Consider the following 112,366-nt stretch of genomic DNA (forward strand, 5'->3'; position numbering starts at 1 on the left):
GTGAAGCGCTGGAAGGAGACGCTACCGAACGGCGTGTCCTACGAGACGCTGGACTGCGCCGACAACGGCTACATGGACAACACCAACGTCTACACGGTGCCGCCCGGTCACTTCTTCATGATGGGCGACAACCGCGACAACTCGACCGACAGCCGCTTCCTCGGCCAGGTCGGTTATGTACCGCAGGAGAACTTGATCGGCCGCGCGCAGATGATCTTCTTCTCCATCGCCGAAGGCGAGCATGCCTGGATGTTCTGGCGCTGGCCTTGGGCGGTGCGCTGGAATCGTTTCTTCAATATCGTCCGATGAAAGACGAAGCCAAGGACATCGCGACCCCACTGACGGAGGCGCAAGCCGGCCCCGAGGGCGAAGCTGCGACCAAACCGCTTGCGAGCAAGGTGCCCGCGAAGAAGAAGCGGACGCGAAGCAGCAAGGCCAAGGGCGCGGACGCGAACGCGGCGCTCGAGGCGCGCATCGGCCACAGCTTCACTGACCCGAACCTCTTGATGCAGGCGATCACGCATGTCTCGGCACTGAAGTCCGGGCGCAAGCGCGGCGACAGCTATCAGCGGCTGGAATTTCTCGGCGACCACGTGCTCGGGCTGGTCGTCTCCGACATGCTCTATCACACCTTTCCGAACGCCGACGAAGGCGAGCTGTCCAAGCGGCTTGCCGAGCTCGTGCGCAAGGAGAGCTGCGCCGACGTCGCAAAATCGCTCGGTCTGCTCGACGACATCAAGCTCGGCTCGGTCGGCCCCAGCGCCGACGCCCGCCTGCGCAAGAGCGTGCTCGGGGACATCTGCGAGGCCGTGATCGGCGCCGTTTTCCTCGACGGCGGGTACGCGGCGGCGGCCGAATTCGTCAGGCGCAACTGGACCGAGCGCATGCACAAGCCGCGCCGTCCCTTGCGCGACCCCAAGACCGTGCTCCAGGAATGGGCGCAGGGGAAAGGCTTGCCGACCCCGGTCTACCGCGAGGTCGAGCGCACCGGCCCGCATCACGATCCGCAATTCCGCGTCGCCGTCGACCTGCCGGGATTGGCCCCGGCCGAAGGCATCGGCGGCAGCAAGCGTGCGGCAGAGAAGGTGGCGGCTTCAGTGATGATCGAACGCGAAGGCGTTGGCGGCGGCAATGACGGCTGAAGCAAGCGGCGAGGCGCCCACTGCTACGCGCTGCGGCTTCGTTGCGCTGATCGGCGCGCCGAATGTCGGCAAGTCCACGCTGACGAACGCGCTGGTCGGCGCCAAGGTCACGATCGTTTCGCGCAAGGTGCAGACCACGCGCGCGCTGATCCGCGGCATCGTGATCGAGAACAACGCGCAGATCATCCTGGTCGACACGCCCGGCATCTTCTCGCCGAAGCGCCGGCTCGACCGTGCCATGGTCTCGACCGCCTGGAGCGGGGCTCACGACGCCGATCTCGTCTGCGTGCTGCTCGATGCCAAGACCGGGATCGACGAGGAGGCCGAGGCGATCCTCGCCAAGGCGGCCAGCGTCAATCACGAGAAGATCCTGGTGATCAACAAGGTCGACCTGGTCCAGCGCGAGAAGCTGCTGGCGTTGGCCCAAGCCGCCAACGAGCGCATGAAATTCGCGAAGACCTTCATGATTGCGGCGATCTCGGGCGACGGCGTCGACGACATCCGCACGACGCTGGCCGAGATGGTGCCTCCTGGTCCATTCCTCTATCCCGAGGACCAGATGTCGGACGCGCCGATGCGGCAGCTGGCTGCCGAAATCACGCGCGAAAAAATCTATCAGAAGTTGCACCAGGAATTGCCCTACCAGTCCACGGTCGAGACCGACAAGTGGGAGGAGCGCAAGGACAAGTCAGTCCGCATCGAGCAGACGATCTTCGTCGAGCGCGAAAGCCAGCGCAAGATCGTGCTCGGCAAGGGCGGCGCCACCATCAAGTCGATCGGCGCCGACTCGCGCAAAGAACTGATGCAGATCCTGGATGTGCCGGTGCATCTGTTCCTGTTCGTCAAGGTGCGCGAGAACTGGGGCGACGATCCGGATCGCTATCGCGAGATGGGCCTGGACTTCCCCAAGGAATAACCAAGAAAAGATCGGTATCCGATGAGCGTGCCCAGCAACGTCCGGCGCTTCGAAGCGCTGCTCTATGCATCGTTGATGCTGGATGCCCTGTCGGTCGCGGTGCAGGACCGCACGCCCAACGCCGAGATGGCCGAGCAAATGATCATGACCGCCACCCTGCTCGCCGGCGGCATGATCCTGCTTCTCGTCTATTTCGTCTGGCTCGCCGCGCATGGACGCAAGAACTGGCCGCGCTGGGTGCTTGCGGCAGCCCTCGTGCTGTCGGTGATCTCGCTCGGCCAGATCATCGGCGAGAAGGGCATGGAGCTCGACAGTGCCATCGAGATCGTCTCCTGCGTGCTGACGACGATGGGCCTGTATTTCTCCTTCACGGGCGATGCGCAGAGCTGGTTCAACGCCTAGCGTCTCGCGCGACGCCGCAGGGTGGGCTACACTTCCTGCCATGGAATGGACCGACGAAGGCATCGTGCTGGGGGTGCGGCGGCATGGCGAGAGCAGCGCCATCGTCGAGTTGCTGACGCGCGCGCACGGCCGGCATCTTGGTCTCGTCCGCGGCGGTGCCGGCTCGCGGATGCGGCCGCTTTTGCAGCCGGGGAACAGCGTCAGTGCGGTGTGGCGGGCGCGGCTCGACGAGCATCTCGGGACCTATGCGATCGAGGGATTGAAGCTGCGCGCGGCGACGCTGCTGGCATCATCCCACGGCGTCTACGGCGTTACCCATCTCGCTTCGATCGCGCGGCTGCTGCCCGAGCGCGATCCGCATGAGGCGATCTTTGCTCTGCTCGAACATTCGCTCGACGATTTCGACGATATCGGCGGCGCCGCCGTGCATGTCATCCATTTCGAGCTGGCGATGCTCGCCGAACTCGGCTTTGGGCTCGCGCTGGAGAATTGCGCGGTGACCGGGGAGACCACGGACCTGATCTATGTCTCGCCCAAATCCGGCGGCGCGGTGTCGCGCGGCGCGGGCGAGCCGTGGCGCGATCGGCTGTTGCGGCTGCCGTCATTCCTGCGCCAGGGCGAGGTGCACACCGACCTTACCGAGCAGGATCTCCAGGACGGCTTTCGGCTCACCGGCTTGTTCCTGCTGCGCCACGTGCTGGAGCCGCGCGGGCAGGGCCATTCCGACGCGCGCGCCGGATTCATCAACGCCTTGATGCGGCAGCAGGCAAGGGCGGAGATTCCGGTGCCATGATGAAAAGCGCCTGGGCCTGCCAACCTACTTGAAAGTTCCCCGGGAACCAAATCTCGGCCGGCCGAATTGACCCGCCGGTTCCACAGCGGGGTTAGCCTAAATGTTGATCAAGGGATTCGCCTTATCGGCGGCGCTGCTCGCGTGCGCGCCTGATGCAATGGCCGGCGAGCCGCAACCTGGCGTGTTTCGTCGGGCATCCTGCACCGTCATCCGGTACTATGTGGCCAAATATTCGGCTGCAGCCGCAGAGGCATGGGCGCGGTCCAAGGGCGCGAGCGAGGCTGAGATCGAGACCGCCCGGCATTGCCTGGCGAATGCACCGTCCAGCACGCAGGCTCAGAGTCCGCAAACCACCCAGCCTGTGACGGCCGGCTGGGCGGGGCACTAGCCACCCACAAGGAACCAATCCATCCTTGCCCGATTCGCTTCCACGGTTTAACCGGGCGACATGGGAAAACGAATCGTTCCGCCGGAAGAACCGGCCGAAATTCACGAGGTGCCGCTGCGTGAAGCGCTGGAAGAGCGCTATCTCGCCTATGCGCTCTCCACCATCATGCACCGTGCGCTGCCGGACGCGCGCGACGGCCTGAAGCCGGTGCACCGGCGCATCCTCTACGGCATGCGCCTGCTCCGGCTCGACCCCGGCACGGCCTTCAAGAAATCCGCAAAAATCGTCGGCGACGTGATGGGCTCGTTCCATCCGCATGGCGACCAGGCCATCTATGACGCCATGGTGCGTCTCGCGCAGGACTTCTCCTCGCGCTACCCGCTGGTCGACGGCCAGGGCAATTTCGGCAATATCGACGGTGATAACCCGGCCGCCTACCGTTACACCGAAGCGCGCATGACCGACGTCGCGCGTCTTCTGCTCGATGGCATCGACGAGGACGGGGTCGAGTTCCGCGCCAATTACGACGGCCAGTCGAAGGAGCCGATCGTCCTGCCCGGCGGCTTCCCGAACCTGCTTGCCAACGGCGCGCAAGGAATCGCGGTCGGCATGGCGACCTCGATCCCGCCGCACAACGCCGCCGAGCTGTGCGACGCCGCGCTGCATCTGATCGAGAAGCCCGACGCGAAATCCAAGGCGCTGCTGAAGTGGGTCAAGGGTCCGGATTTCCCGACCGGCGGCATCATCGTCGATTCCAAGCAGGCGATCGCCGAGGCGTACACGACGGGCCGCGGTTCGTTCCGCGTGCGCGCGCGGTGGGAGCAGGAGGAGGGCGCTCGCGGCACCTGGGTGGTCGTTGTCACCGAGATCCCCTGGCTGGTGCAGAAGTCGCGGATGGTGGAGAGGATCGCCGAGCTTTTGGATCAGAAGAAGCTCCCGCTGGTCGGTGATGTCAGGGACGAATCGGCCGAGGACGTCCGTCTCGTCATCGAGCCGAAGTCGAAGAACGTCGATCCCGCGCTGATGATGGAGTCGCTGTTCCGGCTGACCGAGCTTGAAAGCAAGATCCCGCTGAACCTGAACGTACTGATCAAGGGCAAGGTGCCCAAGGTGGTCGGCCTGGCCGAGTGCTTGCGCGAGTGGCTCGACCATCTGCGCGACGTGCTGATCCGCCGCAACAATCACCGCAAGGCGCAGATCGAGCACCGGCTGGAAGTGCTCGGCGGCCTCCTGATCGCCTATCTGAACATCGACAAGGTGATCAAGATCATCCGCACCGAGGATGAGCCGAAGCCCGAGCTGATGAAGGCGTTCAAGCTCACCGAGGTGCAGACTGAAGCCATCCTCAACATGCGGCTGCGCAGTTTGCGCAAGCTCGAGGAGATGGAGATCCGCACCGAGGACAAGAAGCTTCGCGCCGAGCTCAAGGGCATCAATGCGGTGCTCGCCTCGGAAGCCGAGCAATGGAAAAAGGTCGGCGAGCAGGTCGGCAAGGTCCGCGACATGTTCGGGCCGAAGACGCCGCTCGGCAAGCGCCGCACCACCTTTGCCGACGCACCCGAGCACGATCTCGCCGCGATCGAGGAAGCCTTTGTCGAGCGCGAGCCGGTGACGGTCGTGGTCTCTGACAAGGGCTGGATCCGCACCATGAAGGGCCATGTCGAGGATCTCTCCGGCCTTGCCTTCAAGCAGGACGACAAGCTCGGTTTCGCCTTCTTTGCGGAGACGACCTCGAAGCTGCTGCTGTTCGCCACCAACGGCAAGTTCTACTCGCTCGATGTGGCGAAGCTGCCCGGGGGCCGCGGCCACGGCGAACCGATCCGCCTGTTCATCGACCTCGAGCAGGAGGCTGCGCCGGTTGCGCTGTTCGTCAACAAGGGCGGGCGCAAATTCCTGGTCGCGAGCCACGAAGGCCAGGGTTTTGTGGTCAACGAGGACGATTGCGTCGGCACCACCAAGAAGGGCAAGCAGGTCCTCAACGTCGAGATGCCGAACGAGGCGCGCGCGATCACCGAGGTAACAGGCGACACCGTTGCTGTCATCGGCGAGAACCGCAAGATGCTGATTTTCCCGCTTGACCAAGTCCCCGAGATGGCCCGCGGCCGCGGCATGCGCTTGCAGAAATACAAGGACGGCGGCCTCTCCGACGTCGCGGTATTCGATGCCAAGGCGGGGCTGACCTGGAAGGACTCCGCGGGGCGCGAATTCTCGGCAACGATGAAAGAGCTCGCCGAATGGCAAGGTAACCGCGCCGATGCCGGCCGTCTGGCACCGAAGGGGTTTCCGAAGTCGAACAAGTTCGGCCGGGCGATTGGGTAGCACTCTCTTGTCCCGGACGCGCTGCAACGCTTTTCGCGTTGCTGCGCAGAGCCGGGACCCGTGCGGCACGGATCGCTCGGAGACATGGGCGCCCCGGCTCAGCAGCGCACCGCTGAAGTAGCGCTGCGCTGCGTCCGGGGCACCAGAGGGGAGCGCCGTCTCACATGGTCATTGCGAGCGCAGCGAAGCAATCCAGAATCCCGCCGCGGAAAGACTCTGGATTGCTTCGCTGCGCTCGCAATGGAGCAAGTGGCGAGGCCATCGCTCTCCGATTCGCATCTCAAACAGCAGACATACCATCGCGTTCTCGCGGCGCATCTCGCCCGAGCTTTGCTTCACGGCGCGCCCTCGGAAAAGACAAGGGCGCAGGGAAGGCCAGGCGCCGGCGGCACCCGAGTCCGTGTGCGATAGAAATGCACACGGGGTGGACAACAGGTGATGCCGGTCGCCCGGCCTTCCCTGCGCGAATGGTTTTAACGGTGTCCTTCGTGCTCTCCTCGGGGAGCGATGCACTGTTGCCCCCGTCGCCATGCAGATGACTGATGCGCGGGCCCGGTCGGGCCGCTACATCACCACAGGACTTGACGCACAGACCCCGGGCGTCAGGACCACACGACTTCTCCGTCCGCGCACGTCTTCGCTGGGAATCCGAGGGGTGGCGTGTGCTCGCCCCCGAAGCCATGCGAAGACGCTGTCGGCGTCGTGTCGTTCGCGCGAAGGCATTGCTCACGGCTGAAGCCGCCCTGCAATGCCTGTTACGCTCGACGCCGTCGCGTCCATCGCTGCCCAGCCCGCGGTTCGTGACGATCGCGATCCGCCCCTTGTCTCGGGCCAGGGTGCTTTTCTATACGACAAATCCGAATTTCGGTAAATATGAATATTTTGCAGAGCGGGTCTTGACAGCCGAGGGTGCGGAAGTGGTCAGCTGTTTTGCCCGACGGGTGATGGCCGACGGGTGCGCCGTGACGAGCTTTTGTTTTGAGGGCTGGTGCTCCTGAACGGCATCTTCTAAGGGGCAAAGCGGAAGTCGCCCCGCTCGAGCATTATCGAGGGCTCCTGACCCCTCCGGACATCGGGATCGAACTGCCGCGGCGCAGCAGTTAACGGCTTCGGCATCCGCCGATTGTCGGTGAAGCCATATTCCTGATCCTAGTCGGTGTCGTCCTTCGGCACCACGCGAATGCCCGCTTGCCTGCAGCACCCGTGCGGTGTGGCCTTCCGGTCAGGGGACTCGGGGCGTATTCTAGAAGGACAGGAGTAGCCAGCTCAGGAGGACCAATGTTGCATTGGGTTGAGTCCCATTCGATTCCCGGCATCATGCTTCTTGTATTCGGCTTCTGTTACGTGTTGGCGATTGCGACTTTCGGCGCAGCGGCAATCCTGTCCCGGCGCGCAGTGGTGAGGCAGCTGAAGGCGGCCTCGCCTGTGACGTTGACGCCTCTGGCGGTTATCCTGGCCCTGCTCCTCGCCTTCCTGTCCTCGCGCGTATGGACAAATGTCGATCGGGCCGGGGAATATGTCGGTCAGGAAGCCAGTGCTCTCCGACAGGCCATGCTCCTCGCGGATGCTTTGCCACCGGATGTTCGGAACAATCTGCGCGATAGCCTCAAGCGCCACCTTCATTTCATTGAAACGCAGGATTGGCCAGCGATGGGCAGGGGCGAAGCCACTTTGCAAGCAATCCCGACTGGATTGACTGACGCGATGGCGGCGGTCCTTTCCTTTACGCCCGCACAACCCGCTCAGCAGCTGGCCCAGGAGCGCGCCTTGGTCGCGATCGAACATGCGTTTGAAGTCCGGCGAGATAGAATTCGGCTCAGCCAGCTTCAGATCGCGCCGATCCAGTGGGCAGTCATCATTGTCTTGACGATGCTGATCCTCGTGACGATCGCAATGATACATATCGATAATCGAGCGGCGATGGCGGCGACCTTGTTTATCTTTTCTACGGCAATCGCTGTGTGCCTCGTCCTGCTCATGGTCTATGACCGGCCTTTTGGCTTTGGCGGCGTGTCCATGCCGCCGACAGCGTTTCGACAGGTCGCTGTGGATTGACACCCTATACCCTTGGGGATGGGAGGCGTGACCACTTCTGCGCAGCACGATGGCAGCGCGGTGATCATGACCCACGAGGTGGAACGAATTCTTGCCAATACCGATGCCGATCACTGCGATCGCTGCATTGAGGTTCTGAGACATGGCGTGCTCCTTGCCTTGAGCGCCCCTTGCCACCTTCTCGCAGTGGCGGGGCTGGAGCACAGCCGGACCATCCCATGAGCGGACGGTTTGCTCATCTCGTTCTGCCCACACTGTGATTTCCTATCCGATGGGCTTTCTGCCGGCTACGAGGGCCATCGATCGGCTGCAAGCACGAACATCATCCGATTGCCGTACTAATCTACAGGAACCAAGAGGATTGTTGTGCGTTGCCGGGCTGCTCTTGAGTGTCACTCCGTTCAATCTAGCTCGCCTCTGCTGGGTGACTTAGGACGGAAGGCCGGGCGAGGTAGAGCAGGTGCTTCGTATCCGACTACTGATAGCAGATCGTCGTCCGATCGTTCTGCAGGGTTTTGGGACGCTACTTGCGGCGGAGCGTGACTTCGAGATTGTTGCGTCATGCACTAATGGAGCGGCTTGCCTCGAAGCAGTCCGGAGGTTGACGCCAGATGTCGCCCTTTTGGAGGACGGATTTTCTGACGTGACGGCTTCTGAAATGCTCGCCGCCGTTACTGCGGAAAACCTTCCCACGCGCTTGGTATTCTACACAGCATCGGTTGCGCGAGGCGATATCGCTGACGCCGTCGCGGCGGGCGCCTGCACTGCGATTCCGATGCGCGAGGAGCCCGAAACCTTGTTCCGGTCCCTGAGGCTGGTGGCACCGACCGCCGATCGGGCGGCTATCCGCAAGCCCGGCAAGGGCGCGTGCGGCGAAAATGGACTTGCAGCGTCGACGGACCTGGAGCGCAAGATCCTACGTCTGGTCGCCTGCGGTATGTCGAACAAGGAGATTGCGCGCCAGCTCAACGTCGCCACAGGCACGATCAAGGCGCGAGTTGATCACATGTCTGCGCAGTCTGAGATCAAAAACCGAACCGAGCTCGCAACGTTCGCCCTATCGCGCCTTTACGGCAGGGTCGGCGCGCTTGCAGCTCTGATTTGGGCAGCGCTGGACGACGTTCAGCCCGCGAGCGCGAGCGCAGTTCATCATGCGCTTACCGATAGTGTCACGGTAATGGCCGCAGACGACACCGGCGCTGTCGTGACCATCAAAATCAGCCCCCCAAAAACGACCGCGGCTTCGGGTAAAACGGCCAGAGCCGTGGGTAAAGCCGATCGTGCCGAGAACTCTGGAGCTGACATCCCGACGCGGGGCAGCAAGCTCATCGAGTCCCGCGCCGATATTGCCGCCAGCACGATCACATCGCCGGCACTCAACCCTCCAAGGTCAAGCATCAGTGACTTTGGCGGGTTTATGCTCATGGCGGTCGGAGTTTCGATTTACGAACTCCTTAACAGTCCTGCGCAGGCGTTCACTTTTTGGGATAGCTTTGCGTCGGCTGCCGAAAACGCCACCAGCGAATTGGGCGCCCTTAATATGCCTGGCAGCGCCGATGCGACCCTAAACGAGTTGGAGAACCTAGCCCGGCTTAATCCCGAAGGCCGCCATGAATCATTCGTTTTCGAGGCTGGCCGAAGCGATGCCATCGGCAAAAGCGACGAGCATCAGATCGTCGATGCAGCCGCAAGCGAGCATAGCGTAGGCGCCGGCGGCAACCCTCACGTCGGATCCGGCGCCATCGACGCTCCGATCGATCATAGCGGCTTCGAGCAGGCGGCCGCGACGGACGCGTCGAGGAATGCCGAACACGGCACAATACACGCGACCGCAGCCGACGGATCCAATGATGAACAATCGCAGCGTGATTTGCATGTTTCGGAACAGGGAGCAGCAGCCGGTAAGCCACACGCCGGAGACCGGCCACCGGGAGACGATCCAGATCATGGACAATCGCAGCGTGATTTGCATATTTCGGAACACGGGGCAGCAGCCGATAAGCAGCCCGCCAAGCACGACTCAACCGGACACGATTCTGACTGGGGGCAATCGCATCGCGACTTAGACGCTTCGGAGGAAGGTTCCGCAACTGCCGATCAGCACGCCAAGGACGATGTACAGAGTAGCCATTTCAATTCCGGCCAATCGCAGGCTGACTTGCCCAAGGTGCCCATAAGCGGTTCTAAAACTCTGCATGCGGGGCCGGACCAGAATGCAACGGCAGCTGCGCCCCAGTTCGAAGATTCCTTTCATTTCAAGAATGATAGGGCAGAGGTCAGAGTTTCAGAGAATTCTGGGAACGGCCACGGACCGGATGCAGTGGAATATACTCTGCACGATGCCGGAAAAAATGGACTGGCGCTAATTCAGGATGCGGACCTGATTGGCCCTTCGCACGCCGAGCAAAGCGCCCTTGATCACGCAAGCGTTGAGCACCATCTGACGCATGATTTGTTTGTGTAGCTTACTCGGCGCCTCGCTAGCGTCGGTACTGCTGCTTTGAGCGTTGCCGGCGCGTCCGCAGCGTCTGCTTCTAGGCCCTTAGCCGCCACGCAGCCCTGTCGGTTCAAGTCGCGTTCCGGCAGCAGCTTCTAAGGGCGAATCGGAAGTCGTCCCGCTTGGTCATCATCGACGGCTTGCGACCCACCCCGGACATATCTTGCACCGGGACAAGTAGCCCTTCTGAGTGTCCGGTAAGGCCGCCGCCTCACCGGACTGATCAGCTTCGACCGCTTTAGTTGAATGTTTGCAGCCTCAATTTGAGCGATCCATCGGCTTGGCGTTCGAATACGTGCATCGCCAGACCACCCAATGGAGACGGCTTGCCCTCCTTGTCCTTACCCGTGGCACTCCACTTGGCTGTCCCGAACACAACCTTGTCGTCTCCGCCGGCGTCAATCATCTCCAACTTGTGACCCGTCACGCCGTTCGCGAACAGTCCAGCAAAGAAACTCTCGATCTCAGCCGGACCTGACGCCACCTGATGTGTAGGCGGCATCAATTTTGCCGTCGCGACATAGGAAGCGCCGATGGCTTTTGCGTCGTGCTTGTTGAATGCGGCATCCCAAGAGGCGTATGCCTTCTCCACATCCCCCTTGGCATCCGCAGCCAGCGAAATCCCTGGCGCGCCAAGCAGACAAATGACTAGTGCTGATGTTTGAGCCAACTTCATAGGATACTCCTCTGTTGGATAATGCCTTTCCCGATTGATCAGATTATCAGTCCGGTCGTCCGGCGCGGCTGCGCTCCCGCGGGCATGACGACACCGTCGCCGGTCGCGTTGTGGCCGGCCATTGGTTCATTAAGGAAGAGGTGCAGGCGATGGTAACTTCAATGACGCCGTTCACCTCGGGAGTCCGTATCGCGCGCCATGGCACCGCTGATGCAGCCGGTCACACATGCGCCGAACTTCAACCACCACGACCAGTTTTGCGAAGGCATATTGATCATGGCTGGTTGCCCGAAGACTCCATCCAATAGCTCGCGGAACAGCAATTCCGGGCAACTACCGTCAACCACGTTGACGAATGGGAGAGAGCGCCGGCGCACAGTACGTAGGCCGGAAATCCCTGCGCTGGTCACGGTGTAATTCGCCATTTTGGGCAAGACCGCCATGTAGCGCTGTCGCCTTCAACGTCGCCTTCCGATGGCAAGTCGGGCGCGACGGACTCGTGGGTGCAGGCCCTAAATTACCCCCGCTAACCGCATCGCCACGCCCGCGGCACAACTGCCGGCGAGAACTGTGAGCATGCCGAGCTTGAACCGGAAGATCGCGGTGGCCGCTGCAATCGACAGCACCAGCGCCGGCACGTCGACGCTCGTCAGCACCGGCATGTCGAAGTCGAACGGGAAGGCGGTCACCGGCACCGTGGCGCGGAACAGCGTGTGCAGCGCGAACCAGATCGAGAGGTTGAGGATCACGCCGACAACCGCGGCGGTGATCGCACCGAGCGCGCCGGCCAATCCCGTGTTGCCGCGCAGGCGCTCGATATAGGGCGCGCCGAGAAAGATCCAGAGGAAGCAGGGCGTGAAGGTGACCCAGGTCGCGAGCAAGCCGCCAAGCGTTGCCGCCAGCATTGGCGACAGGCCGCTCGGGTCGCGGTAGGCGGCCATGAAGCCGACGAACTGGAGCACCATGATCAGCGGGCCCGGCGTGGTCTCGGCCATGCCGAGGCCGTCCAGCATCTCATGCGGCTTGAGCCAGTGATAATGCTCGACCGCCTGCTGTGCGACGTAGGCCAGCACGGCGTAGGCGCCGCCGAAGGTGACCAGCGACATTTTCAAGAAGAACAGTGCGATCTGGCTGAACACATTGTCTTGCCCAAGAGCGAGCAACAACCCGATCACCGGTATCAGCCAGAGCGCCAGCCACAGCGCGCCGACGCGGATCGCGCGCGCCGTATTGGGCCGCACGTGCTCAGGCACAGCTTCGCCGAGCATGCTGTCGATCGCGGCGCCGCTGCCGCCGTGGCCGTGACCAGCCGGTGCGAATTCCGGACGGCCAGCGCGCGCGCCGGCATAGCCGATGATGCCGGCGGCGATGATGATGATCGGGAAGGGGACCGCGAAGAAGAAGATGGCGACGAAGGCCGCGGCCGCGAGCGCGATCATGATGCGGTTCTTCAGCGCGCGCTTGCCGACGCGGACCACGGCCTCGACCACGATGGCGAGCACGGCGGCCTTCAGTCCGAAAAACAGCGCCTCGACGAAGCTGACATTGCCGTAGGCGGCGTAGACGTAACTCAGGCCCATGATGGCGATGATGCCGGGCAGGATGAACAGCCCGCCCGCCATCAGCCCGCCGGCGGTGCGATGCATCAGCCAGCCCACATAGGTCGCGAGCTGCTGTGCTTCCGGTCCCGGCAGCAGCATGCAGTAATTCAGCGCATGCAGGAAACGGGCTTCAGAGATCCACTTCTTCTCCTCGACCAGAATACGATGCATCACCGCGATCTGGCCCGCGGGCCCGCCAAAGCTCAGGCAGGCGACGCGGAGCCAGACACGAAAGGCCTCATTGAAGCTGACCCCGTGACCGGCGTCAGCTCCTGCTTGAACGTTGCGGATATCCATTACGCCTTCACCTTGTTGGTCGGCCAGTTGTGGGTCTCGGTGGTGGCGTCGCGGCACCAGCGGTAGAAGGCGTCGTAGAGCAGCATGCCGGCCTCGAGCTGCGCGAGGTCGTCGTCATACATGCGCGATAGTCCGAGCGAGGCCGCGAGCAGGCCCGGCGCTTCTGGCGCGAGATCAGGCCGCGCGGTGTCGGCGCCGCGCACCAGCGTCGCCAGCCGGAGCAGGGGTGGCGAGGCGATCCCGAATTCCTCGATCATGACGTCGAAGGTGCAGAGCTCGCCGCGGTGGCTCCAGAACACGTTCTCAATGTCGAAGGGAGCTGCATTGAACCGCTCCCCGACGCCGATCACCTCGGACGGTGCCACATACAGGAACACCGCATTGGGATCGACAAAGCGGCGGATCAGCCAGGGGCAGGCGATGCGGTCGACCTTCGGCCGGGCCCGCGTGACCCAGACAGTGCGCCCTCTGGCATCGCGCGGCGGCAGCTTGCGCGTGTCGAGCAGCGGCAGGTTTGCCGCTTTCCAGCCCTCGAAGCCGCCCTCCAGCGTCTCAGCCTCGACGCCGAGCTGGCGCAGCCACGCCGCCGCGCCCTGCGCGAGCTTTTCACCGCGCAGGCAGGAGACGATGGCCCGGCGGCCGGCGAAGTCGCCGCCCCAGTCCGTCACCTTGTCGTGACTGAGCTTAATGGAGCCTGGGATCAGCCGCCGGTCGACGGCAAAATCCTCCTCGGTGCGCACATCGATGAGGGCCGGGCTGTTCGCGGTGCCGACCAGCCGTGCCAATTTGTCAGATGAGATGGTCGTGAAAGTAGACATGATGCGTCCTCGCAAGAAACGAACGGGACGCGATGCTTGGGCGTGTCGCCTCGTGGGGAGATCGCTCAAATCCCCATGGCGCCGATTACAGCGAAACTAAGCAGGACTGTCAATCCGCGGCACGATTGGGCCTTAGAAAATCGCGCCTCGGCGGTCTATACTGCAGGCCGACAGACCTGAATCTTCTGGAGAATTCGATGCATTCCCACTCCATCGAACAATGGACCCATGACCACGCCTTTCTTGGCGACAAGCACGACGAGAACGAGCGGCGTACCTGGCTCGTGGTCGTCCTGACGCTGGTCATGATGGTCGGCGAGGTCGTCGCCGGCTCGCTGTTCGGGTCGATGGCGCTGCTGGCCGACGGCTGGCACATGGGCACGCATGCGGCGGCGCTCGGCATCGCCGCCTTTGCCTATCGTTTTGCGCGCCGGCACCTGAAAAATGCGCATTTCACCTTCGGCACCGGCAAGTTCGGCGATCTCGCCGCCTTCTCCAGCGCGATCATCCTCGGCCTGATCGCGATCGAGATCGCCTATGAGAGCGTGCTGCGGCTGATCACGCCGGTGCCGATCGTCTATGGCGAGGCGATCGCGGTCGCCGCGCTCGGCCTGTGCGTCAATCTCGCGAGCGCGTGGCTCTTGCGCGGCAACCACGATCATCATCACGGCCACAGCCACGCCCATGATCATCACGACGATCATGACCACGACCAGGATGATCATGGCCATCACCATCATCATCACGACAACAATCTTCGTGCCGCCTATGTGCACGTCATGGCGGACGCAGCGACCTCGGTGCTGGCGATCGCAGCACTCGCCGTCGCGATGTATTCGGGCTGGGTCTGGGCCGATCCAGCCGTCGGGCTGATCGGCAGCGCCGTGATCGCGAGCTGGGCGTTCGGCCTGATCAAGTCATCGGGGGCGGTGCTGCTCGACGTGCGCGCCGACGAGAAGCTGGAGCGGGTGATCCGGGCGCGGATGGAAGTTGGCGACGACCGCGTCACCGATTTGCATCTGTGGCAGGTGGGGCCCGGCCATTGTGCCGTGCTGCTCTCGGTGGTGTCGGACCAGCCGAAGCAGCCGGCCGTCTACAAGCGGCGGCTCGCGGGGCTAAAGGGCCTCAGCCACGTCACGGTCGAGGTCGAGACCTGCCCGCATTGATTTGCTTGACGGGAATTGCGCGAACGGGCCGGGGTTGATCCTCGGTCTTCGCCCTGTACGGGAGGAACAACAATGATGCCCAGGATCAAGCTCGCGCTCGCCATCGCTGCACTCGCTCTGCCCGGCCCTTCGGCGCTGGCGCAATCGGAGAAGACCGGGGTCGAAAAGCTCTACGTGCTCAATTGCGGCGAGGGCACCGCCGGCGACATCTCCCGCTGGACGCCTGGCCTCAACGAAGGCAAGACGATGGACTTCGTCGACAGCTGCTATCTCATCAAGCACGCCAAGGGCTGGTTCCTGTGGGACACCGGCATTGCCGATTCCGTCGCCGCGATGCCGAATGGACTCGCGCCCGCCGATCCCAAAGCCGTCACTTGGCGCCGGCCGAAGACGCTTGCCGCCCAGCTCGAACAGCTCGGGCTGAAGCCCGACGACGTCAAAGTGGTGGCCGTCTCGCACACGCATCCCGATCATACCGGCAATGTCGAGCTGTTTCCGCAGGCCATGCTCTACGTGCAGAAGGCCGAATATGACTGGCCCGGGCCCAACAACGCGCCGCGCTTCAAGCCGTCGCATCCGGTCGAGCTGCTCGCAGGCGACAAGGACGTGTTCGGCGACGGCAGCGTGACCATTCTATCCACGCCCGGCCATACGCCGGGACACCAGTCGCTGCTGGTGAAACTGCCAAAAACCGGCGCGGTGATCCTGTCGGGCGATGCCGTCCACTTCAAGGACAATTGGGACAACCGCCGCGTGCCGAGCATGAACGTCAACAAGGACCAGAGCGCGGCCTCGATGCAGAAGATTGCCGACACGCTCGCCAGGGAAAAAGCGCAGCTCTGGATCAACCACGACAAGGCCCAGCGCGACAGCCAGAAGATGGCGCCCGAGTTTTACGAGTAGAGCGTTTTCGAGCGAAGTGGGCACCGGTTCGCGCCAAGAAAACGCGTCAAAACAAGCATCCAGAGCTTCCGTTCCGATCGCATCGGACCGGAAGCGCTGGGCGTGTGAAGAAGCTGCTGCCACGACGATGGCAGCAGCTTCGTGCTAGGCCCGCCAAAAGCTCCGCGACAGGAGACAGCGGTGGGCGAATGGGCCGGGGTTGCGATCGCGCTGGCGTCGAGCAGCCTCGGTGGCACGGCGGCGGCTATTACCCGCTATCTCGTGGGCGGCGCCGATCCGATCATGCTCGCGATCCTGCGCTGGGGGATCGGCTTTCTCTGCCTCGTGCCATGCGCGCTGCTGCTTGGCGTGCGTTGGCCGCAGCGGTCCGATTGGCCGACCGTGGCGCTGCTCGGCATCTGCTTCTTCGGTCTGTTCTTCATCCTCTACAACATCGCGGTGTCCTACACGACCGCTGCCCGCGCCAGTCTTGCGCTCGCGACGCTGCCGCTTCACACGATGGTGGTGGGGGCGCTCCTTGGCGTCGAGCGGCTGACGGTGCGGAAGATCATCGGTGTCGGCATCGCCGTGCTCGGCGTGGCGGCAGCGCTGGCTACCGGCCTGGCGCACAGTCCGCCAGGGGCCTGGCGCGGCGAATTGATCATGACTGCAGCCGTGTTCTGCATGGCGTTCTACAACGTATTGTCGCGTCCGTTGATGCAGCGCTCGAGCGCGCTCGGCTTTCTCACCGTGGGCATGGGTGCGGGTGCCGTCGTGCTGGTACTGGCGGGTCTGGTGAGAGGCAGCTTTGCGGCGCTCGAGCACTTCACCACGGCGCAGTGGATTGCCGGCATCTATCTCGGCATTGGCGGCGGCGCACTCGCCTTCATCCTCTGGGTCATGGCGCTGGAGCGGGCAACGCCGACTCGCGTCGCCAACACGATGACGATCAATCCGATCGCCGCCGCTCTGCTTGCTGCGCTCCTCATCGGCGAGCCGATTACGGCTCATCTGCTTGTCGGATTGGTTGCGGTGTTCGCCGGGATCTGGATCGCGACCAGCGAGACGAAGCCCGCCTAGCTCCGCGGGACGGTCACCGTGGGCGGACTCGCTTCCGGCGTCTTCTTCGGCTTCAGCGTGCCGGCATAGAACGAGAGCAGCCAGACCAGCAGGACGGCGAGGAGATAGACGCCCCAGGCCTGGGGCGCCGTGGTCGCCCAGCGCAGGAGGCCTTTGAACGTGCGTGGCGGGCCGGGGTCTTCGCTCATGGCCCGCTTGTGCGCGAAAGGGGCCGGGCGGTCAATCCGGGCGCGGCCCGGCACGGATCAGGAACAACGCCGCCAACGCCGACAGGCTGAGCGCGGAGGAGACGATCAGCACCTTGGCCCCCATGATGTCGATCAGCAGACCGAAGGCGAGCGGCGCCACCGCCTGCGCCATCCGCGCCGGTGCGCCGATGATGCCGAGACGGTAACCAAAGTCCTTTGGTCCGAAAATCGCGAGCGGCAGCGTGCCGCGCGCGATCGTCAGGATACCGTTGCCGGAGCCGTGGAACAGCGCAAACGCGCTCGCCGCAGCGCCGCCGAAGATCGCGACGACCACCGCGCCGATCGGATGGGTGAGGCAGGCGAGCCGCGTCGACCACAGCGGATGGAAACGGCTGAGGAAGCCCGCCTCGAGCATGCGCGCGCCGACCTGGGCCGGGCCGATCAGCGCGCCGGCCGCGATGGCTTCGACGGGTGTTGCGCCCGTCGTCTCCAGGATGCGGGGGAAATGCGCGGCCATCGCGCCGGTGACGGTCCAGACCGCGGCGAAGATGAAGGCCAGCAGGATCATGGTGCGGTCGAGCGGCAAATGCGGCTTCTCGGCGGTCGCCGCCGTCTGCCTCGCACCCCTGATCACCGGCAGCATGAAGAAGTTGAGGGGCAGGCCGATCAGGATATTGGCAGCCGCCCAGGCAAAGCAGGTCTCGCGCCAGCCGATATGGGACAGACCCCAGGCGGTGAGCGGCCAGCCGACCGTGGAGGCGAAGCCCGCCATCAGCGTGATGCCGGTGATGGGCCTGCGCGCCTCGGTGCCGTAGATGCGCCCCAGAGCGGCGAAGGCGGCGTCATAGAGGCCCATCGCCATGCCGACGCCGAGCACGAGCCAGGCGATCGCCATCACCGCCACCGAGTGCGAGAGGCCGAGGAGGACGAGGCCGGCGGCGATGGTCAGGTTCGAGGCCGAAAGCACCTGCCGTCCGCCGACGAGATCGATCTGCCGCCCGATGCGCGGGCCGAGCAGCGCCGCGATCACGAGCGAAGCCGAGAACGCGGCAAAAATCCAGTTGGAGGAAATGCCGAGGTCGTGCGCCATGGGATCGGCGAGCAGCGCCGGCAGATAATAGCTGGAAGCCCAGGCCAGGGTCTGCGTGGCGCCGAGCGCCAGGATGATCGGAAGCTGGCGCCGGCTCATCTGCGCGTGGCTCCGATTCTTGCCGACAAGCTCGTCATTGTGGGCATCTGCCGCGCGCGCGGCGAACACGTCAACCGCCCCTGCGACATATTCGATCTGCAAGGGATGGGAGCCTTGCGCACGGCCCGCGCGTGGCTCGCGCCTTTCGCTCGTCACGAATGCACGCCATAATGGCGCATGCAATTGACCTCGCGCCTCGAATTGATGAACTGGATCGCCGGCCAGGGCCTTACCAGCCTGCCCGAACCGGAACTGCTGCGTGGCTTCTGCGAGCGCTGCCGCGCCGAGGGGCTGGAACTATCGCGCGGGCTCGTCGTCATCGACACGCTGCATCCGATTTATGAAGGGCGCGGCTTTCGCTGGAGCGACCGGCCGAGCAACGAGAGCGATGCGTTCGAATACGGCTCGACTGCCGAAGGCGATGCAGCCAAGAGCTGGCGCCGCTCGGTCTTCTTCCACATGCTCGAGCACGGCCACGACGAGATGGTGATCGATCTCGCCGACGCGCCGTCGCTGGATTTCTCGCAGATCGGCGAGCTCGCCGAGAAGGGGCACAAGCACTATCTCGCCTTCGTGCATCGCTTCGGCGAGAACGGCGCGCTCGGCCTGATGGATTGCCTCTATTCCTGCTGGACCACGCGTCGTGACAGCGGGTTCTCCGAACCCGAGCTCGAAGCCCTGCGCGATCTGGTGCCGGTGCTGGGGCTCGCGATCAAATCGGCACAGCAGGTCGACATCGCCCGCACGCTCGGCCGCGTCTATCTCGGCCGGGACGCCTCCGAGCAGGTGCTGCGTGGACGTATCTCGCGCGGCGTCACCGAGCGCATCAACGCCGTGCTCTGGTATTCGGACTTGCGTGGCTCGACCGGGATCAGCGAGAGCATCGGTCCCGACGAGATCATTCCGTTCCTCAACGACTATGCGCAAGCCGTGATCGACCCGATCCACGATGCGGGCGGCGACGTGCTGAAGCTGATCGGCGACGGCGTGCTTGCAATGTTCACCGGCGAGGACATGGCGGCGGCGCGCCGCGCCGCGCTACGGGCGGAGCATCTGTTTCGCAAGAACGTCGCGGCGCTGAACGCACGCCGCGCGGCCGACGGTCGTCCCACCACGTCGGCCTATATCGGTCTGCATGTCGGGGAGGTCTTCTACGGCAATATCGGGAGCGAGGACCGGCTCGACTTCACGGTGGTCGGACCGACCGTCAACGAAGTCAGTCGCATCGCCTCGATGAGCCGCTCGGTCGATCGCGAACTGCTGGCGTCCTCGGAATTTTACAAGGGCCTCGACACCGCCGGCCGCCGCTATCTCGTCTCCACCGGCCGTTACGCGCTGCGCGGCATCGGCCGCGCGCAGGATCTCTACACGCTCGATCCCGACGTCGATGTCAGCGAGCCGGTGACGGGGAGCTACGAGCGGTATCTGGCGGGCTAGGTGATTTCACCAGTCATTCCGGGCTCGATGCTCGCATCGCCCCGGAATGACCGGACTTCAGCACCCCGCCACCACTTCGTCCCTCACCATGTCCGGCTGCCGGTCGAGCGCCACCGCCGGTGACAGCAGGATCACCAGGGCCTGTACGCCGAACACTGCCGCTGCGAGATAGAGGCAGGCCTCCGCGCTCCAGAACCCGCCGACGATTGCGCCCAGCGCCGAGCCGAGCGGGCGGGCGCCGTAGCTCATGATGTTGATGGCGGAGACGCGCCCCAGAAGGCGCGGCGGCGTCACCGATTGGCGCAGCGTCGTGGTCGAGATCACCCACAGGATCGGTCCGACGCCGAGCAGGAAGAAGCTCAAGGCCGCAAGCCAGGGCGAGGGGACCAGCACCGTCAGCGCCATCACCAATGCTGCGACGAAGCCCGTGACGGGGCCGAGGCCGACGACGGTGCCGAACGCGACGCGCTGCATCACGCGGGTGGCGACCAGCGCGCCGATTACCATGCCGACGCCGTACATCGTCAGCACGGTGCCGACGCCGGCGGCGGTCAGGCCGAGATGGCGCACCGCGTATGGCACGAACACCGCGATCTGCAAGAACCATCCGGTGTTGAAGATGAATTGGGTGATGAACACCGGCCGCAGCAGCGGATGGTGAAACACGAAGGCCGCGCCTTCGCGGATATCCTGGAACGGATGGCGCCGCGGAGATGCTGCCCGCGCGGGCTCGTAGATGCCGGCAAGCAGCACCACGGCGATAGCCGACAGCGCAGCCGCAAAGCCGAAGGCCGGGCTTGCGCCCCACCAGCCCACGAGCACGCCGCCGAGCGCAGGTCCGCTCGCAAACGCGATGGTGCGCGCGAGCTCGATCCGCGCATTCGCCGCCGGCAGCAGGTCCGAACTCACTAGCGAGGGCACCAGCGCCGGTGCCGCCACACTATAGACGACGGTGCCGCACACCGCGGCAAAACCGAGCAGCGCCAGCAGCGGCAAATCGAGCGTCCCCAGCGCCAGCAGGAGGACGATGGCCGCGAGTGCGGCGGCCCGCACCGCCTCGGCTCCCGCCATTAGCCAACGGCGGGAGATGCGGTCGGCGAGCACGCCGGCAGGAATGGCGAACAGGACGAAGGGCAGGGTGAGGGCGGTCTGCAGCAGGCCGGTCTGGCCTTCGGCGACACCCAGCGTCAGCACCGCGACGATGGGCGCTGCGGCCAGTGCGATCTGCTCGGCCGATTGCGCCGCGAGGTTCGACCAGGCGAGGCGGTTGAAGGTGTCAGGGAGGCGCGGGGGCGTTGACATGGCTCATATCCTGCAAAAGGCGAATTTGCGCCCATGTTCGCCCGCGAGAACCGCCGAACCCACCCGCTTCCCGACAAGGGCCACGGGTCTGTGCTGAGAACCGGTGCGGCTAGATGCAGTTGCAAATGAGTTGCAATAAGAAGCAAGTTGGGTATTCTGCCGGCATGGATGCCCAATCACCCCATCTGACCCGAGACTTGAGCCAAGACGCCGCCGGCTGGCGCACCGATGCGCCCACCACCAAGAGCCTCGCCGAGGTCAATTCCACAATTGCCATTCCGGCCGCCGGCCGCTGGTGGCGGCGGCTGCTGGCGTTCGTCGGTCCGGGCTATCTCGTCTCGGTCGGCTACATGGATCCCGGCAACTGGGCGACCGACCTCGCCGGCGGATCGAAGTTCGGCTACACGCTGCTCTCGGTCATCCTGCTCTCGAATTTGATGGCGATCCTGCTGCAGTCGCTGGCAGCGCGGCTCGGCATCGTCACCGACCGCGACCTCGCGCAGGCCTGCCGCGCGACCTATTCGCCCGTGGTGAACTTCCTGCTCTGGCTTGCCTGCGAGGCGGCGATCATCGCGTGCGACCTCGCCGAAGTCATCGGCACCGCGATCGCGCTGAAGCTGCTGTTCGGCATTCCCCTGATCGGCGGCGCGCTGCTCGCCGCGCTCGACGCTTTCCTGCTGCTGCTCCTGATGAATCGCGGCTTCCGTTTCCTCGAAGCGTTCGTGATCGCGCTGCTTGGCGTCATCGCGGTCTGCTTCGCGGTCCAGATCGTGGCTGCGGCGCCGCCGGTCGCGGAGGTGCTGCGTGGCTTTGTGCCGAAGACCGAGATCTTCACCAATTCCGAGATGCTCTACATCGCGATCGGCATCATCGGCGCAACCGTGATGCCGCATAATCTCTACCTGCACTCCTCGATCGTGCAGACGCGCGCCTATGAGCGCAATGACGCTGGCCGGCGCGAGGCGATCAAATGGGCGACGACGGACTCGACCATCGCCCTGATGCTGGCGCTGTTCATCAATGCCGCCATCCTTATCGTCGCTGCTGCGACCTTCCACAGAAGCGGCCATTCCGACGTCGCCGAGATCGGCCAGGCTTTTGAACTGCTATCGCCGCTGCTCGGTCTCGGCATCGCCTCGACGCTGTTCGCGGTGGCGCTGCTCGCCTCCGGCCTCAATTCAACGGTTACGGCGACGCTCGCCGGCCAGATCGTGATGGAAGGCTTTCTCGATCTGCGTCTGCCGAGCTGGGCGCGCCGCCTGCTCACGCGCGGCATTGCCATCATTCCCGTGATCGTCGTCACCGCGATCTATGGCGAGCGCGGCACGGCCGATTTGCTGGTGTTCAGCCAGGTCGTGCTGTCGATGCAACTGCCATTCGCCGTCATCCCGCTGGTTCGCTTCGTCTCCGACCGCCGCAAGATGGGGAAGTTCGCGATTCCGATGTCAGTCGCCGCGATCGCGTGGATCGTCGCAGGCGTAATCGTTGTTTTGAACGTGAAGCTGCTGGCGGATACGCTGTTCGGGTGAGTGTCCGCCGAATGCACAGCTGTCGTCGCCTGGCTTGACCGCGCGACCCGTACTCGGTGAAGCCTGCGATCGAACGGAGAAGCCGCGGCGCACTGGATGCCTCGCATTCGCGGGCATGACACCAGTGCGCGTCGGCTAAATTAATCCTGCGGCTCGGATGCCACATCCCCCTGCGCGTCGACGCGTAGCCAGCCTGAGGGCGCGAGGCGCTGCTGCGGCAGGAAGCGGGCCTTGTAGTCCATCTTCTTCGAGCCCTCGATCCAGTAGCCGAGATAGACGTAGGGCAGCCCTTGCCGGCGCGCGCGGGCGATGTGGTCGAGGATCATGAAGGTGCCCATCGAGCGGCTGACCTGGCTCGGCTCGAAGAACGAATAGACCATCGACAGCCCGTCGCTGAGCACGTCGGTCAGCGCCACCGCGATCAGTTCCTCGCCGCGGCCGGTGAGGCCGCTGTCGGGGCCGCGCTTGCGGTACTCGATGATGCGGGTCTCGACATGGCTGTCCTCGACCATCATGGCGTAGTCGAGCACGGTCATGTCGGCCATGCCGCCATGGCGATGGCGGGCATCGAGATAGGCGCGGAATATCGAATATTGCTCGGAGGTGGGAACGGCGCTGCGCTGCTCGCCGATGATGTCGGCGTTGCGCGCCAGCACTTTCCTGAAGTTGCGGGACGGCCGGAACTCGTTGGCGACGACCCGCACCGAGACGCAGGCGCGGCACTGGTCGCAGGCGGGACGGTACGCAATCGACTGGCTGCGGCGGAACCCGCCATGGGTCAGGAGATCGTTGAGGTCACCGGCGCGCTCACCCACGAGGTGCGTAAACACCTTGCGCTCATGCCGGCCCGGCAGATAGGGGCACGGGGAGGGCGCCGTGAGGTAAAATTGCGGGGTATCGCGCGAGTGCTGGGTCAAGGGACGTCGTGGGCCTCCGAACTGTGTGTCAGCATCGCGCTACGGAAGCTCCGGGTCAATTGGCCTGCTCGGCAGATCAGATCAGTCAGCTTAGAAGATCCGGGTTGATAGGTCCTTGATCAGGACGTCCTTGCGGCCTGGGGCGCGGGTACGCGGACCGAATTGTTGATCACGACCGTTCCCAAGACGAAATCATGCAGCAGGCGACGGCGGCCGTTGAACAGGCCGACCAGCACCACGAAGGGCGACAGGAACGAGACGGTCACCCAGAACAGCACCGCATGGGTGGCGCCGAGCACGAAGTAGCCGGGCGCGCCGTACCAGGTGCGCAGTTCCAGATCCATCAGGCGCATGCCCACTGTCGCGGAGGAAGGGCCGCCGATGCTGGCGCCGTAATAGACGATGGCCCAGACCACCGAGGCCGGCCAGGCGATCCAGAACAGCGCCCAGCCGATGCCGAGCGTGACCACACCGAACAAGGCGATGAAGATATAGCCGAGGATCACCGGCACCGAGATCACGACCATGTCGACCAGGAAGGCGAACACCCGCCGCGTCGCAACACCGCGGAACAGCTCCGGATGCAGATAGGGATCGTAGGCGTGCGGCTGCACGCCGCTGTCGTTGCGCCAGGCGCCTGAATTGCCCGAGTCCGACATGTCCGTTCTCCCAGCGAACCCCCGTGGCAGGACATGGGAACAGGCCGTTCGCATGCCAAGGGCGCGCTGGGATCAACAAGCGAAAATATTCCGGCAATTCGGCGGCGGAGCGGCGCGGAGGCCGCGCTGGCGCGACGCTTCCGTCGTCCTGGCCAAGACCAGGACAGGTGGCCGGCCTTCGCCGGGACGACATCAAAGAGGCGGTGGGCGTTTATGACCCCTGCGCCCGCAGCTTCTCCGCGACCTTCGGCGCAAAGTAGCTCAGCACACCGTCGGCGCCGGCGCGCTTGAAGGCGAGCAGGCTTTCCATCATCGCGCGCTCGCCGTCGAGCCAGCCGTTATTGGCCGCGGCCGCGATCATCGCGTATTCGCCGGAGACCTGGTAGGCGAAGGTCGGCATCGCAAAAGTATCCTTCACACGGCGGACCACGTCCAGATAAGGCATGCCGGGCTTCACCATCACCATGTCGGCGCCCTCGGCGATGTCGAGCTCGACCTCGCGCAGTGCTTCGTCGCTATTGGCGCTGTCCATCTGGTAGGTGCGCTTGTCGCCGGTGAGTGTCTTGGCCGAGCCGATGGCGTCGCGGAACGGGCCATAGAAGGCGGAAGCGTATTTGGCCGCATAGGCCATGATCTGCACGTCGAGCAGGCCTGAGCAGTCGAGCCCCTCGCGGATCGCGGCGACGCGGCCGTCCATCATGTCCGACGGCGCGATGATGTCGCAGCCGGCTTCGGCCTGCACCAGGGCCTGGCGCACCAGCACCGCGACCGTCTCGTCGTTCAAGATCTTGCCGTCGGAGATCAGGCCGTCATGACCGTGACTGGTGAAGGGATCGAGCGCGACGTCGCAGAGAATGCCGATCTCCGGAAACTCCTTCTTGATCGCGCGCACAGTTTGGCAGACCAGATTGTTCGGGTTGGTCGCTTCCGATCCTTCCTCGTCGCGTAAGGACGGGTCGGTATAGGGAAACAGCGCGATACAGGGGATGGTGAGCTTCATGGCGCGCTCGGCCTCGCGCACCGCCTGGTCGACGCTGAGGCGGTCGACGCCGGGCATGGAGGCGACGGGCTCGCGCTTGTCGCTGCCGTCGATCAGGAACAGCGGCCAGATCAGATCATCCGTGGTGATGGCATTCTCGCGCACCATGCGCCGGGCCCACTCGGCCTTGCGGTTGCGGCGCGGGCGGACGGTCAGATCGAGGGCAGGGGAGGCGCTAGCGCCATCCCGGCGCGAAACCTCGCGCAGTTCGATCGGACGTCCGTATTTGATCGCCATCACTCTTCCTCCGGCTGGAATTATTCTTATACCAGCTCGCATGGTTCCCGTCACCGCGGCTTGACCTGCCGCAAGGGATGGCAGCCGATTGATTTTGCGAGGCGAAGCAGCCAGAAGGGGGCCATGTCCGAGATTTCCACACGCGATGCGGCCCGCGACAGCGCCCGGGACAATGCCAGAGACAGCGCCAGGGATAGCGCGATGTCGGTGGCGGCGATCTCGTCGGAGCGCTCTGCGTCCGATGACAATGTCTGGACGCGCCGGCTCGTGCTGTTCCTGCGTGTGATGGCGCTGCTCTCGATCCTGAAGGGTCTCTATCACTGGGCGCAAGTGACGGGTTTCGTCGGCGGCGACGACGAGGCCTTCGAGAACCAGGCGATGGCCTGGCAGGCCGCAACCGTCTACTTCGCCGTGATCGAGCTCGTCGCAGCAGTTGGTCTCTGGCTGGCGACGCCCTGGGGCGCTGTGGTGTGGCTGACGACCGTGGTGTCGATGGCGGTGATCGAGCTGATGTTTCCCGGCATCTACGGCGGCAGCCTGGTCGTGGTCGGTGTCGAAGCGTTCATGCTCGCCGCCTATCTCGCGCTCGCCTGGATGGCTGCGCGGGAACGACCGCCGTAGCGCGTTTCGCGGAAATGCTCTCGTGCCCGGGCGCAATGCAGCGCGCTGCATTTGCGGCGTAATGCTTGTAGAGCCGCGCCGCATCTTTTTACGGTCCCGATTATGGCATCTGAGTCCCGGCTCTGCGCCCTGCTTCGCGGCGCTTGTCGGGACAAGAGATGTTGCACTTGGTTGACCGTTGGTTGCCTAAAATTTGCGGTAAGTTTTCGTTGACCAGCATTGTTCCGCCACAGCTGTTACGCCCGCGTTTCGAAACGGGGCGCCGCTGTGCTGGAATGCGACAAGGGGGCGGACGGAGGGTGAACAGGACCTTGCGAGGGTCAACAGAGTGTTGCGAAAAGTGCTTGTAGTACAGGCTTAATCCGCAATTCACTGTCTTAAATTCATGATCTCTTTATTCTCTTATTTAAGCCGTTCTTCAAACGAGCCCCTTAAGTTGCACCTATCAGGCGGGACACAAGTTTCGTCGAATAAGTGTCGATAAAAACGACAACAGGGGAAGTGTCATGATGAAAGCCGTCGCAACTGCGGCAGATACCGCAGAGCGCGTCTCCGGCCAGCAGGGTTCGGTGCAGTCGCTCTATCTGGAAGCTTTGACTCTGGTGGAGCGGCTGCATCGCCGGCTCCTCGACGTGATCAAGGACGAGTTCGATCGCCGCGGCCGTGCGGACATCAACTCGGTCCAGGCGCTCTTGCTCTACAACATCGGTGACAAGGAGCTGACCGCGGGCGAGCTGCGCACGCGCGGTTACTATCTCGGCTCCAACGTCTCCTACAATCTGAAGAAGCTCGTCGAGCTCGGTTTCCTCGATCATCAGCGGTCGCGCGTTGATCGCCGCTCGGTGCGCATCCGCCTGACCCCGCAGGGCCAGGAAGTCCGCCGCATAGTCGATGCGCTCTACCAGAAGCACGTCAAGACGGTGGAGCAGGTCGGCGGCATCTCGGGCGAGGAGTTCTCGACCCTCAACAAGTCGCTGCACCGCCTCGAGCGGTTCTGGACCGACCAGATCCTGTATCGGCTCTGAGTTCCAAGGGATTAAGGCCAAGCCGGCCCCAAACAAGACCGGCAAACCGCCCGAACGTGCCTCAACTTCCCCAGAGCGCCGGCCCGGATTCGTCCGGACCGGTGCGCTTTACTTTTTGCGCTGCGAAGAAAATGTCTCGCCGTGAGGAACCAGTTCCGGGCTCGGCGCTTATCTCCTTCGGATCGGAGAAACGTCGATGCTGGTCGAGCGTGGGCTTCAGGCGCTGAACGTGGAACTTGTGAGCGAAGCCTACGCCATTGCCGCCAACTACCTTCGCCGCTCCGGCGCGATCCCAGATTCCCTCGTCACCGACGAGCGCCTGCTCGGGATCATCGTCAAGCTGCTCCAGCAGGGCGAATTCAACAAGATCAGGCTCGCCAACAAGGCGATCACCAGGTTTGAGATGCAGTCCGAGGCTCGAGCGGTTGCCTGATCAAAACTCCCAAAATTCGAGAGAACCAGAGGGTGCCATGGAAGCCGCCATCGACCGCATCATGCAGACCTATGACCTGCTCGCCAACCGCACCGCGGCGGCAAGCGAGGAGGCACGGGCCAAGGTCACGAACTATCTCAATACTTTGATGGAGGCCGGCGAGAAGGACCCGCACCGCTTGACGGTCTGCGGCCTGACTTATCTGCGGCAGCTCGACGGCAGCGTGGACCCCGTGAAAGCGGGGTATACCGGGCTCTAAAACGACGCCGGCTGCGGCCGCCGGCCGTTGGCGCGACGTGCGGTCCAAAGTGGTCCTGTCCGGACATTCGCGGAGGAGCGGTTCTATGAAACCGCTCCAATGCCGAAAACCTCCAATCCCCACCATATCTTGCACAAATCTCAGGCCCGACCCGCAAATGCTTGGCCGGGAGCGGGCAATGTGGTAGATCGCGCATTGCTTCCGACCGCCACACCAGACCCGCCCGTAGCCCGCCAACAGGCTGCGGCGGTGGAGATATTCGCAAGATGACCTCAGCCAAAACCGCTTCCGCGCCCGATTCGTTTTTCACCGCCTCGCTCGAGCAGGCCGACCCGGACATCGCCGCCGCCATCAAGGGCGAGCTGGGCCGGCAGCGCCATGAGGTCGAGCTGATCGCCTCCGAGAACATCGTCAGCCGGGCCGTGCTGGAAGCGCAGGGTTCGGTGATGACCAACAAATATGCGGAAGGCTATCCGGGCGCGCGCTACTACGGCGGTTGTGAGTGGGTCGACGTCGCCGAAAACCTTGCGATCGATCGCGCCAAGAAGCTGTTCGGCGCCAACTTTGCCAACGTGCAACCGAACTCTGGCAGCCAGATGAATCAGGCGGTGTTCCTGGCGCTGCTCCAGCCGGGCGACACCTTCATGGGACTTGATCTTGCGGCCGGCGGCCATCTCACCCACGGCTCGCCCGTCAACATGAGCGGCAAGTGGTTCAAGGCCGCGCACTACACCGTGCGCCGCGAGGACCAGATCATCGACATGGACGCGGTCGCCAAGCAGGCCGAAGAGGTCAAGCCGAAGCTGATCGTCGCGGGCGGCTCGGCCTATTCTCGCGCCTGGGACTTCAAGCGTTTCCGCGAGATCGCCGATAGTGTCGGCGCGTATCTGCTGGTCGACATGGCTCACTTCGCCGGCCTCGTCGCCGGCGGCGTGCACGCCTCGCCGGTGCCCTATGCCCACGTCACCACCACCACGACGCACAAATCGCTGCGCGGTCCGCGTGGCGGCCTGATGCTCTGGAACGACGAGACGCTGACCAAGAAGCTAAACGGGGCGATTTTCCCGGGCCTGCAGGGAGGTCCCCTGATGCATGTGATCGCGGCGAAGGCGGTCGCCTTCGGCGAAGCGCTGCGTCCGGACTTCAAGGTCTACGCCAAGAACGTCGTCGAGAATGCCAAGGCGCTGGCCGAGGCGATGAAGAGCCATGGGTTCGATATTGTCTCGGGCGGCACCGACAACCATCTGATGCTCGTTGACCTCAGGCCGAAGGGCCTGAAGGGCAACGTCTCGGAGAAGGCGCTGGTCCGCGCCGCCATCACCTGCAACAAGAACGGCATTCCGTTCGATCCCGAAAAGCCGTTCGTCACCTCCGGCCTCCGCCTCGGCACTCCGGCCGCGACCACCCGCGGTTTCGGTGTCGCCGAATTCCAGCAGGTCGGCGGCATGATCGCCGAAGTGCTCAACGCGATCGCACAATCCGACGACGGCAAGGCGCCGCTCGTGGAAGCGGCGATCAAGGAACGGGTCAAGGCGCTCACCGACCGGTTCCCGATCTACCAGTAAGGTCAAGGTACACGGATGCGCTGCCCGAACTGCAACAGTCTCGATACGCAGGTAAAGGACTCGCGTCCGACCGAGGATTCGTCCGTCATCCGCAGGCGGCGCGTGTGCGTCGCCTGCAATTTCCGCTTCACCACCTTCGAGCGCGTGCAGCTGCGCGAGCTCACAGTGATCAAGCGCAACGGCCGCCGCGTGCCGTTCGACCGCGACAAGCTGATGCGCTCGGTGCAGATCTCACTGCGCAAGCGGCAGGTCGAGCCGGAACGGGTGGAGAAGATGGTCTCCACCATCGTGCGCGAGCTCGAGACCGGCGGCGAGGCGGAGATCTCCTCCGAGGTGATCGGCGAGACCGTGATGGAGCATCTGCGCACGCTCGACGACGTCGCCTATGTGCGCTTTGCTTCCGTCTACCGCAATTTCCGCGAGGCCAAGGATTTCGCCGACGTGCTCGGCGAGCTCTCCGGTGAGGAGGAAGCGCGGCTCGCCGCGATCCGCAAATGATCTTCCGCATCCTGGAAGATCAGTTCGCGCAGAAGGCCCGTGAGGCCAAGGATGCGGATCTCCGCTTCATGCAGCTTGCGCTGGCGCTTGGGCGCCGCGGGCAGGGCCGCACCTGGCCTAATCCGGCCGTGGGCGCGGTCATCGTCAAGGACGGCGTGATCGTCGGTCGCGGCTGGACACAGCCTGGCGGGCGGCCGCATGGCGAGCCCGAAGCCTTGCGGCGGGCAGGCGAAGCGGCGCTCGGCGCCACGCTTTACGTCACACTGGAGCCGTGCTCGCATTTCGGCAAGTCGCCGCCTTGCGCCGATGCGGTGATCGCCGCCGGGATCGCGCGGGTCGTGGCGGCGATCGAGGATCCCAATCCTGAAGTCGGCGGCCAGGGTCATGCGCGCTTGCGGGCAGCCGGCATAACGGTGGACGTCGGTCTCTGCGCGGCAGAGGCTGCGTTCGATCACGCCGGGCATTTCCGTCGCATCCGGGACAAGCGTCCGCACGTGATCCTGAAGCTTGCGGTCTCGCCTGACGACAAGATCGGTGCGGCCGGCGGCAAGCCGGTCGCGATCACCGGCGAGGCGGTGCGCAATCGCGTGCACCTCTTGCGCGCTCAGAGCGATGCCATCCTGGTCGGCATCGGCACGGTGCTGGCGGACGATCCGATGCTCACCTGCCGCCTGCCGGGCATGGGGGCGCGCTCGCCGGTGCGGGTCGTGCTCGATCAGAGCCTGCGCATTCCCGGCGCGAGCAAGCTTGTCCGCACTGCGCGAGAAACACCGCTCTGGGTGGTGAGTTCTGAACTCGCCGAAGCCGCAGCCGCCACACGGCTTGGCGCGGCCGGTGCGCAAATGTTGCGTGTGCCGTCGGTCGGTGCATCAGGACTCGATCTCACGGCCGTGCTGCATGCGCTGGCTGAGAAAGGCATCACGCGGCTGATGGTCGAAGGCGGCAGCCGTGTCGCCGCGTCCTTCGTCGCGGCCGACCTCGCCGACGAAATCTGGCTGTTCCGCGGCACGGAAGAGGTGGGCTCTGGCGGCGTCGATGCGCTCGATGCATTGCCCCTGTCGAAAATCACGCAGTCGCGGGCCTACAAGGTTCATGCTAGCGAGACATTCGACAAGGATACTCTCACCGTTTACGAGCGCTCGTAATGTTCACTGGCATTGTCACCGATATCGGCGAGATCGTCAGTTTCACGCCGACGGCGCAGGGGCAGCTGCACCGTCTGCGCATCGCCTGCAATTATGATCGCGCCACCATCGCCGATGGCGCCTCGATCGCCTGCAACGGCGTCTGCCTCACCGTGGTCGCCTCCGGCGTTCAGGCGGGCAAGACGTGGTTCGACGTCGATGCCGCCGCCGAGACGCTGGCGCTGACGACCGCAAAACACTGGAAGGTCGGCACACGGCTGAACCTCGAGCGGGCGCTGAAGATCGGCGACGAGCTCGGCGGTCATATCGTCGCCGGCCATGCCGACGGTGTCGCGACGCTGCTCAGCCGCGAGGACCTGCCCGAGATGGCGAGGTTCGAGCTCTCGACGACGCGCGAGCTGGCGCGCTTCATCGCCACCAAGGGCTCGATCACGCTCGACGGAGTCTCGCTGACCGTCAATACAGTGAAGGACGTGACCTTTTCGGTGCTTATCATCCCGCACACGCTGACGGTGACGACGATCGGCGGCTGGAAAGCGGGGGACGAGGTCAATATCGAGGTCGATCTGATGGCTCGCTACGCGGCGCGGCTGACGGAAATGACGGCGTAGCCGTCATTCCGGGGCGATGCGTTAGCATCGAACCCGGAATCTCGAGATTCCGGGTTCGGCTCTTCGAGCCGCCCCGGAATGACCATGTCTTTAGAACTTGGCTTACCTGCTTCCGGCGACTACATAGCGCCGACCCTTTCGAAACGGATTGAACGATGGCAGACGCGCGGCGCGCACCCCTGAAAGACCAGACCGACATTTCCGGCGCCCGCGCGCTGATTGTCGAAGCGCGGTTCTATGACGATCTCCAGGACGCGCTTCTCGACGGCGCAATCGCCGAGCTGAAGGCGGCCGGCCTGACGCATGACGTCATCACGGTTCCCGGCGCGCTGGAAATTCCGGCGGCGGTCGCCATCGCGGTCGACGCGGCTGCGGCGAACGGCAAGCCCTATGACGCAGTGATCGCGCTCGGCTGCGTCATCCGCGGCGACACCATTCATTTCGAGATCGTCTCGCAGGAATCCTCGCGCGCGCTGATGGATCTTGCCGTGGCGCGAAAGCTGCCGCTCGGCAACGGCATTCTCACCGTCAACACCGAAGCGCAGGCCTGGGCGCGGGCACGCGCCAGCGAGCTCAACAAAGGCGGCGATGCCGCACGTGCCGCGCTTGCGATGCTGCGCATCAAACGCCGTCTGGCGCAGGCCTGAGCCATGGCCGACAACAACAAAAAGCCGGCGGGTGCTCCGGAGAAGAAGGCGAACCGCCGCGGCGCGGCGCGGCTCGCCGCCGTCCAGGCGCTCTACCAGATGGACATCGCCGGTGCGGGCATCAACGACATTTTTGCGGAGTTCGAGAGCCACTGGCTCGGCAACGAGGTCGAGGGCGATACGTACCTTCCGGCGGAGGCCGCCTTCTTCCGCGACGTCGTCTCCGGCGTCGTGCGCGACCAGAAGAAGCTCGATCCGCTGATCGACGAGGCGCTGTCGAAGGGCTGGCCCCTGAAGCGGATCGAGGCGATCCTGCGTGCAGTGCTGCGGGCCGGGGCCTATGAGCTCCAGCACCGCAAGGACGTCCCGGGCCGCGTCGTGGTCTCCGAATATGTCGACGTCGCCAACGCTTTCGTCGACCGCGAGGAGACCGGCATGGTCAACGCAGTCCTCGACCAGATCGGCCGCCAGTTTCGCGGTGACGAGTTCGGGCGTGGGTAGCGATACCCTGGGGTGGTGAAGTGATGCGATATGATTGCCCCATATACCGGCGTCATCACCGGCGAATCCAGTACGCCGCGGCCTATCGATGTCGCCCGACCGTCTCTGGAATACCGGATCGCCCGGTGGCTTTTTTGATGACGCGCTTCGCGCTTTTCCCGGGCGATGACAGAGAGGGGTGAGGCTGGCGCCGATGGCAGACACGCAAAATCTCTCTGGCGAAGACTCCCTTATCGCGCGTTATTTCAAGCCGCTGGCGATCGATCCCGGCGCGTTCGGACTGGTCGACGATGCCGCGATCCTGAGATCGGCTGGCGAGGACATCGTCGTCACCACCGACGCGGTGGTGGAGGGCGTGCATTATCTTGCCATTGATCCCCCTGACACCATCGCGCGCAAGGCGCTGCGGGTGAACCTGTCCGATCTCGCGGCCAAGGGCGCGGTCCCAGCCGGATTCGTGCTGACGCTGGCATTGCGCAACAGGGAGGATGCCTGGCTGCGGCCGTTTGCGGATGCGCTCGGCGAGGACGCCAAGAGCTTCGCGTGCCCGCTGCTCGGCGGCGACACGGTGTCGACGCCGGGGCCGCAGATGATCTCGATCACCGCCTTCGGCCGCGTCCCGCAAGGACGAATGGTCGGTCGCATCGGCGCGCGGCCGGGCGAGCGCATTCTGGTGACGGGAACGATCGGCGATGCCGCGCTCGGCCTCGACGTGCTCACCGGCGGCGCTGCGGCCGGCGCGCTGACATCCGATCCCGCCGCACGGGATTTTCTGGTCTCGCGCTATCGCGTGCCGCGGCCGCGCAACGCGCTGGCGCAGGCCGTGCGCGATCACGCAACCGCCGCGATGGATGTCTCCGACGGGCTTGCGGGCGATCTCGCCAAACTTTGCGCAGCGTCCGGTGTCTCGGCCACCGTCGACGTGGCGAACGTACCGCTATCGGCTGCGGCAGCTGGCCTGGTCGCGCGGATGGCCGTTGGCATCCAGACGCTACTGGCCGGTGGCGACGATTACGAGGTGCTGTGCACCGCGCCGCCGGCGCAAAGCGATGCGCTGATCGCCTCGGGGCGGGCGGCTGGCCTTGCCGTCACGGCGATCGGCACGATTGTTGCGGGCCAAGAGCCGCCGCGCTTCCTTGATGGGCAGGGGCAGGAATTGACTTTGAAGCGCCTTTCGTACAGCCATTTCTAGGAATCGCTCCAAGCCGGCGCCAGACGCTCAGGGCCTGGCCTAAATACCTGCCGAGATCGGCTGTTTCGGCCTTATCCGGCGTTGCACCCTCAATTTGATTTTGGCAAGCTCGCAACCGACTGGGGCCGCCCCTTCGGGCAAGGGCGGCTTTGTTCAAAATCAAGGCGCCGCACCGCACGACGGAGAACAAAAGGCGCCGGGGGTACATCAAGGATCTGAGGCAAAAAATCACATGACAGCATTATGGTTGATAGTACTCTGCGGAGTGCTTTCCGTCGTCTACGCGATTTGGGCGACGTCTTCGGTGTTGAGCGCGGATGCGGGGTCGCCGCGCATGCAGGAGATCGCAGGAGCGGTGCGCGAAGGTGCACAGGCGTATCTGCGGCGCCAGTACACCACGATCGGTCTCGTCGGCATCGTCATCTTCGTGCTGCTTGCCTATTTCCTTGGGGTTTATGTCGCGATCGGTTTTGCCATCGGCGCCATCCTGTCGGGGGCGGCCGGCTTCATTGGCATGAACGTCTCGGTCCGCGCCAATGTGCGCACTGCCCAGGCCGCGACGACCTCGCTCGCCGGCGGCCTGGAGCTCGCCTTCAAGGCGGGCGCCATCACTGGCCTTCTGGTCGCCGGTCTCGCCCTGCTGGGCGTGACCCTCTATTTCGCCTTCCTGGTCCACTCGCTGAAGCTCGCGCCTGACAGCCGTGTCGTCGTCGACGCTCTGGTGGCGCTCGGCTTCGGCGCCTCGCTGATCTCGATCTTCGCTCGTCTTGGCGGCGGTATCTTCACCAAGGGGGCCGACGTCGGCGGCGACCTCGTCGGCAAGGTCGAGGCCGGCATCCCCGAGGATGACCCGCGCAACCCCGCCACGATCGCCGACAATGTCGGCGACAATGTCGGTGACTGCGCCGGCATGGCCGCCGACCTGTTCGAGACCTATGCGGTGACCGCGGTCGCCACCATGGTCTTGGCGGCGATCTTCTTCGCAAAGACGCCGATCCTCGCCAACATGATGACGCTGCCGCTCGCGATCGGCGGCATCTGCATCATCACCTCGATCATCGGCACCTTCTTCGTCAAGCTCGGGCCAAGCCAGTCGATCATGGGCGCGCTCTACAAGGGCCTGATCGCGACCGGCATCCTGTCCCTGATAGGCATCGCGCTGGTGATCTACTACTTGATCGGCTTCGGCAAGCTCGACGGCGTCGACTACACCGGCATGGCTCTGTTCGAATGCGGCGTGGTCGGCCTCGTCGTCACGGCGCTGATCATCTGGATCACCGAATACTACACCGGCACCGATTATCGACCGGTGAAGTCGATCGCCCAGGCCTCGGTGACCGGCCACGGCACCAACGTGATCCAGGGCCTCGCCGTCTCGATGGAAGCGACCGCGCTGCCCGCGATCGTCATCATCGCGGGCATCCTGGTCACCTACAGCCTCGCCGGGCTGTTCGGCATCGCGATCGCGACCGCCACCATGCTGGCGCTGGCCGGCATGATCGTCGCGCTCGACGCATTCGGTCCGGTCACCGACAATGCCGGTGGCATTGCCGAGATGGCGGGCCTGCCGAAGGAGGTGCGCAAGTCGACCGACGCGCTCGACGCGGTCGGCAACACCACCAAGGCGGTGACGAAGGGCTACGCGATCGGCTCGGCCGGTCTCGGTGCGCTGGTGCTGTTCGCGGCCTACAACCAGGACCTCAAGTTCTTCGTTGCCGACTCCGCGCGCCATCCCTACTTCGCCGGCGTCAATCCGGACTTCTCGCTCAACAATCCCTACGTGGTGGTGGGCCTGTTGTTCGGCGGCCTCTTGCCGTATCTGTTCGGCGCGATGGGCATGACGGCCGTCGGCCGTGCGGCCGGCGCGATCGTGGAAGAGGTGCGCCGGCAGTTCCGCGAGAAGCCCGGCATCATGCAGGGCACCGACAAGCCGGACTACGGCAAGGCGGTGGATCTGCTCACGAAAGCGGCGATCAAGGAGATGATCATCCCCTCGCTGCTGCCGGTGCTGTCGCCCATCGTCGTCTACTTCCTGATCTACGCGATCGCGGGCGGAGGTGCGGCCGGCAAGTCGGCGGCGTTCTCGGCGGTGGGCGCGATGCTGCTCGGCGTAATCGTGACGGGCCTGTTCGTCGCGATCTCCATGACCTCGGGCGGCGGCGCCTGGGACAACGCCAAGAAGTACATCGAGGACGGCCATTTCGGCGGCAAGGGCAGTGATGCCCACAAGTCGGCGGTGACCGGCGACACTGTCGGCGATCCCTACAAGGATACGGCCGGCCCCGCGGTGAACCCGATGATCAAGATCACGAACATCGTGGCCTTGCTGCTGCTGGCGATCTTGGCGCATTGAGCGGCGGAAGTGGAACGAGACAAAACCCCGCGGCGCGAGCCGCGGGGTTTTCTTTCTCATTGTCATTCCGGGGCGGTCCGCAGGACCGAACCCGGAATCTCGAGGTTCCGGGTTCGGCTCGTTGGAGCCGCCCCGGAATGACGCTGTGCGTTACTGCACGTCCATTTGCAGGCCTTCCTTCTGGATGATCGCGGCGAACTTCTTTGTCTCGGCATCCACGAAGACGGCGAATTGCTGCGGCGTGCCGTAGTCGGCGCGGGCCCCCATGGCGGCGATCTGCTTCTTGATGTCGTCGCGCTCCAGCATCGCCTTCACTTGGAGATTGAGCGCTTCGAGCACGGGCGCAGGGACGCCCTTCGGCAGGAAGACGGCGAACCAGGAGGAGACGTCGAAGTTCGCCAGCTCCGGCGCGCTCTCGCGCATGGTCGGCAGATTGGGCGCGAGCTCGCTGCGCTCGGTCGTGGTGACGCAGAGGCCGTTGAGCGTGCCGTTCTGCACCTGCGGCAGGCTCGGATAGAGATTGTCGAACAGGATCTGGATGTCGCCCGCGAGCGCGGCCTGGAGTGCGGGGCCCGCGCCGCGGAATGGGATGTGGGTCATCTTCAACCCGGTGAGCTGGAGGAACCAGGCGCCGGTGAGGTGAGGGCTCTGGCCGACGCCTGAGGAGGCGTAGCTGAGCTTGTCCGGATTGGCCTTCAGGTACGCGATCAGCTCGGGAATCGACTTGATGCCGGTCTTCGGATGCGCCGAGACGATGTTCGGAATCCGGATCATGTTGGAGACCGGCTGGAGCTGGTCCGGCTTGTAGGTGAGGTTCTTGAAAATGCTGTAGGCGATCGCGTTCGGCCCCGGATTGCCGATCAGGATGGTGTGACCATCGGGCTTGGCGCGGACCACCTCGGCTGTACCAATAGTGCCGCCACCGCCCGAGCGGTTCTCCACGACCGCCGACTGGCCCCAGGCAGTCTGCAGATGCGCGGCCAGGAGCCGGCCCATGACGTCGGTCGAGCCGCCAGCCGCCGCCGGCACGACGAGGCGAACGTTCTCGGTGGGCTTCCAGTCGGCCAGGCTCGATCGCGGCAGGATTGCTGCGGCCGAGAGGCCGGCAGCGCCAGCGAGCACACCACGACGGGACAAAAAAGTCTTGGGCACGAATCCACTCCCTGCTTCTCGTTTTGCAGCGAGCGTAGGGAACCCGACGCGCGACGGCAAGTCGCACGAAACGGCACGACGCCGCAGGCTCGAGCCGATTCCGGTGCAATCGGAACGGGTTCCAGATTCTTGTTTCACGCGTTTTCTTTACGCGAACCGGTATCCACTTGGCTCGAAAACGCTCTAAGGGCTCAGTTAAAGCTGAGCAGCTTGAATAGCGGGGCGAGGTAGCTCATCTCCTGACCCGACGTCGCCGTGGTGCGGCTGATGAAGTCGAAGATCTTGCCGTCCTGAAGGCCGTAATTCGCCAGCCGGCGCACGCGCCGGTTCTTGTCGAAATAGATCGCGATCACGCGTTGGTCGACCACCTTCTGGTTCATGAAGGCGACGGGGCGCTCGGAGCGCTGGGAGATGTAGTAGAACACCTCGCCGTCCAGGGTCGCGACGGTGGAGGGCGTGCCCATCACGATCAGCACCTGGTCCTGGCTCGCGCCAATCGGAATCTGCTCCAGTGCCCCAGGCGGCAGGATGTAGCCCTTCTGGAACTGCTCGCCGGTGCAACCCGCAAGCGCCGCGCCGACCAGGGTCGCGGCCGCGAGCATGCGCAGGCCGCGCCAGCGTGCGTAAAGGCCGCGCCGCTGACGTGCGCGCTGGCTGGTCTGGTTCGTTATCGTCATTGCGGAACTGATTCCGTCCCCTTGCGTCGCACGAGGCGCTGAAGTACCGGGCGGAGGCTCTGAATGCAACACGCGCGCGCCCGCTTGCGGAAACCACAATGCTTTGGCCGTTCAATCACTTCAGGAAACCCCGGCTAGCCCCGCGGGGCACCATCGAGGCCATCTATGGCATGATCGTGACGCAGGCGCGAGAACCCATATTTTACCGTGACTTGGGCGTGCCGGATACGGTTAACGGGCGTTTCGACCTGTTGCTGCTGCATCTTTGGCTGCTGCTGCGCCGCCTGCGGACGGTCCAGGGCGCCACCGAGCTGTCGCAGGCGCTGTTCGATCGGTTCTGCGAGGACATGGACGACAATCTGCGCGAGATGGGGGTGGGGGACCAGACCGTACCGAAGCGGATGCGGGCTTTTGGCGAGGCCTTCTATGGCCGCGTCCAGGCCTATGATCAGGCCATGGAGGGCGGCGGCGAGGCGCTGGCATCGTCGATCTGCAAGAATATCTTGAACGGGACCGGCATGGATCAGGCGAAGAGGCTCGCGGCTTATGCTCGGGACACGGAAGCCGATCTCGGCCGGACCGACGAGGCCGCGCTCTTGCGCGCGTCCTTCAAGTTTCCCCCGGCCCTCCCAGAGGATGTCACGCCATGAGCCGACCGACGACCGGATCCGAGCCCGATCCCTGGCGGGCGCCCGTCATCGTGGCGCAGGTCCCCGACACCGGCCTGCATCGCGTACTCGAGGCCTCGGCGGCCGAACGGCAGGCCATGGCCGAGCTCGCAGGCCTGCGGGAGATCCTGTCCGCCCATGCCAGCTTCGATGTCGTGCCGAAAAGCGGCGGGCGGATCCAGGTCACGGGGCTGGTCCGCGGCCGGATCGGCCAGACCTGCGTCGTCACGCTCGATCCAATCGAGAGCGAGATCGAGGAGGAGGTGGACATGATGTTCGCCCCCGAAGCCGAGGCGCGCCGGCTGGCCGACCTGATCGAAGAGGGGCGGGACGACGAGGCGCTGCCTGCGGTCGCCGACCCGCCGGAGGCGATCGTCAATGGCATCATCGACCTCGGCCGTCTCGCCACTGACGCGCTGTTTCTGGCGATCGATCCCTACCCGCGCAAGGAGGGGGCCGTGTTCGAGGCGGACGTCACCGCCCTCGATCCCGAGGACCATCCCTTCGCAGCCCTGAAGGCCCTGCAGGACAAGAAAAAGGGCAAATAGCTCGGCATTTGCGGCGGGACCGCTTCGGACCGGGCACAAGCCGTTTGCTGCGATGGTTTGAAGAACGGTTTCATCCGTTTGATTTCAATGCGTTTCCGGCCTGATTTGTCGGTCCGCTCGCGGATCGTCCTGAATGCAAAAGGCTGGGGGCAAGAGGTTGTTTCGGGGGTACAAAACGCTATTGTCGCGGCCCGTCCGGGTGCGGCGTGGCGCTCGGCCAATCGCCATGTCCGTGGCGAACCCATTTGCGGCCCCACTAGCTCAAGACCGCACGAGACCAGGTTCCAGGACTTTCATGCTAAGCAAGATTCGCATCGCGCTGGACGCCATGGGAGGCGATGTCGGCCCCGCCGTGGTCATTCCCGGCGCTGCCATCTCGCTTGGCAGGCACCGCGATAGCGAATTCCTGCTGGTCGGGGACAGCGCCAAGATCGAGCCCGAGCTCGAAAAGCACCCCGCGCTCAAGGCCGCCTCGAAGATCATCCATACCGACGTCGCGGTCAGCATGGAGGACAAGCCGAGCCAGGCGTTGCGGCGCGGCCGCAAAACCTCCTCGATGTGGCTCGCGATCGATGCCGTGAAAAAGGGCGAGGCGGATGTTGCGATCTCCGCCGGCAACACCGGCGCGCTGATGGCGATGGCGCGTTTCCACTTACGCATGCTGCCGGGCATCGACCGCCCGGCGATCACCGGAATATGGCCGACCAAGCGTGGCCAGTCCGTCGTGCTTGACCTCGGTGCGACCATCGGCGGCGACGCCCACCATTTGGTGTCGCTCGCGCTCATGGGCGCGGCCATGGCGAGCGTGCTGTTCGACAAGACGCGGCCCACGGTCGGGCTGCTCAACATCGGCGCCGAGGAGATCAAGGGCCACGAGGAGATCCGCGAGGCCAGCGAGATCCTGCGTGCGAGGAACCTGCCGGAGCTCGACTATATCGGCTTCGTGGAGGGCGACGGCATCGGCAAGGGGCTGGCCGACGTCATCGTGACCGAAGGTTTTAGCGGCAACATCGCGCTCAAGGCCGCCGAGGGAACCGCACGGCAGATGGCGGAATTACTCCGTAACGAGATGCAGCGGAGCTGGCTGTCCAAGCTCGGCTATCTGTTTGCGCGCAGCGCTTTTCAGGCCCTGCGCGACAAGATGGACCCAAACAAGTCGAATGGCGGCGTGTTCCTGGGTCTGAAGGGACTAGTGGTCAAGAGCCATGGCGGAATCAGCGCCGAAGGCTTTGCCTATGCGATCGATGTTGGCTATGAGATGGCTCACTACGATCTCCTGAACAAGATCAATCAGATGCTCAACCGCGAGGGTGGTGCACTCAGTTCCGTGCAGGCCGCGCAGGAGGCTGTTTCGTGACGAAAATTCGTTCGGTCGTGCTCGGCTGCGGCTCTTATCTGCCGGAGCAGGTGGTGACCAACGCCCAATTGGCGGCGCGCATCGACACCTCCGACGAGTGGATCGTACAGCGCACCGGCATCCGTGAACGGCACATCGCGGCTGAGGGCGAGTTCACCTCGCACTTGGCGCTGCGGGCGGCGCAGGCTGCGCTGAGCGATGCAGGCGTGGACGCGCAATCGATCGAGCTGATCGTGCTGGCGACCTCGACGCCGGACAATACGTTCCCCGCAACCGCGGTCGCCGTGCAGCACGGGCTCGGCATCAACCATGGCGCGGCGTTCGACCTCCAGGCGGTCTGCTCCGGCTTCGTGTTCGCGCTCGCCACCGCCGACAATTTCCTGCGCACCGGCGCCTATAAGCGCGCGCTGGTGATCGGCGCCGAGACCTTCTCGCGCATCCTCGACTGGAACGACCGCGGCACCTGCGTGCTGTTCGGCGACGGCGCCGGCGCTGTCGTGCTGGAGGCGCAGGAGCAGCCGGGCAATGCGGCGACCGACCGCGGCATCGTGACCACGCATCTGCGCTCCGACGGCCGCCACAAGGCAAAGCTGTTCGTCGACGGCGGGCCGTCCTCGACACAGACCGTCGGCCATCTGCGCATGGAGGGCCGTGAGGTCTTCAAGCATGCGGTCGGCATGATCACGGACGTGATCGTCGATGCCTTCCAGGCGACCGGGCTCAACGCCGACAGCATCGACTGGTTCGTGCCGCACCAGGCCAACAAGCGAATCATCGACGCTTCCGCCCACAAGCTGCACATCGCGCCGGAGAAGGTGGTGCTGACAGTGGACCGCCACGGCAACACCTCGGCGGCTTCGATTCCCTTGGCGCTGTCGGTGGCACGCAGGGACGGCCGCATCAAGAAGGGCGACCTGGTTCTCCTGGAGGCCATGGGCGGCGGCTTCACCTGGGGCTCCGCGCTCGTGCGCTGGTAGCAACAGTCGATAAAATTTTGCCGGAATCAGCGCGATTATCGATGCGTCTGCATTGATGAGCGCTGTTGACCGTTGTATCGTAAGCTCCTAATTTCAGACAACAATTGTTCGCCGTGATGTGGGGCAGGGCGATGACCGATCAAAGCAAAACCGTAACGCGTGTCGATCTGTGCGAAGCCGTCTACCAGAAGGTGGGCCTGTCGCGCACGGAATCGTCCGCCTTCGTGGAACTCGTGCTCAAGGAGATCACCGACTGCCTTGAGAAGGGCGAGACGGTGAAATTGTCCTCGTTCGGCTCCTTCATGGTGCGCAAGAAGGGTCAGCGTATCGGCCGTAATCCGAAGACCGGCACCGAGGTGCCGATCTCGCCGCGCCGCGTGATGGTGTTCAAGCCGTCGGCGATCCTGAAGCAGCGGATCAACGCCCAGCACCGCACCAACGGCGACGCCAGCAAGGCTCAACCCGAGGCGTAACCGCCTTTCGGAAAGGATTGGCATTTGGACAAGGCGCCGGATGCGTTCCGAACCATCAGCGAAGTAGCGCAGGAACTCGACATTCCGCAGCACGTGCTGCGGTTCTGGGAGACGCGGTTCTCCCAGATCAAGCCGATGAAGCGCAGCGGCGGCCGCCGCTACTACCGCCCCGACGACGTCGACCTGCTCAAGGGCATCCGCCGCCTGCTCTACGGGGAGGGCTACACCATCCGCGGGGTGCAGCGGATCCTGAAAGAGCACGGCGTCAAATCGGTGCAGGGCCTCGCCGACAGCGCCGCCGCGGTCTCGTTCGGGGCCATCGAGGACGCCATCGGCGCGAGCTTGATGGAGCCCGACGACGAGGCGCCGATCAAGGGCGTCACCGACAGCGACGATGACGATTACCAGGGCGACGAAGAGGAGGGCATCGACTTCCGCTTCGCCGAGATCGACGACGAGGACATCCTCACCACCTTCCGCAAGGGCGGCACTGCCGCCGCGCCGGCCGGCCCCAGCGCGCTGGACCGGGAGCGGCTAGGGCGGGCGCTCGCCGACCTCGTTGCCTGCCGTGAGATGCTGGATCAGGCGCTGAAGGACGGGTAGGGCCGCTCGGCCGGCTTTGCGGGCAGTTCCGGGAATTTGAGCCGACACCAATTTGGTGCGGGCGCCTTGCACAAAGCGGCGATCCTAGCTAATGGAACGGCATTCGGAGCGTGGCGCAGCCCGGTTAGCGCACTAGTCTGGGAGACTAGGGGTCGGAGGTTCAAATCCTCTCGCTCCGACCATTTTTCTCAACTCATCTGTCGGGCGGATTGACCGTCGGCGTGGAGCCTGCTCCCGGCCGTCACGGATGCGTGGCGACAAGTAATGGGTGGCCCCTTCGGTGGTCGGGAAACAATAACGCCGAAAACAACCCCATGCACAGTAGCGATCTCATTGGAGAATAACGGTTTTCCGAAGCGGTTTGACAGCGGTGGAGAAGAGGCTGCTGAGGCACTTAAGTAGAGGATCGGGGGTGATCGCATTTGCACCATTCGGCGCTGCCGTCGGCCCGCAGAGTAAATGGTATACTGACGAGAACAATGGCGCAGTAGCGTCGGAGTTCTTTTGATTGCAGGCAATTTCGCTTCGACGCCGGTTGTATGTTCACAACACCTCTGCACGAATCTGAGCCACGCCACGATCCGTAATCCCCAAGCTGCGCGCAGCAGCCAGCGAAAGGTCGAGGACGCGACTGCGGACGAACGGACCGCGGTCATTGACTGTCACGATGACGCTTCGGCTGCCGTGAGTGACGCGCAACTTGGTGCCGAAGGGCAGGTGGCGGTGCGCCGCTGTTAGCCGATTACGATCAAACGATGAACCGCTTGCTGTCTTGCCTTTGGGATAAGAATAGTAGGAGGCTTTGCCGGAAATGACTCGATGAGAAGATTGGGCTCCTAAACTATCTTTCGAGGGCTCTTCCGGAGTCAGAGGTTGCGCTTGCTGTGGGGTCGAAGGTTGCGATTGCGTTTCGTCCTTCTTTGTCTGGTCGAGCCCTTCAGGAGCTGGCTCCGCGTGAGCTTTTGGAATGATGGACCACCTATCATCGAAGCTTTGCGCGACAGCAGGAGTCGAGCAGATCGTCATCCAAGCTGGGATTGTCGCAATCGCGATCATTCTACAAAGAACTTGCATGGTCGGCCTCACGCATAAAACTGATGGACAATGCAAACTCATCGGCCTGTGTTCCTGCACCCGCATTCTCGTGCAGACAAAGGTGAATGCATACCGCTGGTTCGATGCCTAGTTCCGAGAGTACTAAGGGCAGCGCAGCAAGCACTTGTTTCGCTGCGGCGCATCACGCCGTAGATCTGCAACCCAAAGACACGAAATTGCCGCGTGCAGCAGCCGCTACTTGGCTTCTACTTCGATAGTACAGTCCTTCGATCTCCAAACTGCTCGGGCTTCGCAATTTGTGTTAGCTGCCACAACGCCCAGTCAGACAAGGTAGAGACCCAACCTTCGGGGCTTGTCGATGCTCTCGCAATGAGCGCTCGCAATATCGACTGCTAAGCGGTTGCTCGCAAATACCCCACCACCATCCGCGTCGTCTCGTCCGCCAGCGTCCTCACCATTTTCTCTGGCAGCATCTCGGCCTGGTTCAGCACTGTGTTGTGTGCGACCGCTTCGATCGCGCTGACGCAGATGAACGTCGCAAGGCCCGGAGCGATCTTGCGCATCTCCTTGCGGTGGCTTTCGAGATAGGCGCGCACGAGAACGTGGACAATCGCGGTTGAAGGCTTCGAGGTCCCTCAGCTGGCCGGTGCGTGGGATCTGCTCGGCGAGGACGCGGTGCAGGTTCGGGTCGATACGGTGGCTTCGATTGCCTCATGCATGGAACTACCATTTAGCTCCTTGCGAAATGCTCCGGCACATTTGGCGCGCGGGCCGCAGCGATGTTTCGCTGCGGCCATCCTCGTCAAGGCTCGGGTCAATCGGCGACCCTCTCAACTCTCATTGCGCACGTGACTTCTTCGTCGAAGTCGGCGGCTTTGCTGCGCCGCCGCTGCTCGGATTGTCATAGTGTGCCGAGTTACGTCCCCCTCCCGGCTTGCCATCCATTTTGCCCGCGGATACTGGCGATGTCATGAAACCCGCGGCGACTACAACACATCCGAAGGCAAGGATCGTAAACAGGGCAACAGCTCTTACTATTGACATTGATTTCTCCGATCCAAAATATCGCCACGACAAACGTGGCTTCGGCAGCCTACTCCAGGCCTATTACACTGGCGAGCGTATCTTGAGCCGGATCGATTACGTTCGTAGCCAGAGCGTGCGAGGACTCAGCCGTCGGCCTGCTGCGATTGGTTGTTGCTGACCGCAGCGGTCGCTTTTGCCAGTCACGGTCAGCATCTCGCTGACTTTCCCACGTAGCAAACTCGTTTGAATTCTTCGTAGGAGCTCGGCGCTAACAGTTCGTGCGGTGTGCGCCTCCGGGGCGTTTCCTCGACGTCGTAGTTCTACGGGCCTAGGCGTGGCCCTTGATCTCGTAGTGACCAGGCACGCATTTGTAGCGCTCGAGGCGCCAGTTGGCGCGATAGATGGGATGCTCGCCCATCCATTTCGCGAGCGGGGCCTGTGCGCCGATCGCGCATTGCATCATCGACATCTCGGGCGTCATGTTGCTGTCGGTCACGATTTCCTCGACGCAACTGCTTGAGCTGGCTGCGCTTAGCCGGCAGAGCACGGCAACGACGGTCACGAACATTCCTGTCACCTCATCGGTTATTTCTGACCACGAAGAGGATGCAAGCGGAGTGCCAGAGCCTGTGAATCGCAAGAAATACGCTGGCCTGGGCCGGACTTGCCCCAGCGTATGGAATCGATTTGACGATTCGGATTGTAAAAAAATTCCCGCTAACACGAAGCCGGACAAATACGGGGTCAGCCTCAGCGACGGGCGGATTGTGGGCTATCGCATACGGTTTTGAGCAGTCTTGCGCGTCGTCCTTGAGACGACCACTTCACGCGGTCTGCTCAGGATGAGGCTAACGGCATTGGTGCTCGCTCAAGCTGCTGCCGCGCACCGCTCCTCATCTCGACCGCGGTGACCTCGACGAGGCTGCCGATGCCTTCATGTGAATAGTCCGCGGCCCGAAATCACCGGCGTCGAATGATCGCGCCGATGCGCTTTTACCTGCCGAGCGACGCTGCTACATTTTACGCGGCGCCCCGCAGCGCGGGCAGCTCTGAAGAAACATACCGACAAGGGGAGGGACCGAAGTCCCATGAAGGATTTTGCAGGAAAGATCGCAGTCATCACCGGCGGAGGCACGGGAATGGGGCGCGAGCTCGCACGGCAGCTCGTGGCCGAGGGCTGCAACGTTGCGATGTGCGACGTCTCGGAAGCCGCGATGGCCGAGACCAAGCGGCTCTGCGAGGTCGAGAAGCTGCCGCAAGGCCTGCGCGTCACGACGCATGTCGCCGATGTCGCGATCGAGGACCATCTGAAGCGTTTTCGCGACGAGCTCGCCGAGCAGCAGAAGACGGACAGGATCCATTTGTTGTTCAACAATGCCGGCATCGGCGGCGGCGGCAGTCTGTTCACCAACACGCGCGAGCAGTGGGAGCGCACGTTCAACATCTGCTGGGGCGGCGTCTATCTCGGCGTGCGCACCTTCCTGCCGATGCTGGTCGCCGCGGACGAGGCGCACATCGTCAACACCGCGAGCGTCAACGGCTTCTGGGCCTCGATCGGCATGAACCAGGCGCACACCGCCTACAGCTCGGCGAAGTTCGCGGTGAAGGGATTTACCGAAGCGCTGATCAACGACCTCCGCCTGCACGCGCCGCACGTCAAATGCTCGGTGGTGATGCCCGGTCACATCGGCACCTCGATCGTCTCCAATTCGCGCAAGGTGCAGAGCAGTGACGGCTCGGACCGGCTCAATGCCGACGAGGTCGCGCTGACCCGCAAGCGCATGATCGCGGCCGGCGTGCCAGATGCCGACAAAATGACTGAGGAGGACATCCAGGCGGCGTTTGCCGAGCGCGCCCGCAGCTTCCTGGAGGATGCGCCGACGACGGCGGCCGAGGCCGCGAAGACCATTCTCGACGGGGTCAAGGCGGAGCGATGGCGCATTCTCGTCGGCGAGGACGCCAAGCGCCTGGACGAGCGCGTGCGCGCCGCGCCGGAGCAGGCCTACGACCGCGCCTTCTTCGAAAGTTTTACGCAGGAGGTCGGCTGGCGGCTCGGTTGAGACCGCCTGTGAGCGGGGTGCCAATGTGGGTATGATGATCGTCATGGCAAGAGGTGCTCAGGCAATTTTGTGTGCCACCTCTTGCCAATGTGACGTCCGCATCATGACCGATCGGTATGTCACGCATGCGACACGACAATGTTCAAGCGATGGTGATCTCGAACGGCTTTCATTTTGGTCGCGGCTGCTTGGTTGGGGACCTGAAATAGTTTAGTCAACCAGGCGTAACGCGACGATAGAGCGTAGCTCCCGATGATGCCCGCATGCCTCTCCGACGACTGGACCCTCTGCCCGGAGCGAGAGGACATCTCCGCTGAATTCACGCGGCTGCTCACCGCCGCCCAGGAGGGCGGCGCCACCATCGCCGAATGCCTGATGATCGCGCGGCAGCTGAAGCGGGGCGACGGCCGCTCCTGGCACCGCGAGTGGAAGAAGCTGGCGCAAGCCAATCGGCAGCGCGCCGAGGCTGCCTCCGCAGAAGGCCACATGGCGAGCGCACGGCGCAACTGGCTGCGCGCCATGAACTACTATGGCGCGGCGGCGATGCCGCTCGAGCAGGACGACGAGCGCCGCTGGGTCGCTGTGCTCGCAATGCAGGAATGCGCACGCAGCTACCTTTCGGCGCGCAGCCCGGTCGGCGAAGTCGTGACCGTGCCTTGGCTCGACGGACATGCGCTGCAGGGCTACTTCCTCCCTGCGCCGACGGGAAGCGGGCGGGCTCCGACCGTGATCTGCATCGGCGAACCCGGCCACCGCAAGGAGGAATTTCTCTTCAAGCTCGTGCCACATGCGTGCGAGCGTGGATTCTCGGTGCTGGCGCTGGACCTGTTCGGCGATCAGCGCGACGATTATATCGATGTGCTGTTGCGGCGCCGGGATCTCGAGAGCGCGATACCGTGCGTCATGGACTATCTGGAGACGCGCAGTGACGTCGATTTCGCGCGCGTTGCAATCGTCGCGGATGGCTGGGGCTCTTCGTTCGTGGCGCGCGCGGTGTTGCAGGAGCCGCGGCTTGCCGCCGCCGTCTGCGACGGCGGCCTGTGGGACCTGCACGAGCGGGCCTTCTTCGCCAGCCGATTCGCACTGAGCGACGTCAGCATCGTGCCGGTGCCGCATGCGCCGCTGATGGCTTCCAGCATCGACTGCCCTGTGTTGATCACGCTCGGCGAGGATGGCTGGCTCAAGGCCGACCGGGCGCGTCAGATCGTCCAGAGCTCCCGTATTGGCAGCTCGTCGGATGTCATGTTGAAGGTGTTCACTGCGGCCGAGACTGGCGCGGCGCAGGCCCATGCGGACAATCCGAGCCTTGCCAACGAATACATCTTCGACTGGCTCGAATCGCGGCTCGGCGCAACCGGCCAGATATGATCTAAAGCGCGCGTCAGAAATCGAGTGTGAGGCGGACGCAGGCCTTCTCGAGGCGGGACTTCAGCATTGCGAGCTTGGCGGTGAATTCGGTGAGCTCTTGCTCGTCGAACTCCTGGAAGACGAATTCCTTGATGGTCTTGTACTGCTCGTTGAGGCTCGCCAGGTGCTTCTGTGTCTTCTCGGTCAGGGACAGCCGGACCACCCTGGCGTCGGTCGGCGAGGGCCGACGGCGCAACAGGCCCTTTTTCTCGAGCAGCTTGGACTGGGTGGTGACGAACGACGGATCGACGTGGAGAAGCTTGGAGACGACGTTGACCGGAATGCCGTCGTCCTTATCGAGGTCGGAGATGGCCATCAGGATCAGCCATTGCGGGCCGCTGATGCCGAGCGTCCTCGCCCAGAACTGACGCAGCTCCTCCAGATACATGTTGATCGAAGAGATCTCCCAGGTGAAGCGCCTGATGATATCCAGATTGCCGACGGAGCGCAGGCGTGAACCCTCTTTCCTCGTTGCGGACACAGCGTCACTCCCGGTGAACTGATTCTTCAGGCCAGTGTTCGTAGCAGGCCATAGTCCACGCAAGCCTGTCCTGACGCAAGTGCAGAGCAGGGTAATTTTGTCACTAAAACTACAAAGATGATCAGCTCAGTTGATTGCTCCTTGAGCCGTCGGTGTTGCGCGCCGGGCACAGGTTCAGCAAAACCAAAAAGCTGATCTAATAAACTATTTTGATTACCGAACGACGCAGGCATATTGATCCATGACGGTGGGGGGTTCTCGATCGTCCCGTTGCAGGTGGTTCGCTCACGTCCCTCGCTCGAAGCGGGTGTGTCCGAAAGCGCAAAGCGGCCGAGCGGATTTGAGAGACGGAGATCTGGGGGGCCATACGGTCTGGTCTCCGTAAAATGAGCAACTTGGAGGTTTTAAATGAAACTGGTGAAGAGCCTTTTGCTCGGCACTGCGGCGGGTCTGATCGCCGTCGGTGGAGCCCAGGCGGCCGATCTTCCGGTCAAGGCCAAGGCGGTCGAATACGTCAAGATCTGCACGCTCTATGGTGCGGGTTTCTACTACATCCCAGGGACCGACACCTGCATCAAGCTGGGCGGTTATCTGCGTGCTGAAGTCGCCCTCAACGCGGGCGGCAATTACAGCGCCCAGTACAACGGCGTCTTCGCGGCGAACAACCGCTTGACGAACTACTACTCGATGCGCGCTCGTGAAGATCTCAACATCGACACGCGCACCGCGACCGAGTACGGCGTGGTCCGCACCTATTTCGACGCGGTCTTCACCTGGACGACCGGCAATTATGTCGGCACCGGTTCGGGCACGGGCGCCACCCAGTACAGCGGCACCCTCGGCCTCAACGCTGCGGGCACGGGCCTCGTCGGCTCCTCCAGCGGCAACGTCAACGGCACCGACGGCGGCATCTCGGGCGGCGCGCTCGGCGTCTACTATGCCTTCATCCAGTTCGCCGGCTTCACGATGGGTAAGGCGGTATCGCAGTTCGACGCGCCCTGGGTCAACTATCCCGGCAACAACTTCGACCAGTTGGTCGGCGGCAGCGGCTCGACCAACGGCGTCGCCCAGTTCACCTACACGGCCGATTTCGGCCAGGGCGTGACGGCGACGATCTCGGCGCAGGACCAGACTCAGTTCTTCACGACCAACCTCTGGAACACGGCGGGCATGAGCACCACCGGCGTCCTCGGCGGCGCCTACGGCTCGAACGACATCGGCGGCACCCGATCTCCCGACCTCGTCGGTATGGTCCGCGTCGACCAGGCCTGGGGTATGTTCCAGGCGTCGGTCGCCGCACACGACAACCACGTCGGCTATTACGGCGCCACTGAAGTCACCGGTCATCCGGAAGACAAGTGGGGCTGGGCCGTCCAGCTCGCTCTGTCGATCAAGAACATTCCGACCGGCGCTGGCGACGTGATCAATCTGTCCGGCGTCTACACCGAGGGCGCGAGCCGCTACAACTTCCAGTCGCTGGCAGCGACCAGCTACTCGATGTTCGGCAGCTCGAACGCCGCTTATCAGAGCATCGGCTTCGCCGGCGTGTCTGACGCGGTGTTCGGCCCGGGCGGCAACCTCGAGCTGACCAAGACCTACGGCTTCCGGGGTGCCTACACCCACAACTGGAGCCCGTACTGGAACACGGCACTCTATGGTGCGTGGGCTGCGGTCAACTACAACGGCACCGCCAAGGGCCTGATCTGCGGCAGCGCGGCGTTCGCCACCCTGACCGGTACCTGCAACCCGGACTTCAACATTGGCCAGGTCGGCGTCATCACGCGCTGGACGCCGGTGAAGAACCTGACGTTCTCGGCTGACTTCACCTACAGCCATCTCGACCAGAAGTACTCGGGCGCGATCACGACCGGAGCACTGACGACTGTCGCCAAGCCGGCGGCCACCTACGAGCTGAAGGACCAGGACACCTACAGCCTGCTGCTGCGCGCACAGCGCAACTGGTAAGCTCGGTCTTCGAAGATGAAGCAGCCCCGGCGGGAAACCGCCGGGGCTTTTTTACAAGGAGGCGGTTCGGAATCGGCAGCCTCCCACGCAGTCGATGAAGACGTGCTATGCGATTCAATCGCCTCAGATTTATTTACTTACCTGAGTTACTAAGCTATATAGCTCTCAGCCGATTACGAAAGTTGCGGCTCTTGGCTTCACGCTAAGCCTCCAGAAACCTCCGGTGATGCCCCACCGGAGGTTTTTCGTTGTGGGAGTGCCTGTTTCAGCCGCGGATAGCGCGGGTGCGTGAGTTCGGCCGGTAGGCGAGGCGGCTGTGGCCGCCGCAGTAGGATTGGCCCTCCGGCGCAGCATTGCCGCAGAAGCAGAAATCGTCTTCGCCCGGCGTCGAGATCGGCCAGCGGCAGCGATTCTCAGACAGCTCCAGCAGCGAGCAGCGGTTGCCGTCGTCGATCGGCTCTGCAACCACGGGCATGCCGGTCTCGCCGTAGATCGTGGCGAGCATCTCGTATTGCAGCCGCGGGACGGCCCTCGACGCGCGCGCCGGCGCAAAGCCCCTGTCGTGAACCTTGCGGTCATCGACCGTCCGGCCCCGCGTCAGATTCAATCGGGACAGCTTGCCGATCACGGCGTTGCGGCTGACGCCGATGTCGGCGGCGATCTCTCGGCAGGAGAGGCCGGCGTCGAAGTGCCGCTTCAAGAGTTCAATGCGTTCGTCGGTCCAAGTCGGTGAAGCGGTCTGAGAAGGAGTCGGGGAAAGAGCAGGCATGTGTAACGGTCCCAGGTTGCAGATGTCGGCCATCCGCCTCTCGAGATCGGTCCGCCTCACGTCAGGCGCGCGCTCACGTCCTGCCATTGTCGCGGATCGACAAAAGCCCGTCCTTGATGGCGAGACGGATGCCTTCCTCGATCAATGTCCGCGCAACGCCGGGAACGCTCGTGCCGTGGGTGCCCTGTCTCACCAGTTTCTCCAGATAGGTGATGGTCGAGAGCGCCAAGGTTACGGGAATGCGGTCAGTCTCGGCTTTTTCGGTGGCCATGGCCCGAACGCTAGCCTCTTACTCGGGTACATAAAAGTAACGATTAAGACTCTATTTAGGTTCGGGGGTGCAAGTCAAATCCGGGCCAGACCGGTATGTCAGCCCGTTGGAATCGCTGGAGAAGTTCGGGCATGGCGCGGCACGTCGCCCGAAAGCCGGGCGGCGGCGTGGCGTCACCACATCAGGAGAGGCGCGCCGGCTCAGCCGTGCACGATCGCCTTTTCGATCATGCAATGGATACCCTTGGCGCCGTTAACGGTCTGCGTCACCCGCAGATCGGCGGCCAGGCTGCACAGCGTGTAGGCGTCCTCACGCGACAAGTTTCGCGTCTCGCCGAGCAGCGCGATCATGTCGCGCAGCGCGCGCACCACGCACTGGTCGAGGTCGGGGTCCATCGCCATGGTCATGTAGTGCGTCGCCGTCTCGGCGCGGGGATAGTCGAACTTGAGATCCTTGCGCAATGTCAGGCGGAAGCGGCCCCGGAGTGCAGTCTCGATCGCGGTGACGCAGACCTCGCCGTCGCCTTGCACGCCGTGCCCGTCGCCGCAGGAGAACAGCGCGCCCGGCACGAACACCGGCAAATAAAGTGTTGCGCCCGCGCCGAGCTCCTTGTTGTCGAGATTGCCGCCCATCGCGCGGGGGACCAGCGAGGAGATGCGGCCCCAGGCCGGCGGCGGCGACACGCCCATCACGCCGAAGAACGGTTTGAGCGGCAGGTCCAGACCCCATGGCATGCGGCCGGTCATCCGCGTTCGGTCGAGCGGGATGTTCAGGATACGCGTCGCGTGGAAATCGTCGGGCAGGGTGCCGGACAGCGGCTTGATCATGTTCCAGCCCCAATCCTGCCGGAGCTCGACGTCGAGGATCTCGACCGCGAGCACATCGCCGGGCTCGGCGCCTTCGACCGCGATCGGACCGGTGAGGATGTGGCCGGGCAGCATGCGCTCGTTCCTGGCGTGAACCTCCAACATCTCCGGCGGAATGTGAAACTGATTGCGGTCGGGCAGCATGTCCGGACCGCCGCTGATGGTGTCGATCGTCACCTCGTCGCCGCTGGCGATGGTGAGGACAGGCCTGAGCGCGGCTTCGAAGAAGCCCCAATGGCAGGTTTCGGGGCTGGAATGCAGGTGATGATGGGTCATTTGCCGGGTCCGGTTGGTTTCATCGGCCGCGGGCTTGACCCGGCGATCGATCCTCTTTCAAGAAGATTTCTGAAGAAGGCCGGGCCGGTCAAGCCCGCGCATGACGGGCACGATCATTCCAGCGAGGCTCTCCTGTTTTTCGCTCTTTCCAAGACCCTTGGTGTCGCGCTGCTGCCGATCAATCTCCTGGTCGAGCTTGGGATCGTGTCTGTCGTGCTGATGGCGACGCGCTTTGCCGCGTTCGGCCGCAAGCTTGCCGCAGTCACGCTGGTTCTGCTGGCGCTCGCAGCGTTCTCGCCGCTCGGCAATCTCTTGCTCTATCCGCTGGAGTCGCGCTTTGCGCCCTGGGATCCGTCGCGCGGTGCGCCCGACGGCATCATCGTGCTCGGCGGCTCCGTCGACACCGATCTGTCGGCGGCTCATCGCACGCCGGTGGTCGCGCACGCGGCCGATCGTCTGTTTGCGCCGGCCGAGCTCGCGCGCCGCTATCCCAATGCGCGTATCGTCTTCACCGGAGGCACGTCGAACCTGGTCTCGACCGTCGCGAGGGAAGCTGATTACTCCGCGCCAGTCCTGGAGAATGTCGGCATAGCGAAGCAACGCCTGATCCTCGAGCGGGACTCCCGCAACACCTGGGAGAATGCCATCTTCACGAAGCAATTGGTGTCGCCGAAGCCGGGCGAGCGCTGGCTTCTGGTGACGTCGGCCTTTCACATGCCGCGCTCGATGGGGATCTTTCGCAAGGCCGGATTTGACGTCGAAGCCTACCCGGTGGACTGGCGAATGGGCGGGCGTGACGATCTCTTTTCCTTCACCAATATGGGTGCGGACGGGCTTGGCCGAACCGACGTCGCCGTGCGCGAGTGGATCGGCCTCGTGGCCTACCGCCTGATGGGCAGGACCGGCGAGTTGCTTCCGGGGCCCACCAAGGACTAGAACGAGAGCCGCAAACAACAACAGGCGGCGCGCGATCGCCGGACCGGAGGACGCCATGCAACAGCAGAGCGCGGATAGGATCGACCTTGCTGCACTCGTCGCCGATCTCAACAGCCTGCTCCGGCTGAAGACGACGGTGATCGGCATGAAACTGTTCGCGCGCGCCGCGGACATGGAGGCGATCCCAAAAATCCGGCGGCCGAACGCGATCCACACCACCGACCAGATCGTCAGCATGGCCGCGCGTCTGGGATGGACCGTCGGCATCACCGCCGACGATCTCGTGGGTGCGCAATGCCGCGCCGTGATCGGTCTTGCGCCGCAGGATGATAAATGGCTCGCGGGCGACAGTTACGTCGGGGTGTGGCACGGCACGGCGGAAGATGCACGCAAGCGCCAGGAAGCGCTCGATGTGGTGCCGTTCGGGCAATATCAGGCGCTCGCCGTCAGCCCGCTCGCGAGCGGCAGGCTCGATCCGCCCGACATTTGCCTCGTTTACGCGACGCCCGGGCAGATGATCATCCTGATCAACGGGCTGCAATATACCGGCTACAGGAAGTTCGAATGGGGCGTGGTCGGGGAGACCGCCTGCGCGGATTCCTGGGGGCGGGCGCTCAAGACCGGCGAGCCCAGCCTGTCCTTGCCATGCTATGCCGAACGGCGCTATGGCGGCGTGCCGGACGAGGAGATGCTGATGGCCTTGAAGCCCTCGCACCTCGCCAAGGCAATCGAGGGCATGAAGGCGCTGGCTAAGAATGGCCTGCGCTATCCGATTCCGCCCTATGGCATTCAAAGCGACGTCCGTGCCGGCATGGGCGTGAGCTACGCGAAAAAGTAAAGGCCGATTATGAGCTCTGCGAAATTCGACATCGTCGTCTACGGCGCGACCGGTTTCACCGGCCAACTCGTCGCCGAATATCTGTCGGCGCATTACAAGGACGGCAAGGCGCTGACATGGGCGCTGGCCGGCCGCAGCCTCGACAAGCTGAGATCGGTGCGCGAAGCGATCGGCGCACACGCCGAGACGCCATTGATCGTGGCCGACGCGTCGGATGCGGCTTCGCTGAAGGCGATGGTGGCGCAGACCAGATCGGTGATCACGACGGTCGGACCGTATCAGTTCTACGGCGAGGAACTGCTCGCGGCCTGCGTCGCTGCGGGCGTGGATTATTTCGATCTCTGCGGCGAGCCGGTCTGGATGCGGAAGATGATCGACAAATACGAGGCCGCGGCCAAGGCAAGCGGCGCGCGCATCGTGTTTTCCTGCGGCTATGATTCCGTGCCGTTCGAGCTTGGCACTTTCTTCGTGCAGGAAGAGGCCAAGCGCGTGTTCGGCGCGCCGGCGCCGCGCGTCAAGGGCCGCGTGCGCGACATGCGTGGTACGCTGTCAGGCGGCACCGCGGCGAGTGCAAAAGCGACCTTCGATGCGGTTGCCAAGGACCTCAGCCTTGTCGCGATCCTGAACGATCCGTTTGCGTTGACGCCCGGCTTCACCGGCCCGAAGCAGCCGAAGGGCAACAAGCCCTTCGTCGAGGAGGACCTGCAATCCTGGGCGGCCCCGTTCGCGATGGCGCTGATCAACACGCGCAACGTTCACCGCTCCAACATGCTGATGGGCTTTCCCTACGGCAAGGATTTCGTCTACGACGAGATGGTGCTGACCGGTCCGGGCGAGATGGGCGAGGCCAACGCGAAGCGCGTGATGGCGGCAAACGCCGGCAAGACCGGCCCCGGCGCACCGAAGCCGGGCGAGGGACCTTCGAAGGAAGAGCGCGAGAACGGCCTCTTCGATCTGCTGTATGTTGCGATCGCGCCCGACGGCCGCCAGGTGCGCGCCGGCGTCACCGGTGACCGCGATCCCGGCTACGGCTCGACCTCGAGGATGATCTCCGAATGCGCGATCTGCCTGCTGCGCGATGCGGCTGACGTTCCGGCCGGCTTCTGGACACCGGGTGCAGCGATGCAGCACAAGCTGATCAAGCGGCTGCGTGACAATGCGGGGCTGACGTTCGAGGTGGAGACGTAGCTCCTCGCCTCTCGTCGCAAGCTGCGGGGCAATCGCATATGGCGCTTTGCGCGCCCTGAGCGCGCGCCTCGTCCTTCGAGACGCCCGCTTCGCGGTCTCCTCAGGATGAGGCTAAGCATCATCGGTGCTCGTTGAAATGAGTGCCGCGTACCCGGTCGTCATCCTGAGGGCCCGCCAAATCACACCGCCCGCGCGTCGTAGGCGTACATGAAATCCATGCCCTTGGCGCCGAGTGGCAGGAGCCACTTCAGCATCTGATTGCGAACCCACGCACCGGTGGCGCTAAACTCGCGCTTGCTGTTGCCATTGCGGCGCGCCATGGCGACGATCTTTTCGGTGCGCGGGCGGCGCGCGGCCTCGAAGGTCTGGAACGTGGCGCTGAGCTCCTGCCCCTCCTGCATCAGCCGCGCGAGCCGCATCGCATCCTCCAGCGCCAGCGAAGCGCCTTGGCCGGCATGGGGGCTGGTCGCATGCGCCGCATCGCCGATTAGCAGCGAGCGCTTGCGCGACCAGGTCGGCAAGGTCGCGACGTCGAGCGTGTCGGTGACGACGATGTTCTCGGCCGCTTCGATGATGTCGGAAATCGGATCGTGCCAGCCGCGATGAAAGCCGCGCAGATGCTGCTTCATCGTCGCGTGGTCGAGCGCGCGAAACATCACCGCGTCCATGCCGTGCGCCGGCTGCGTGCTCCACCACATCACGCCGTCGTCCGGTTCGGGGCTGCAATAGCCGTAGCCGAAGAAGCCACTCTGTCCGAACGTCGTCTCGACGTGGCGGCCGATCGGCCTGCCGTCGAGCACCGCGTGCGGCACGAAGCCGCCGAAGCCGATCAGTCCGGTGTTGAACGGCTGCGGCCCATCCGGCACCACCTGGCGGCGCGCCACCGAGTGAACGCCGTCGGCGCCTATCAGGAAGTCGCCCTCGGCCGTGGTGCCGTCGGCGAAGTAGGCGATGATCGGCTGGTCGCCGCGGTCCTCGATCTTGATCAGGCGCTTCTCGAAGTAGAGTGAGACGCAGGCACACCAGGCCTTGTCGATCAGGATTTCGTTCAGCGTGGCGCGGGAGATGTTGACGGCCGGCTGGCCGAAGCGCCGCTCCATGTCGCGGTTGATCGAGCCGAGCCGCTCGCCGTCCTGCGAATAGAAGTCGAAGGCCTCCGCGACCGAGCCGCGGCTGATCAACTCTTTCGCAAGGCCGATCTCGTCCATGACATGCATGCCGTTCGGTGCGATCTGAAGGCCGCCGCCAATGCCCTTCGAATAGGGCCAGGCCTCATAGATCGCCGACTCGATGCCGGCCCGGCGAAGCAGGATCGCAGCGACGGGCCCGGCGATGCCGGCGCCGATGATCAGGGCCTTGCGGGGACGATAGGACATGGCTTGCTCCCGACGTTTCCGCGGTGCTAGGAGAAATTACGGCTAGCTAAATCTCTTAGTAGCTAAGATGTATACCGACTAAGTGATGAGGCGGATCTTGTCAAGGACGAAGGCGCGCGATGCGCTGTTGCAGGAGCTCGAGGAGGCGATGCGCAGGTCGTCCGCGCAGGGCGTGCTCTACGGCCAGACCGTTGCGAACGTTGCCGGAATTGCCAATTCCGACCTTGAATGCATGGACATCCTGTATCTCGAAGGCCGTGTCACTGCGGGCCGGCTGGCCGAGGTCACGGGGCTCACGACCGGCGCCATCACCGGCGTGGTCGACCGGCTCGAAAAGGCTGGCTTGGTGCGCCGTGAACGCGACGAGACCGATCGCCGGAAGGTTTTCATCGCGGTCGTGCCGGACGCGGCGATGAAGATCGGTCAGTTCTACGTACCGATGCAGCAGGCGATGGAGAAGGTGTTCGGCGGCTATTCAGACGAGGAACTGCGTCTGCTGCTGCGCTTCGCCAATGAGGGCTACAAGGCCGTGCTCGCAGCCACGGAGGCGCTCAAGGGCCTGCTCGAGACCCCGCCGGAGAAGCGTCCCGCTCTCAAGCTGAAGAAGCTTCGTCGTCAGCCTTGATTTTGTAGACCTGTGCGGCCGCGATCATGCCCCACATCGCGCCCAGCATCATCCAGAAGTGCCGCCAGTGGTCGGTGTCGATCACAAAATTTTCGCCGATAGTGCCGATGAAGGCAGAGAACACCGCGAGATAGGCGCGCTGCCAGGGCACGCGGACGAAGATGTGGCGGAAGCCCATGATGACGGTGGTGAAGACCAGCGCGGGATAGCACACGCCGGAGAGCCAGCCGCCGGACATGAAGGCGTTGAGATAGGAGTTGTGGGTGTCCTCGGGGAAGAAGCGGTGGAATTGCAGGGGGCCGATGCCGAACGGCAGGTCGAGCGCCATCTCGGCGCCGAGAATGTGGCGGCCGAACCGGCCGAAGCGGCCCTCGTCATAGCTCTGGTCGAAGCTCGCGCGCTGCTTGAACATCTCGGCAATCGAGTCGAATGACAGCAGCACCGCGATCAAGGCCAGTCCCAGCACCGCGGCGACGATCGCCATGACGATGATGCGGGAGCGCTGCGCGTTGGTGCGGCTGGTCAACACCATCAGCGCCAGCATGAAGGCGGAGGTCAACACCAAGCCGCCCCAGGCGGCGCGGGAGAAGGCGAGCAGGATCGCCAGCGACATGAGGCCGAAGCCGATGACATTGCGGAACGCCTTGCCGAGCTTGTCCGAAACCACGCTCTGGAGCGAGAACAGCGCCGGCAGGATGAGGAAGGCGCCGAGCACGTTCGGATCCTTGAACGTGCCGCGCGCGCGTCCGTAGAGCGTGAGGAGATCGTCTCCGCCGGGGATCAGGTGGAAGTAACCGGCGACCGCCAATAACGAGGCCACCATGGCGCCGACCACGAGCCCGCGGCGAAGCATGTCGAGCCGGGCCGCCGTATCCTCCGAGGTGACCATCGCGAAGAACACCACGGTCACCGCCATATACCAGGAGGTCGCGATCCAGCTCGCCACCTCGGACTGATCGAGCAGCGGGATCGCGCTGATGGTGTAGCCGACATTGAGCAGGACCAATATCAGCACCAGCGGCATCAGCGCGAGCTTCAGCCGCAGACCGGTGGCAAAGAAGGTGACAGTCGCGAGCAGCGTCGCGATCTCGTAGGGACTCGGCTCGATGAACACGATCGCGCCCGACGCGCCGACCAGCCATACCAGCGCGCGCTGGAGGGCCAGCACGCCGGGTGCAGCCCGTACGGCTACGTTCACTTCACCGGCTGTCGCCGCATACGCCATCGCACGCTCATACGCTTACGCTACTGGTACGCCACAATACCGCTGTCATCGCCCGGCTTGACCGGGCGATCCAGTACTCCGCGGCGCCTATTGCGGACAACGGTTGGCGCTGCGGAGTACTGGATGCCCCGCCTTCGCGGGGCATGACAGATAAACTCAATTCAATACGCGTTCTCGTTCTTGGTTAGCAGCGAGATCGGCGTCTTCAGGAGAATGTAGAGATCGAACAGCACCGACCAGTTCTCGATGTAATAGAGGTCGAACTCGACGCGTTTCTGGATCTTCTCTTCATTGTCGATTTCGCCGCGCCAGCCGTTGATCTGCGCCCAGCCGGTGATGCCGGGCTTGACGCGGTGGCGCGCGAAGTAGCCGTCGACGGCTTCGTCGAACAGGCGGCTCTGGAGCTTGCCCTGCACCGCATGCGGACGCGGGCCGACCAGCGAGAGGTTGCCCGAGAAGACCACGTTGAAGAGCTGCGGCAACTCGTCGAGGCTGCTCTTGCGGATGAAGCGGCCGACGCGGGTGACACGTGGATCGTTCTTGGTCACGACCTTCGAGGCGGTCGGATCGGCCTGATGGTGGTACATCGAGCGGAATTTGTAGACGTCGATCCGCTCGTTGTTGAAGCCGAAGCGTTTCTGGCGGAACAGCACCGGGCCGGGGCTGTCGAGCTTCACGGCCAACGCCACCAGTCCCATAACCGGCAGCGCGGCGAGCAGCGCGAGACTGCCGACGATGCGGTCGAACAGCCATTTCATCACCAGATCCCAGTCGGTGATCGGCGCCTCGAACACGTCCAGCGTCGGCACTTCGCCGAGATAGGAATAGGAGCGGGGCCGGAAGCGCAGCTTGTTGGTGTGCGCGGAGAGGCGAATGTCGACCGGCAGCACCCAGAGCTTCTTCAGCATCTCCAGGATGCGGGTCTCCGCCGAGATCGGCAGCGCGAACAGCACGAGGTCGACACGAGTGCGGCGAGCGAATTCGACGATATCGTCGACCTTGCCGAGCTTGCGCGCGCCGGCGCAGGTGTCGAGCGCGCGGCTGTCGTTGCGATCGTCGAACACGCCGAGAACGTGGATGTCGGAATCCTCCTGCGCCTTCAGCGCCTGGACCAGTTGCTCACCGTTGCTGTCGGAGCCGACGATGATGGTGCGGCGGTCGAGCCGGCCCTCGCGCGCCCAGCCGCGCACCAGCGAGCGCAGGACGATACGCTCGGCCATCAGCGCGGCGAGCCCGAGGAAGTAGAAGGCGGCAAGCCACAGCCGCGACACTTCGCTGCCGAATTTGGCGAAGAACGAGATGCCGATGAAGAGCAGGAAGACGAACGACCAGGACGAGATCATCCGCGTCATCTGCCGAAGCTGCCCGCGGAACAACTGCACCTGGTAGATGTCGGCGGCCTGGAAACAGACCACAGCGGCGACCGCCACCGCGATAATCTCCGCAGGATAGACCCAGTTGAACCCACCGGCGAGCGGCATGACATAGCCGGCGTAGAGCGCAATGCCGACGAGGCTGAGCAACGCGAAATCAGCCAGGCGGACGAAGCCGGCGATCACGATGGGCGAATAGGCGCGGGCGACCTTCTGATTGACGACCTCGAGCGCTGCGGGCGAGAGCCGGCGGCGGCGCTCCACAAAGGGTTGGTCAGCAGGCTTCGCCGCGGCGCTGGTCGCGGCATCGAGCATCGAGCGTGCGTTGAGCGGTTCCACGAGCGTCCACGTCCATTCCAAAGCCCGCGGCACGGTTTTGCGCGCCCGGGCATCCCCCGCACTTCGATTATCGAACAAATCGGAAGATTTTCTAAAGCGGGCTTAAGAATGGTTAATGATTGGCAAATGCGTCGCGATAAGCGGCGAGCACGCCGTCGACCATCGCCTGCTGCGAAAAATGCGCCGAGATGCGCGCGCGCAGGGCGGTTGCGCGCTGGGCCGTCCCTTGCGGATCGTCGAGCGAGGCCGCGATCGCCTCGGCCATGGCCTCGGAATTGCTCGGCGCGAACAGGGCGGGGCTCTCCGGCCCGAAGATCTCGGGAATGCCGCCGATGCGGGCCGCGATCATGGGAATGCCGGCAGCACCAGCCTCGATCACGACATAGGGCATGGAATCGCCACGCGAGGGGACGACCAGCAGCCGGCCCTTGGAGAAGCCGTACCGCGCCTTGACGTGCCCGATGAAACGGATCGCGCTGGAGAGGCCGAGCCTCTCGACCTGAGCCTTCAGCGCCGCGGTTTCCTCGCCGTCGCCGCCGAGCGTCAGCGTGACCTTCTTGCCGTTCTCGTGCAGGCGCGCGACGGCATCGACCAGCAGATCCGCGCCCTTGATGTGCCTGAACTCGCCGACATAGGCGAGGTCGGTGGCATCCTCGGCAGTCGCGACGGGCTCGAACTCCTCCGCCGTGACGCCGTTGAAGACGCAATGCACCACGCCCTTGGGCGTGCCGACGATGCGTTGATAGGTGTCGCGGGCAAATGCGCTCTCGAACAGGAACAGGTCGGTCGCGTCCATCAGCGTGCGCTCGAGCCGCGCGTAGAACTCGCCCTTGAATGTGTTGAGGGGATAATGCAGCGAGCCGCCATGCGGGGTGTAGATGCGGATGGTGTCGTCGGAGCGCCGCCGCATTCGGATGAAGGCGCCGGCCTTGGCGCCATGGCCGTGCATGACGTCGGGCCTGAGCGTCGCGATCAGGCGTCGCATGCGAAGCCACACCAGGACGTCGTCAGGTGACGGTTCGCGGCGGATCGCGAGCCGGTGCACGCCGAGCTTCAGTCGCGGCGCGAGTCCGGCAAGCGCCTTGTCGGCACGCTCGCCGCCGGTGAGGCTGTCGGCGAGGATGCCGACATGATGGCCGCGGTCGACCTGGCCATTGGCGACGTCGAGGATGTGGCGGAAGATGCCGCCAACTGGTGCGCGCACGGCGTGCAGGATGCGAAGCGGCCGGTCGGGAGAAGGGGGCATGATCAAAACCAGCGCTCGACGGCAACTGCCGAACAATTTCGCGAAATAATCGAGACGGATTAAGGGCCCTCGTGGTTAACAAACGGTGACGGGCGCGCATGCGTCAGTCGCTGGACGCAGCGATTAACCCAGCGGCAACCTTAATGGAGTGTAGTCGCCCTGGTGGGGTAGCTTGTGGCGTTGCCCCTGCGGGAGTGTTCGATGCGTTTAGCGTTCTGGCGTGCCGGCAAGGACAAGGCGGTGATCGAGCGGGCTGTCTCAAAGTCCAAACCCGAAGCCGCGCCCAAGGTCCAAGCGAAGCCTGCGCCGGTCGTCGCGAAGCAGGCGCAAGTCGAATCCGGCGACATCGACCTGCACGGGCTCGGCGCGGCATTGGCGCGCAAGCGCGGCTGGATCATCGTGCCGACTGTGCTGGTGCTCGTTGCATCGGTTGTTGCCATCAATCTCGTCACACCGCGCTACAAGTCTGAATCGCGGATCCTGATCGATGGCCGCGAGAACGTGTTCCTGCGCCCGAATAGCGATCGCACCGAAGAGCGGCAGGCGCTCGACGCCGAGGCCGTCACCAGCCAGGTGCAGCTCGTGCTGTCGCGCGATCTCGCGCGCGAGATCATCAAGAAGAACAAGCTCGCGGAGCGGCCCGAATTCGATCCGGTGCTGCAAGGCATCTCGCCGCTGAAGTCGCTGGCAGCGCTGGTCGGCATCGCCCGCGATCCGTTCTCGATGACACCGGAAGAGCGCGTGCTGGATGCCTATTACGAGCGCCTCCAGGCTTACGCCGTCGACAAGTCGCGCGTGATCGTGGTCGAATTCCAGTCCGCCGATCCCGAGCTCGCCGCGCGCGTCGCCAACTCTATCGCCGACGTTTATCTCGTGCTCCAGCAGGGTGTACGCCAGGAGCAGGCCAAGAACGCCAGCCAGTGGCTGGCGGGCGAGATCGAGAATTTGCGCAAGAAGGTGTCCGAGGCGGAGGGGCGGGTCGAGGACTTCCGCTCCAAGTCGAGCCTGTTCGTCGGCACCAACAACACCACGCTGTCGAACCAGCAGATGGGCGAGATCAATACCCAGCTCAACAACGCGCGCTCGATCAAGGCCGACGCAGAATCCAAAGCGCGGCTGATCCGCGAAATGCTCCAGAGCGGAAAGCCGATCGAGGCATCGGAGGTGGTGAACTCCGAATTGATGCGGCGGCTCTCGGAGCAGCGGGTGACGCTGCGTGCGCAGCTCGCCGAGCAGTCATCCACGCTGCTCGGCAATCATCCCCGGATCAAGGAGTTGAAGGCGCAGCTTGGCGACCTCGACAATCAGATCCGCGACGAAGCGGCGAAGATTTCGCGTTCGCTCGAAAGCGACGCTCGAATCGCCAGCGGCCGGGTCGACGGTCTGACGGCGAGCCTCGAGCAGCTCAAGAAGCAGGCGGCATCCACCAACGGCCAGGACGTGCAGCTCCGCGCGCTCGAGCGCGAGGCCAAGGCGCAGCGCGACCTGCTGGAAACCTATCTCGCCAAATATCGCGAGGCCAACACCCGCGAGACCATCGATACCGCCCCGACGGACGGCCGCATCATTTCGCGCGCCATCGTCTCGAATACCCCGGCCTACCCTAAGAAGCTGCCGATCGTGCTGATCGCGACGATTGCGACGCTGCTGCTGTCGTCCGGCGTCGTCGTCACCGGCGAGCTGCTGCGCCAGACTGCGCCGCGGGCTGTGGCTGCGGTCCTACCGTCACGGGCGACGGTGCGCCAAGAACCGGCAGCGGAGCCGGTGGTCGAGCCGAGGGTCGATCCCGTCGTCGGCGAGCCCGGGCCGCTTCAGCCGGCGATGGCCGCTGAGGCCGAGATGACCGAATTCGCCGAGATCGAGCAATTGGCCGAGAGCCTGCGCGCCGCGGGCGCGGCGGCGAAGAAGATTACGGTGCTCGGCACCGCGGCCGGCGACTCGATTACGCTCTCAGCGCTGACGCTCGCCCGGCATCTCGCGCGTGACGCACGCGTCGTCGTGGTCGATCTCGCCGCGTCCTCGCCGACCATTGCCGCGGTGGCCGTCGATGCCTCCGCGCCCGGCCTTGCCGAGCTGATGCAGGGCGAAGCGTCTTTCGCGCAGGTTATCACCCGGGACAAGCTGTCGCGGCTGCATCTGGTCATGGCCGGCCGCCCCGGCTTCGATCGCAGCCTGCTGCAATCACCGCGGGTGACGCTCGCGATCGATGCGCTGCTCCGGGCCTACGACCACGTGCTGCTGGATGCCGGCGGTGCCTCCGACCTGCCGGCCGAGTTGCTGACGGCCGATGCCCGCGCCGTCGTGGTACCGGATGCATCGATGGCACAGGATGCGCGCACGCTGATGTGCGAGCAGCTGAGGGCCGTCGGCTTTAGCGACGTGACGATGCTGAGCAGGCCGGTGCAGCCGTCCAATGCGATGGACGCGCCGCGCGTGGTGGCGGCGTAGGCGAGGGCGCTGCCCCCGGTAATCTACCGATCAGTGCTGCTCTTACCTCCCCCTCCAGGGGAGGGAAGAGGCAGCCCGCAAATGGAGAGACGAGGGCGCCGACCTTACCCGAACGCCTGACGCAGACTGCGCGCCAGGTCGAGCAGCATCTGGTTCTGCTTCACCAGCCGCTTGCCACGGTTCAGCGAGGACATTGCCACCGCCGCGAGCCTTCCGCGCGAGGTCAACGGGACAAAGCTGTCAAAAATGTCTTCGTCGTCCTTGCAGAACATCCGCTTGTAGTCGTCCGAGCCGATGCCGAGGTCGAGCGAGCGGTACCCGCGCTCGGCGCAGCGGTCGATGATGTAGCGCATCAGGATCAGACCGGGACTGTAGCGGGCATTCTCGGACATCGTGTAGGTGTTGAACATCATCGAGAGGCGCTGGCCGTCGGCGACGCCGGCAAAGATCGCGATCACTTCCTCGTCGCATTCGAGCGCGTGGACGTCGATCACGCGTCCTTCTCCTCGCCGGGCAAGGCAGGCGCTGCGGATGAATTGTTCGACGCCCGGTTCGGCGAAGACGTTCGGCAGCTTCTGCTCCGCCATCCGCGCCGGCTTGACGCGGAAGAACCAGTCGAGCAGGCGCACGATGTCCGCATCCGTGGTCGCAAGGTGGTAGCGGTAGCCCGCGAGGGCCTGGAGCTTCTTCTCCTTGCTCTTGAGGCGACGACGGAAGGAATTGCTGATCCGCGATGCGGGCGGACCGCCCGGCTCCATCGCCAGCAACGGGCAGCCGTTGACCGAGCTCTGCCGCGGCAGCAGCGCAAACGGGTTCTGCTGATCGTGCCAGCGCTTAGGCTGCTGCGTCAGCGAGAGGACGTCGACATGCTCGCGCAGCGGCGCAAACAGCGCATCGAGATCGGCGAGGACGGCCTGTGCCGCGAATTCGACGTTCCACAGGCCCATGTTGAAGGTGGTATGCTTGCCGCCCATGAAGCAGGCCGTGCGCACGCCGTGGGCTTGGCGCAGCGACAGCGGCAGCAGCACGAGCGGCCGGTACTCGACGTCGCGGGCGATCACGACGAACGGGCGCGCGCCCTCGCGTTTGCCGACCAACTGCTGCCAGGGACCGAGCAGGTCAAACCGCTGATACGGCGTGAAGAGGTGGCCGCTCTCCTCGAAGGCGCGCCAGACCGCCTCGGCCTCGTCGAGATCAGCGACGATATCGACCTGGCCGATGCGGCCCGCTTTCGACCGCGCTGGCGCTTCTGCCGTCCGGCTTTGCATCGCCGCAGCCATGGTCATTCGCGAAACCTGTCGAGAAATCGAAAATATACGTATTTCGGCCGGTGGCCGACCTTTGCAAACAAATGTCAACAAAGGGTAATGACGATAGGAAAGGGAACAGGGGGGCTGCGCGAAGGTGGGGACCTTGGCATCCGACGACAGATGGCTGGAGCGTCTTCGGCTTGAGCTGGCCTGGTTCAGCGGCCAGGCTGCGTTGCGCAGCCGTGGTGCCGGCGCCATCCTGCGCTTTGCGCATGTGCGGCCGCGGCGGCGCGGCGGCTTTCAGCCGCTGGGGGCGCACGAGATCACGCCGCAGTTCCTCGACCGCGCCATTCGCGCGCTGAAGCAGTGGAAGTACGATTTCCTTGGCATGGACGAGGTCTGCCGCCGCGCGGTGACGCTGCCGGAGAAGCGGCGCTTCGTGGCGCTGACCTTCGATGGCGCCAACAAGGATTTCATCAACTTCGCCTATCCGGTGCTGGCGCGGCACGCTGTGCCTTGCACGATCTATGTCCCTACCGCCTTTCCCGACGGCGTCGGCGAAGCCTGGTGGTTCGGGCTCGAACGGATGATCGCGCGCGAGAGCCGCATCAGCCTGATGATGGGCGAGAAGGAGCAGCGCTTCACCGTCACCGACAATGCCGAGAAGCAGGCGCTGTTTTCGTATCTCGAGAGCTGGTTGCGTTCGCTACCGCCGGCGGATCTGTCGGCGGCGATCGCCGATCTTTGCGCGCGCTACCGGATAGACCTCGCCGCGATCTCGCGCGAGGCGTCGATGGGTTGGGAAGATCTGACGAAGCTCGCCGCCGATCCGCTCGTCACGATCGGCAGCGCGACCGTCAACTATCCTGTTCTCGCTAACATGAAGGATGCGGCCGCGCTCCGCGAGATGACCATGGGCAAGGCGGTCGCGGAAGCGGCTTTCCGCCGCGAGATCAGGCATTTCGCCTTTCCGTTCGGCGATCGCTCTTCGTTTGGGCGCAGCCATGTCGTGATGGCAGAGGAGGCCGGCTTTGCCAGCGCCGTGTCGACGATCCCGGGCATCGTGGATGCAGAGGGACGCACCAATCTGCGCGCGCTGCCGCGGATCTCGTGGGACGGCCGGGTGCGATCGCTGCGCATGATGCGCGTGCTGGTGTCCGGCGTTGCCTTTGCGCCGGTGAAGCCGACCGGCAGTGCCGCGAACTAGAAGGGCTGCGAACTGGACTTGGCGCGATCGGGACGCTGCATCCAGCTCACGATCGGCATCGCCGGTAGCACCCATCCCATGCCAACGACCACGTAGTAGATCGCCTGGCGCCAGCCGGACTCGGCGATCCACGGCATCTGCGCCAGCGCCATGCCGAGCAGGGCCCAGACCGTGGCCAGCATCAGGAGCAGGATGGCGCCGAGGAACTTGCGGGTGCGGATCGTCATGGCGGGAGCTTGCTGCGTTGGCGTAACTTGCGCTGCGGGAGCGGGGGACTATAAGGGGCGCGCAGTCCGGTTCAAGCCTCCTTGGTTCAAGTCCTGGTTTTTGCCCTGATGACGACGATTTCCGCCCCGTCCGAACCGCATCGCGCCGTGCGCGTGTGGCTGATCGCCGTGGCCGCGCTGATCGCGCTGATGGTGCTGGTCGGTGGCGCGACGCGGTTGACGGAATCCGGCCTCTCGATCGTCGAATGGAAGCCGGTAACGGGCAGCGTGCCGCCGCTCACCGAGGCGCAGTGGACCGAGGCGTTCGAGGCCTACAAGAAGATCCCGCAATATCGCGAGCTCAATGCAGGCATGAGCCTGTCCGAGTTCAAGGAGATCTTCTGGTGGGAGTGGAGCCACCGGTTGCTCGGCCGTTTCATTGGCATCGCCTATCTGCTGCCGTTCCTGTTCTTCCTATGGCGCGGCGGTCTGTCGGGTGAGCTGAAGCGGCGGCTATGGCTGCTGTTTGCGCTCGGCGGGCTTCAGGGCGCGGTCGGCTGGTGGATGGTGGCCTCGGGCCTGTCGGAACGCATCGAGGTGTCGCAATATCGGCTGGCGACGCATCTGGTGCTCGCGCTTCTGATCTTCGCCGGCATCGTCTGGACGGTGCGGCGGCTCAAGGAGCGGCCGCAGATCGCAGCACCTGCGCGCCTGCGGTTCACGAGCGCGCTGCTCCTCGTCGTGACTTTCGTGCAGATCTATTTCGGCGCGCTGGTCGCGGGCCTGCGCGCCGGACGCGCCTACAACACCTGGCCGCAGATCGACGGCGCGTTCATTCCTTCGGCAGAACGGCTGTGGTTCGAAACGCCGTGGTGGCGCAACCTGTTTGACAACGTGCTGACGGTGCAGTTCGAGCACCGTATGACCGCGTACGCGTTGTTCGTGCTGGCGGCGCTGCACGCGGTTGACGCCGTGCGTTCGCGCGCAGGTGCGGCGGCAAGCGGCGCGCTGTGGTTGTTGGCTGCGGTAAGCATGCAGGCGGTGCTCGGTATCCTGACGCTGCTCAACCAGGTTCCGATTGGACTGGCGCTTGCGCACCAGGCGGTCGCGATCGTCGTGTTGATACTCGCGGTGGTGCAGACGGAGCGACTGGCTTCGCGGCAGTCGATCGAGGCGCGGCCGCGCGGTGTTCCGCTCGGTCAGGCGAGCTGATCAGCAATAGCCATAGATGCCGCACGCGTAGGGCAGTCGCCAGAAATAGTCGACCTGCTTTCCGCCGTAATACGGGCCCTGATAATCGTAATCCCAGGGGCGACCGTAATAGCCCGGCAGCGTGTGCGAGCCGGGCAGCAGCGGCGTGCCGGGCAGGTTGCGGATGTAACTGCCGATGCCATAGGCCGGCGAGATCAGCGCGTCGGGATCGGTCTCGACATAGACTCTTGGCGCTTCCTGCGGCGGAACAGCTGCGCGCCGCTGCGGCGTGGCCGGCAGATCGGCAGCCAGCGCGGTTGAAACCGTCAGCATCGCCGCAAGGGCAGGCACCATCCAGCGCAGCATCGTCGGCTCCGAATCAAAGGAGGGATCCAGTGACGATGTATGCGGCAGATATGGTTAACGACTGTTAACTGACGTGAGCCATTCCGGGCGGGCGAAGCACCGAACCCGGAATCTCGGGTTCAGCGCTACGCGCCCCCTGGCATGACGCCAAAGCCTTACGCGCCCAGCGCCTGTTCCAGATCCGCAATCAGATCTTCCTTGTCCTCGATGCCGATCGAGAGCCGCACCACGTCGGGGCCGGCGCCGGACTTGATCTTGGCGGCATCGTCGAGCTGGCTGTGCGTGGTCGAAGCCGGGTGGATCACCAGCGAGCGGGTGTCGCCGACATTGGCCAGATGCGAAAACAGCTGCAATTTCGACACCAGGCTGACGCCGGCATCATAGCCGCCCTTAAGGCTGAAGGTGAACACGGCGCCCGCGCCCTTCGGTGCATATTTGCGCGCGAGCTGATTGTATTTGTCGCTCGGAAGGCCGGCATAACTGACTGAAGCCACCGCCGGGTGGCCGACGAGGAATTCGGCGACCGCCTTGGCATTGTCGCAGTGCTTCTGCATGCGCAGCGGCAGCGTCTCGATGCCGGTCAGGATCATGAAGGCGTTGAACGGCGACAGCGCCGGCCCAAGATCGCGCAAGCCCAGCACGCGGCAGGCGATCGCGAAGGCAAAATTGCCAAAGGTCTCCTGGAGGCGGATGCCGTGATATTCGGGCCGTGGCTCCGACAGCATCGGATATTTGCCGCCGGTGGACCAGTCGAAGGTGCCGGCATCGACGATGATACCGCCCAGCGAATTGCCATGGCCGCCCAGGAATTTCGTCAGCGAGTGCACGACGATGTCGGCGCCATGGTCGATCGGGCGGATCAGATAGGGCGAGGCCAGCGTGTTGTCGACGATCAGCGGCACGCCGGCTTTGCGCGCCACCGTCGAGATCGCTTCGATGTCGGTGATGCCGCCGGCGGGATTAGCGATCGACTCGATGAAGATCGCCTTCGTGCGCGGCGTCACCGCGCGCTCGAAGCTTGCGATGTCGTCGGGATCGGCCCACACCACGTTCCAGCCAAAGCTCTTGAACGCATGCGTGAACTGATTGATCGAGCCGCCATAGAGCTTTCGCGCCGCGATGAATTCGTCGCCGGGCTGGAGCAATTGCTGCAGCACCACGACTTGCGCAGCATGGCCCGAGGCCACCGCAAGCGCGGCCGTGCCGCCTTCGAGCGCCGCGACACGTTCTTCCAGCACCGCGTTGGTGGGATTGCCGATGCGGGTATAGATGTTACCGAACGCCTGCAAACCGAACAGCGAGGCGGCGTGGTCGGCATCGTTGAACACGAAAGACGTCGTTTGATAAATCGGAGTTGCGCGCGCACCGGTGGTGGGATCGGGCTGTGCACCGGCATGCACGGCGAGCGTGGAAAATCCTGGAAGGCGATCGCTCATTGAGGCGTCCTGTTCTCTTGATCTGAAATCGCGCGGCATGCTGATCGGCGCGGCATCCGCCGTCAAGCTGCTGCTTCACATCGGAACGATCGTGCTACGCATTGTCGCGATCGCGAAATGAATCCTTCGCGATCGCGTCAGCGCTGCTCGGTCTTGTTTTTGGCGGCGCGATCGGATGCCGCGGTGTCGCCACCGCCGACACTCATCCGATTGAGGGATAGCCGCATGCCTTGCGTCGGTGCCGGAGCGCGCTTGGAACTGAGCGTGCGTGAATTGACGCCCATCCAGGAGATCTCGGACGACAGGCGGCCGTATTCGATCTTGGGACAGCGGTTCATCACCACCTTGATGCCGACGGACTCTGCCTTCGCCGCCGCCGCGTCGTCGCGCGCGCCAAGCTGCATCCAGATCACCTTCGGCAGCGGATCGAGCGTGAGCGCCTCTTCGACGACAGGCATGATGTGGCTCGAGTTGCGAAAAATGTCGATCATGTCGACGGGACGGCCGATGTCTACGAGCGAGGCGACGAAGGGGTTTCCGAGCAGCTCCTTGCCGACATGGCCGGGATTGACCGGGATCATGTCATAGCCGCGCTGCGCCAGATATTTGAACGCAAAATAACTTGGCCGCACGTTGACGGGCGAGGCGCCGACCATTGCGATCGACTTCACGCTGTTGAGGATGCCGCGGATGTAATTGTCGGGGTAGGCGTCGTGGTTCATCTCTTATCTTTTCTTGTTATCATTCATCCCGCCACGTCGGCGTACGCTTCTCGATGAAGGCGCCAATGCCTTCCTCGGCGTCGCGCGCCATCATGTTCTCGGTCATCACCTCTGCCGCATAGCGATAGGCATCGGCAAGGCTCATCTCGGCTTGGCGATAGAACGCCTCCTTGCCGAGCTTGACGGTGTAGGCGGATTTCAGCGCGACCTGATTTGCGAGCGCAATCGCGGCCTCGCGCTCAGTGCCGGCGGGGACCACGCGATTGATAAGGCCGATCTCGCGGGCGCGCGCGGCCGGAATCGGCTCGCCCGTCAGCAGCATCTCCATCGCCTGCTTGCGCGGAACGTTGCGCGACAGCGCCACCATCGGCGTCGAGCAAAACAGTCCGATATCGACGCCGGGCGTGGCGAAGCTCGCAGCGTCCGAGGCGATCGCGAGATCGCAGCTTGCAACCAGCTGGCAGCCGGCCGCGGTGGCAACGCCCTGGACCGCGGCGACGACCGGTTTGGGCAGGCGCACGATCGCCTGCATCATGGCGCTGCAGGCGGTCATGATCTGCGCAAAATAGGCGCGGCCGTGATCAGGATCGACGCGGCGACCGCTCAGTTCCTTCAAATCGTGGCCCGCGCAGAATGCCGGTCCGTTGGCCGCGATGACGGCCCCGCGGATACGCTTGTCCTCGGCGATCGCATTCACGCTCGCGTGCAGATGCCCGATCATCGCCTCAGAGAGGCTGTTGCGGGCCTCGGGCCGGTTCAGCGTGAGGATGGCAATGCTGCCGACGATTTCGCGCAGCAGGATCGGCGGTTGCGGGGAAGGGGCGCGGGCGACCTGGGCGGACATCGAAGCGTTTCCGGTTAGATTATTGCATTTGGATGACGCAGATAACTTAATGTACCAGGGGACATGAAGCGAGGGTGGGGAACAGCATGGCGTTAGCAAAAATGAGCGTGGCAGAGCTCGAGCAGTTTCTGCGCGACGAGTTTCCCCAGGCCTTCAGCGGCGATGACGTTACGATCGAAAGCGCCGATGGCCAAACCTGCCTTTTGCGTCAGCGCTACAGCGAAAGGATGCTGCGGCCGGGCGGAACCGTGTCCGGCCCGACGCTGATGGCGCTGGCCGATTTCGCCATGTACGTGGTGCTGCTGTCGGCGATCGGGCCGATCGGGCTGGCGGTCACCACCAATCTCAACATCAACTTCCTGCGCAAGGGCCAGCCGGGGCAGGACGTGCTGGCGGAGGCGCGGCTGCTCAAGCTCGGCAAGCGCCTTGCGGTCGGCGAGGTAAATCTGCTGTCCGGAACCTCGCCCGACCCAATCGCGCATGTCACCTCCACCTATTCCATTCCAAATGTTTGAGGTTTTTGCAGGTATATTAGTACCATAATTTCAAACCATTGATATGGTTAGTGTAATTTCGCGCTTTGGGCATTGACCGCTGCGCCGCTCTTCTCTAGAAACCGCCCAGTCCGGTGCGGTGTTCGCGCCGATGTCTCCCTCACGGAAATTCTGACATGAAAACCTTTTCGGCAAAGCCGGCCGAGGTGACGAAGAAGTGGGTGCTGATCGACGCCAAGGGTCTGGTCGTCGGCCGTCTCGCCACCATTGTCGCCATGCGGCTCCGCGGCAAGCACCTCCCGACCTACACCCCGCACGTCGATTGCGGCGACAACGTCATCATCATCAACGCGCAGCATGCGGTCCTCACCGGCCGCAAGCGCGAGCAGAAGACCTACTACAAGCACACCGGCTACGTCGGCCACGTCAAGGAGCGCACAGCGCGCCAGATCCTCGAGGGCAAGCATCCTGAGCGTGTGCTCGAGAAGGCCGTCGAGCGCATGATCCCGCGTGGTCCGCTCGGCCGCGTGCAGATGGGCAATCTCCGCGTCTACGGCGGCGCCGATCATCCGCACGAGGCGCAGCAGCCCGAGAAGATCGACATCGCCAAGTTGAACCGCAAGAACACGAGGGCCGCATAACATGGCCGAATCCATCCAGTCGCTCGACCAGCTCTCGCAGCTCAAGACGGCGGCCGCGCCCGAGGCGCCCAAGCACGAGAAGAAGGTCGACAAGTTCAACCGCGCCTATGCTACCGGCAAGCGCAAGGACGCGGTCGCCCGCGTCTGGATCAAGCCGGGCGCCGGCAAGGTCATGGTCAACGCGCGTGAGGTCGAGGTCTATTTCGCCCGTCCCGTGCTGCGTATGATGATCCAGCAGCCGTTCGTCGCGGCAGCGCGCGCCGGCCAGTATGACGTGATCTGCACCGTCGCCGGCGGCGGCCTGTCCGGCCAGGCCGGCGCCGTCCGTCACGGCATCTCCAAGGCGCTCACCTATTTCGAGCCGGAGCTGCGCAGCGTACTCAAGAAGGGCGGCTTCCTCACCCGCGACTCCCGCGTGGTCGAGCGCAAGAAGTACGGCAAGGCCAAGGCCCGCCGGTCCTTCCAGTTCTCGAAGCGTTAATCATTTCGGCCGCATTCGCCGCGAAAGCGGCTTCAATGAGATGCAAAAGGGCGCTGATTTCAGCGCCCTTTTTGTTGTTCGTTTGTACGCAAATTGATGGCGTGTTTCCCGAAAACTTGGGTCCGCGCGAAAACCTGAATGGAACCCGCGGGACATAGCGTCGCATTCGGAAGGGCGCGCAAATCGGCGGTGCCGATCGCGTAACTGCTATGTTCTAGAGGGGGCCGACATGATGTCGCTCGATAGCATCACGCTCTATTTGGTCGCCACCATGGTTGCCGCACTGCTCGGCGCCATGATGGTGTTTTTCGGCAGGCAAGAGAACAGCCCCGCGCTGAAATGGTGGGGCACCGCCTATCTGCTCGGTGCAGCCTCCGTCGCGCTGTGGACTGCGGCCGGCGAAAAGCTGGGGCCGCATCTTTACCTCGCGCTGAACGCGATCGGATTCGCGGCCTGCGGCATGGTCTGGAACGCCGCGCGAGTCTTTCATGGCCGCAAGCCGAACTGGCCCGGCCTCGTGCTTGGCGCGCTCGCCTGGATCGCCGCCGTGACGCTGCTCGGCGCCGAGCCGTCCATGCTGCGTATGATCATCGGTGCTGGCATCGTCTCGGTCTATGCGGCGCTGACCGCGAGCGAACTCTGGACCGAGCGGCGCAAGAGCCTGCAACGGCGCTGGCCGGCCTTCGCGGTGCCGATGATGCATGGCTGCGTCTTGATGCTGCCAATCCTCATCGGCAGCTTCCTGCGCCCCCACGATGCGACCTTCTCGTCGAGCATCTGGGTCACCGTGTTCGCGGTCGAACTCGTGCTCTATGCCGTCGGCACCGTGTTCGTGATCTTCATGCTGGTGTCCGAGCGCACGGTGACCGCGCACCGGACCGCCGCGTCCACCGATCCCTTGACCGGCATGCTCAACCGGCGCGGCTTCTCCGAAGCCTGCTCGCGCGTGATCGAGCGCGAGGCCAAGGCCGGGCGGCCGGTGACCGTGATGATCTTTGATATCGACCACTTCAAGTCGATCAACGACCGGTTCGGCCATCCCGCCGGCGACGAGATGCTGGAATTGTTCTCGACCGTAGTCGTCAACAACCTGCGCATCTCCGACCTCTCGGGCCGTATCGGTGGCGAGGAGTTCGCAGCCCTGCTGCCGTGTTCGCTGGAAGAGGGGGTGCTGGTCGCCGAGCGCGTGCGCGAAGCGTTCGAGACCTCCGGCGTCGTGGTCGATGAAGGTCCGGTCGATACCACCGTCAGCATCGGCGTCGCCGGCGGTCCGGCCGGCACCGAGCTCGAGGTGCTGCTGGCCTCGGCCGACACCGCGCTCTACCAGGCCAAGCGCGGCGGCCGAAACCGCGTCGAGGCGGCGGAGGAGCTGCCGCTGTCGCTGGAGAACTGGCGCCGCCAGAGCGCGGCGCGGACCGGCGCCGCGCAGGTGCGTCCGGCCACCGCCTGAGACGGCAGGCGACCTTGCGGTAATCCTCTGTTTACCATTCGATCCCTACCATCATGGTCATGGAATCGATCCGTCGACAGACCCCGCAGGCCGCCCTGATGTCACTCGAAGCCCAAGCTGCCTCGGCGCGCGGTGGCTTCGCCTGTCTGTTCTCGACCGCGGACGAATACGAGCGCGCGCTGATCACGGAGCGTCGTTCTCAAGGACGATACGGCCAACGCCGCAGCTACTGGCCCTTCGTGCTGTTCGTCGGTTGCGCGTTCATCGTGGTGGGCACCGTGCTGCTGCTCGCCTGAGAGATCTGCGTTTGCCAGCCGGCCAAGCGCCGTTTCGGAGCCTTTTTCTTTTGCGACGGCTGCGGTAGACACGCCCATCGAACAAAAATGGGTGGAAACCGATGATCACCGAGATCGCGCAGATCGACGTCAAGCCGGGCAGCGAAAAGGATTTCGAGGCGGCTGTGGCGAAGGCAAAGGCCGCCTTCGGCCGCTCCAAGGGCTTTCACGGCTTCGAACTGCACAAGTCGATCGAGAAGCCGCAGCGCTATCGGCTGATGGTGAAGTGGGCGAGCCTGGAAAACCACACCGTCGATTTTCGCGGCTCCGAAAACTTCACGGAATGGCGCGGCCTCGTCGGCCAGTATTTTGCTTCACCCCCCGAAGTCGAGCACACCGAGATCGTGCTGACGACCTGACGAGCAGGCTCAGGCCGCCTCGGTCAGAGACGGCGCCTCATACGTCTTGAAATGATCGATCATGACCTTGGCAATGGCGACCAGTGGCAGCGCCAGCGCGAGGCCCCAGATTCCGAACACGACGCCGAGCAGGATCTGGAACGCGAACAGCGTGGCCGGTGGAATGTCCAGCGCCTGGCGCTGAAGGAGCGGCGTCAGCACGTAGCTCTCCATGGCATGCACGCCGAGGAAAAGCAGCAGCGCGGACAGCGCCGCGATCCAGCCCGAAGCCAGGCTCGCCAGCACCACGATGACGCCGGCGATAATGGCGCCGACGGTTGGGATGAAGGCAAGCAGGCCAGCCTGGATTCCCAGGATGAACGCGCCGGGGATGCCGATGATGGCCAGGCCGATCCAGGTCACCGCCCCGACCGCGAGCATGACCGTAATCTGCGCGATCAGCCAGCGCTCCAGCGTCTCAGCGGTACGGTCGATGATGAGGGTGACGCGCGTACGATGCTTGGCCGGCGCGAGGAACAGCAGGCCGTCGTGATAGACGCCGGGTTGGGCCGCGAAGGACAGCCCCAGGAACAGCACGATAAAAATGTTCCCGACACCGTGGATGGTGCCGAGCAGCAGCTTGAAGGTCTGGCTCACAATCGCTCCGCCGCTGGAAGCGAGTGCGCCGGCGCCGGGCAAAGGACCGCGCGTGGGCGCTGCTGGTGAGGGCGTAGAGCTCGCCGGCGCGTCGGCCGAAGAGTCAGATGCAGCATTGCCGAGGTCGAAGAAGCTGGTGTCGATGCCGTGGTTTTCGAGGAAAGACCTGACGTTGGTGATCTGCGACTTGATGGTCTTGCTCAGCAGCGAGGCCTGCTCCGCGATGGTGGCGCCGCCGAGGTAGGCGACGCCCGCGAGCATCAAAGCGAGGGCGATGCAGACGATCGCGAGCCGGACGGGATGGGGCAGTTGCACGCGGCGGCCAAGCGCGCCCGTCAGCGCGTTAAGGCCAAGGCCGAGCAGCATGCCGGTGAAGATCAGCAGCAGGGTGGCGGCAAAATACCAGGTGAAGACCAGCATCGCCGTGAACAGCACGACACTGACGCCCCCGACCGAGATCGCCCAGGCGAGATCGGCGCGGGCGCGGGGCCGTTCATCTGCGGGAATGGTCACATCGGGTCCTTTCGGCGGCTGCGGGGAGGCACTCTTTCGCGAAATCCCGCCTCGGATCAAGCCGGTCGAAAACCGCCGGTTTGACGTTGTCCACGGCCTCGTCGGGCCAGCGCGAACAGTGTCGCGGCCGCCCTCCGGCCAGGCATTTGCGCGAAAATGGCATTGCCGTCCCGCGATCCCCTCTGTTGAATTTGTTCTCCCCCAAGGGCATGTTTGGAGAATCTTCTTGCGGGAGGTCGGAACGGGAGATGAGAAAGCCGGTCGTCGGCGTGATCGGGAATTCCCATCGCGTCGAAAATCGATTTCAGGTCCAGATGGTCGGCGAGCGAAATCTGCGCGCCGTAGCCGAGGTCTCCGGTGGCTTGCCGCTGATGTTCGCGGGCTCGCCCGACATCACCGATATCGGGGCGCTGCTCGATACTGTCGACGGCGTCATCCTCACCGGCGCCCGGGCCAACGTGCACCCGACGCGTTTCAACGTCGATCCTTGCGAGAAGCACGAGCCTTACGACATCCACCGCGACGAAGTCGCGCTGGCGCTCTCGGTGGCCTGCGTCGCCCGCGGCATCCCGCTGTTCGGCATCTGCCGGGGCCTGCAGGAGATGAACGTCGCGTTCGGCGGCTCGCTGCATCCCGAGATCCGCGAAATCCCGGGCCGCATAAACCACCGCATGCCCAGGCTCGAGAATGGCGAGATCCATCCTGATCCCACCGTGGTGTTCGCCGACCGCCACGACGTCGACCTGACGCCGGGCGGCGCGTTCGCGAAGATCCTCGGCTGCGAGAAGATCCGGGTCAATTCGCTGCATGGTCAGGGCATCCTGGAGCCCGGCAAGCGCGTTCTGATCGAGGGCGTCGCCGAGGACGGCACCATCGAGGCGATCCGCATCGCCGAAGCCCCGACCTTCGCGCTCGGCGTGCAATGGCACGCCGAATACGATCCCCAACGCAATCCGATCAATCGCAAACTGTTCGAGGCCTTTGGCGAGGCGCTCGCGGCGCGGCAGAAGGCTGCGGCGTAGGCTAAGCACACGGCGAGAATGCCTCGGTTTTTCGGCAATCCGGTTTCTGCCGCAACGTCTGTGCCAGAATCGAGGAGCACGAGCCCTCGCACTGATCGCTCGGCGGCATGCAGCCAACGAGCGAGATCATCGCGAGCACGGACCGGTCGGCACGGACGGCGTGAGGGTGGTAGGACGGCAGCGCCTGGCGCCGGGCGGATCAGCTAGGCATGGTCGGCCGCTGCCTCTCTTGGCCCAATCACATCGCCATCCTGCAGGACCATCGCATTGCGTTGCACAATCGCGACGTTGGTCTCCACGCGCAGCATTGAGGTTCACGAGAGGACCACCATATGCTCTGCAAGGGAGCCCTTGCCGTGCAGACCATGAAGGCGGCCCTCGTTGCGGCGATTACCGTCGTGGCTTTGACCTGCTGCCTCCTTCCCAGCTCAGCGGAGGAGAGCGGCCGTGTTGCACTGGTTGCTTCGATCGACGGGGCCATTGGCCCTGCGTCAGCCAGCTACGTGCGGGAGGCTTTGGCCAAAGCGAGCGAACGGCGCGCCGAGGTCGTGCTTCTGAGAATGAACACGCCCGGCGGTCTCAATTCCAGCATGCGCGAGATCATCGCGGATGTGCTCGCCTCGCCCATCCCTGTCGTCGGCTACGTCGCCCCCTCCGGCGCCCACGCGGCGAGTGCCGGGACCTACATTCTTTATGCGACCCACATCGCGGCGATGGCACCAGGCACCAATATCGGTGCGGCGACGCCGGTCCAGATTGGCGGGCCGCTACCGGGCCTGCCGAGCGGCACACCCGAGAAGGATGGCAAAGACAAGAAGGATGAGCCGAAGGACGCGATGACGGCGAAGGCAACGAACGATGCCGTCGCCTTTATCCGCAGCCTTGCCGAGCTGCGCAACCGCAATGCGGATTGGGCAGAGAAGGCGGTGCGTGAGGCCGCCACTCTCTCTGCCAATGGCGCGTTAGGGGCACATGCCATCGATCTCGTCGCGCGCGATCAGGCCGAATTGCTGCGGCAGATCGATGGCCGTGTGGTGGAGATTGCAGGCGGCAAAACGCAACGCCTCGCGACGAAGGATGCTGTCGTCGAAGCCATCGAGCCGGGACGGATATCCCGCTTCCTGGCGGTCATCACCGATCCGAACGTGGCGTTCATTCTCCTGATGGTGGGCATTTACGGTCTGATCTTCGAGTTCATGTCTCCCGGAGCCGTCGCTCCTGGAGTGGTCGGCGCGATCTGCCTGCTGATCGGCCTCTATGCGCTCAATTTGCTGCCGATCAACTATGCCGGCCTCGCCCTGATGCTGGTCGGACTCGTGCTTCTCACGGTCGAAGCCTTCAATCCGACGGTGGTGATCGGTCTCGGAGGGATCATTGCCTTCGTGCTGGGTGCGCTGATGCTGTTCAGGGTCGAGGCGCCCGGCTACCGCCTGTCGTGGTCGGTGATCGGCATCACTGCAGCTGTGTTCGTCGGCTTTGCTCTGGTCTTGCTTGGTTCGCTTCGGCGTGCCGCCAAGGCTCCTGAACGGGTCGGCGCGCAGGCCATGCGAGGCTTGCCTGCTGAGGTCCTCGACTGGAATGGGAGCGAAGGTCATGTCTTCGCCCATGGCGAGCGCTGGCAGGCGCGCGGCGCCGACACGTTCAAGCCCGGAGAGACGGTGGAAGTTACCAGCGTCGTCGACCTGACGCTGCTGATACGGCGCGCGCCGCTGCGGACCGGTAAGGGAGGTACATCATGATGCTGGAATATCTGACCTATGCGGCACTCGCGCTGCTGGTCATCATGTTTCTGTCCCAGGCCATTCGAATTCTGCGCGAATACGAGCGCGGCGTCATCTTTACGCTCGGCCGCTTTACCGGTGTGAAGGGCCCGGGCCTCATCATCCTCGTTCCGATCGTGCAGCAACTCGTCAAGGTCGATCTACGCGTGATGGTGCAGGTCGTGCCGCCGCAGGACGTGATTTCGCGAGACAACGTGTCCGTCAAGGTCAATGCCGTTCTGTACTTCCGCATCGTCGACCCCGAGCGCGCCATCATCAAGGTCGGCGATTACATGGCGGCCACGAGCCAGCTCGCCCAGACCACGTTGCGTTCGGTGCTTGGCAAGCACGAGCTCGACGAGATGCTTGCGGAGCGCGACAGGTTGAACGCCGATATCCAGGAGATCCTCGACAAGCAGACTGACATCTGGGGCATCAAGGTCACCGGCATAGAGATCAAGGACGTCGATATCAACGAAACCATGGTTCGCGCGATTGCCAAACAGGCCGAGGCGGAGCGCTTGCGGCGAGCCAAGGTGATCAATGCGATGGGCGAGCAGCAGGCCGCCGAAAAGCTCGTCGAAGCCGGCCGGATCCTCGCGCAGGAGCCTCAGGCAATGCAGCTGCGTTATTTCGCGGCTCTGCACGACATCGCCGGCGAACGGTCGTCGACCGTCGTGTTTCCGCTACCGACGGGCTTGCTCGACCATTTCATGCCGCGGCCTAACAACCCGTAGCCGCAAGCGGCGCGGATGACCCATCTCGGCCCAAATGGGCCTCTCGAATGTTGATGCCTACTTAAACGGGAGAAACATTCGAAGGACCCCGCCTATGGCGGACCCCCGGGCGAATATCACGCCCTCATGGTGAGGAGCTCGCCTCAGCGTGCGCCTCGAACTATGCAGGCAGGCCGAGCACGTTCGGCAAGATTGCAGCAGTCATCTGCGATAGCCTTACCACAACTTCCGAAACGAAAAGGCGCCCCCTTTCGGAGCGCCTTTTGCTTGTCGCATGGCGTTCGAGCCGATCAGCCCGAATAGTACATGTCGAATTCGATCGGATGCGGGGTCATCTCGAAGCGCTCGACTTCGGTCATCTTCAGCTCGATATAGGCATCGATGAAGTCGTCGTCGAACACGCCGCCGGCCTTGAGGAAGGCGCGGTCCTGGTCGAGATTCTCGAGGGCTTCACGCAAGCTGCCGCACACTGTCGGGATCTGCTTCAGCTCTTCCTTCGGCAAATCGTAGAGATCCTTGTCCATCGCCGGACCCGGATCGATCTTGTTTTTGATGCCGTCGAGACCGGCCATCAGCATCGCGGCGAAGCCGAGATAGGGATTGGCGAGCGGATCGGGGAAGCGCACCTCGACGCGCTTGGCCTTCGGCGAAGCGGTGTAAGGGATGCGGCAGGAGGCCGAGCGGTTGCGCGCGGAGTAGGCGAGCAGCACGGGCGCTTCATAGCCCGGGACCAAACGCTTGTAGGAATTGGTCGAGGGATTGGTGAAGGCGTTGATCGCCTTGGCGTGCTTGATGATGCCGCCGATGTAATGGAGGCAGGTCTCGGACAAGTCGGCGTATTTGTTGCCGGCGAACACCGGCTTGCCGTCCTTCCAGATCGACTGGTGAACGTGCATGCCCGAACCGTTGTCGCCATAGACCGGCTTCGGCATGAAGGTGGCGGTCTTGCCGTAGATGTGCGCGACCTGGTGGATGCAATATTTGTAGATCTGGATGTGGTCGGCCATCAGCGTCAGCGTGTCGAACTTCATGCCGAGCTCGTGCTGGGCGGAGGCGACTTCGTGATGATGCTTCTCGACCTTGACGCCCATCTTGGCCATGGCCCCGAGCATCTCCGAGCGCATGTCCTGCACGGAGTCCTGCGGCGGAACCGGGAAGTAGCCGCCTTTGGTGCGGACGCGGTGGCCGAGATTGCCGCCTTCATATTCGGTATCGGAGTTGGTCGGCAGCTCCGAGGAATCGAGACGAAAACCGGTGTTGTAGGGAGTCGAGGAGAAGCGCACGTCGTCGAACACGAAGAACTCGGCCTCGGGGCCGACGAAGACGGTGTCGCCCACGCCCATCGACTTCACCATCGCCTCGGCCTTCTTGGCGATGCCGCGGGGGTCGCGGTTGTAGGGCTCGCCGGTGGTCGGCTCGAGCACGTCGCAGGTGATGACCATCGTGGTCTCGGCGAAGAATGGGTCGATCGTCGCGGTCACCGGATCGGGCATCAGGCACATGTCGGACTCGTTGATCGCCTTCCAACCTGCGATCGAGGAACCGTCGAACATCGTCCCTTCGGCGAAAATATCCTCATCGATCATGCTGACGTCGAACGTCACATGCTGCCACTTGCCGCGCGGATCGGTGAAGCGCAGGTCGACGTATTTGACGTCGTTGTCCTTGATCGATTTCAGGACGTCTTTGGCGGTCTTCATGCATACCCCTTTTGGCTCTGCGGGTCGGTTTCCAGATGAGCCTCGCTTTGGGCGAGTTTTGCGCGCGTACAAACGAAATCAGGCCGCCGAAGCAGCCTTATTTCCTGTCAGAGTGTCGCAAAATGCGGGATAGCACCCGGCTCAGATAGCGTCCAGCCCGGATTCGCCGGTTCGGATGCGGATCGCCTCTTCGATATTCGAGACGAAGATCTTGCCGTCGCCGATGCGCCCGGTCTGCGCCGCGCGACGGATCGCGTCGATGGCGCGCTCGACCAGATCGTCGCCGATCACGATCTCGATCTTCACCTTGGGCAGGAAGTCGACGATGTATTCTGCGCCGCGGTAGAGTTCGGCGTGACCCTTCTGCCGGCCAAAGCCCTTGGCTTCGGTGACGGTGATGCCCTGTAGGCCGACTTCCTGAAGCGCTTCCTTCACCTCGTCGAGCTTGAATGGCTTGATGATGGCTTCGATTTTCTTCACTGCGCGCCTCCCGGCCTTTCGATCAAATAGCAACGTCTTCGTCAGGATGCGCTTTTGTCACGCACGATCTTGTCTTCGCTATGCCGGAATGCCTGACCAGCCCGGCAACGACGGCCGGCCACACCCTGATAAATGCCAGTGAGCACGACAAACCGAAGCGGCTTCCTCGAAAGCAGGGTCTATGCCAAGTTGCAAATGCCCTGATTATTGGAGCGTTATCAGCCTTTTAACGAGCACAATCTGATGGGTGGCGCCGACCGGCACAAAATACCGAAGACTACGAAATAGGCAAACGGTTCAATATGTGTGCAGATCGTTGGTCCGTGGGATGGGTCGGCACGGAACGTGCCTGTTGAACGGGCGTTTGGACAGGGAAGTGGCATGGAAGTTCTGACCAACGCTGAAATGCAGCGCGCCGATCAGCTCAGCATTGCGGCAGGCACGCCCGGCTTCAAGCTGATGCTCGGCGCCGGCCAGGCGGTCGCCGAGGCGGCCAATGCGCTGGTGGAGGAGGGGCCGATCCTGATCGTCGCCGGTCCCGGCAACAATGGCGGCGACGGTTTTGTCGCAGCTGCCGAGCTCGCCGCCCAAGGGCGCGAGGTCTCGGTGATCCTGATGTGCGAGCGCGACCAGCTCCAGGGTGACGCCGCCTCGGCCGCGCGCGGCTGGAAGCACCCGGTGCTCCCGTTCAATCCGCAGGCGATCGGAAAGCCGGCACTGATCATCGATGCGCTGTTCGGCGCGGGTCTCAGCCGTCCGGTCGATGGCGAGGCGCGCGCGATGATCGAGGCGATCAACGGCAACGGCGCGCCGGTGCTGGCCGTCGACCTGCCGAGCGGCATCAACGGCACCAGCGCCGCGGTGATGGGCGCGGCCGTGAATGCCGCGGAGACCGTGACTTTCTTCCGCAAGAAGCCGGCGCATCTGTTGCTGCCCGGTCGCATGCATTGCGGCCGTGTGCGCGTCGCCGACATCGGCATCGACGCAAGCGTGCTGGACGAGATCGCCCCGCAGCTCTTCGAGAACGATCCGGATTTCTGGGGCGCCGCCTTTCCGGTGCCGCGCGTCGACGGCCACAAATTTGCGCGAGGCCATGTGATGGCCGTCTCCGGTGATGCAGCCGCAACGGGCGCTGCGCGGCTTGCCGCGCGCGCGGCGCTGCGGGCCGGCGCCGGGCTCGTGACGCTGGCGAGCCCGCGCGATGCGCTCGCGATCAACGCGAGCGCGCTAACCGCGGTGATGGTTCGCCCGGTCGACACCGCGATCGAGTTCGGCGAGCTCCTCGGCGACAAGCGCTATAACACCTGCATGATCGGGCCCGGCGCGGGCGTCGGCGAGCGCACCTGCGATCTCGTTCACACCGCGCTGACGGCGCAGCGGCGCCTGGTGCTGGACGCCGACGCGCTGACGAGCTTTGCCGCGAAGCCCGAGCGGCTGTTCGAATCGATCAAGTCGTCGCAGGACAATACGGTGGTGCTGACCCCGCATGAGGGCGAGTTTCCGCGGCTGTTTTCCGACCTCAGCAACAAGCATCCGGGCCGCTCGAAACTCGAGCGCGTTCGCGCCGCCGCCGAGCGCTCCGGCGCCGTCGTGCTGCTGAAAGGACCGGACACGACGATCGCCGCCCCCGACGGCCGCGCCACCATCGCCGCCAACGCGCCGCCCTGGCTCGCCACCGCCGGCGCCGGCGACGTGCTCTCGGGCATCATCGCTGGCCTCCTGGCGCAAGGCGTGCCGGCATTTGAGGCCGCCAGCATCGGCGTCTGGATGCATGGCGAGGCGGGAAGCGAGGCGGGGCCCGGGCTGATCGCGGAGGATCTGACCGAGACACTGCCGGCTGTGCATCGGCGGATCTATGACGCGCTCGGGGTCGAATACTGAGCGTTCACTCCACCGCGTACCAGCGCACCAGGCGCGGGGCGGCCCAGTCGGTCAGAACGGATTCGAGCAGCCATCGTCCGGGTGAGGTCGCCGCGAACGCGATGCGCTGGGTCTGACCGGGCTCGATCGCGAGCGTGTCGAGCCAATAGGGCTTCCAGCCGTCGTCGAGCTTGTCGAGCAGGCGGAAGGGGTGGCCGTGCAGGTGGAACACGGTGGTGATCGGGGCGGGGTTCTGCAGGGCCAGTACGACGGTGCGGCCGGCCTTGGCGCGGAAGGCGGGGGCGGAAGCGGTGGAAAAGTTTGCCGGCCGCGCCCAGCCGGAATCGGCTGCGCCCAGCGCGACATCGAACCGCAGGGCGCCTCTCAACTCGAGCTTCTCAGGTAGATCGTTCGACGGGAGTGGCTGCGGTTCGAACAGCGGAATGCGCCGCTCCAATTGGCCCGATACCTTGAGGCTGCCTACGCTTCGCGCCTCCTTGCCGTCATGCAGCACGAAAGCGGCCGATATGGCCGTGTTCACAAACGCGTCGGCCCGTCCGCCGGGGGCCAGCACGAGAGCGCCATTGCGAGCTGGGAAGGGCTCGGCCGGCTGTCCGTCCAGGGCCATGACCCTGACCTCGTGGCTTTCCAATTTGATCGCCAGAACAGTGCGTTGGGAGCCATTGATAAAGCGCAGCCGTAGCCGCTCATTGGCGGCAGCTGAGAGCTCGAATGAAGTCTGTCCGTTGATCGTGTAGAGCGGCGTCGTGTCCTGGGGATCGCGACCGGGGGAAAGCGCGGTCCCGTCCGGCCGCAGGCGCCATTCCTCGATCAGCAAAACCTCGTCGCGATCGACGGGGACCCGATTTGCCTCCTCGGCGATGATCGGAAGCGGGCGGGCGGGTTGCTTCAGGCCGTCCTCGAAGAGCCGGAAGTCGGCCAGCAGGGTTCCTGCACTAGATATTGAGATGATTGATGTTTCAGTCGCACCCGGGGCGGTTGGCGCGCGCCCCCGTAGCGGGTCGGAAGCGGCCGGGCCGTTCAGGCCGGACCAGACCGGTGCAAGCGGCACAGGCAGCTCGTTCCGGAACACCACCTCGCAGCGGTTGCCGCGCTTGAGACGAACGTTTCCCAGATGGCTTACGGCGGCGAGCTCCCAGATCGGCGTAGGCGGCTGACCCTGCCTCAGCGCCAACGTGGCCGGCCTTGCCTGGAGGGCGAGCTGGGCTGTGGCCGGCGGGGTTGCGCCGCCGGCGATCAGCCCGGCCGCCGAGGCGCCGAGGCCCGCCAAAACCTCGCGTCGGCTCAGGTCAAAAATCCGCGTTGTCATGGCCGATCCGGACCACGCCGCGCTGGATAAGTCCAGCCGGCGTGCCTATTTGATGCCTGCCTCCGACCAGCCATTTTTTTGCTGCGAACAGTCAGGCACATGCTATAAGCCCGGCCGCCCGCGGCATCGCGGCCGGCCTTGATGCGAATTCACGCGGGCGTGGCGGAACTGGTAGACGCGCTGGATTTAGGTTCCAGTGTCGCAAGATGTGGGGGTTCGAGTCCCTCCGCCCGCACCAAGCGCTTTCAGCGTTTGCACGGATTACGAGGCCAGCTTCCTCGCGGATGTTTGTCCGCTTGGAGCCGGCCCGCTGAACCACCGGCGTTGAGGCGTCTGCCTCGCGCCGGATCGATTAATGACAGCGTCCCGACGCATGCGCGCCGGGACCGAACGAGAAGAAGATTGGACGCCATGCAGGTCACAGAGACCCTCTCGGAAGGTTTGAAGCACGAGTTCAAGATCAGCGTCCCTGCGTCTGATCTCGACGCCAAGGCCGATGCCAAGCTCGTCGATCTCAAGGACAAGGTCCGCCTCAACGGCTTCCGTCCCGGCAAGGTGCCGGTCGGTCACCTGAAGAAGGTCTATGGCCGCTCGGTGATGGCCGAGACCATCGACCAGACCATCCGCGACACCAACACCCAGCTGTTCTCCGAGCGTGGCTTCCGCCTTGCGACCGAGCCGAAGATCACCATGCCCAGCGAGCAGGCCGAGGTCGAGGAGCTGCTGTCGGGTAAAACTGATCTGACCTACACGGTCGCGATCGAGGTGGTGCCTTCGATCGCGCTCGCCGACTTCAAGACCTTCCAGGTCGAAAAGCCCGTCGCCGAGGTCACCGATTCCGACGTCGACGAGGCGATCAAGCGCATCGCTGATTCCAACCGTACCTATGCTGACAAGGGCGAGGGCGCCAAGGCCGCCTCGGGCGACCGCGTCACCGTCGCCTTCAAGGGCACCATCAACGGCGAAGCCTTCGAGGGCGGCACCGGTGAGGGCATCCAGGTCGTCATCGGGTCCAATACCTTCATCCCCGGCTTCGAGGAGCAGCTGACCGGCATCGGCGCGGGCGAGACGCGCACGCTGAAAGTGTCGTTCCCGAAGAACTACATGAACGACAAGCTCGCCGGCCAGCCCGCCGAGTTCGAGACCACCGCGACGCTGATCGAGGCGCCGCAGGACATCGCGATCGACGACGAGTTCGCCAAGACGCTCGGCCTTGAATCGCTCGACAAGCTGAAGGAAGCCGCGCGCGAGCGTCTCGCCGCCGAGTTCGCGACCGCGACGCGTCAGCGTGTCAAGCGCGCGCTGCTCGACCGCCTCGACGAGGCGCATCGCTTCGAAGCGCCGCCCTCGCTGGTCGACGAGGAGTTCAATCTGATGTGGAACTCGGTCAAGGCCGAGATGGACTCCGCCGGCAAGACCTTCGCCGACGAGAACACCACGGAAGACGCCGCCAAGGAAGAGTACCGCAAGATCGCCGACCGCCGCGTGCGCCTCGGCCTCGTGCTCTCCGAGATCGGCGAGAAGAACAAGATTACCGTGACCGACGACGAGGTCGGCCGCGCGGTGATCGAGCGGGCGCGCCAGATGCCCGGCCGCGAGAAGGAGGTCTGGGACTATTACCGCAACAACGCCCAGGCGCTGGCCCAGCTTCGTGCACCGATCTATGAGGACAAGGTCGTCGATTTCATCCTCGAACTCGCAAACGTGACCGAGAAGAAGGTCTCGCGCGAGGACCTCTACAAGGACGACGAGGCGGAAAAGACCGCTGCCTGAAGGGATTGAGGCAGTCTTCTATTAAGAATGATCAGCGAAGAGGCCAAGCTAGCCAGATGGCCGGCTGGGCCTCTTTGTGCGAATCAGCTTCAACTACCCGAGGGATTAAGCCTTAATGCGCTCCGCACTTGTCAGGCGCGAATTGGGCTATATCTGTCGGTACGCCCTGTACCAATGTTCTACCTCTGCCAAGTTCCTGCATCACAGGACGTCCATCCGCCTTCCGGCAAATCCAGCCAAACTGGCAGCCAAGCTTGGCGATGTCCGTCTCCGAAACCCTAGGTGACTCATGCGCGATCCGGTTGAAACCTACATGAACCTCGTGCCTATGGTGGTCGAGCAGACCAACCGTGGCGAGCGCGCCTACGACATTTTCTCGCGCCTGCTGAAGGAGCGCATCATCTTCGTGACCGGCCCGGTCGAGGACGGGATGTCGACGTTGATCGTCGCGCAGTTGTTGTTCCTCGAGGCTGAAAATCCGAAGAAGGAAATCTCGATGTACATCAACTCGCCGGGCGGCGTGGTGACGTCGGGCCTTGCCATCTACGACACCATGCAGTTCATCCGCCCGCCGGTCTCGACGCTGTGCACGGGCCAGGCGGCTTCGATGGGCTCGCTGCTGCTTGCCGCCGGCGAGAAGGACATGCGCTTCTCGCTGCCGAACGCGCGTATCATGGTTCATCAGCCCTCCGGCGGCTTCCAGGGCCAAGCCACCGACATCATGCTGCACGCCCAGGAAATCCTGAACCTGAAGAAGCGGCTCAACGAGATCTACGTCAAGCACACCGGCCAGACCTACAAGTCGATCGAGGACGCGCTGGAACGCGACAAGTTCCTGACTGCGAACGACGCCAAGGAGTTCGGTCTGGTCGACAGGGTGATCGACAAGCGCGCCGAGGAACCGGTGCCGGCGAAAACCCAATAGCACTACCCGGTGGTTACGGCGATCCCTCGGGATCGCCGGGGACCGTCAGGACGATGTTCACGTTAAGGACCGCGCGCGCGTTGCAAAACGCCGTTTTGCGTCCTGCGACAGGCAGAAAGTTCCGCTTTCGTGCTTGTTTTTCGTGGTAATCCAGCAACGCCGGAATGATTTCGATCACTTCGCCCGTGCCAAGACCGGAAATCACGGTATTGTCACGGGTAGCCGGCGAGCCCCGATTAGCGAATTCTTGATAGTCGGGTGACAGCATGGTTGGCTACGATTGATCGGCTAAGATCGCGGAGAATCGAGCGACCGTGATTCGCACGGGATGTAACGCGTAGGGTCTTTTTTGGTACGGAATTTGCTCTACTTAAGCTTCATGCCGGCCATCGTGTCGGAATGGAGCGATCGAGCGGAACGGGATCGAACCGCGGACGGAGACATGAATGAGTAAGGTCGGCACGAGCGACTCCAAGAACACGCTATATTGCTCGTTCTGCGGCAAGAGCCAGCACGAAGTCCGCAAACTGATCGCGGGTCCCACGGTCTTCATTTGCGACGAGTGCGTTGAGCTCTGCATGGACATCATCCGCGAGGAGAACAAATCCTCGCTGGTCAAGTCGCGCGACGGCATTCCGACGCCGAAGGAAATCTGCAAGGTGCTGGACGACTACGTGATCGGCCAGAGCCATGCGAAGAAGGTCCTGTCGGTCGCGGTGCACAACCACTACAAACGCCTCAACCACCAGACCAAGCACAACGACGTCGAGCTCGCGAAGTCGAACATTCTGCTGATCGGTCCGACCGGCTCGGGCAAGACTCTGCTCGCGCAGACGCTCGCCCGCATCCTCGACGTGCCGTTCACGATGGCGGACGCGACGACCCTGACCGAAGCCGGCTATGTCGGCGAGGACGTCGAGAACATCATCCTGAAGCTGCTCCAGGCCGCCGACTACAATGTCGAGCGCGCCCAGCGCGGCATCGTCTACATCGACGAAATCGACAAGATCAGCCGCAAGTCCGACAATCCCTCAATCACGCGCGACGTGTCGGGTGAGGGCGTGCAGCAGGCGCTGCTCAAGATCATGGAAGGCACGGTGGCTTCGGTCCCGCCGCAGGGCGGCCGCAAGCATCCGCAGCAGGAATTCCTGCAGGTGGATACCACCAACATCCTGTTCATCTGCGGCGGCGCCTTCGCCGGTCTCGAAAAGATCATCTCGGCGCGCGGACGGTCGACCTCGATCGGCTTCGGTGCCCAGGTGCTCGCGCCAGAGGATCGCCGGACCGGCGAGATCTTCCGTCACGTCGAGCCTGAGGACCTCCTGAAGTACGGCCTCATCCCTGAATTCGTCGGTCGTCTGCCGGTGGTGGCGACGCTCGAGGACCTGGACGAGACCTCGCTGAAGAAGATCCTCACCGAGCCGAAGAACGCGCTGGTGAAACAGTACCAACGCCTGTTCGAGATGGAGAACATCGAGCTGACCTTCGCCGACGAGGCGCTTGGCGCGGTCGCGCGCAAGGCGATCGAGCGCAAGACCGGCGCGCGCGGTTTGCGTTCGATCCTTGAGGCGATCCTGCTCGAGACCATGTTCGACCTGCCGGGTCTGGAAGGTGTGGAAGAGGTCGTGATTTCGCGAGAAGTCGTGGAAGGCACGGCGCGTCCGCTCTACATCTACGCCGATCGGTCCGATCGCGCCGTCGAGAATGCCAGCGCCTGATTTCTCGGCGCTGGAACGCTCCAATCGTCTCATCAAGGAGGGCTGCGGAGCTGTATCTCCGCAGCCGGTGTTGCGTCGCTTACCTGCGTGCGTAAGCGCCTGAAGGCGCGCGTTTTTCAATGACTTGACACCCCCCGGGTCGATAGCCACCTAATGTCGGCGGCGAGCGAAAATTCTCTTCTGGATTCGCCTCAGTTCCGATCCGGCAAGCCGGTCCGACTCGCAAAAGGACCGACCGGCTCTGCGGATCACGTCGGCACCTTGTGGCGGTTGCGCATGATCAGCGGGCTGCGTGCAAGGGGGCAAAGCAAAAGGAAAAGGCCATGACTAATCCCAAACCTCGGCCAACCATCGTTCATGGCGAAACGCACGCTTATCCCGTGCTGCCGCTGCGCGATATCGTCGTCTTCCCGCACATGATCGTGCCGCTCTTCGTGGGTCGCGAGAAGTCGATCCGCGCGCTCGAAGAGGTGATGAAGAACGATGCGCTGATCATGCTGGCGACGCAGAAGAACGCGTCCGATGATGATCCGGCGCCCGATGCCATCTACGAGACCGGTACGCTTGCCAGCGTGCTCCAGCTCTTGAAGCTTCCCGACGGCACCGTGAAGGTGCTGGTCGAAGGGCTCGAGCGTGCGCGCGTGCAGAAATACACCGATCGCGCCGACTATTACGAAGCGACCGCGGTCGCGCTCGCCGACACCGACGCGAAGTCGGTCGAGGCGGAGGCGCTGGCGCGCTCGGTCGTGTCCGACTTCGAGAGCTACGTGAAGCTCAACAAGAAGATCTCGGCCGAGGTCGTCGGCGTCGTGCAGGCGATCACCGATTTCGCCAAGCTGGCCGACACGGTTGCCTCGCATCTTGCGGTCAAGATCGCGGACCGCCAGGGCATCCTGGAGACGCTGTCCGTCACGACGCGCCTCGAGAAGGTGCTGGGCCTGATGGAGAGCGAGATCTCGGTGCTCCAGGTCGAGAAGCGCATCCGCTCGCGCGTCAAGCGCCAGATGGAGAAGACCCAGCGCGAGTATTATCTCAACGAGCAGATGAAGGCGATCCAGAAGGAACTCGGCGACGACGACGGTCGCGACGAGCTCGCCGATCTCGAAGAGAAGATCTCCAAGACCAAGCTCTCCAAGGAAGCGCGCGAGAAGGCGCAGCACGAATTGAAGAAGCTGCGCCAGATGTCGCCGATGTCCGCGGAAGCGACCGTCGTGCGCAACTATCTGGATTGGCTGCTGTCGATCCCGTGGAACAAGAAGTCCAAGGTGAAGAAGGATCTGGAAGCGGCGCAAGCCATCCTGGACTCCGATCATTACGGGCTCGAGAAGGTCAAGGAACGCATCGTCGAGTATCTCGCGGTGCAGTCGCGCGCCAACAAGTTGACGGGTCCGATCCTGTGCCTCGTCGGGCCTCCCGGCGTCGGCAAGACCTCGCTCGGCAAGTCGATCGCGAAGGCGACGGGGCGCGAATTCGTGCGCGTCTCGCTTGGCGGCGTGCGCGACGAGGCCGAGATCCGTGGCCACCGCCGCACCTATATCGGCTCGATGCCCGGCAAGATCATTCAGTCGATGCGCAAGGCGAAGTCGTCCAATCCGCTGTTCCTGCTGGACGAGATCGACAAGATGGGCGCCGATTTCCGCGGCGATCCGTCCTCGGCGCTGCTCGAGGTGCTCGACCCCGAGCAGAACGCGACCTTCAACGACCACTATCTCGAGGTCGACTACGATCTGTCCAACGTGATGTTCATCACGACCGCGAATACGCTCAATATTCCGGGCCCGCTGATGGACCGCATGGAGATCATCCGGATCGCGGGCTACACGGAGAACGAGAAGGTCGAGATCGCGCGCAAGCACTTGATCCCGAACGCCGTGTCCAAGCACGGCCTGGACTCCAAGGAGTTCTCGATCGACGACGACGCGCTGCTGCTCTTGATCCGCCGCTATACTCGCGAAGCGGGCGTGCGCAATCTTGAGCGTGAGCTTTCGACACTCGCCCGCAAGGCGGTGAAGGAGCTGATGATCTCCAAGAAGAAGTCGGTCAAGGTCACCGAGAAGACTCTGGAAGAGCTGCTCGGCGTGCCGAAATACCGCTTCGGCGAGATCGAGAGCGAGCCGCAGGTCGGCATCGTCACCGGCCTTGCCTGGACCGATGTCGGCGGCGAGCTGCTGACGATCGAAGGCGTCATGATGCCCGGCAAGGGCAAGATGACGGTCACGGGCAATCTCCGTGACGTCATGAAGGAGTCGATCTCGGCGGCGGCGTCCTACGTCCGCTCGCGTGCGATCAACTACGGCGTCGAGCCGCCGCTGTTCGACAAGCGCGACATCCACGTGCACGTGCCGGAGGGCGCGACGCCGAAGGACGGTCCCTCCGCGGGTGTCGCCATGGCCACCGCGATCATCTCGGTCATGACCGGCATTCCGGTTCGCCATGATGTCGCGATGACCGGCGAGATCACGCTGCGCGGCCGCGTGCTGCCGATCGGCGGCCTGAAGGAGAAGCTGCTGGCTGCTGCCCGCGGCGGCATCAAGACGGTGCTGATCCCCGAGGACAATGCCAAGGATCTCACGGAGATTTCCGATGCGATCAAGGGCGGCATGGAGATCATCCCGGTTTCGCGCCTCGACGACGTCGTCGCCAAGGCGCTGGTGAAGAAGCCGGTGCCGATCGTCTGGGAAGAGGACACCAAGGTGACGGTGAAGCCGGACGGCGATGAGGCCGCCGGCGGCCTGACCGCTCACTGAGATTCCGCAAAAGATGATAAAACGGCGCCTTCGGGCGCCGTTTTTGTTTTGGAGCCAAGGGGGAGAGGGCGATGCAGATCGATGGGCAATGCCATTGCGGCAAGATCAGCTTCGAGGCCGACATCGATCCCGAGGCGGTCTCGGTTTGCCACTGCACTGACTGCCAGACCCTGACCGGCTCGCCGTTCCGGGTGACGGCCGTCTGTTCCGGAGCCGACGTCCGCCTGACCGGCGGCACGCCCAAAATCTATGGCAAGCGGGGCGACAACGGCCAGATGCGCTTCCAGCATTTCTGCGCCGATTGCGGTTCCCCGCTATTCACGAGCGGCGAGGGCGACCAGGCCGATGATTGGGGCATCCGCTGGGGTAGCATCCGCCAGCGCGACAAGTTGCGGCCGACGCGGCAAATCTGGTGCCGGTCGGCGGCGGTGTGGATCGACGCGGTGCCGTTGCTGCCGGGCCGGCCGCAGGATTGAGCTCGGCGAGTGTCGGGAAGTCCGCCTTCGCCTGTCCGGCTTCGGCGTGACAGCCCTCGCCCGCTTCGCGTCAATGATGTTCCGAAGGTGGCTTGCCCAGCCGTAGCTCGCGAAGCGAGCGAAGGCTGGTGGGCGGTCACGGATTCGAACCGCGGACCCTCTCGGTGTAAACGAGATGCTCTAACCAGCTGAGCTAACCGCCCAAGTGCGCCTCTTTAGCGCCCCGGCGGGTGCCGAAGCAAGGGCCGAGCGCGCCGCCAACTGGCTCCAATTTGCCGCCTGGGCAGGGTTTTGATGCTGAACACGAGTAGCCCTGCTGCAGGCCCGCTGCAGGGCCCTCCTCTTTTTTCGTAGCGCGAATCTCGTCGTCCGGCTGAGGGGGCGGCGATCAGCTCGCCGCCACCGTGCGTTTCGAATCTCCCGTCTGATGTCACGCCGTCTTGGTGAACATCGTCAGGACACCGTCGGCGATGTTGATCGCGACGACTTGTGACGAGCTCAAGCCCTTGGCCTTGAGCACGGAGGCTGCCTGCGGTGTGGCGTCGATGGACTGCCGAAGCGACTGGATGTCCTGATCGCTTGTGTGCGCCACGAGTTCATCGACTTTCGCGCGCACCGCCGGCTGCAATTCCTTAACGTCGACAACCTGTATGCTCCGGATCACCGTGCTGGACTGCGTGGACGGGGACTCGGCGCCGGATTGCGGCGATGCGCCCTGTGCCTGCACCAGAGCCGGTGTCCCGAGGGCGAGAGCTGCAACGATGACGGATGCCGTGAAGCTGCGCATGGTATGCCTTTCCAGTTTGAGGAACGGCGAACCTATCGAGGTAATTTGGTTGGCATCTGATTCCGATGTGGCCGTTCGGTGAAACCAATACGGCCGCAATGCGCACAGATCCCGCGCCAGCGTTCCATTCCCGAGCCTGCGTTGTGCCGTCACGTCATCGGCCTTGCCGTTTCCTTGACCGCCTGGGCCGTCGTCGCCATACCGGCGGCATAGGCCGCTCCTGCGCCGAGGAGCAGCGAACAGAAGCTTGCAAACATCACGTACGAGAAGTGTTTGCGGGCCTCATCGAGCTGGGCCGGCGTGGCCGGCCGAGTCGTCGCACCGACCGTATCCCGTCCCGTATTGTTCGACCAATAGGCGATCCGGGCGCTCGCTGTATATGACGGGCCGACGAGGTTGCTGGCGATGCTGGTCGCGGACGCCGGCATCATCGCTGCCGCAGCCACCACGACCACGGTTGTGACCGCCCAGGCGGCAAGTGCGTGACCGACGCGGCCGAGCCCGGACTGATCCGGCGAGTTGGCTGCCGCAACGGCACCGCCGACAAAGGCGGCGATGATTCCCGACACCGCCCACCACACGAACGCCGCCCAGCCAGCGCCAGCGGGTGCCGTTGAGGCTGTGGGTATGTCGATTGCGAGCAAGCCAATGCCCAGACCGAGCATCGTCAGCAAGATCTGGACGACCAGCGAAGCGAACATGCCAGCCAGCACGGCCGACCATGTCCAGCCAAAAAAGGGATTAGGTATTGCACGTGTCACCATGGTGAGATCCTCCATGAACTTCCACTTTCTGTTCCAACGCGCCCTCAAATCTTCCGTTCCTGAAGCAGGAACTCCCGAGGGCTTCGCGGCTTGGTCTATGTCAAAGCTAGAAGAGGCCGGACACCATGACACTTGGTCGAGGCGCCCTGTTGTGGCTGCTAGGAATTCCGCTTCCGGTCATCCTGCTGCTGGCGCTGTTCTGGCGCTAGCTTGGAGGAACGGCGAGTGAGGCGCGGCGCTCGATAGAGGGCGCCGGCCTACGATTTGCTGTGGCTAGAAACGAGGGGCACCCGCAACGGCGGAGAGGCGCCTCAATGACTGAGCTCCTCCTCGACCCGTCGTAAATCCTCCTGACGTAACCGGTGCTGATCGCCTTGCGCCGTCATCCGTCCGGATCAGACCGTCTGCCGGACTGTATGTCATCATCGATGTGCTGCCGCGCCTGCCTGCGCGAAAGCCGGCGCGATCGGCAAGTCTTGGGGTGTCACGTCGCTGGGCGTGCAGCGACGGAGGATTTGACCGCCTCCGGCTGCCATTGGCGAAGCCAGGCAAGCGGGTGGGTCAGGCACCCATATGATCGAGATTGTCCGCAAGCAATCGATGTCGACTGATCGTTCCGACTTCACGGGGTTTTCTCCCGTTCGCTGAGTTCATACAGGGCCGCTTGGCCGTGTCGACTTGGCTTGGCAAAGCGGCGTCGGGGCTTGTCCCGCGCGGAAATCGGCCTTGCGGCTGGGATCGGCATGTGGATAAGCGTCTCGGGCCGAGCGCGGACGTTCGGCACCGTCGCGGAGAGGGTTGATGGAACAGTCAAGCGGACACGAGCTCAACGCCGACCAGATCGCCTATTGGAACGGCCCGAGCGGCCAACGTTGGGCCGATCGTCATGCGGTGCAGGAAAAACTGCTCGGGCCGATCGCGGACGTGCTGATCGACCGTGCCGAGCCGAAGCCCGGCGAGCGCGTGATCGACGTTGGCTGCGGCTCCGGTGCAACGACGGTCGCCCTTGCGAAGGCGGTGGCGCCTGATGGCTTTGCGCTCGGTCTCGACGTCTCCGAGCCGATGCTGTCGCAGGCGCGCGCGTTGGCGCCGAAGGGCCTGCCGCTCGATTTCGTGCTGGCGGATGCCACGGTGCATTCGTTCGAACCGGCGAGCTTCGATCTGCTCGCCTCGCGTTTCGGCGTGATGTTCTTCGCCGATCCCATTGTGTCCTTCACCAATTTGCGGGCAGCGCTGAAGCCGACAGGGCGGCTCGCTTTCGCTTGCTGGCGCGAGCCGAAGGAAAACCCCTGGATGATGGCGCCGCTGATGGCGGTCTACAAGCACGTGCCGAAAATGCCGCCGGTCGGACCGGAAGAGCCGGGCCCGTTCGCCTTCGCCTCCGAAGAGCGCGTGATGCGCATCCTGAAAGGTGCCGGCTTCGTGGACCTTGCATTGCAGCCGCACAATCTGGCGATGGATATAGCGATCGGCGGTGGCCTCGATGCCGCTGTCGACGGCGCACTCCAGATCGGCCCCGCCAGCCGCGCGCTTCAGGGCCATCCGCCGGAGACGTACGAGGCCGCCAAGGCTTCGATCCGCGACATGCTCGCGCCGTTTCAGGAAGGGCAGTCGGTGACGTTGCAGGGCGCGATCTGGATCGTGACAGCGAAGGCGGCGTAAGCGCGCTGCTTCCCGATCGTCATTGCGCGCAGCGAAGCAAATCAGGCGGCCTCAGCAGAGACAGTCTGGATTGCTTCGTCGCATCAGCGCAAAATTGCTGTGCAATTTTGTCGCGAGCTCCTCGCGATGGCGGGTGGATGGACCGTGAGATCCTACGCCACATCGTCCGGCGCCAGGGCGCAGCCGTTGTCAGGATGCGTCTCGACCTGAATCGTGGTGTGACCGACGCGGAACGAGGTCTTGAGCAGTTGCGCGGTCTCCATCAGGAATGCATCGCCTGTGCTGCCGGCGGGCATGACGAGGTGGCAGGTCAGCGCCGTCTCGGTGGTCGAGATCGGCCAGACGTGGAGATCGTGGATCGCGGAGACGCCCGGCCGCGCCAGCAGGAACGCCCTGATCGCGGCGAGGTCGGTGCCCTTGGGCGCTGCCGCCATTGACATATCGATGGAGCCGCGCAACAGGCTGGTCGTGCCCCAGAGGATGATGGCGCAGATGAGGAGGCTGGTTAAGGGATCGAGCCAGAGCCAGCCGGTCCACGTGATCAGCGCCGCCGAGACGACGACGCCGAGCGAGACGGCGGCATCCGCCGCCATGTGCAGATAGGCGCCTTCGATGTTGATATCGTTTTTGCGTCCGCGTGCGAACAGTATGGCGGTAAAACCGTTGATGAGGATGCCGACGCCTGCCACCACCATTACGGTCACGCCGGCGACCGGCTCCGGCTCGCGCAAACGCAAAATCGCCTCCCAGCCGATCGCGCCGGTTGCGACCAGCAGGAACGCCGCATTCGCCAGCGCGGCCAGGATGGTGGAGGCGCGCAGGCCGTAGGTGAAGCGGCCGCTCGGCGCGCGTCGCGCTGCAATCGACGCACCCCAGGCGACGACCAGGCCGAGCACGTCGGAAAGGTTATGCCCGGCATCCGCGAGCAGGGCGGTGGAGTTGCCGATATAGCCATACACGGCTTCGGCCACGACCAGCGCGATGTTCAGCGAAATGCCGATCGCGAACGCCTTGCCGAAGCTGGTCGGCGCATGCACATGCGCGTGGCCAAGACCATGAGCATGATCGTGACCATGATCGTGTGGATAGCCGGCATGATCATGATGGCGATGTTCGTGATGGTCGGGGCCGGCCATCTCTAGCGCTCCCCGGACGCTGCCAAATCAGGCGCCATTGTAGGCGCTTCGCGCACCTCGTCACGGCGGAACAGCACGTAGAGCGCCGGCAGCACCAGCAGCGTCAGCACGGTCGAGGAGATGATGCCGCCGATCACCACGGTCGCGAGCGGCCGCTGCACCTCGGCGCCAGCGCCGGTCGCGAGCGCCATGGGCACGAAACCGAGGGAGGCGACGAGGGCCGTCATCAGCACCGGGCGCAGCCGCGTCAGCGCGCCCGCGCGCACGGCATCGACGACGGATCGCCCCTCGCTGCGCAGCCGCTCGATGAAGGCGATGATGACGAGCCCGTTGAGCACGGCGACGCCGGACAGCGCGATGAAGCCGACACCGGCGCTGATCGACAGCGGAATGTCGCGCAGCAGCAGCGCCGCGACTCCGCCGGTCAGCGCCAGCGGCACGCCGGAGAACACCAGTGCCGCATCCGCAGCCGATCCCATGCCCATGAACAGCAGCAGGAACACGAGCAGCAGCGCCACCGGCACCACGATCGTCAGCCGCTTGGTCGCGGAGACCAGTTGCTCGAACTGCCCGCCCCAGCGGATGAAGTAGCCCGGCGGCAGCTTGACCTTCTCAGCCACCGCCGCTTCGGCCTCGGCGACGAAGGAGCCGAGGTCGCGCGCGCGGACATTGGCGGTGACGACGATGCGCCGCTTGCCATTTTCGCGGCTGATCTGGTTGGGGCCGGGCGTCGCATCGACTGTGGCGACCGATGACAGCGGCACATACCGCATCTGGGCGAGGGGAGAGGCGGCCAGCGCGGTTCGCACGGCCGTGCCGGAGCTGGCCTCCTCACCGGGCGGCAGCGGGATCGGGATAGCCCGGATCGCCTCGAGATTGCCACGCAGATGCTCCGGCAGGCGCACCACGATGTCGAAACGGCGGTCGCCCTCGAACAGTTTGCCGGCCGACTTGCCGCCCACTGCGATCTCGACGATACCCTGCACCTCACTGATGCTGAGGCCATAGCGGGCGAGCGCCTGGCGGTCGAGCCGGACGGTGAGGATCGGCAGGCCCGCAACCTGTTCGATCTTGACGTCGCTGGCGCCGCGGATGCCGCGGATCGCTGCCTCGACCCGTTTTGCCGCGCCTTGCAGGATGTCGAGGTCATCGCCGAAGATCTTGACGCCGACGTCGCTGCGCACGCCGGAGATCAGCTCGTTGACACGGAACTGGATCGGCTGGGAGATCTCATAGGCGCTGCCGGGAATCTCGTTAGCGGCATGGTCGATGGCCTCGATCACCTCCGACTTCGGCTTGTTCGGGTCGGGCCATTCGGCGCGCGGCTTCAGCATGATGTAGCCGTCGGTCTGCGCCGGCGACATCGGGTCGGTGGCGATCTCGGCGGTGCCGATACGGGTGAAGAACTCCTTCACCTCCGGAATCTGCTTGATGCGTTTCTCCAGCGCCTTCTGAAGATCAAGCGACTGCGTAAGGCTGGTCCCGGGAATCCGGATCGAGGCCAGGGCGACGTCGCCTTCGTCCAGACTCGGAATGAACTCGCCACCCATCCGCGCGGCAGCGATGCCGCTTGCGACCACGATGAGCGCGGTCATGATTGCGACGGCGAGCCGGTTGTCGATGGCAAATCGGAGCAGGGGAAGATAGGCGCGCTTCGCCGCCCGCATGAACAGGTTCTCGTGCTCGGATACTTTGCCGGTGACGAAGATGGCAACCGCCGCCGGCACGAAGGTGATGGAGAACAGCACGGCAGCGCCGAGCGCCATCAGCACGGTCAGCGCCATCGGCGTGAACATCTTGCCTTCGACGCCGGTCAGCGTCAGCACGGGGAGGTAGACCACCGCGATGATCAGGGTTCCGAACAGGCTCGGCTTGATCACCTCGCTCGACCCGCGCAGGATCGCACGCAGCCGCTCCGAGGTCGTCAGCAGCCCGCCTTTCTCGCGCTGGGCCGCGGCCAGCATGCGCAGGCAGTTCTCGACGATGATCACCGCGCCGTCGACGATGATGCCGAAGTCGATCGCGCCGAGACTCATCAGGTTGGCGCTGACCTTGGTCTTGACCATGCCGGTAATGGTCATGGCCATGGACAGCGGAATGACGCAGGCGGTGACCAGCGCGGCGCGGATGTTTCCGAGGATCAGGAACAACACGGCCACCACCAGCGCCGCGCCTTCCAGCAGATTATTCCGGACCGTGCGGATGGTGGCTTCGACCAGATCGGTGCGGTCGTAGACGGTCCGCGTCACGACGCCTTCGGGCAGCGACTTGGCGATGTCCTCCAGGCGGGCTGCGACGCGGCGCGCCACGGTCCGGCTGTTCTCCCCGATCAGCAACATCGCGGTACCGAGCACGGTTTCCTCGCCGGCCCGCGTCGCCGCGCCTGTGCGCAGATCGCGGCCTTCCGTCACTGTCGCGACATCCCTGATCCTGACGGGATTGCCGCCGCGCGAGCCGATGACGATGTCCTGGATCTCGTTGATATTGCCGACCTGGCCCGGGGAGCGAACCAGGTATTGCTCGCCGTTGCGCTCAATATAGCCGGCGCCCACATTGGCGTTGTTGGCGGCGAGCGCCGTCATGACGTCGCGAAAGCCGAGCCGGTAGGCCATCAGCTTGCCCGGGTCCGGCAGCACGTGGAACTGCCGCTCGAACCCGCCGATGGTGTTGACTTCGATCACGCCTGGCACGTTGCGAAGCTGCGGCCGGATAATCCAGTCCTGCACGGTCCGCAAATCGGTCAGCGAATAGTCGTGGCCGCCTTGCGTCTTGGCGCCCGCCTTGGCCTCGACGGTATACATGAAGATTTCGCCGAGCCCGGTCGAGACCGGGCCCATCGCGACCTCGACCCCGGCCGGAAGCTGGTCCTTCACCTGCTGGATGCGTTCGCCGACGAGCTGGCGGGCGAAGTAGATGTCAGTGCCGTCCTTGAAGACGACCGTCACCTGGCTCAGGCCATAGCGCGACAGCGACCGGGTGTAATCCAGCTTCGGCAGGCCGCCCATCGCGGTCTCGACCGGGAAGGTGATGCGCTGCTCGGTCTCCAGCGGCGAATAGCCGGGCGCACGGGTGTTGATCTGGACCTGGACGTTGGTGATGTCAGGCACGGCATCGATCGGCAGGTGCTGGAAATTCCAGACGCCGAAGGCGAGGGCGCCGAGCGCCAGCAGCAGAACCAGCCAGCGTTGATGAACTGAGGCGGCGATGAGACGCTCAATCATGCTCGGCCTCACCCTTGCCCATCTCCGCCTTCACGACGAAGCTGTTCTCCGCGACGTAATGCTCGCCGACCGCAAGGCCCGCCTTGATCTCGACATGGCGCGGATCGGCATCCCCAAGCTCCACCGGCCGCGCCTCGATCTTGTCGCCGTCCTCGCGGACGAACACGATGGTCCGGTTCTCCAGCGTCTGGATCGCGCTGCGGCGCACCGCGACCGCGACGTTGCGCGCGGCGAGGATCAGCCGCGCCGTGACGAACAGGCCGGGACGCAGGCGCCCGTCCGAATTTGGCAGCACCACGCGGGCCAGCGCGGTCTGGGTTTCGCTCGAGCCAATCGGCGCCATGTAGGAGATCATGCCCTTGATCTCGCCGCGGCCATCATCGGGATCGATCAGCACCTCGTCATTGAGGCGGACGCGCCGCAGGTCCTGCCGGTAGATCGACAGGTCGACCCAGATGGTGGAGAGATCGGCGAGGACGAAGGCCGGCTTTTGTTCGGAGGCGTATTCGCCGAGCGAGATCTGCCGCTCGATGATGGTGCCGGCGATCGGTGCTTTCAGCTCGTAGACGGTGAGGCTCTGGTTGCTCTCGATCGCGGCGAGCAGATCGTCCTTGGCGACCTTGTCGCCAATGCGCTTCAGGAGCGATTTGGCGATGCCTGGAAAGCGCGGCGTCACCTGCACCACGGCTTCCTGATTGGCGCGCAGGATGCCGTTGAAGGCGAGCGTGTCGGTCAGCGTCGCGCTCGCGGCCTCCGCCAGCACCACGCCGGCGGCGGCGAGCTTGACGTCGGAGATGCGGATGCGATCGGCGCCGTGCTCGTCCTGCTCGACATGGTCGTTCGGTTTCTCCGGCTTCTTCTCCGCGGCATGCTCGGCTGGCGAGAGCCTGGCCGGCGCGAGCATGGAATAGGCGTAGGCGCCGAGCCCGGCGGCAACGAGGGCGACGACAAGGGTGGAGGACGTCTTCATCGTGCGCTCTCCCGCGCCAGCGTGAAGGGATTGCCGACAAGGCCTTCGATGGTCGCAACGCCTGCATGGAAATTCTGCAGCGCCTCCTGCTCCCGCAGCCGCGCCTGGGCGACGCTCGCCTGGGCGTCCAGCACTTCGAGCAGTGTGAAGCGGCCCTGGGCGTAACCTTGCGAGATTGCTTCGGACGCTTCGACGGCCTTGGGGATCGCGGTCTCGCGCAGGACCGCAAGTTCGCGCAGCGAACCCTGGAGCGAATCATAGGCGCGGCCGGCGATCACGATCAGCATGTTGCGGTTGGCCTCGCGCTCGGCTTTGGTCTTGGCGAGGCTTTCCTGGGCGGAAAGGATGTTGCCTTGGTTCTGGTCGAACACGGGAATCGGCACCGAGACGGTGAAGCGCACGGCATCGTCATTGGTTTCGTTGTAATGGCGCCAGCCGGCTGCGATCCGCACGTCGGGATAGGGCTTGAGCCGTGCCAGCAACAGCTCGGCATTGCGCTGGGCATAGACGGCGGTCCAGCGCACCAGTTGCGGATTGGCATCGATGGCGGCGACCACCGACTGGAACGTCGGCGGCCGATCGGTGGTGTCGAGCCGGCCGGAGACCTCGCCGAATTTCGCGGCGGGATCTCCCATCAGCACCCCCAGCTCGCGCCGGGCGCTGGCCAGCGTCGCCTTGAAGCGCTCGCGGTCGGCTTTCACCAGGGCGGAGGCGACTTCGGCGCGGCCGGTCTCGGCGGGCGAGGAGGCGCCGGCCTCGACGCGGCGGCGCAGCAGCGGCGTCAGGCGGTCGATCGCGGCGATCTGCTCGTCGAGGATCTGGATGCGCCGCTGCGCGCCGAGCACGCTGAGGAAGGCGATCGCGGTCTCCGACAGCAGCTCCAGCCTGACGGCCTTGCGCTGGATCGCGGCGACCTCGATGCCGGCTGCGCCGGCGGCAATCCGCGCTTCCCGTTTGCCGAACAGCTCGAAAGCTTGGCTGATTTGGAGCGTAGTCTCGGCCGACCGCGTCCCGCGATATTTGCCAGAGCCGAGTGAATCGTCCTGCTCATAGGACAGCTCCGGATTGAGCAGCGCGCCCGCCTGGATGCGCTGGCCCGTGGCAATGCCAAGGTCGCGCTCAGCTGCCGTCAGGCGCGGGCTCGCCTCCAGCGCGCGCGACAGCGCGCTCCGCATCGTCAAAGTCTGGGCGTAAGCCGGTGCAAGCGCCAACCCGGCAATCAGACACGCCGCAGCGCACGCGAGGCGCGCGGCCATACCCCTGCAAAACATGAAGCCGACCTGTGAAGGATGAACCTAATGGGCGCGGGCGCCCGACCAATCCGTTCAGGCAATGTGTTTGGGAGGCGGCGAGTCGGTATCGGGAATAATTCCGGCGAGCCGGGGTCCACGCTGCGGGCGCGATGCAGACGCGAGCGCGACGGATGCGGCGGATAGCGCCGGCTGCGCCACCGTCACCGAGAAGCAGCCGTGGCAATGGTGTCCGCCGATCACCTTGTGGTCGCCGTGGCCTGCGGTGCCATCGAGAATCGAAGCGATGTCCGAGCCGCCGGACGGGCTGGTCACATTGATGTCATGAGTGCCGTGGAGCGCGCCGGACAGCAGGTACATGACCGTGACAAACACAGCCACGAGCCCACGCCAATTGCGCGTGTGCCTGAGTCTGAGGGGCCGGCGGTTCAAGACCACGAATTTACTCATCCTGTCGATCAGGCTGGCCTACCACAGCGATGGGAACAGTGTCGACCCGCAACAATGTTACGTATGGGAACTCAACGTCGCAGCCGCACAGGCACTCGCGCGGCTGCGACCATTCGCATCGTCGACGGCTACGGCTTCATTCAGCGGCCTCCGCAATGTGGACAGGCATGACGGCGTCCCCGGCCGAATCCAGTCCAAGACCCTTCACCAGGGCGAAGATCGCGGGGATCACGATCAGCGTCAGCAGGGCGGACGAGATCATGCCGCCGATCATGGGCACGGCGATGCGCTGCATGATCTCCGAGCCGGTGCCGGTGCTCCACATGATCGGCAGCAGGCCGGCCATGATCGCGACCACCGTCATCATCTTCGGGCGGACGCGCTCAACGGCGCCCTCCATGATGGCGGCGTAGAGATCCGCGCGCGTCAGCATGCGGTCCGCGAGCGCGCAGCGCGCTTTGGTCGCCGCGAGCGCGTGGTTGAGATAGATCAGCATTACGACGCCGGTTTCGGCTGCCACGCCCGCCAGCGCGATGAAGCCGACGGCGACCGCGACCGATAGGTTGAAGCCGAGCCACCACATCAGCCAGAGGCCGCCGACCAGGGCGAAGGGCAGCGAGAGCATGACGATCATGGTGTCGGTGACCGAGCGGAAGTTGAGATAGAGCAGCAGGAAGATGATCAGCAGCGTCACCGGCACCACGATCTTGAGCCGCGCGGTGGCGCGTTCGAGATATTCGTACTGCCCGCTCCAAACCAGATAATAGCCGGGCGGGAATTCGATGCTTGCCTGCACGGCGTGCCGGGCATCGGCGACATAGCCGCCGAGATCGCGGTCGCGAATGTCGACGTAAATATAGGTCGCAAGCTGGCCGTTTTCGGTTCGGATCGAGGTCGGCCCGCGTGCCGGCGTTACGCTCGCGACCTCACCGAGAGGGACGGCGCCGCCTGATGGCATCGGCACCAGGATGTCGCTGCTGATCGCCTTCGGATTGTCGCGCAGGTCGCGCGGGTAGCGCATATTGACCGTGAAGCGCTGACGCCCCTCCACCGTCGTCGTCACGGTCTGGCCCCCGAGTGCGGTCGCGATCGTGTCCTGCACGTCCTGCACCATGATGCCGTAGCGCGACAGCGCCTCGCGGTTCGGCGTGATCTCGAGGTAGTAACCACCGAGGCCGCGCTCGGCATAGGCCGACGAGGTGCCGGGGACCGCCTTGAGCACCTGCTCGACCTGCTTTGCAAGCTTGTCGATGCCGGCGAGATCGGTGCCGATGACCTTGACGCCGACGGGCGTTCGGATGCCGGTCGAGAGCATGTCGATGCGGGCCTTGATCGGCATGGTCCAGGCGTTGGAGACGCCAGGAAACTGCAAGGCCTTGTCCATCTCGGCGACCAGACTGTCGACAGTCACGCCCGCGCGCCACTCAGCCTTCGGCTTCAGGTTGACGATGGTCTCGAACATTTCCGGTGGGGCAGGGTCGGTTGCAGTCGCCGCGCGCCCAGCCTTGCCGTAGACCGAGGCAACCTCTGGAAACGAGCGGATGATGCGGTCCTGTATCTGCATCAGCTCGGTGGCCTTGGTCACGGAAATGCCGGGTAGCGTCGTCGGCATGTAGAGCAGGGTGCCTTCGTTGAGGTTGGGCATGAACTCGGTACCGAGCCGCCCGGCCGGCCAGACCGACACCGCGAGCACGCCGAGCGCGAGCAGGATCACGGGGATCTTGGCGCGCAGCACACCTGAGATCACCGGGCGGTAAATCCAGATCAGGAAGCGGTTGATCGGATTCTTGTGCTCCGGAATGATCTTGCCGCGGACGAAGATCACCATCAGCGCCGGGACCAATGTCACCGAGAGCAGCGCCGCCGCGGCCATCGCAAAGGTCTTGGTGAAGGCGAGCGGGCTGAACAGCCGTCCCTCTTGCGATTCCAGCGTGAAGATCGGCATGAACGACACGGTGATGATCAGGAGACTGAAGAACAGGGCGGGCCCGACTTCCACCGCAGCGTCGATCAGGATCGCGAGCCGCGAGCGCCCGGGCTCGGCGCGTTCGAGATGCTTGTGGGCGTTCTCGATCATGACGATGGCGGCATCGATCATGGCACCGATTGCGATCGCAATTCCGCCGAGACTCATGATGTTGGAGCCGATCCCGAGCAGTTTCATGGCACCAAAAGCCATCAGAACGCCCACGGGAAGCATCAGGACCGCGACCAGTGCGCTGCGGACATGCAACAGGAACACGATGCAGACGAGGGCCACGACGATGCTCTCCTCGATCAGCGTATGCCTCAGCGTATCGATCGCGGCGTAGATCAGGTTCGAGCGGTCGTAGACCGGAACGATCTCGACCGATTTCGGCAGGCTGGTTGCGATCTCCCTGAAGCGCTTCTTGACGTTCTCGATCACGTCGAGCGCGTTCACGCCAAAACGCTGGAGCACGATGCCGCTCGCAACCTCGCCCTCGCCATTGAACTCGGCGATGCCGCGCCGCTCGTCGGGACCGAGCTCGACGCGGGCGACGTCGCGGAGCTTGACCGGTGTGCCGTTGTCGGCCTTCAGCACGATGTCGCCGAGATCCTCGATGCCCCTAAGATAGCCCTTGCCCCGGATGACATATTCGAACTCGGACAGCTCGACGGTGCGGCCGCCGACATCGGCATTGCTGGCGCGGATCGCCTCGCGCATCTTCTGCATGGTGATGCCGAGGTCGCGCATGCGCTGCGGATCGAGGATGACGTTGTACTGCTTGACGAAGCCGCCGACGCCGGCGACCTCCGCGACGCCTTCGGCCCTGGCCAGGGCGAATTTCAGGTTCCAGTCCTGGATGGTCCTGGTCTCCGCGAGGTTCAGCTCTTTCGACATCACGGCGTATTGGTAGACCCAGCCGACGCCGGTAGCGTCCGGGCCGACCGTCGGCGCCACGCCGGCCGGCAGCCGCGATGCCGCCCCGTTGAGGAATTCGAGCACGCGCGAGCGCGCCCAGTAGATGTCGGTGCCGTCCTCGAAGATGACATAGACGAAGGAGACGCCGAAAAAGGAGAATCCGCGCACCACCTTCGATTTCGGCACCGTCAGCATCGCCGTGGCGAGGGGATAGGTGACCTGGTCCTCGATCACCTGCGGCGCCTGTCCCTGATATTCGGTGTAGACGATGACCTGGGTGTCGGAGAGATCGGGAATGGCGTCGAGCGGCAGATGAACGAGGGCATAGAGGCCCGCGGCGGCGGCAAAGCCAGCGCCGAACAGCACCAGCAGCAGGTTGCGTGCCGACCATGCGATGAGGCGCGCGATCATGGCCTGGCTCCCATCGCCTTGTCGCCGGCTTGCGCCGTGCCGGCTTCGGTGAAGCCTTTCAGCGCGGCCTTCAGATTGCTCTCGGCATCGATCAGGAAGTTGGCGGAGGTGACGACGGCGTCGCCCTCGGCAAGGCCGTCGCGGATTTCGACATAGCCGTCGCCGCGCCGTCCGGGCTTGACCTCGCGCGGCTCGAATCGGCCCTGGCCCTTGTCGACCAGCACGGCCTGTCGGCTGCCGGTGTCCAGCAGCGCGCTCTCGGCGACGCTGAGCACCGGCACCGGTGTGCCGGTGTCGATCTCGGCGTCGACATACATGTCGGGAAGCAAAGCGAGATCGGCATTCGCCAGCTCAATTCGCACTCGCGCCGTGCGCGTCTCCTTGTTCACCTGCGGATAGATCACGCTGATCAGGCCCTTGAAGTCCCGCCCGGGATGGCTGCGGGCCCGCACCGTCACGGGCTGGCCGACCGCGACATTGCCGAGATCGCGTTCGGCCACATCGACGGTCGCCCAGACCTGCGAGATGTCGGCGATGCGGAACAGCACGTCCCCGGGCTGGGCACGCATGCCCTCGATGGCGTTGCGCTGAAGCACGATGCCATCGCGCGGCGACGACCACTGAATGGTGATCGGCAGGGCGTGGCTCTTCTCCATTTCGACGATGACGGGTTCGGGGACGTCGAGATTGATCAGGCGCTGCCGGGAGCCGCGGCCATAGGGCTCGATGCCCCCCGTCGTCTTCGAGGTGATCGTCGCGAGATATTCGGCGGCTGCCGACGCGACGGCGGAGCTGTAGATCTCCATCAGCGGCTGGCCTTTGGTGACACGGCTGCCCGTGGTGACGTCGGCCACCTTCTGCACAAAACTGTCAGCGCGCATCGCGACCACCGAGACCCGGCGTTCATCGAGCTGGATCGTGCCGGGCGCGCGCAGCAGCATTCTGATCCGGCGCAGTTCGGCCGGTTCGGATTTGACGCCGCTACGCTGAATCTTGCCGGGCGACAGTTTCACCGAACCGTCGTCGCTGTCCTCGCCTTCGTAGACGGGAATGTAATCCATCCCCATCGAGTCCTTCTTCGGCACCAGCGAGGTGTCTGGCAGGCCCATCGGGTTGCGGTAATATTTGATCTTGCGATCGCCCTTGGCGTCAGCCGTTACGACCCTGGGCGATTCGTCCGGCTCGTCGAAGCTGATGTCCTCGTTCGCCCGCACGGCGCGATAGTCGCGGCCGTCGGCCGTCTTCTTCGGGGTGAGCGAGTAGAACGGCCTGCCGTCCGGATCCCGGAAATAGATCGGTGCGCCCGTGTCCGCCTGCGCGGCGAAGGTCAGCGAGCTTGACCCCGACTGAGGCTGCATGGCGCGGCCGCCAATCAGCGCGACAGCGGCCGCCGCGAAAATCGCAGCGGCACTGCCTGTAACGGCGAGGCGGGTCATTTCTCGGCCGTGACGACGAGCTTGTTTTCGACCGTGCCAGTCTCGCCCTGCACCTTGGCGCCCAGTGAGAGCTGCCAGCGTCCGGCCATGCTGAAATTGGCCTTGAAGCGATAGGTCCCGGGTTCGGTGCCCGGCAGCGGCGTGAGCTTGGTGACCATCTCCTGCATGCCGTCAGGCGCCATGTCGAGCCGAGTGGCGAAGATCACCGCATCGGGTATCGCCTTGCCGCTGGTCTTGTCGACCAGCCGCACGGTTACGATGCGATCGGCCCCCGTCTTGATGGTCGGTTGAACTAGTTGGAATTCGTAGTTCTTGATCTCGGCCTGAGCGCTCCCCGTGAGCACAGCACCGATCAGCGCGGCCAGAGCGGTGCGCGCGAGCTTGGTCGTCGTCATGATTTATAGTTCCTCGATGGGTCTGATGGAGCCGCCGGAGCTGCACGCGGCGAGCCGGGATGCAGCCAATCGGCAGGCAATGGCGTGCGCGCCGATGTCGGCGCGCACGATCATCAGGCGCGTCAGCGCCAATCAGGCCCGGGTTCGAGGAGGATGGTCGGGTGGCTTGGCGGCGAGCCCGTCGCGCAGGCGGTCATTGCGCGGCGCGAGCGCGCTCCTCTGCGGCTGCCGCTCGATCATCGTGCTCGCTCCGAACGGAGCGGAGAGCGACAGGCTCAGCATGCACAATGCGACGAACGGACAGGAACCGCAGGCCTTGCTCTTGGTCTGATCCGGGCAGCAGGGCATGTCTTCGGACATGCCTTGCGTGTCGTCTGACATTGCGGGCATGCTGGCAACAGCACCGGATACCGGCATGGCGGATGCAGGCGTCGCCAGCGGCGCGAGCAGGAGCCCGGCTGCCACCAGCAGCATCACCACAGCGTTGGCGAACGGTCTCACGGACATGCCTCATTGTCGCACGGCGGAGCGGAACCTGCAAACCGGCCGGGCATCACGACTTGGCCATTCGTTTGCGTGCCTTGTGCAAAGGAGCCTCCGGCAATCGGGCGTTAACCAGCGCGGAGGCCCCGTTACCGCGACGAGATCGTTCGGCAGATCGCAAGAAGTCGCGGCTCGACCGTGATGGTGGAAACGGGGATGGCCTTTTCCCGGAATGCGCATTTGCCTGATACAGCCAGGCTGTTCTGCGGTCCACGCGGCGCTCCCGATCCGGAAGGTTCCGCCGACCGCATTTCATCATCTGCCCTCGGCGTCGTTAACCCAGCAAGAGACCTCAAAGCCGGCCCTAAGCGCAAAGGCCCCAGCCCGGGACTGACCGGCTGGGGCCTCATGTGCTCACAATCTTCATCCTTGGGACTCGCGCAGACAATGCGCATCTCGCCGATCCGTTCCATGGCAGATGACAAATTTGGAACGTTCCTCATTCCTTGTGATTACCGAGCAGAGGTATCTGAGGAGGAAGGGACCATGGACGGACTGATTTATCTCATCGGCTTGATCGTCGTGATCATGGCGATCCTGTCGTTCTTCGGCCTGCGCTGAGAGAACGGCGATGGCTATTGAAACTCTCATACGGGAAGACGTCATGGAGGGCGGCGTGGCTACAGCCGACGAACGCCGGACCATCCAATGGAGCTCGGTACTTGCAGGCTCTCTCGCCGCCAGCGCAATGTCGTTCATCCTGATCGGCTTTGGCGTCGCGGTCGGCCTGGGTGTCAGCTCGGCCTCGCCGACATGGCGGGATGCCTCAGCGGCCCTTGCGTTGCTGTCCGGCTTGTATCTGATCATCCAGGCGATCGTCAGTTTTGGCTTTGGCGGTTACATCGCCGGCCGGACCGCGCGACCGGCGCCGGCACTTGCAACGATCGAGGATGATGGCGAGCGGCGGGACGGGCTGCATGGCCTGACGTCGTGGGCTCTCGCGGTGCTTCTCGGCGCCGCGCTGCTCGCGCTGCTCGGTGCAGCTGCGATCGACCGTTCGCCGATGCGCAGCTCGGCCAGCAACACTTCGGCCGCCGAACCGCTGTTGAGCTATGAGCTCGACAAGCTGTTCCGCGCGCCGCGGCGCCCGCCCAACACCGATCTGCGGGAACCCCGCGCCGAAGCGGGACGCATCCTGATGACGTCATCGAGCCACAGCGGTGTCAGCACCGACGATCGAAACTATCTCGTGCAGCAGGTGGCCGCGCTGACGGGTCTCGCGGCGCCCGACGCCGAACGACGAGTCGATGCTTCGATCGCGGATGCCAGGACAGCCATCAACCGCGCGCGGCGCAACTCGATCATCGTTGCGTTCTCGGTTGCGGCCGCGACCCTGATCGGGGCCGCAGTGGCCTGGGCGGCGGCCGCCGCCGGCGGCCGACATCGCGATGGAGAACCGCTGCCGAGCTGGATGGCGAGTGCCAACCGGTTCCATCGCAATCCGCGCGCGATGCCGGTGCCCTGATCCCAAAGCAAATGGCCGGGCATAAGCCCGGCCATTTCCGCATGCACAACCCGATAAGGGGCGCTAGGCCCGTTCTTCCCAGATCATCGCGAGATGCACGATGGTCTGCACCGCCTTCTCCATGTCCTGCCGGCTGACCCATTCGAGCCGCGAATGAAACGCGTGCTCGCCGGCGAAGATGTTGGGGCAGGGCAGGCCCATGAAGGACAGGCGCGAGCCGTCGGTGCCGCCGCGGATCGCGGTGCGCATCGGGCGCAAACCGGCGCGGCGGATCGCTTCGATGGCGTATTCGAGGACGTGGGGGTGACGGTCGATCACCTGCTTCATGTTGCGGTACTGCTCGCGCACCTCGAATTTGTAGGTCGAGCGCGGATAGTCCTTCATCACGTCCTTGACGATGTTCTCGAGCAGGACCTCCTTCTCCTTCAGCCCATCCTCGTTGAAGTCGCGGACGATGAAGGAGAGCGTCGCCTGTTCCAGCGCGCCCTCGATGCCGACCGGGTGCAGAAAGCCCTGCTTGCCTGAGGTCGTCTCCGGCGAGCAGCCTTCCTTGGGCAGCCGCTCGACGATGGCGGCGGCGATCTTGATCGCGTGCTCCATCTTGCCCTTGGCATAGCCGGGATGGGCGCTGACGCCGTTGATGGTGATGGTAGCCCCATCGGCCGAGAAAGTCTCGTCCTCGACGCAGCCGGCGCTCTCGCCGTCCATGGTGTAGCCGAAATCGGCGCCGAGCTTCTTCAGATCGACATTGTCGACGCCGCGGCCGATCTCTTCATCCGGCGTGAACAGGATCTTGATGGTGCCGTGCTTCACATCGGGATTGTTGATGAAGAAATGCGCGGCATCCATGATTTCGGCGACGCCGGCCTTGTTGTCGGCGCCTAACAACGTGGTGCCGTCGGTCGTGATGATGTCGTTGCCGATCTGGTTCTTCAGCGCAGGGTGCTCGGCGAAGCGGATCACTTGGCTGGTGTCGCCGGGCAGCACGATGTCGCCGCCGCGATAGTTCTTCACCACCTGCGGCTTGACATCCTTGCCGGTGACGTCGGGCGAGGTGTCCATGTGCGAGCAGAAACAGATCACCGGCACCTTCTTAGGTGTGTTGGCCGGGATCGTTGCATAGACATAGCCGAACTCGTCGAGATGCGCGTCCGCAACGCCCATGGCTTTGAGCTCGGCGGCGAGCACGCGGCCGAGCTCCTTCTGCTTCTCGGTCGAAGGCGAGGCCGCCGATTCCGGATCGGACTGGGTGTCGATGGTGACGTAGCGCAGGAAGCGCTCGGTCACGGTATGCGAAAAGGTGAGGGGGGACATTTCTGCTCAAACCGCTGGGTCAGGGGGAAGCTGGCGGTATACCAGAAAAGCGGGCTGCGTTGCGGACAGAACGATGTTGGGTCGGGCGTCACGAAGCGTAATTGCTAGATCGCCTCTTTCAGTTCCTTGACGGGGCGGAACGCGACCTTCCTGCTGGCCTTGATGTGGATCGGCTCGCCAGTGGCGGGATTGCGGCCGGTGCGGGCGGCGCGCTTGCGGACCTGGAGAATGCCGAGGCCGACGATCCGGACGCGGTCGCCCTTCTTCAGGTGCTTGGTGATCAGGTCGACCATGTTGGTCAGGACGGCCTCGGCGCGCTTTTTCGACAGGTCCTGGCTTTCCGCGATGTCAGCAGCGAGGTGCTTGAGCGTAATAGTGGCGGGAGCGGCTGCCTTCTTCGCCATGTCTAACCTC

107 protein-coding genes, 3 tRNA genes and 1 pseudogene (1 of these 111 only partly in view) are annotated in these 112,366 nt (G+C 64.2%); 62 read left to right on the forward strand and 49 right to left on the reverse strand.

Going from position 1 to position 112,366, the window contains the following annotated elements; translation table 11 throughout:
* The 8 genes from lepB to IVA92_RS21645 form a co-directional block, all read left to right on the forward strand.
* Positions 1-309, forward strand: the final stretch of a protein-coding gene (lepB, locus tag IVA92_RS21610; protein WP_247277041.1) for a signal peptidase I. Its footprint begins 456 nt before the window's first position; 309 of the gene's 765 nt are visible here — the last part of the coding sequence; its start codon lies off the left edge, out of view; it ends in the stop codon at positions 307-309.
* Entirely contained in the window at positions 306-1,142 is an 837-nt protein-coding gene (gene rnc, locus IVA92_RS21615; RefSeq protein WP_247277042.1) for a ribonuclease III, read from the forward strand. The genes lepB and rnc overlap by 4 nt, the downstream gene beginning before the upstream one ends.
* On the forward strand, positions 1,132-2,058 hold the full coding sequence (gene era, locus IVA92_RS21620) for a GTPase Era (protein ID WP_247277043.1): 927 nt from the start codon (positions 1,132-1,134) through the stop codon (positions 2,056-2,058). Before rnc ends, era begins: the two co-directional genes overlap by 11 nt.
* 21 nt (positions 2,059-2,079) lie before the next feature.
* The gene (locus IVA92_RS21625; protein ID WP_247277044.1) at positions 2,080-2,460 is read left to right on the forward strand and encodes a hypothetical protein; all 381 of its coding nucleotides are present in this window, start codon (positions 2,080-2,082) and stop codon (positions 2,458-2,460) included.
* Positions 2,461-2,500: 40 nt separating this feature from the next.
* Positions 2,501-3,253 (forward strand): DNA repair protein RecO, encoded by a 753-nt coding sequence (gene recO / locus IVA92_RS21630; RefSeq protein ID WP_247277045.1) that lies wholly within the window; start codon positions 2,501-2,503, stop codon positions 3,251-3,253.
* Between the two features lie 100 nt (positions 3,254-3,353).
* A complete protein-coding gene (locus IVA92_RS21635) occupies positions 3,354-3,641 on the forward strand; it encodes a hypothetical protein (RefSeq protein WP_247277046.1) in 288 nt (95 codons plus the stop codon).
* 60 nt (positions 3,642-3,701) lie between these two features.
* Positions 3,702-5,960: a DNA topoisomerase IV subunit A gene (parC, locus tag IVA92_RS21640; RefSeq protein ID WP_247277047.1), complete on the forward strand. Its 2,259-nt coding sequence runs from the start codon at positions 3,702-3,704 to the stop codon at positions 5,958-5,960.
* Positions 5,961-7,238: 1,278 nt separating this feature from the next.
* Positions 7,239-8,015, forward strand: coding sequence for a DUF4239 domain-containing protein (locus tag IVA92_RS21645; RefSeq protein ID WP_247277048.1), 777 nt, complete (start codon positions 7,239-7,241; stop codon positions 8,013-8,015).
* 36 nt (positions 8,016-8,051) lie between these two features.
* On the opposite strand, the pseudogene IVA92_RS21650 reads toward IVA92_RS21645, so the two are convergent.
* A pseudogene (locus IVA92_RS21650) lies at positions 8,052-8,159 on the reverse strand (IS110 family transposase); the annotation flags it as partial.
* 457 nt (positions 8,160-8,616) lie between these two features.
* On the opposite strand from IVA92_RS21650, the gene IVA92_RS21655 reads away from it, so the two are divergent.
* Complete coding sequence (locus IVA92_RS21655; RefSeq protein WP_247277049.1) at positions 8,617-10,479, forward strand: response regulator transcription factor; 1,863 nt, start codon at positions 8,617-8,619, stop codon at positions 10,477-10,479.
* A gap of 271 nt (positions 10,480-10,750) precedes the next feature.
* Here IVA92_RS21655 and IVA92_RS21660 read toward each other — a convergent pair whose 3' ends face one another.
* From IVA92_RS21660 to IVA92_RS21675, 4 genes are all read right to left on the reverse strand, one after another.
* Positions 10,751-11,188 carry a nuclear transport factor 2 family protein gene (locus IVA92_RS21660; RefSeq protein ID WP_247277050.1) on the reverse strand — a complete coding sequence of 146 codons (438 nt, stop codon included), beginning with the start codon at positions 11,186-11,188 and terminating at the stop codon, positions 10,751-10,753.
* A 158-nt stretch (positions 11,189-11,346) separates the two neighbouring features.
* Positions 11,347-11,631, reverse strand: coding sequence for a hypothetical protein (locus IVA92_RS21665; RefSeq protein WP_247277051.1), 285 nt, complete (start codon positions 11,629-11,631; stop codon positions 11,347-11,349).
* A gap of 69 nt (positions 11,632-11,700) precedes the next feature.
* On the reverse strand, positions 11,701-13,086 hold the full coding sequence (gene chrA, locus IVA92_RS21670; RefSeq protein ID WP_247277052.1) for a chromate efflux transporter: 1,386 nt from the start codon (positions 13,084-13,086) through the stop codon (positions 11,701-11,703).
* Positions 13,086-13,904: a chromate resistance protein ChrB domain-containing protein gene (locus tag IVA92_RS21675; RefSeq protein ID WP_247277053.1), complete on the reverse strand. Its 819-nt coding sequence runs from the start codon at positions 13,902-13,904 to the stop codon at positions 13,086-13,088. Before IVA92_RS21675 ends, chrA begins: the two co-directional genes overlap by 1 nt.
* Before the next feature lie 197 nt (positions 13,905-14,101).
* Here IVA92_RS21675 and dmeF point away from each other — a divergent pair, with 197 nt between their 5' ends.
* The 3 genes from dmeF to IVA92_RS21690 all read left to right on the forward strand — a co-directional run bounded on the left by dmeF (position 14,102) and on the right by IVA92_RS21690 (position 17,032).
* Entirely contained in the window at positions 14,102-15,070 is a 969-nt protein-coding gene (gene dmeF / locus IVA92_RS21680; protein WP_247277054.1) for a CDF family Co(II)/Ni(II) efflux transporter DmeF, read from the forward strand.
* A gap of 72 nt (positions 15,071-15,142) precedes the next feature.
* Positions 15,143-15,973 (forward strand): N-acyl homoserine lactonase family protein, encoded by an 831-nt coding sequence (locus IVA92_RS21685; protein ID WP_247277055.1) that lies wholly within the window; start codon positions 15,143-15,145, stop codon positions 15,971-15,973.
* A 180-nt stretch (positions 15,974-16,153) separates the two neighbouring features.
* Positions 16,154-17,032, forward strand: coding sequence for a DMT family transporter (locus IVA92_RS21690; protein ID WP_247277056.1), 879 nt, complete (start codon positions 16,154-16,156; stop codon positions 17,030-17,032).
* Here IVA92_RS21690 and IVA92_RS21695 read toward each other — a convergent pair.
* Positions 17,029-17,220 carry a hypothetical protein gene (locus tag IVA92_RS21695; protein ID WP_247277057.1) on the reverse strand — a complete coding sequence of 64 codons (192 nt, stop codon included), beginning with the start codon at positions 17,218-17,220 and terminating at the stop codon, positions 17,029-17,031. The two genes, IVA92_RS21690 and IVA92_RS21695, sit on opposite strands and share 4 nt — an antisense overlap.
* Before the next feature lie 31 nt (positions 17,221-17,251).
* A complete protein-coding gene (locus tag IVA92_RS21700; RefSeq protein ID WP_247277186.1) occupies positions 17,252-18,409 on the reverse strand; it encodes an MFS transporter in 1,158 nt (385 codons plus the stop codon).
* A 177-nt stretch (positions 18,410-18,586) separates the two neighbouring features.
* Between IVA92_RS21700 and IVA92_RS21705 the strand changes: the two genes are divergently transcribed.
* Positions 18,587-19,846: an adenylate/guanylate cyclase domain-containing protein gene (locus tag IVA92_RS21705; protein ID WP_247277058.1), complete on the forward strand. Its 1,260-nt coding sequence runs from the start codon at positions 18,587-18,589 to the stop codon at positions 19,844-19,846.
* Between the two features lie 57 nt (positions 19,847-19,903).
* Here the strand turns inward: IVA92_RS21705 and IVA92_RS21710 are convergent, their stop codons facing one another.
* Positions 19,904-21,148 carry an MFS transporter gene (locus tag IVA92_RS21710; protein ID WP_247277059.1) on the reverse strand — a complete coding sequence of 415 codons (1,245 nt, stop codon included), beginning with the start codon at positions 21,146-21,148 and terminating at the stop codon, positions 19,904-19,906.
* A 164-nt stretch (positions 21,149-21,312) separates the two neighbouring features.
* Between IVA92_RS21710 and IVA92_RS21715 the strand changes: the two genes are divergently transcribed.
* Entirely contained in the window at positions 21,313-22,677 is a 1,365-nt protein-coding gene (locus IVA92_RS21715) for an Nramp family divalent metal transporter (RefSeq protein WP_247277060.1), read from the forward strand.
* A gap of 140 nt (positions 22,678-22,817) precedes the next feature.
* Here IVA92_RS21715 and IVA92_RS21720 read toward each other — a convergent pair whose 3' ends face one another.
* From IVA92_RS21720 to hemB, 3 genes are all read right to left on the reverse strand, one after another.
* Entirely contained in the window at positions 22,818-23,594 is a 777-nt protein-coding gene (locus tag IVA92_RS21720) for an arginyltransferase (protein ID WP_247277061.1), read from the reverse strand.
* Between the two features lie 119 nt (positions 23,595-23,713).
* Positions 23,714-24,253: an RDD family protein gene (locus tag IVA92_RS21725; RefSeq protein ID WP_247277062.1), complete on the reverse strand. Its 540-nt coding sequence runs from the start codon at positions 24,251-24,253 to the stop codon at positions 23,714-23,716.
* A 211-nt stretch (positions 24,254-24,464) separates the two neighbouring features.
* Positions 24,465-25,529 carry a porphobilinogen synthase gene (gene hemB / locus IVA92_RS21730; RefSeq protein WP_247277063.1) on the reverse strand — a complete coding sequence of 355 codons (1,065 nt, stop codon included), beginning with the start codon at positions 25,527-25,529 and terminating at the stop codon, positions 24,465-24,467.
* Positions 25,530-25,652: 123 nt separating this feature from the next.
* On the opposite strand from hemB, the gene IVA92_RS21735 reads away from it, so the two are divergent.
* The 12 genes from IVA92_RS21735 to IVA92_RS21790 all read left to right on the forward strand — a co-directional run bounded on the left by IVA92_RS21735 (position 25,653) and on the right by IVA92_RS21790 (position 36,379).
* Positions 25,653-26,150, forward strand: coding sequence for a DUF6163 family protein (locus IVA92_RS21735; protein WP_247277064.1), 498 nt, complete (start codon positions 25,653-25,655; stop codon positions 26,148-26,150).
* 506 nt (positions 26,151-26,656) lie between these two features.
* The gene (locus tag IVA92_RS21740) at positions 26,657-27,175 is read left to right on the forward strand and encodes a MarR family winged helix-turn-helix transcriptional regulator (RefSeq protein WP_018320040.1); all 519 of its coding nucleotides are present in this window, start codon (positions 26,657-26,659) and stop codon (positions 27,173-27,175) included.
* Positions 27,176-27,371: 196 nt separating this feature from the next.
* On the forward strand, positions 27,372-27,608 hold the full coding sequence (locus tag IVA92_RS21745; protein WP_247277065.1) for a hypothetical protein: 237 nt from the start codon (positions 27,372-27,374) through the stop codon (positions 27,606-27,608).
* A gap of 37 nt (positions 27,609-27,645) precedes the next feature.
* On the forward strand, positions 27,646-27,867 hold the full coding sequence (locus IVA92_RS21750) for a hypothetical protein (RefSeq protein WP_014494771.1): 222 nt from the start codon (positions 27,646-27,648) through the stop codon (positions 27,865-27,867).
* A 266-nt stretch (positions 27,868-28,133) separates the two neighbouring features.
* Positions 28,134-29,432, forward strand: a complete 1,299-nt coding sequence (gene glyA, locus IVA92_RS21755; protein ID WP_247277066.1) for a serine hydroxymethyltransferase — start codon at positions 28,134-28,136, stop codon at positions 29,430-29,432.
* A 15-nt stretch (positions 29,433-29,447) separates the two neighbouring features.
* Positions 29,448-29,930: a transcriptional regulator NrdR gene (gene nrdR, locus IVA92_RS21760; protein ID WP_011087793.1), complete on the forward strand. Its 483-nt coding sequence runs from the start codon at positions 29,448-29,450 to the stop codon at positions 29,928-29,930.
* The gene (gene ribD, locus IVA92_RS21765) at positions 29,927-31,075 is read left to right on the forward strand and encodes a bifunctional diaminohydroxyphosphoribosylaminopyrimidine deaminase/5-amino-6-(5-phosphoribosylamino)uracil reductase RibD (RefSeq protein WP_247277067.1); all 1,149 of its coding nucleotides are present in this window, start codon (positions 29,927-29,929) and stop codon (positions 31,073-31,075) included. The genes nrdR and ribD overlap by 4 nt, the downstream gene beginning before the upstream one ends.
* The gene (locus tag IVA92_RS21770) at positions 31,075-31,686 is read left to right on the forward strand and encodes a riboflavin synthase (protein WP_247277068.1); all 612 of its coding nucleotides are present in this window, start codon (positions 31,075-31,077) and stop codon (positions 31,684-31,686) included. Before ribD ends, IVA92_RS21770 begins: the two co-directional genes overlap by 1 nt.
* A 155-nt stretch (positions 31,687-31,841) precedes the next feature.
* On the forward strand, positions 31,842-32,333 hold the full coding sequence (gene ribH / locus IVA92_RS21775; RefSeq protein ID WP_247277069.1) for a 6,7-dimethyl-8-ribityllumazine synthase: 492 nt from the start codon (positions 31,842-31,844) through the stop codon (positions 32,331-32,333).
* A 3-nt stretch (positions 32,334-32,336) separates the two neighbouring features.
* Positions 32,337-32,834, forward strand: a complete 498-nt coding sequence (nusB, locus tag IVA92_RS21780; protein WP_027548253.1) for a transcription antitermination factor NusB — start codon at positions 32,337-32,339, stop codon at positions 32,832-32,834.
* Positions 32,835-33,027: 193 nt separating this feature from the next.
* Positions 33,028-34,026: a thiamine-phosphate kinase gene (gene thiL, locus IVA92_RS21785; RefSeq protein ID WP_247277070.1), complete on the forward strand. Its 999-nt coding sequence runs from the start codon at positions 33,028-33,030 to the stop codon at positions 34,024-34,026.
* 232 nt (positions 34,027-34,258) lie between these two features.
* Complete coding sequence (locus tag IVA92_RS21790) at positions 34,259-36,379, forward strand: sodium-translocating pyrophosphatase (protein WP_247277071.1); 2,121 nt, start codon at positions 34,259-34,261, stop codon at positions 36,377-36,379.
* A gap of 150 nt (positions 36,380-36,529) precedes the next feature.
* On the opposite strand, the gene IVA92_RS21795 is transcribed toward IVA92_RS21790, so the two are convergent.
* The gene (locus IVA92_RS21795; protein ID WP_247277072.1) at positions 36,530-37,531 is read right to left on the reverse strand and encodes a tripartite tricarboxylate transporter substrate binding protein; all 1,002 of its coding nucleotides are present in this window, start codon (positions 37,529-37,531) and stop codon (positions 36,530-36,532) included.
* Between the two features lie 191 nt (positions 37,532-37,722).
* Positions 37,723-38,208, reverse strand: coding sequence for an outer membrane protein assembly factor BamE (locus IVA92_RS21800; protein WP_247277073.1), 486 nt, complete (start codon positions 38,206-38,208; stop codon positions 37,723-37,725).
* A gap of 98 nt (positions 38,209-38,306) precedes the next feature.
* Between IVA92_RS21800 and IVA92_RS21805 the strand changes: the two genes are divergently transcribed.
* From IVA92_RS21805 to IVA92_RS21835, 7 genes are all read left to right on the forward strand, one after another.
* Positions 38,307-38,858 carry a ubiquinol-cytochrome C chaperone family protein gene (locus IVA92_RS21805; protein WP_247277074.1) on the forward strand — a complete coding sequence of 184 codons (552 nt, stop codon included), beginning with the start codon at positions 38,307-38,309 and terminating at the stop codon, positions 38,856-38,858.
* Positions 38,855-39,424, forward strand: coding sequence for a DUF177 domain-containing protein (locus IVA92_RS21810; protein ID WP_247277075.1), 570 nt, complete (start codon positions 38,855-38,857; stop codon positions 39,422-39,424). Before IVA92_RS21805 ends, IVA92_RS21810 begins: the two co-directional genes overlap by 4 nt.
* 295 nt (positions 39,425-39,719) lie before the next feature.
* Positions 39,720-40,781 carry a phosphate acyltransferase PlsX gene (gene plsX / locus IVA92_RS21815; protein WP_247277076.1) on the forward strand — a complete coding sequence of 354 codons (1,062 nt, stop codon included), beginning with the start codon at positions 39,720-39,722 and terminating at the stop codon, positions 40,779-40,781.
* Complete coding sequence (locus IVA92_RS21820; protein WP_247277077.1) at positions 40,778-41,758, forward strand: beta-ketoacyl-ACP synthase III; 981 nt, start codon at positions 40,778-40,780, stop codon at positions 41,756-41,758. Before plsX ends, IVA92_RS21820 begins: the two co-directional genes overlap by 4 nt.
* Before the next feature lie 131 nt (positions 41,759-41,889).
* Positions 41,890-42,231 (forward strand): integration host factor subunit alpha, encoded by a 342-nt coding sequence (locus IVA92_RS21825; RefSeq protein ID WP_018456841.1) that lies wholly within the window; start codon positions 41,890-41,892, stop codon positions 42,229-42,231.
* Positions 42,232-42,255: 24 nt separating this feature from the next.
* Positions 42,256-42,834, forward strand: a complete 579-nt coding sequence (locus IVA92_RS21830) for a MerR family transcriptional regulator (RefSeq protein WP_247277078.1) — start codon at positions 42,256-42,258, stop codon at positions 42,832-42,834.
* A 104-nt stretch (positions 42,835-42,938) separates the two neighbouring features.
* Positions 42,939-43,016: transfer RNA gene (locus IVA92_RS21835), tRNA-Pro, on the forward strand.
* 361 nt (positions 43,017-43,377) lie between these two features.
* Here IVA92_RS21835 and IVA92_RS21840 read toward each other — a convergent pair.
* From IVA92_RS21840 to IVA92_RS21850, 3 genes are all read right to left on the reverse strand, one after another.
* Positions 43,378-43,890: a septal ring lytic transglycosylase RlpA family protein gene (locus IVA92_RS21840; protein ID WP_247277079.1), complete on the reverse strand. Its 513-nt coding sequence runs from the start codon at positions 43,888-43,890 to the stop codon at positions 43,378-43,380.
* 392 nt (positions 43,891-44,282) lie between these two features.
* On the reverse strand, positions 44,283-44,486 hold the full coding sequence (locus tag IVA92_RS21845) for a hypothetical protein (RefSeq protein WP_247277080.1): 204 nt from the start codon (positions 44,484-44,486) through the stop codon (positions 44,283-44,285).
* Between the two features lie 758 nt (positions 44,487-45,244).
* Positions 45,245-45,484 carry a hypothetical protein gene (locus IVA92_RS21850; protein WP_247277081.1) on the reverse strand — a complete coding sequence of 80 codons (240 nt, stop codon included), beginning with the start codon at positions 45,482-45,484 and terminating at the stop codon, positions 45,245-45,247.
* Between the two features lie 520 nt (positions 45,485-46,004).
* Between IVA92_RS21850 and IVA92_RS21855 the strand changes: the two genes are divergently transcribed.
* Together IVA92_RS21855 and IVA92_RS21860 are read left to right on the forward strand one after the other, a co-directional pair.
* Positions 46,005-46,976: an SDR family NAD(P)-dependent oxidoreductase gene (locus IVA92_RS21855; RefSeq protein WP_247277082.1), complete on the forward strand. Its 972-nt coding sequence runs from the start codon at positions 46,005-46,007 to the stop codon at positions 46,974-46,976.
* A 252-nt stretch (positions 46,977-47,228) separates the two neighbouring features.
* Positions 47,229-48,344, forward strand: coding sequence for an alpha/beta hydrolase (locus tag IVA92_RS21860; RefSeq protein WP_247277083.1), 1,116 nt, complete (start codon positions 47,229-47,231; stop codon positions 48,342-48,344).
* Positions 48,345-48,357: 13 nt separating this feature from the next.
* On the opposite strand, the gene IVA92_RS21865 is transcribed toward IVA92_RS21860, so the two are convergent.
* Positions 48,358-48,864 carry a MarR family transcriptional regulator gene (locus tag IVA92_RS21865; protein ID WP_247277084.1) on the reverse strand — a complete coding sequence of 169 codons (507 nt, stop codon included), beginning with the start codon at positions 48,862-48,864 and terminating at the stop codon, positions 48,358-48,360.
* 408 nt (positions 48,865-49,272) lie between these two features.
* On the opposite strand from IVA92_RS21865, the gene IVA92_RS21870 reads away from it, so the two are divergent.
* Complete coding sequence (locus IVA92_RS21870) at positions 49,273-50,829, forward strand: porin (protein WP_247277085.1); 1,557 nt, start codon at positions 49,273-49,275, stop codon at positions 50,827-50,829.
* A 265-nt stretch (positions 50,830-51,094) separates the two neighbouring features.
* On the opposite strand, the gene IVA92_RS21875 is transcribed toward IVA92_RS21870, so the two are convergent.
* The 3 genes from IVA92_RS21875 to IVA92_RS21885 all read right to left on the reverse strand — a co-directional run bounded on the left by IVA92_RS21875 (position 51,095) and on the right by IVA92_RS21885 (position 53,011).
* Positions 51,095-51,598 (reverse strand): GcrA family cell cycle regulator, encoded by a 504-nt coding sequence (locus IVA92_RS21875; protein WP_247277086.1) that lies wholly within the window; start codon positions 51,596-51,598, stop codon positions 51,095-51,097.
* Between the two features lie 73 nt (positions 51,599-51,671).
* Positions 51,672-51,869 carry a hypothetical protein gene (locus IVA92_RS21880; RefSeq protein WP_007603456.1) on the reverse strand — a complete coding sequence of 66 codons (198 nt, stop codon included), beginning with the start codon at positions 51,867-51,869 and terminating at the stop codon, positions 51,672-51,674.
* 200 nt (positions 51,870-52,069) lie between these two features.
* Complete coding sequence (locus IVA92_RS21885; RefSeq protein WP_247277087.1) at positions 52,070-53,011, reverse strand: acetamidase/formamidase family protein; 942 nt, start codon at positions 53,009-53,011, stop codon at positions 52,070-52,072.
* Between the two features lie 168 nt (positions 53,012-53,179).
* Between IVA92_RS21885 and IVA92_RS21890 the strand changes: the two genes are divergently transcribed.
* Genes IVA92_RS21890 through IVA92_RS21900 form a run of 3 tightly spaced genes read left to right on the forward strand, consistent with a single transcriptional unit; the run spans position 53,180 to position 55,973 of the window.
* Positions 53,180-53,947 carry a YdcF family protein gene (locus IVA92_RS21890; protein WP_247277187.1) on the forward strand — a complete coding sequence of 256 codons (768 nt, stop codon included), beginning with the start codon at positions 53,180-53,182 and terminating at the stop codon, positions 53,945-53,947.
* 55 nt (positions 53,948-54,002) lie between these two features.
* Complete coding sequence (locus IVA92_RS21895; protein WP_247277088.1) at positions 54,003-54,785, forward strand: DUF169 domain-containing protein; 783 nt, start codon at positions 54,003-54,005, stop codon at positions 54,783-54,785.
* Positions 54,786-54,794: 9 nt separating this feature from the next.
* Positions 54,795-55,973, forward strand: coding sequence for a saccharopine dehydrogenase NADP-binding domain-containing protein (locus IVA92_RS21900; RefSeq protein WP_247277089.1), 1,179 nt, complete (start codon positions 54,795-54,797; stop codon positions 55,971-55,973).
* Between the two features lie 179 nt (positions 55,974-56,152).
* On the opposite strand, the gene IVA92_RS21905 is transcribed toward IVA92_RS21900, so the two are convergent.
* The gene (locus IVA92_RS21905) at positions 56,153-57,349 is read right to left on the reverse strand and encodes an FAD-dependent monooxygenase (protein ID WP_247277090.1); all 1,197 of its coding nucleotides are present in this window, start codon (positions 57,347-57,349) and stop codon (positions 56,153-56,155) included.
* Between the two features lie 148 nt (positions 57,350-57,497).
* Here IVA92_RS21905 and IVA92_RS21910 point away from each other — a divergent pair, with 148 nt between their 5' ends.
* Positions 57,498-57,974, forward strand: a complete 477-nt coding sequence (locus IVA92_RS21910) for a MarR family transcriptional regulator (protein ID WP_247277188.1) — start codon at positions 57,498-57,500, stop codon at positions 57,972-57,974.
* Here the strand turns inward: IVA92_RS21910 and IVA92_RS21915 are convergent.
* From IVA92_RS21915 to IVA92_RS21925, 3 genes are all read right to left on the reverse strand, one after another.
* The gene (locus IVA92_RS21915; RefSeq protein ID WP_247277091.1) at positions 57,943-59,199 is read right to left on the reverse strand and encodes an O-antigen ligase family protein; all 1,257 of its coding nucleotides are present in this window, start codon (positions 59,197-59,199) and stop codon (positions 57,943-57,945) included. The two genes, IVA92_RS21910 and IVA92_RS21915, sit on opposite strands and share 32 nt — an antisense overlap.
* A gap of 161 nt (positions 59,200-59,360) precedes the next feature.
* The gene (locus IVA92_RS21920) at positions 59,361-60,911 is read right to left on the reverse strand and encodes an undecaprenyl-phosphate glucose phosphotransferase (RefSeq protein WP_247277092.1); all 1,551 of its coding nucleotides are present in this window, start codon (positions 60,909-60,911) and stop codon (positions 59,361-59,363) included.
* 112 nt (positions 60,912-61,023) lie between these two features.
* A complete protein-coding gene (locus IVA92_RS21925) occupies positions 61,024-62,157 on the reverse strand; it encodes a glycosyltransferase family 4 protein (protein ID WP_247277093.1) in 1,134 nt (377 codons plus the stop codon).
* A 201-nt stretch (positions 62,158-62,358) separates the two neighbouring features.
* Here IVA92_RS21925 and IVA92_RS21930 point away from each other — a divergent pair, with 201 nt between their 5' ends.
* A complete protein-coding gene (locus IVA92_RS21930; protein WP_247277094.1) occupies positions 62,359-64,605 on the forward strand; it encodes an exopolysaccharide transport family protein in 2,247 nt (748 codons plus the stop codon).
* A 104-nt stretch (positions 64,606-64,709) separates the two neighbouring features.
* Here the strand turns inward: IVA92_RS21930 and IVA92_RS21935 are convergent, their stop codons facing one another.
* Positions 64,710-65,891, reverse strand: a complete 1,182-nt coding sequence (locus IVA92_RS21935; RefSeq protein WP_247277095.1) for a GNAT family N-acetyltransferase — start codon at positions 65,889-65,891, stop codon at positions 64,710-64,712.
* 127 nt (positions 65,892-66,018) lie between these two features.
* Between IVA92_RS21935 and IVA92_RS21940 the strand changes: the two genes are divergently transcribed.
* Positions 66,019-67,062 carry a polysaccharide deacetylase family protein gene (locus IVA92_RS21940; protein WP_247277096.1) on the forward strand — a complete coding sequence of 348 codons (1,044 nt, stop codon included), beginning with the start codon at positions 66,019-66,021 and terminating at the stop codon, positions 67,060-67,062.
* On the opposite strand, the gene IVA92_RS21945 is transcribed toward IVA92_RS21940, so the two are convergent.
* On the reverse strand, positions 67,059-67,289 hold the full coding sequence (locus tag IVA92_RS21945; protein ID WP_247277097.1) for a DUF2842 domain-containing protein: 231 nt from the start codon (positions 67,287-67,289) through the stop codon (positions 67,059-67,061). The genes IVA92_RS21940 and IVA92_RS21945 overlap by 4 nt on opposite strands.
* A gap of 108 nt (positions 67,290-67,397) precedes the next feature.
* Between IVA92_RS21945 and IVA92_RS21950 the strand changes: the two genes are divergently transcribed.
* Positions 67,398-68,480, forward strand: coding sequence for a COX15/CtaA family protein (locus IVA92_RS21950; protein WP_247277098.1), 1,083 nt, complete (start codon positions 67,398-67,400; stop codon positions 68,478-68,480).
* Here IVA92_RS21950 and IVA92_RS21955 read toward each other — a convergent pair whose 3' ends face one another.
* The 4 genes from IVA92_RS21955 to IVA92_RS21970 form a co-directional block, all read right to left on the reverse strand.
* Positions 68,481-68,825, reverse strand: coding sequence for a hypothetical protein (locus IVA92_RS21955; RefSeq protein ID WP_247277099.1), 345 nt, complete (start codon positions 68,823-68,825; stop codon positions 68,481-68,483).
* Between the two features lie 155 nt (positions 68,826-68,980).
* Positions 68,981-70,261, reverse strand: coding sequence for an O-acetylhomoserine aminocarboxypropyltransferase (locus tag IVA92_RS21960; RefSeq protein ID WP_247277100.1), 1,281 nt, complete (start codon positions 70,259-70,261; stop codon positions 68,981-68,983).
* 137 nt (positions 70,262-70,398) lie between these two features.
* Positions 70,399-70,983, reverse strand: coding sequence for a CoA-binding protein (locus IVA92_RS21965; RefSeq protein WP_247277101.1), 585 nt, complete (start codon positions 70,981-70,983; stop codon positions 70,399-70,401).
* 19 nt (positions 70,984-71,002) lie between these two features.
* On the reverse strand, positions 71,003-71,827 hold the full coding sequence (locus IVA92_RS21970; RefSeq protein ID WP_247277102.1) for an enoyl-CoA hydratase: 825 nt from the start codon (positions 71,825-71,827) through the stop codon (positions 71,003-71,005).
* An 86-nt stretch (positions 71,828-71,913) separates the two neighbouring features.
* On the opposite strand from IVA92_RS21970, the gene IVA92_RS21975 reads away from it, so the two are divergent.
* The 6 genes from IVA92_RS21975 (at position 71,914) to IVA92_RS22000 (ending at position 75,587) form a co-directional block, all read left to right on the forward strand.
* Positions 71,914-72,342, forward strand: a complete 429-nt coding sequence (locus tag IVA92_RS21975; protein ID WP_247277103.1) for a PaaI family thioesterase — start codon at positions 71,914-71,916, stop codon at positions 72,340-72,342.
* A 155-nt stretch (positions 72,343-72,497) separates the two neighbouring features.
* Positions 72,498-72,962 carry a 50S ribosomal protein L13 gene (gene rplM / locus IVA92_RS21980; RefSeq protein ID WP_011087726.1) on the forward strand — a complete coding sequence of 155 codons (465 nt, stop codon included), beginning with the start codon at positions 72,498-72,500 and terminating at the stop codon, positions 72,960-72,962.
* Position 72,963: 1 nt separating this feature from the next.
* The gene (gene rpsI / locus IVA92_RS21985) at positions 72,964-73,443 is read left to right on the forward strand and encodes a 30S ribosomal protein S9 (RefSeq protein WP_247277104.1); all 480 of its coding nucleotides are present in this window, start codon (positions 72,964-72,966) and stop codon (positions 73,441-73,443) included.
* Positions 73,444-73,672: 229 nt separating this feature from the next.
* Positions 73,673-74,893, forward strand: a complete 1,221-nt coding sequence (locus IVA92_RS21990; RefSeq protein ID WP_247277105.1) for a GGDEF domain-containing protein — start codon at positions 73,673-73,675, stop codon at positions 74,891-74,893.
* A 59-nt stretch (positions 74,894-74,952) separates the two neighbouring features.
* Positions 74,953-75,189: a hypothetical protein gene (locus IVA92_RS21995; protein ID WP_247277106.1), complete on the forward strand. Its 237-nt coding sequence runs from the start codon at positions 74,953-74,955 to the stop codon at positions 75,187-75,189.
* 101 nt (positions 75,190-75,290) lie between these two features.
* Positions 75,291-75,587, forward strand: a complete 297-nt coding sequence (locus IVA92_RS22000) for an antibiotic biosynthesis monooxygenase family protein (protein WP_247277107.1) — start codon at positions 75,291-75,293, stop codon at positions 75,585-75,587.
* A gap of 9 nt (positions 75,588-75,596) precedes the next feature.
* On the opposite strand, the gene IVA92_RS22005 is transcribed toward IVA92_RS22000, so the two are convergent.
* Positions 75,597-76,736 carry an AI-2E family transporter gene (locus IVA92_RS22005; protein ID WP_247277108.1) on the reverse strand — a complete coding sequence of 380 codons (1,140 nt, stop codon included), beginning with the start codon at positions 76,734-76,736 and terminating at the stop codon, positions 75,597-75,599.
* A gap of 248 nt (positions 76,737-76,984) precedes the next feature.
* Between IVA92_RS22005 and IVA92_RS22010 the strand changes: the two genes are divergently transcribed.
* From IVA92_RS22010 to IVA92_RS22020, 3 genes are all read left to right on the forward strand, one after another.
* The gene (locus tag IVA92_RS22010; protein ID WP_247277109.1) at positions 76,985-77,758 is read left to right on the forward strand and encodes a gamma-glutamyl-gamma-aminobutyrate hydrolase family protein; all 774 of its coding nucleotides are present in this window, start codon (positions 76,985-76,987) and stop codon (positions 77,756-77,758) included.
* Between the two features lie 356 nt (positions 77,759-78,114).
* Positions 78,115-79,497 (forward strand): nodulation protein NfeD, encoded by a 1,383-nt coding sequence (locus IVA92_RS22015; RefSeq protein ID WP_247277110.1) that lies wholly within the window; start codon positions 78,115-78,117, stop codon positions 79,495-79,497.
* Positions 79,494-80,255, forward strand: coding sequence for a slipin family protein (locus IVA92_RS22020; RefSeq protein ID WP_247277111.1), 762 nt, complete (start codon positions 79,494-79,496; stop codon positions 80,253-80,255). The genes IVA92_RS22015 and IVA92_RS22020 overlap by 4 nt, the downstream gene beginning before the upstream one ends.
* A gap of 290 nt (positions 80,256-80,545) precedes the next feature.
* Here IVA92_RS22020 and glnA read toward each other — a convergent pair whose 3' ends face one another.
* Positions 80,546-81,955 (reverse strand): type I glutamate--ammonia ligase, encoded by a 1,410-nt coding sequence (gene glnA, locus IVA92_RS22025; protein ID WP_247277112.1) that lies wholly within the window; start codon positions 81,953-81,955, stop codon positions 80,546-80,548.
* A gap of 141 nt (positions 81,956-82,096) precedes the next feature.
* Positions 82,097-82,435 carry a P-II family nitrogen regulator gene (locus tag IVA92_RS22030; RefSeq protein ID WP_007603495.1) on the reverse strand — a complete coding sequence of 113 codons (339 nt, stop codon included), beginning with the start codon at positions 82,433-82,435 and terminating at the stop codon, positions 82,097-82,099.
* A gap of 381 nt (positions 82,436-82,816) precedes the next feature.
* Here IVA92_RS22030 and IVA92_RS22035 point away from each other — a divergent pair, with 381 nt between their 5' ends.
* On the forward strand, positions 82,817-84,316 hold the full coding sequence (locus tag IVA92_RS22035; RefSeq protein WP_247277113.1) for an NAD(P)H-hydrate dehydratase: 1,500 nt from the start codon (positions 82,817-82,819) through the stop codon (positions 84,314-84,316).
* Positions 84,317-84,320: 4 nt separating this feature from the next.
* Here the strand turns inward: IVA92_RS22035 and IVA92_RS22040 are convergent, their stop codons facing one another.
* Positions 84,321-85,625, reverse strand: coding sequence for a multicopper oxidase domain-containing protein (locus IVA92_RS22040; RefSeq protein WP_247277114.1), 1,305 nt, complete (start codon positions 85,623-85,625; stop codon positions 84,321-84,323).
* Positions 85,626-85,778: 153 nt separating this feature from the next.
* On the opposite strand from IVA92_RS22040, the gene IVA92_RS22045 reads away from it, so the two are divergent.
* The 3 genes from IVA92_RS22045 to IVA92_RS22055 all read left to right on the forward strand — a co-directional run bounded on the left by IVA92_RS22045 (position 85,779) and on the right by IVA92_RS22055 (position 88,323).
* Positions 85,779-85,863, forward strand: a tRNA-Leu gene (locus tag IVA92_RS22045).
* Between the two features lie 173 nt (positions 85,864-86,036).
* The gene (gene tig / locus IVA92_RS22050) at positions 86,037-87,398 is read left to right on the forward strand and encodes a trigger factor (protein WP_247277115.1); all 1,362 of its coding nucleotides are present in this window, start codon (positions 86,037-86,039) and stop codon (positions 87,396-87,398) included.
* Between the two features lie 289 nt (positions 87,399-87,687).
* Positions 87,688-88,323 (forward strand): ATP-dependent Clp protease proteolytic subunit, encoded by a 636-nt coding sequence (locus IVA92_RS22055; protein ID WP_247277116.1) that lies wholly within the window; start codon positions 87,688-87,690, stop codon positions 88,321-88,323.
* A 13-nt stretch (positions 88,324-88,336) separates the two neighbouring features.
* On the opposite strand, the gene IVA92_RS22060 is transcribed toward IVA92_RS22055, so the two are convergent.
* On the reverse strand, positions 88,337-88,591 hold the full coding sequence (locus tag IVA92_RS22060) for a hypothetical protein (RefSeq protein ID WP_247277117.1): 255 nt from the start codon (positions 88,589-88,591) through the stop codon (positions 88,337-88,339).
* 178 nt (positions 88,592-88,769) lie between these two features.
* On the opposite strand from IVA92_RS22060, the gene clpX reads away from it, so the two are divergent.
* From clpX to IVA92_RS22075, 3 genes are all read left to right on the forward strand, one after another.
* A complete protein-coding gene (gene clpX, locus IVA92_RS22065) occupies positions 88,770-90,041 on the forward strand; it encodes an ATP-dependent Clp protease ATP-binding subunit ClpX (protein ID WP_008547851.1) in 1,272 nt (423 codons plus the stop codon).
* Between the two features lie 323 nt (positions 90,042-90,364).
* Positions 90,365-92,788 carry an endopeptidase La gene (lon, locus tag IVA92_RS22070; RefSeq protein WP_247277118.1) on the forward strand — a complete coding sequence of 808 codons (2,424 nt, stop codon included), beginning with the start codon at positions 90,365-90,367 and terminating at the stop codon, positions 92,786-92,788.
* Between the two features lie 71 nt (positions 92,789-92,859).
* Positions 92,860-93,264: a GFA family protein gene (locus IVA92_RS22075; RefSeq protein WP_247277119.1), complete on the forward strand. Its 405-nt coding sequence runs from the start codon at positions 92,860-92,862 to the stop codon at positions 93,262-93,264.
* A 126-nt stretch (positions 93,265-93,390) separates the two neighbouring features.
* Here the strand turns inward: IVA92_RS22075 and IVA92_RS22080 are convergent.
* The 3 genes from IVA92_RS22080 to IVA92_RS22090 all read right to left on the reverse strand — a co-directional run bounded on the left by IVA92_RS22080 (position 93,391) and on the right by IVA92_RS22090 (position 94,815).
* Positions 93,391-93,467, reverse strand: a tRNA-Val gene (locus IVA92_RS22080).
* A gap of 227 nt (positions 93,468-93,694) precedes the next feature.
* The gene (locus IVA92_RS22085; RefSeq protein WP_247277120.1) at positions 93,695-94,051 is read right to left on the reverse strand and encodes a hypothetical protein; all 357 of its coding nucleotides are present in this window, start codon (positions 94,049-94,051) and stop codon (positions 93,695-93,697) included.
* A 149-nt stretch (positions 94,052-94,200) separates the two neighbouring features.
* A complete protein-coding gene (locus IVA92_RS22090; protein ID WP_247277121.1) occupies positions 94,201-94,815 on the reverse strand; it encodes a hypothetical protein in 615 nt (204 codons plus the stop codon).
* Positions 94,816-95,616: 801 nt separating this feature from the next.
* Here IVA92_RS22090 and IVA92_RS22095 point away from each other — a divergent pair.
* Entirely contained in the window at positions 95,617-96,477 is an 861-nt protein-coding gene (locus tag IVA92_RS22095; protein WP_247277122.1) for a methyltransferase domain-containing protein, read from the forward strand.
* A 152-nt stretch (positions 96,478-96,629) separates the two neighbouring features.
* Here IVA92_RS22095 and IVA92_RS22100 read toward each other — a convergent pair whose 3' ends face one another.
* From IVA92_RS22100 to IVA92_RS22140, 9 genes are all read right to left on the reverse strand, one after another.
* On the reverse strand, positions 96,630-97,514 hold the full coding sequence (locus IVA92_RS22100) for a cation diffusion facilitator family transporter (protein ID WP_346015615.1): 885 nt from the start codon (positions 97,512-97,514) through the stop codon (positions 96,630-96,632).
* A gap of 101 nt (positions 97,515-97,615) precedes the next feature.
* Complete coding sequence (locus tag IVA92_RS22105; protein ID WP_247277123.1) at positions 97,616-100,834, reverse strand: CusA/CzcA family heavy metal efflux RND transporter; 3,219 nt, start codon at positions 100,832-100,834, stop codon at positions 97,616-97,618.
* A complete protein-coding gene (gene ihpB, locus IVA92_RS22110; protein ID WP_247277124.1) occupies positions 100,827-101,804 on the reverse strand; it encodes a divalent metal ion exporter adaptor subunit IhpB in 978 nt (325 codons plus the stop codon). The genes IVA92_RS22105 and ihpB overlap by 8 nt, the downstream gene beginning before the upstream one ends.
* Positions 101,801-103,075 carry a divalent metal ion exporter subunit IhpA gene (ihpA, locus tag IVA92_RS22115; RefSeq protein WP_247277125.1) on the reverse strand — a complete coding sequence of 425 codons (1,275 nt, stop codon included), beginning with the start codon at positions 103,073-103,075 and terminating at the stop codon, positions 101,801-101,803. Before ihpA ends, ihpB begins: the two co-directional genes overlap by 4 nt.
* A 54-nt stretch (positions 103,076-103,129) precedes the next feature.
* On the reverse strand, positions 103,130-103,504 hold the full coding sequence (locus IVA92_RS22120; protein WP_247277126.1) for a hypothetical protein: 375 nt from the start codon (positions 103,502-103,504) through the stop codon (positions 103,130-103,132).
* 136 nt (positions 103,505-103,640) lie between these two features.
* Positions 103,641-106,799, reverse strand: coding sequence for a CusA/CzcA family heavy metal efflux RND transporter (locus IVA92_RS22125; protein WP_247277127.1), 3,159 nt, complete (start codon positions 106,797-106,799; stop codon positions 103,641-103,643).
* Positions 106,796-108,235, reverse strand: coding sequence for an efflux RND transporter periplasmic adaptor subunit (locus IVA92_RS22130; RefSeq protein ID WP_247277128.1), 1,440 nt, complete (start codon positions 108,233-108,235; stop codon positions 106,796-106,798). The genes IVA92_RS22125 and IVA92_RS22130 overlap by 4 nt, the downstream gene beginning before the upstream one ends.
* A complete protein-coding gene (locus tag IVA92_RS22135) occupies positions 108,232-108,630 on the reverse strand; it encodes a FixH family protein (protein ID WP_247277129.1) in 399 nt (132 codons plus the stop codon). Before IVA92_RS22135 ends, IVA92_RS22130 begins: the two co-directional genes overlap by 4 nt.
* 132 nt (positions 108,631-108,762) lie before the next feature.
* Entirely contained in the window at positions 108,763-109,137 is a 375-nt protein-coding gene (locus tag IVA92_RS22140) for a hypothetical protein (RefSeq protein WP_247277130.1), read from the reverse strand.
* Between the two features lie 192 nt (positions 109,138-109,329).
* Between IVA92_RS22140 and IVA92_RS22145 the strand changes: the two genes are divergently transcribed.
* Together IVA92_RS22145 and IVA92_RS22150 are read left to right on the forward strand one after the other, a co-directional pair.
* Complete coding sequence (locus IVA92_RS22145; protein WP_247277131.1) at positions 109,330-109,734, forward strand: hypothetical protein; 405 nt, start codon at positions 109,330-109,332, stop codon at positions 109,732-109,734.
* A 10-nt stretch (positions 109,735-109,744) separates the two neighbouring features.
* Positions 109,745-110,638: a hypothetical protein gene (locus tag IVA92_RS22150; RefSeq protein WP_247277132.1), complete on the forward strand. Its 894-nt coding sequence runs from the start codon at positions 109,745-109,747 to the stop codon at positions 110,636-110,638.
* 63 nt (positions 110,639-110,701) lie between these two features.
* Here IVA92_RS22150 and pepT read toward each other — a convergent pair whose 3' ends face one another.
* Positions 110,702-111,952: a peptidase T gene (pepT, locus tag IVA92_RS22155; protein ID WP_247277133.1), complete on the reverse strand. Its 1,251-nt coding sequence runs from the start codon at positions 111,950-111,952 to the stop codon at positions 110,702-110,704.
* 104 nt (positions 111,953-112,056) lie between these two features.
* Positions 112,057-112,356: an HU family DNA-binding protein gene (locus IVA92_RS22160; RefSeq protein ID WP_247277134.1), complete on the reverse strand. Its 300-nt coding sequence runs from the start codon at positions 112,354-112,356 to the stop codon at positions 112,057-112,059.
* Between the last annotated feature and the right edge of the window lie 10 nt (positions 112,357-112,366).

The sequence above is a fragment of the Bradyrhizobium sp. 154 genome, assembly GCF_023073875.1.
Lineage (GTDB): Bacteria > Pseudomonadota > Alphaproteobacteria > Rhizobiales > Xanthobacteraceae > Bradyrhizobium.

What these genes read in the sequence shown, in the direction of transcription:
- nrdR (WP_011087793.1), top strand. Translation starts at nt 29,448, where the DNA reads ATGCGCTGCCCGAACTGCAACAGTCTCGATACGCAGGTAAAGGACTCG.
- IVA92_RS21970 (WP_247277102.1), bottom strand. Translation starts at nt 71,827, where the DNA reads ATGTCCGCCCAGGTCGCCCGCGCCCCTTCCCCGCAACCGCCGATCCTG.
- IVA92_RS21875 (WP_247277086.1), bottom strand. Translation starts at nt 51,598, where the DNA reads ATGCCTGCTCTTTCCCCGACTCCTTCTCAGACCGCTTCACCGACTTGG.
- IVA92_RS21855 (WP_247277082.1), top strand. Translation starts at nt 46,005, where the DNA reads ATGAAGGATTTTGCAGGAAAGATCGCAGTCATCACCGGCGGAGGCACG.
- clpX (WP_008547851.1), top strand. Translation starts at nt 88,770, where the DNA reads ATGAGTAAGGTCGGCACGAGCGACTCCAAGAACACGCTATATTGCTCG.
- IVA92_RS21975 (WP_247277103.1), top strand. Translation starts at nt 71,914, where the DNA reads ATGGCGTTAGCAAAAATGAGCGTGGCAGAGCTCGAGCAGTTTCTGCGC.
- IVA92_RS22145 (WP_247277131.1), top strand. Translation starts at nt 109,330, where the DNA reads ATGGCCTTTTCCCGGAATGCGCATTTGCCTGATACAGCCAGGCTGTTC.
- IVA92_RS21805 (WP_247277074.1), top strand. Translation starts at nt 38,307, where the DNA reads ATGCTTTGGCCGTTCAATCACTTCAGGAAACCCCGGCTAGCCCCGCGG.
- ribH (WP_247277069.1), top strand. Translation starts at nt 31,842, where the DNA reads ATGGCAGACGCGCGGCGCGCACCCCTGAAAGACCAGACCGACATTTCC.
- IVA92_RS21880 (WP_007603456.1), bottom strand. Translation starts at nt 51,869, where the DNA reads ATGGCCACCGAAAAAGCCGAGACTGACCGCATTCCCGTAACCTTGGCG.
- plsX (WP_247277076.1), top strand. Translation starts at nt 39,720, where the DNA reads ATGCTAAGCAAGATTCGCATCGCGCTGGACGCCATGGGAGGCGATGTC.
- ihpB (WP_247277124.1), bottom strand. Translation starts at nt 101,804, where the DNA reads ATGAAGACGTCCTCCACCCTTGTCGTCGCCCTCGTTGCCGCCGGGCTC.
- IVA92_RS21995 (WP_247277106.1), top strand. Translation starts at nt 74,953, where the DNA reads ATGGAATCGATCCGTCGACAGACCCCGCAGGCCGCCCTGATGTCACTC.
- IVA92_RS22135 (WP_247277129.1), bottom strand. Translation starts at nt 108,630, where the DNA reads ATGACGACGACCAAGCTCGCGCGCACCGCTCTGGCCGCGCTGATCGGT.
- IVA92_RS22085 (WP_247277120.1), bottom strand. Translation starts at nt 94,051, where the DNA reads ATGCGCAGCTTCACGGCATCCGTCATCGTTGCAGCTCTCGCCCTCGGG.
- IVA92_RS21965 (WP_247277101.1), bottom strand. Translation starts at nt 70,983, where the DNA reads ATGAACCACGACGCCTACCCCGACAATTACATCCGCGGCATCCTCAAC.
- IVA92_RS22095 (WP_247277122.1), top strand. Translation starts at nt 95,617, where the DNA reads ATGGAACAGTCAAGCGGACACGAGCTCAACGCCGACCAGATCGCCTAT.
- IVA92_RS21950 (WP_247277098.1), top strand. Translation starts at nt 67,398, where the DNA reads ATGACGACGATTTCCGCCCCGTCCGAACCGCATCGCGCCGTGCGCGTG.
- IVA92_RS21790 (WP_247277071.1), top strand. Translation starts at nt 34,259, where the DNA reads ATGACAGCATTATGGTTGATAGTACTCTGCGGAGTGCTTTCCGTCGTC.
- IVA92_RS21660 (WP_247277050.1), bottom strand. Translation starts at nt 11,188, where the DNA reads ATGAAGTTGGCTCAAACATCAGCACTAGTCATTTGTCTGCTTGGCGCG.
- IVA92_RS21905 (WP_247277090.1), bottom strand. Translation starts at nt 57,349, where the DNA reads ATGTCCTATCGTCCCCGCAAGGCCCTGATCATCGGCGCCGGCATCGCC.
- IVA92_RS22140 (WP_247277130.1), bottom strand. Translation starts at nt 109,137, where the DNA reads ATGTCCGTGAGACCGTTCGCCAACGCTGTGGTGATGCTGCTGGTGGCA.
- IVA92_RS22160 (WP_247277134.1), bottom strand. Translation starts at nt 112,356, where the DNA reads ATGGCGAAGAAGGCAGCCGCTCCCGCCACTATTACGCTCAAGCACCTC.
- recO (WP_247277045.1), top strand. Translation starts at nt 2,501, where the DNA reads ATGGAATGGACCGACGAAGGCATCGTGCTGGGGGTGCGGCGGCATGGC.
- IVA92_RS21675 (WP_247277053.1), bottom strand. Translation starts at nt 13,904, where the DNA reads ATGTCTACTTTCACGACCATCTCATCTGACAAATTGGCACGGCTGGTC.
- parC (WP_247277047.1), top strand. Translation starts at nt 3,702, where the DNA reads ATGGGAAAACGAATCGTTCCGCCGGAAGAACCGGCCGAAATTCACGAG.
- rplM (WP_011087726.1), top strand. Translation starts at nt 72,498, where the DNA reads ATGAAAACCTTTTCGGCAAAGCCGGCCGAGGTGACGAAGAAGTGGGTG.
- IVA92_RS21915 (WP_247277091.1), bottom strand. Translation starts at nt 59,199, where the DNA reads ATGGCGTATGCGGCGACAGCCGGTGAAGTGAACGTAGCCGTACGGGCT.
- hemB (WP_247277063.1), bottom strand. Translation starts at nt 25,529, where the DNA reads ATGGCGATCAAATACGGACGTCCGATCGAACTGCGCGAGGTTTCGCGC.
- IVA92_RS21810 (WP_247277075.1), top strand. Translation starts at nt 38,855, where the DNA reads ATGAGCCGACCGACGACCGGATCCGAGCCCGATCCCTGGCGGGCGCCC.
- IVA92_RS22120 (WP_247277126.1), bottom strand. Translation starts at nt 103,504, where the DNA reads ATGAGTAAATTCGTGGTCTTGAACCGCCGGCCCCTCAGACTCAGGCAC.
- IVA92_RS22000 (WP_247277107.1), top strand. Translation starts at nt 75,291, where the DNA reads ATGATCACCGAGATCGCGCAGATCGACGTCAAGCCGGGCAGCGAAAAG.
- IVA92_RS21635 (WP_247277046.1), top strand. Translation starts at nt 3,354, where the DNA reads ATGTTGATCAAGGGATTCGCCTTATCGGCGGCGCTGCTCGCGTGCGCG.
- IVA92_RS22150 (WP_247277132.1), top strand. Translation starts at nt 109,745, where the DNA reads ATGGCTATTGAAACTCTCATACGGGAAGACGTCATGGAGGGCGGCGTG.
- rnc (WP_247277042.1), top strand. Translation starts at nt 306, where the DNA reads ATGAAAGACGAAGCCAAGGACATCGCGACCCCACTGACGGAGGCGCAA.
- IVA92_RS21770 (WP_247277068.1), top strand. Translation starts at nt 31,075, where the DNA reads ATGTTCACTGGCATTGTCACCGATATCGGCGAGATCGTCAGTTTCACG.
- IVA92_RS21955 (WP_247277099.1), bottom strand. Translation starts at nt 68,825, where the DNA reads ATGCTGCGCTGGATGGTGCCTGCCCTTGCGGCGATGCTGACGGTTTCA.
- IVA92_RS22035 (WP_247277113.1), top strand. Translation starts at nt 82,817, where the DNA reads ATGGAAGTTCTGACCAACGCTGAAATGCAGCGCGCCGATCAGCTCAGC.
- IVA92_RS22075 (WP_247277119.1), top strand. Translation starts at nt 92,860, where the DNA reads ATGCAGATCGATGGGCAATGCCATTGCGGCAAGATCAGCTTCGAGGCC.
- pepT (WP_247277133.1), bottom strand. Translation starts at nt 111,952, where the DNA reads ATGTCCCCCCTCACCTTTTCGCATACCGTGACCGAGCGCTTCCTGCGC.
- lon (WP_247277118.1), top strand. Translation starts at nt 90,365, where the DNA reads ATGACTAATCCCAAACCTCGGCCAACCATCGTTCATGGCGAAACGCAC.
- IVA92_RS22130 (WP_247277128.1), bottom strand. Translation starts at nt 108,235, where the DNA reads ATGACCCGCCTCGCCGTTACAGGCAGTGCCGCTGCGATTTTCGCGGCG.
- dmeF (WP_247277054.1), top strand. Translation starts at nt 14,102, where the DNA reads ATGCATTCCCACTCCATCGAACAATGGACCCATGACCACGCCTTTCTT.
- era (WP_247277043.1), top strand. Translation starts at nt 1,132, where the DNA reads ATGACGGCTGAAGCAAGCGGCGAGGCGCCCACTGCTACGCGCTGCGGC.
- IVA92_RS21665 (WP_247277051.1), bottom strand. Translation starts at nt 11,631, where the DNA reads ATGGCGGTCTTGCCCAAAATGGCGAATTACACCGTGACCAGCGCAGGG.
- IVA92_RS21900 (WP_247277089.1), top strand. Translation starts at nt 54,795, where the DNA reads ATGAGCTCTGCGAAATTCGACATCGTCGTCTACGGCGCGACCGGTTTC.
- IVA92_RS21685 (WP_247277055.1), top strand. Translation starts at nt 15,143, where the DNA reads ATGATGCCCAGGATCAAGCTCGCGCTCGCCATCGCTGCACTCGCTCTG.
- IVA92_RS21735 (WP_247277064.1), top strand. Translation starts at nt 25,653, where the DNA reads ATGTCCGAGATTTCCACACGCGATGCGGCCCGCGACAGCGCCCGGGAC.
- glnA (WP_247277112.1), bottom strand. Translation starts at nt 81,955, where the DNA reads ATGAAGACCGCCAAAGACGTCCTGAAATCGATCAAGGACAACGACGTC.
- glyA (WP_247277066.1), top strand. Translation starts at nt 28,134, where the DNA reads ATGACCTCAGCCAAAACCGCTTCCGCGCCCGATTCGTTTTTCACCGCC.
- IVA92_RS21745 (WP_247277065.1), top strand. Translation starts at nt 27,372, where the DNA reads ATGCTGGTCGAGCGTGGGCTTCAGGCGCTGAACGTGGAACTTGTGAGC.
- nusB (WP_027548253.1), top strand. Translation starts at nt 32,337, where the DNA reads ATGGCCGACAACAACAAAAAGCCGGCGGGTGCTCCGGAGAAGAAGGCG.
- IVA92_RS21945 (WP_247277097.1), bottom strand. Translation starts at nt 67,289, where the DNA reads ATGACGATCCGCACCCGCAAGTTCCTCGGCGCCATCCTGCTCCTGATG.
- IVA92_RS22105 (WP_247277123.1), bottom strand. Translation starts at nt 100,834, where the DNA reads ATGATTGAGCGTCTCATCGCCGCCTCAGTTCATCAACGCTGGCTGGTT.
- IVA92_RS22055 (WP_247277116.1), top strand. Translation starts at nt 87,688, where the DNA reads ATGCGCGATCCGGTTGAAACCTACATGAACCTCGTGCCTATGGTGGTC.
- IVA92_RS21750 (WP_014494771.1), top strand. Translation starts at nt 27,646, where the DNA reads ATGGAAGCCGCCATCGACCGCATCATGCAGACCTATGACCTGCTCGCC.
- IVA92_RS21860 (WP_247277083.1), top strand. Translation starts at nt 47,229, where the DNA reads ATGATGCCCGCATGCCTCTCCGACGACTGGACCCTCTGCCCGGAGCGA.
- IVA92_RS21625 (WP_247277044.1), top strand. Translation starts at nt 2,080, where the DNA reads ATGAGCGTGCCCAGCAACGTCCGGCGCTTCGAAGCGCTGCTCTATGCA.
- IVA92_RS21910 (WP_247277188.1), top strand. Translation starts at nt 57,498, where the DNA reads ATGCGCAGGTCGTCCGCGCAGGGCGTGCTCTACGGCCAGACCGTTGCG.
- IVA92_RS21885 (WP_247277087.1), bottom strand. Translation starts at nt 53,011, where the DNA reads ATGACCCATCATCACCTGCATTCCAGCCCCGAAACCTGCCATTGGGGC.
- IVA92_RS21850 (WP_247277081.1), bottom strand. Translation starts at nt 45,484, where the DNA reads ATGTTCGTGACCGTCGTTGCCGTGCTCTGCCGGCTAAGCGCAGCCAGC.
- IVA92_RS21895 (WP_247277088.1), top strand. Translation starts at nt 54,003, where the DNA reads ATGCAACAGCAGAGCGCGGATAGGATCGACCTTGCTGCACTCGTCGCC.
- IVA92_RS21935 (WP_247277095.1), bottom strand. Translation starts at nt 65,891, where the DNA reads ATGACCATGGCTGCGGCGATGCAAAGCCGGACGGCAGAAGCGCCAGCG.
- IVA92_RS21990 (WP_247277105.1), top strand. Translation starts at nt 73,673, where the DNA reads ATGATGTCGCTCGATAGCATCACGCTCTATTTGGTCGCCACCATGGTT.
- IVA92_RS21925 (WP_247277093.1), bottom strand. Translation starts at nt 62,157, where the DNA reads ATGCCCCCTTCTCCCGACCGGCCGCTTCGCATCCTGCACGCCGTGCGC.
- IVA92_RS21825 (WP_018456841.1), top strand. Translation starts at nt 41,890, where the DNA reads ATGACCGATCAAAGCAAAACCGTAACGCGTGTCGATCTGTGCGAAGCC.
- chrA (WP_247277052.1), bottom strand. Translation starts at nt 13,086, where the DNA reads ATGGATATCCGCAACGTTCAAGCAGGAGCTGACGCCGGTCACGGGGTC.
- rpsI (WP_247277104.1), top strand. Translation starts at nt 72,964, where the DNA reads ATGGCCGAATCCATCCAGTCGCTCGACCAGCTCTCGCAGCTCAAGACG.
- IVA92_RS22090 (WP_247277121.1), bottom strand. Translation starts at nt 94,815, where the DNA reads ATGGTGACACGTGCAATACCTAATCCCTTTTTTGGCTGGACATGGTCG.
- IVA92_RS21705 (WP_247277058.1), top strand. Translation starts at nt 18,587, where the DNA reads ATGCAATTGACCTCGCGCCTCGAATTGATGAACTGGATCGCCGGCCAG.
- IVA92_RS21710 (WP_247277059.1), bottom strand. Translation starts at nt 21,148, where the DNA reads ATGTCAACGCCCCCGCGCCTCCCTGACACCTTCAACCGCCTCGCCTGG.
- IVA92_RS21725 (WP_247277062.1), bottom strand. Translation starts at nt 24,253, where the DNA reads ATGTCGGACTCGGGCAATTCAGGCGCCTGGCGCAACGACAGCGGCGTG.
- IVA92_RS21960 (WP_247277100.1), bottom strand. Translation starts at nt 70,261, where the DNA reads ATGAGCGATCGCCTTCCAGGATTTTCCACGCTCGCCGTGCATGCCGGT.
- tig (WP_247277115.1), top strand. Translation starts at nt 86,037, where the DNA reads ATGCAGGTCACAGAGACCCTCTCGGAAGGTTTGAAGCACGAGTTCAAG.
- IVA92_RS21645 (WP_247277048.1), top strand. Translation starts at nt 7,239, where the DNA reads ATGTTGCATTGGGTTGAGTCCCATTCGATTCCCGGCATCATGCTTCTT.
- IVA92_RS22010 (WP_247277109.1), top strand. Translation starts at nt 76,985, where the DNA reads ATGAGAAAGCCGGTCGTCGGCGTGATCGGGAATTCCCATCGCGTCGAA.
- IVA92_RS22040 (WP_247277114.1), bottom strand. Translation starts at nt 85,625, where the DNA reads ATGACAACGCGGATTTTTGACCTGAGCCGACGCGAGGTTTTGGCGGGC.
- ribD (WP_247277067.1), top strand. Translation starts at nt 29,927, where the DNA reads ATGATCTTCCGCATCCTGGAAGATCAGTTCGCGCAGAAGGCCCGTGAG.
- IVA92_RS21930 (WP_247277094.1), top strand. Translation starts at nt 62,359, where the DNA reads ATGCGTTTAGCGTTCTGGCGTGCCGGCAAGGACAAGGCGGTGATCGAG.
- IVA92_RS21695 (WP_247277057.1), bottom strand. Translation starts at nt 17,220, where the DNA reads ATGAGCGAAGACCCCGGCCCGCCACGCACGTTCAAAGGCCTCCTGCGC.
- ihpA (WP_247277125.1), bottom strand. Translation starts at nt 103,075, where the DNA reads ATGTTTTGCAGGGGTATGGCCGCGCGCCTCGCGTGCGCTGCGGCGTGT.
- IVA92_RS22020 (WP_247277111.1), top strand. Translation starts at nt 79,494, where the DNA reads ATGATGCTGGAATATCTGACCTATGCGGCACTCGCGCTGCTGGTCATC.
- IVA92_RS21800 (WP_247277073.1), bottom strand. Translation starts at nt 38,208, where the DNA reads ATGACGATAACGAACCAGACCAGCCAGCGCGCACGTCAGCGGCGCGGC.
- IVA92_RS21700 (WP_247277186.1), bottom strand. Translation starts at nt 18,409, where the DNA reads ATGAGCCGGCGCCAGCTTCCGATCATCCTGGCGCTCGGCGCCACGCAG.
- IVA92_RS21870 (WP_247277085.1), top strand. Translation starts at nt 49,273, where the DNA reads ATGAAACTGGTGAAGAGCCTTTTGCTCGGCACTGCGGCGGGTCTGATC.
- IVA92_RS21740 (WP_018320040.1), top strand. Translation starts at nt 26,657, where the DNA reads ATGATGAAAGCCGTCGCAACTGCGGCAGATACCGCAGAGCGCGTCTCC.
- IVA92_RS22060 (WP_247277117.1), bottom strand. Translation starts at nt 88,591, where the DNA reads ATGCTGTCACCCGACTATCAAGAATTCGCTAATCGGGGCTCGCCGGCT.
- IVA92_RS21715 (WP_247277060.1), top strand. Translation starts at nt 21,313, where the DNA reads ATGGATGCCCAATCACCCCATCTGACCCGAGACTTGAGCCAAGACGCC.
- IVA92_RS21840 (WP_247277079.1), bottom strand. Translation starts at nt 43,890, where the DNA reads ATGATCGCGATTGCGACAATCCCAGCTTGGATGACGATCTGCTCGACT.
- thiL (WP_247277070.1), top strand. Translation starts at nt 33,028, where the DNA reads ATGGCAGACACGCAAAATCTCTCTGGCGAAGACTCCCTTATCGCGCGT.
- IVA92_RS22125 (WP_247277127.1), bottom strand. Translation starts at nt 106,799, where the DNA reads ATGATCGCGCGCCTCATCGCATGGTCGGCACGCAACCTGCTGCTGGTG.